The organism is Brevundimonas lutea (genome assembly GCF_003704105.1).
Lineage (GTDB): Bacteria > Pseudomonadota > Alphaproteobacteria > Caulobacterales > Caulobacteraceae > Brevundimonas > Brevundimonas lutea.
In genome coordinates this window covers 277953-390006 of record NZ_QUOQ01000004.1, presented here as the reverse complement: position 1 = coordinate 390006, position 112054 = coordinate 277953, and the positions used below count along the sequence as shown (strand labels likewise).

Below are 112054 nucleotides of genomic sequence, written 5' to 3'. Positions count from 1 at the left end.
GGTGAGCCCGGGACTCCGGTGGGCGTGCGAGGCTGGGCCTGCGGGACCTGCTGCCCCGTAGCCAGCGAGCCGAGGGTCTGAGCGTCGGTATTGTTCACCTGGTAGACGAAGGTCGTGGTCGAATCGCCGAAGCGCGCCGGCTGATCCAGCTCGTCGATCCAGAAATTGACCCGCTCGAGCAGATCGGAGTCCGAGGTGAAGACCAGCAGCTGGTTGGCCTCCGGCAGCGACAGCAGCACGATCGGGCGCGGCACGCCGGCCGTGACCGACACCTGATAGCCCTCGGCCGACAAGACGTCCCGCAGCGCGGTGCGAAGCCCTTCGGCGGAGAAATAGATCGGCTGGATGCGGAGCACCTGCTGGCCCGCGAAACGCGTCTGGTCGAGTTCGCGCAGGATCGCCGCCGTCTGGGCCACTTCACGCGCGCCGCCTCTGAGGATCAGGGCGTTGGAAGGCTGGTCAACAGCGATGCTCACGCCATTGTTCGGCGTCAGCCCCTCCGCCAAACTGAACAGCGCCTGGGCCTCGATGGTCTGGACCTCGAAGAACTGCACCACATTTCGGGCCGCTGTCGGCACGGAAGACCGTCCGCGGATCACCGACGCCGCGCCACCGCCCGCGGCGAAGTCGTCGCTGACGGCGAGCGAGCCGCCTTCCAGATGCAGCCTCACGCCCTGATCGCGTAAGGCGGTCTGCACCAGGCGGAAGAAGGCCAGCCGATCCATCTGCGGCGATCCCCTGAGCGCCACCAACTGATTGCGCGACGCCACGCCCGGACCCATCGAGAACGGCACCGCCAGGATGTCGCCGAAGGCCGCGTTGACGAGCTCCGGGACCGTCTGGGGCGGAAGGGTTGCGCTGACCGGCGGTCCCGAGCCCACGAGGGCGGCGGCTTCCTCGGGCGTGATCTCAGGACGGCGCGGCTGCTCGTCGCCGCCGCCCGGAATGGCCAGGCGGTCAGCCAGGCGCTGCTCTGCGCCCTCGACAGGGGATTCCAGGGTCTCGTCTCCCGGCGCGTACGCGCCACCGCTCGGTCGCGCTACCGTGGCTTCCAGCTCGGGGAAGGCGGCGCAGGCCGACATCAGGCAGCTGCCGGCCAGGAGCGCGAGGCTGAACGAACGAGGGGTCAGGCGGCGATCGATCATCAGGTCAGGCGGCTCCTCAACCGACGGTGGGAGAAAACAGGGCGATGCGTCGGCTCTCGCGGCCGCGTGTCAGCACGGCCTCCGACGGCGAAATCTCGGACAGGCGCCAGCCCTCGAAGGTCTGGCCGGCAGTGATGCGGCGCGAGCCGCCCAGCACGGCCTCGAATTCGGCCGTGGCCGGATTGCGCACCACGGCGCGTACCTGATCGCGGAACACCACCGCAACGTCGGGCGGCGGCGGCGGTGGAGGCGGCGGCGGCGGCGGGGGAGGCGGTGGAGGCGGTGGAGGCGGCGGAGGCGACAGGCTGGCTCTCAAGAAAGACGCGGCCACGGCCACCATCTCGTTTGGACGCGCAAGCGGCCCGCGATCTTCGGCGCCCGGCCTCGGGCCGCCGCCGCGCACAGCCGCGACCGTGTCGTCGGGACGACCCGGCGCCAGCATGCCGAGACCGAAGCCCGCCACGCTGACGAGGAGGGAGATGAGCACGATCCAGCGGATCATGCCGGCGCTCCCTCGGCCGCGGTGATCCGCACCGGGAACAGGAAAGTCGCCCGCGCCTGGCCGGTCGGCCGGATGCTGCCATCCAGCCGCGCCGGAGCCGGACCCTGATTGGCGGTCACGTCGATGGAGTCGAGAAACACCGCCTCCGGACTGCGCGACAGGGCGTCCAGCATCGTCCAGAAGGTCTGGGGCGCGTACGGGGCGGCCAGTTCGGCGCGCAGCAGCGGCGTCGGCCCGTCTTCAAGCTCCGCTCCCACGGTCACGCTGGTCAGTTCGACCTGCGCGGCCTCGGCGGCCCCGGCCAGGCGCTGCTCGATCAGAATGCGGGCGATGGAGACGCTGTCGGCCTCCAGCGACAGGCCCTCTAGATCGGTCAGCCGCGCGGTCTGGAGAGCGCCCATGGAAATGGGAGAGTTACGCCGGGCGAGTCCCTGGGCTTCGTCGCGAGCCGCCTCGGCGCGGGCGTACTGCTCTCGCTGATCGGCGGCCCAGCCGAAGGGCAGGAAGACGACGGCGAACAGCATCATCGCCCCGAACGCCATGACCAGAAACCGCTCGCGCTGGGTCATGCGGACGAAACGCGCCCGCAGATCGGCCTCCCAGGCCGACAGACGCAGGCTCAGCGAGCGTCCCAGCGTTCTCAACTCTGACTTCCCCCGAAGCGCGGTGAATCCCGGCGTCCGACCCCTTGCGTGACCGGACGAACACGGTAACGCAATCGAAAGGTGTCGATTTTCAGGCCCGTGGACCCTTGCCGAGGCGCCGTGTATAGCAGCCGTGGCGCCGGGGAGACACCCTGGAAACGCACCGCCGACCTTGAGCGGGGGCTTAGGGGAGTTCGCCTTGACGATCAGCTTGACCGACCTTTTCGCCCGCCGTCGTCGGGCCGCGCGCCGCGCTCGCCGTGCGGGCTACAGCCTGCTGGAAATCCTGATCGTCATCTCGATCATCGCCCTGATCGCGGCCCTGGTCGGCCCGCGCCTGTTCGCCCAGCTGGATCGCTCCAAGGTCACCACCGCCGAGGTCCAGGCCCGCGCCCTGGTCAGCGCGCTCAACACCATGCGTCTGGATATCGGCCGCCTGCCGACGGACGAGGAGGGCCTCGGTCTGCTGGTCCGTAACGAGGCTGGAGTGTCGGGCTGGTACGGTCCCTATCTGGAGGGCGCGCTTCCCAACGACCCCTGGGACCGTCCCTATGTCTACACCGCGCCTGAAACCCTGGAAGGTTCGGCTCAGGTGATCAGCCTGGGCGCCGATGGTCAGCCGGGCGGCTCGGGTCTGGCGGCCGACGTCTACCCCTCGGGCGCCGCCGCGCCCGTCGAGGGAGCGCCGGCCCCCGCCGCCTGATCGCCATGGCCTTGCGGCGTCCCGGCTTCAGCCTGATGGAGATGCTGGTCGTTCTGGCCATCATCGGCATGAGCGCGGCCATCGTGGCGCCGCGCGGCGCGGTGATGCTGGACCGGATCACGCTGCACGCCGTCTTCTTCGACTTCCAGCGCCAGATGTCCGACCTGCGCCGTCAGGCCTATCGGCGTGAGCAGGCCATCATGCCGGTTGCGCCTGCGGCGTCCGACACCCGTATCGTCACCGCCACCAGCGGCCGCCCGGATGGAGAGGGTGAGGTCGAAACCGTGCCGCTGGAGGTTAAGGACGGCTTCACCCTGGTGTTCGACCGCCCGCTGGTGATCGCCTCGACCGGCGTCTGCCCCGAGGCCAAGGTCGAGGTGATGCGCGGCGACCAGCGCGTCATGCGGCTGCAATCGGTTGACGACGCCTGTCGATTCGAACGCCTGGACTGAGCCCGGTCAGTTGCCGCGGTAGCCAGCCTTACGCGCCGCTTCCAGGACCGAGGCGGGTATGTCTCCCCCAGGCTGCCGGGTCACGGTCGCGGTGTCGTCGTCGCCATCCTCTACCGTCGGCTGGGCCGGCGCCGGGCGAGGGCGCGCCGGCTGAGCGGCCGGTCTCTGGGCCGTTGGGCGGGGCTGGGCCTGCGCCGGCGACGCTGCGGTTCCGGCCGTTGCGCGCGCTCTCTGGCCGTCGGTCTGGGCCATTTCCCGCATCATGCGCTGCTGCTCGAAGATCGACAGGCTGGAGGAGTCCGACGCCGACTGCCCGACGGAGCCAGAGGAGCCTGTCAGGGGGGTCGTTTCGGCGGCGGCGACCAGCGACGACGCCGGACCTGAGGGGATCGACACCGGCGCGTCGGGCGGGGGTGGAGTCATCTCGAAGATCACCGCCGAGCGATTGGCTCCGGTCGAGACCTGGACATCGGTGAACCCTCCGGAGGCCGCGAACTGGCCGGCCAGCTCCGGAGCGATCGACAGGGCCGAGTAGGGCAGCTCCAGCCGCACGCGCGTGGCGTCGGCGCTGAAACTCTGCGGCGGAACGCCATAGAGCTGGAGCACCCCGATGGCGATGGCGAGGCTGGCGCTGGGATCGGGCCGATCCAGCAGGCTGGAGAAACTGTCCAGTCGCGCCAGTTGGCTGCGCAGCCGCGCCACCTGCCCCGCGTCCTGGCTGGCGGACAGCACCGCGGTCTCGGCCTCGGCCCGATCGGTCAGGGTGTCCAGCCGCCAGGCCTGCCCGGCGAAGAAGGCGCCCATCCCCAGCGACAGCGCGATCGCAAACGCCACGGCCGGCCGGACCCAGCTGTCCGGACCGGCCGACCGCGCGCCGATGGCCAGCAGTTCGGGTGTCGCGACGGCGGGGAGGCTTTGCGCCGCCGGAGCGTGCTCCGGGGCGTCCTCGCCCGGGTCGACCGCCGTGCGGGTGAAGTTCGACCAGGCCGCGTCGTCGAACGCGGCTGGACGCCAGGCGGAGGCGACCAGTCGGCCGGCGTCCCAGCGCTGCGCCTCATAGCCACTCTCGAGCCGCACCTGACGCCATCCGGATCCGGCGGGCTGGCTCAGCGTTTCGGGCACGGTGGCGGGCAGGCCCCGGCTGAAGCGCGCGCCCAGCAGGCCGTCCACCTGATCGGCGTCCCACCACCACAGGCCAAAGCCTCCAGGGCAGGGGATCATGACGAAGCCGGACCGATCGAACGGCGCGTTCGATCGGCCATACACCCGAGCCGCCTGACGCGCCGCGCGGCCGGTGGCGGGCGAGGCGAAGCGTTCGAACACGCATAGACGGCGATCGATCAGCGCCACAGGCGGCAGCAGGGGCGTCGAGCCCTCGGCGACCGTGGTCAGGCCACCGTCGGCGCTCAGGCGCTCAAGGCGCGGCGACAGGAAACGGTTCAGCATCGGCAGGCTCGGTTCGCCGCTCGGCGGCGGTCATGGGCGTGAAGCTGCGGTCCTCGACCCACACCGGCTTTTCCCGGTCGGACGGCGAGACGGTGATCCGCGAGCGGTAGGCGATCCCCCGCCGCCGGTCCAGCGCCTTGAGCGCCACGCGGCCGGTCGGGAAGGTGGTCGAGACTTCATAGGACGAGGTGTCGGGCACGCCGGCGACGGCGGCGAACTCCGCGAAGGTGGTGAACGGGCCGGCGGCGCGTCGTTCGGCGGCGGCCACGGCCTGCTCGGGCGCGGCCCCGAACAGAATGACCATGGCCTCTGGGGTCATGGTGTTGATGTTGAAGGCGAAGGTGGTCGGATCGGCGGTCAGGTGGTCGCGCAGGGCGCGGAACCGGCCCCGCTCAACGGCCTCGTGAAAGCCGAGCAGGCCGGAAATTTCCTCCACGCGTGAAAGGCCCCCGTTTTGCGGCCGCCCGGCTCCCTCCCGCGCATAATCGTCGATTTCGGCGCCGGAGGGCTGACGGAAATCATCGACATCGAGGTAGTCGGTCAGACGATCGGCGAACCGCGCGGCCTCGCTCTGCGACAGGCCCAGGACTTCGAACAAGCGCCGCGCCTGGATCGGGTCGAGGGTGTTCAGGTTGGCCAGACCGCCGCCGTCCTGGACCTCAACCGTCAGGGCCGTGCCCGGGATCGGGCCATCGGGAAGAAGATAGGGCCGACCATCCAGACGCAGCTCGGCGGTCGCCAAGCCCAGCTCTCCCACCCCGGTCCCGTAGGTTTCGTCCAGGCTCGCGCGGCGGCGCCCGATGGCGATAGCCTGTTCCGACAGAGGCTCGGTCGACATCAGCCACGCGACCTCGGCTTCGGCGGTCAGGGCGGCCTCGCGGAACCGGATGTCCTCGCGGGCCGCGCGGGCCTCCTCGGTCAGGCTGTCCAGCGACAGGATGACGACCAGAAACACCAGGGTCACCACCGCCACGACGGTCAACACCGCCGGCATGACGAACCCGTGGCGTCGGCGGGCGGATCGGCGCGTCATGACAGGTTGAACTGTTCGCGGACGTAGTAGTTGGCGGGGCGGCCCGAACTGGCCATGCCCAAAACATCCACCTCGCCCGTCTCGTCCGTCAGGCGCACCCACAGCTTCTGCTCGGTCATGACCAGGACGTCCTCGCCGGTCGCGACCGGGAGTTCGATGTCGTTGGTCCAGCCCGTCAGCCAGGTCTGGGCATCGAATGAGACGGAGAAAGTCATGGCCTCGTCCGACGTCAGCAAAATCACCGCGTCGTCCGACCCCGCGCGCGAACACGCCAGTTGCGACCCGCCGCCTTCGACCGGTTGAATCTCCAGCCTCAGCCCCCGCACCGGCCCGGCCGGCGCGCAGGCCGTTCCTCGCGACAGGACCGCGTCGCCGGTCACGAAGGTCTCGGCCACATAGACCGGCTCCAGACGGTAGGTCGCGGGCACGGCGTTGCCGGGCGCGAGCACCAGACCCTCGATCAGGGCGCGGTAGCTTTCGGTGGACACGGCGTCGTCGGCCGCGGCCAGCGCCGTGCGGCCAAGCCGGAAGCCCGTCTCGGTGGCGCGCGCGCCGATGCCGAAGACGAGCATCATCGCCATGCCCCCGATGGCCAGGACCACCAGCGCCTCGATCAGCGAAAAGCCGGCGCGCGACCGGCGGCGGGCGAAAGGCATTGGCAAAGTCGGGGCCCCGGAAACTCGACCGGACCCTAATGCCTTGGCTTTCGGGCGACAAATGGTCTAGCCGCACGGGTCATGAGCACCGCGCCAGATCCCTTCTTCCAGGTCGCCCTGGGGCGTTCGGGCACCACGGTCGCCATGAAGCTGTTCGCGGCTCATCCCGATGTCGTGGCCCACATGGCTTATCCGCTGGAGCTGCGGGCCTACGCCCTGGCTCTGCATCCAGGTGACGAAGGTCTGATCAACGGCGCCCGTCATTATCGCGACCTCGCGCCCTTCACCGAGGCGGACAGGACTGCGATCGACACGGGGCGCGGACCGGGTGCGGAGGCGGTGCGCGACCTCTACCGCCGCATGGCCGCGAACCAGGGCAAGGGGTCGCCGCTCTACGCCACCGAGAAGTATCCGCCCCGCCTCGACCTCGCCGCCGCCCGCGCCCAGGCGCCGGGGCTGAAGGCGCTCTTTCTGGTGCGCGACCCACGCGACGTGCTCAGCTCCGCCCGCGCCTTCGACGAGAAGCGCGGCTATCGCGGCTTCGTGGAGCGGGAAGGCGACACCGATGAGGCGGTGGTGGAGCGCTACGCCGGCCTCTACGCCCGGCTGCTGGACCTTCACCGCGCCACGCCTGACGGAGCCGTCGTTCGCTACGAGGATTTGATCGCAGACCCGGGGCGGGAGGCGCGGCGGGTTTTCGCATGGCTGGGGCTGGATGCTTCGGACGAGGTCATCGAAGCGGCGGTCGCGGCGGCGACGGCGAAAAAGCCGGGGCGCCATCTGACGGCGGCGTCGGTGCCCGAAACCGTTGGCCGCTGGCGCGAGGCCCTCTCGCCACAGCTGGCCGAGCTTGTCTCTCAGCGGCTTGCGGCCCCGCTTGCCGCCTTCGGCTATCCGGCCTAAGGCGGTTTTGGGGAGCGTGAGGCCCAGCGGGTCTCAACGAGGGAAGCCGCGCGCCATGGGCCGCAGGATCGTCATCGGAACCACCATCGCCGTCGCCGGCCTCGTCGGCGCCGCCATTGGCGCGTCCGGCGTCATGGGGCGGGGCGAGGCCGTGGCCGCTCCGACGGCGGAGCCGGTGGCCGCCGCCCCGATGCCGGTCGCCCAGCCCGAGCCGATCAAACCCGTCGAGGCGCCCAAGGTTTCCCGCGCCGAGGCCCTGGAGGCCAAGCTTCAGGGCTACAGCGCCGAGCGGGCGCAGCGGCTGGCGGACGGCCGCCTGAAGCCGCCCCCGCCGCCGGAGCCGGCGCGCCGCCCCCAGCCGAAGGCCGCCAAGCCCGACGCATCGCGCGGCCCCGACACGGCTCTGCGAACGGTCGCCGGCGCTCCGGCCGGTTTCGTCGGCGGCGACGACCTGCGCTGCATGACCGAGGCCATCTATTATGAGGCGCGCTCCGAATCCGAGGCCGGCCAGCGCGCCGTCGCTCAGGTGATCCTCAACCGCCTGTCGGACCCGACCTATCCCCAGAGCGTCTGCGGCGTGGTCTATGAGCACAAGCCCGGGGCCCGCACCTGCCAGTTCAGCTTCACCTGCGACGGCTCGATAAACCGTGGCGTTGTGGACCAGGCATCATGGAACCGCGCCCAACGCCTGGCCGAAGAGGCGTTGTCCGGCAAGGCGCGAGCCGACACCGTGGCCACCCACTATCACACGGACTATGTCGCGCCGCGCTGGGCGCGGGCCTTCCAGGAAGTCGCCCGCATCGGCGCCCACATCTTCTACGACGGCCGCGGCGACCGCGATCCGAAGTCCTGATCTCCGCGTCCCCGGCGAAGGCCGGGGCCCAGGGCCGCGAGCGCCGACCCCTCATTAAAAGTTCGAGCAGGCCCTTCTAGGCCCCGGCTTTTGCCGGGAGACGGGTGAATCAGTCGACCGCCATGCCATCCGGCGCCGGGAACGGTCGCGGTCCGGGCTCGCCGGTCAGCTTCAGATCGCCACGATCGACCTGAGCGCGCCGCCACTGCAATCCGGCGTAACGATAGGCCGAACGCGGCGGCGAATAGTGCTCGTCGTTCTGAGCGCCGGAGCCGGACCGAGTCAGCGAGCCGGCGTGCAGCAGTCCCAGGGTCAGCGGTTGCCTCAGCTGCGCCAAACGCTCCGGCCCGAAGTGATCCAGCGCCCGACGCCAGTGATCCAGGTCGCCGTCGATCCGCACCCGGTCATAGACGCCAACCCCATCCAGCACCTCACGTCGGCGGTAGAAGGGTGAGCCCGGGTTGATGTGGGTCCAGCCGCCCGAGGTGCGGCGGATGAACGGCATGCCCTCGGCATCGATCCGCAGCCAGTTCGACCGCGTGGCCACCAGCGTCGGGTCGGCCTCCATCACCGCCACATGGCGTTCGATCCGACGCGGGTGGGCCCAGTCGTCGCCGTCGTGACAGACCCAGTAGTCTCCGGTCGCCCGCTCCAGCGCGCGAGTCTTAGAGACATAGGTGCCAAGGTTGCGGTCGTTGGCGATGACGGTGATGCGCGGGTCGCGCTCGGCGGCCGCCCTGAGCATCGCCAGGGTGCCGTCGGTCGACAGGTCGTCGACGGCCAGAACTTCAAGATTTGCGTGGGTCTGATCCAGCAGCGATGTCAGCGCATAGGACAGCGTCGGTTCGGCGTTGAACACCGTGATGATGACGCTGACCAGCGGCCCCTCGCGTCGTCGCTCCAGGCCATGCACGGCCAAGCGGTCGAAGCGTAGCGGCCGGCCGTCGTCGGCCACCGGATTTTCCAGCCCGAACCCGTCGAAATAGGCGGCGAAGGCGCGGGCATAGTCGCGCCATCGCCCCTGGGTCCAGGCGACCGAGGCCGCCGCCATGGTCAGCTCGATCGTCGGCCGGGTCTTCAGCGCGGCGTGACGCGTCAGGTGCGTTTCCAGATGGGCCTTGGCCTTGTCAGGGTCGTCTCGGAGCAGGGGGAGAAAGACGTGCAGCCCCTCGGCATTGCTGGACTCGGCGGGCGAATAGGCGATGCGCCGCGCCAGTCGCAGACCGCGCTCTGGGTCGCTGCGCCACACTGCGTTGAGCAGCCGCTGGGGATTGGCCGGGGGAGGGGGATCGGTCGCCGGCACCCAGCGCGCGATCGCGTGGGCGTCTTCCAGCATAAGGGCGGCGCGCGCCGCCAGCCCCTGAATTTCGCCGCGCCGGGTGGCGAGTTCGGGAGCCGCGATCAACGTCTCCGCAAGAGCAAGCGGCTCAGCATAGGCCTGCATCCGGAACCAGAGGCGAAAATCCAGATAGTCGCGGACCGGTCCCGTGGGCAGGGCCCGCCACAGCCTTTCCAGGTTCGGCACGTCGGCGATCCGGATCAGGGCGTCGATCCGCGCCAAAAGCGACTCCGGCTCCTCATCCGCGATCAGAGCGGCCGGGTTTTCCGGAGTCTCGTGTCGTCGTCGCGCCCGCGCGACGCCGGTGCGATAGGCCGTCTCGCCGGCTGTCGGCTTGAAAGCCCCGATCGCCGGCGCGCCGGACACAGCGGCCAGTCGAGACCACGCTTCGTGCGCGTCGTCCGGTCGATCGGCAGCCTCGGCCGCCTGACCCTTGAGGATCAGCGCCCACCGGTTGCCCGGCTCGGCCTCCAACGCCCGGTCGGCCAGGGATGCCGCCGCATCCGCTTCTCCTGCCGCCAGCTTCAGCCGCCCCAATCGGATTGCGGCCACCGCATGGGCAGGCTCGCGCGCCAGCACCGCCTCCAACGTCGCGATAGCCGCACCGGCATCGCTGTTGGCCCGGCGCTCGGCTTCGGCAAGCAGCGATGTGATCGACGCATCGGTCCCCATCTCCGCCCTATCGCCCGACGGCGAACGCCTGTCGACCGCAACGAGGGATGATGCGCGTTAAGCGTGTCCGTTGCCGCGCCGTTAATCGCCGGGGAGCACTCTCGCGACATGGACACGGATCCCCTCCAGTCCCCTGCGGGTCGCGCGACCACCGACGCCGCGCCCGACGCCGGTCTGAGCCGCGAGGTTCAGGCGCGGGAAGCCGAGATCTCGACCCCCAACACGGTCTCGGCTTCTCGCCCGGTGGGCTGGCTGTCGGACACAGGGTCCGGAGGCGATCGCCTTGGAGCCTGGATCTAGCCCTTGCGGAATGCCGCCACCGCCTCGACCGCCTGACGCACCGACGCCTCGATCCCTGCCCAGTCGCCGGCCTTGACCGCCTTGTCGGTAATCAGTTTCGAGCCCATGCCTGCCGCCACGATGCCGGCCCCAAACCATCTGGCGATCGAGGCCGCGTCCGGATCGACTCCGCCGGTCGGCATGATCTTGGCCCAGGGCATCGGCCCCATCACCGCCTTGACGAAGTCGGGCCCGCCGACCGACGCGCCCGGGAACAGCTTGACCAGGTCGCATCCCAGCTCGTGCGCCTGGCCGATCTCGCTGACCGAGCCGCAGCCGGGGAAATAGGGGACAAGGCGCCGGTTGCAGACCTTGGCCACCTCGGGAACGAGGCACGGGCTGACTACGAATCGGGCCGCCCGGTTCAGATAGAGCGACGCCGTGCCCGCCTCGACCACAGAGCCGATGCCCAGGATGATGTCCGGGTCCGTGCGCGACAGCTCGCGCGCCACCTCACCGAACAGGTCGCAGGCGAAGTCGCCACGGTTGGTGAATTCGATCGCCCTGGCCCCGCCCTTCGCCGCCGCCCGGATCACGTTCAGGCAGACCTCGGGGTCGGCGTGATAGAAGACCGGAACGACCCCCTGGCTCTCCAGGGCGGTCAGGATGCTGGCGCGGTCGTGATGGGGCATACGAGGTTCCTAGCGCAGCAAGGCGCGGTCGTCATCTAGCCCGCGGGTTCAGGCGCCCGCCATCTCCACTAAGCGGCGCAACAGGGGGCTGTCGGCGTCGCCCAGCGGATCGAGCACGCTGAAATGGTCCGCGCCCGCCATGGACTCGAATCGCGTCGTCGCTCCGAGTCCCGCCCATCGGTCGGCCATGTCGCGGCTCTGGCGCAGGAATTCGCGGCTTTCCTCGGCCCCGACCCAGCAGTCGAGGACCGCGCCGGCCGGCGGCGTTCGCGCCGAAGCCGACAGGTCGCGCGCGGTCTCCCGGTCCAGGCACAGCGCAGCATTCAGTGATGTCGAGACCAGCGGCTCCAGCTCGAACACGCCCGAGATCGCCAGCGCCGACCGCGCCTGCATGTCGGCCACCAGCCAGGCCGCCATATGTCCTCCGGCGGAATGCCCGACGACGACCGGCGTCTGGCCCGTCTCCGCCCGTAGCGCCGCAGCCATGGCGCCGATCCCGCGCAGGATGGCGTCCAGCGGACAGTCCGGCGCGAGATCGTAACTCGGGATCGCCACGTTCAGTCCGTGCGCCATCAGCGGCGGCGCCACCCAGCTGAAATCCTCGCGACCCAGCGCCTGCCAGTAGCCGCCATGCAGGAACACGACCCAGGGCCGGTCCGGCCCGACGTCGAACAGGTCGATCACCCCGCGCTCGGACGCGCCATAGGGACGGGGGCGTGGCGGATGGGCGCCGCGCGCCGCTTCGGCGTCACGCCTCCAGCGGGCGATCACCGCCGGATGGCCGGGCACGCGGGCGCGGTTGTTGTATTCGGCCTCGAGATCCATGCGCGCCCTTACCCGTCCCGTCGGCATCGGCTAAGCACGGCCGACGCCACGCCGGGAGCCGCCGCCATGATGACCGCCATCTTCGTCTTCATCAAATGCGAGCTGGGCCACGCCAACGACGTGGCCGCCGACATCGTGGACAATGTCGAGAACGTCTCGGAAGTCTATTCCACCTCGGGCCAGTACGACCTGCTGGCCAAGTTCAATCTGTCCAAGGACGCCGACATCGGAACCTTCGTCACCAAGGTGGTCCAGACGCGGCCCCACATCCGCGACACTTTCACCGTCATCACCTTCTCGCCCTTCCTGCCCAGCGGCGGCTGACGTTGCCCCGACGGGGCGAGCCGCCTAACTGAGGCCCTCGCTTCAGGAAGGACCGCCCGCGTGAGCCAGTACGACTACGACCTCTTCGTCATCGGCGCGGGCTCTGGCGGGGTGCGGGCGTCGCGGCTGACGGCGCTGGGCGGCAAGCGGGTCGCCATCGCCGAGGAGCACCGGGTGGGCGGCACCTGCGTGATCCGGGGCTGCGTGCCCAAGAAGTTCATGGTGATGGCCAGTGACTTCACGCACCAGTTCGAGATCGCGCGCGGCTATGGCTGGGACGTTCAGGCGACCTTTGACTGGAAGACCTTTCTGGAGGCCAAGGACGTGGAGATCGCCCGGCTGTCGGGGCTGTACGCCGCGAACCTGGGCAAGGCGGGGGTCGAGCTTTTCCACGGCCGCGCGGTGCTGAAGGACGCGCATACGGTGGAGATCGTCGGCAAGAAGACGGTGACGGCGGAGCGAATCCTGATCGCCACCGGCGGCCGGCCGTGGGTTCCCGAAGACCTGCCAGGGATTGAGCATGCGATTACGTCCGAAGAAGCCTTCCACCTGCCGGAGTTGCCCAAGCGGATCCTGATCGCGGGCGGCGGCTATATCGCGGTGGAGTTCGCGGGGATCTTCGCGGGGCTGGGGGTGGAGACGACCCTGATCTATCGCGGGCCGAACATTCTGCGCGGCTTTGACGACGACGTGCGGGCGCATCTGGCGGGCGAGATCGAAAAGCGCGGCATCAAGGTCATTCTGGGCTGCCAGCACGAGAGCCTGGAGAAGACGGCGACGGGGATTCTGAACAAGCTGGAGAACGGCCACCAGATCGAGACCGACGTGGTGATGTTCGCCACAGGCCGGGTTCCCCATGTGAAGGGTCTCGGGCTGGAGACGGCGGGCGTGCGGCTGGACGACAATGGCGCGGTCTGCGTCGACGAGTTCTCGCGCACCAGCGTCGACAACATCTGGGCCATCGGCGACGTCACCGACCGTATGAACCTGACGCCGGTGGCGATCCGCGAGGCGGTGGCGTTCCACGAGACGGTCTATCGCGATACCCCGCAGCACTTCGACTACGAGGCGGTGGCGACGGCGGTGTTCAGCCAGCCGCCGGTGGGGGTGGTCGGCCTGACCGAAGCCGAGGCGCGCCACAGCTGTGCAAAGGGGGTGGACGTCTATCTGACCCGGTTCCGGCCGATGAAATACGCCTTTACCGGCTCGGACGAGCGGATGCTGATGAAGCTGGTGGTGGATGCCGACACCCAGCGGGTGGTGGGCGTCCATATCGTCGGGCCCGAGGCTCCGGAGATGATCCAGCTGGCGGCGATCGCGGTGAAGGCCGGCCTGACCAAGGCCCAGTTCGACGCCACCTGCGCGGTGCATCCGACGGCGGCCGAGGAGCTGGTCACCCTGAAGGAGAAGCAGTCGCCGCAGAACATGGCGGCGGGCTAGGTCGCGGCGGCCATTCCGCCTATATCGACCGCTTCCCGAAGCTGAAGCGTTTCCATGTCCCGCATCCTGATCACCTCGGCCCTGCCCTATATCAACGGCGTCAAGCACCTGGGCAATCTGGCGGGGTCGATGCTGCCGGCCGATGTCTGGGCGCGGTTCAAGCGAGCGCAGGGCCACGACGTCCTCTACATCTGCGCCACCGACGAGCACGGCACCCCGGCCGAGCTGGCCGCCGCGGCGGCGGGCCAGGACGTCAAGACCTACTGCGACGAGCAGCACGAGGTGCAGCGCCGCGCCGGGGCCGACTTCAACCTCAGCTATGACTGGTTCGGGCGGTCGTCGTCGCCGCAAAACCGGCGGCTGACCCAGCATTTCGCGCGTGTGCTTGAGGACAACGGCTTCATCGAGGAGCGGGTCGACCGGATGATCTATTCGGTCGACGACGGCCGCTTCCTGCCCGACCGCTATGTCGAAGGGACCTGCCCGCACTGTGGTCACGTCGGCGCGCGGGGCGATCAGTGCGACAGCTGCGGGCGGCTGCTGGACCCCACCGATCTGATCGAGCCCTATTCTGCGGTGTCGGGGTCGCGGAACCTGGAGGTGCGGGACACGCGGCACCTGTATCTGCTCCAGACCAAGCTGGCCGACGACATCCGCGCGTGGGTGGACTCAAAGGCCGACTGGCAGCCGCTGGCCAAGGCCATCGCCAACAAACATCTGGACGAGGGGCTGATCGACCGGGGCATCACGCGCGACCTGAAGTGGGGCGTGCCGGTGGTGGGGCCCGACGGCGGGCCGCGCCCGGGGCTGGAGGGCAAGGTCTTCTACGTCTGGTTCGACGCGCCGATCGAATACATCGCCGCCACCGAGGAGTGGGCGGAAGCGACCGGCGCATCCTGGCGCGACTGGTGGCGGACGGACGAGGGCGCGGATCAGGTCCGCTATGTCCAGTTCATGGGCAAGGACAATGTCGCCTTTCACACCGTCAGCTTCCCCGCTACGATCATCGGCTCGGGCGAGCCGTGGAAGACGGTGGACCAGCTGAAGGCCTTCAACTGGCTGAACTGGTACGGCGGCAAGTTCTCGACCAGCCAGAAGCGCGGCGTGTTCATGGATCAGGCGCTGGAGGTCGCGCCGGCCGATGTGTGGCGCTGGCACCTGACGGCCTATGGGCCGGAGCATTCCGACGCCGCCTTCACCTGGGAGCAGTTCCAGTCGACGACCAACAAGGATCTGGCCGATGTGCTGGGCAATTTCGTCAACCGGATCGTCAAGTTCACCGAATCCAAGTTCGACGGCGTCGTGCCGGAGGGCGGAGAGCCGGGGCCGCTGGAGGCGGCGCTTCAGGCAGATATCCGGGCCGGGATCGCCGAGGCCAAGGCCCAGTTCGAGGCCATGGAGTTCCGAAAGGCCTGCCAGGCCCTGCGCGCCGTCTGGGTGCGGGGCAATGAGTATCTGCAGGAGGCGGCGCCCTGGACCGCGCTGAAGACCGACCGCGAGGCGGCGGCCGTGGGCGTGCGCACCGGCCTGAACCTGGTCGCCCTGTTCGCCCGGCTGGCCGCCCCCGTCATGCCCGAGACGGCGGCGCGGATCGCCGCGACCGTAGGGGCGGAGGACCTGAGCTGGCCCGAGGCCGGGGCCGTATCGCTGGACGCCCTGCCGAAGGGTCAGACAGTGTCGGCGCCGAGCGTGTTGTTCGCCAAGATCGAGGACGCCCAGGTGGCGGAGTGGGCGGAGCGGTTCGGCGGGGCCTAGCCTCGCAGACCGCGCAACATGAGTTCGTGGCGGTAGGCGGCAACGTCCGCCAGGGCGCGATCCAGTTCCAGCCGAACCCGCTCCAGCGCCGAGTGATGCGCCGGCGGTTCGGCCGCCTCGGCTGCCGCGCCCGCCTCGGCCAAGGCGGCGGCGCCGATGCCGGCCGCCGCGCCGCGCAGGGTGTGAGCGGCGTCGCGCCATCCCTCGCCGTCGGGATCGAGCAGGGCCGCCCACATCCGGGACTGCTCCACGAACAGGCCCAGCACTTCCTCACCAACCTCGCCGTCGCCGGCGGTCATCCGTTCCAGCACCCCGAAATCGACCGCACCCGACAAGTCTCGCCTCGCCATCCGCCCCTCCCGATCCGACCGCGACCATAGGCCGCCGTCCGGAAAAGTCAGCCATCTTCGCCAATCGCTTGCGCAACCGGGCGCAAGTCAGTATGTGGAGCGCCCTTCGGACGGCCCGCCGCCCGAAGCGCCGATGGATCGGGTGATTAGCTCAGTTGGTAGAGCAGCTGACTCTTAATCAGCGGGTCGTAGGTTCGAACCCTACATCACCCACCATCGTCCTCCCCTGAATTCGAGCCGAGATGTTCGCGCCCAAGTCGCGTCTCCGCGACAATTCCGCGCGCCTGGGCCTTCCTTTCGCAGATGCGAACCCCCTTATGCATCGGATGACAGCCGTGAGCACGACCCCGCCGCCCGCCGATCGCGTGCTCGGCTTCAAGGAACTGGTGGCCCTCGTGGCCATGCTGATGGCGCTGAATGCGCTGGCGATCGATTCCATGCTTCCCGCGCTCCCGGCCATCGGGGATGCGCTGGGCGTGGTTCAGGACAACAGCCGCCAGTGGGTGGTCACCGCCTATCTGCTCGGCTTCGGCGGCGCCCAGCTATTCTACGGCCCCTTGGCCGATCGCTTCGGACGGCGACCGCTGCTGTTCGTCGGCGTCGGTCTCTATGTGCTGTTCAGCTTTCTCGCCGCCATGGCGACCTCCTTCGAGACGCTCTTGATCGCGCGGGTGCTTCAAGGCGTGGGCGCGGCCTCGACCCGGGTGCTGGCGGTGGCCATCGTGCGCGACTGCTATGGCGGCCGGCGCATGGCCCAGGTCATGAGCCTGGCCTTCCTGGTGTTTCTGGGCGTGCCGGTCATCGCGCCGTCCCTGGGCGCCGCCATCGTCGCCTTCGGGCCGTGGCGGGCGATTTTCGCGGTGCTGGGCGTTTGGGGCGCGGCGGTGCTGATCTGGGCGATGGTCCGTCTGCCCGAGACGCTGAAGCCTGAGGATCGGCTGCCGATCCGGTTTGGACGGCTGATGGCCGCCTATCGCCAGACCCTGACCACGCGGGTGGCGGTCGGCTACATGCTGGGATCGACCATGCTGATGGGCTGTCTGTTCGGCTTCATCAATTCCAGCCAGCAGATCTTCGCCGACGTGTTCCGGCAGGAGGCGCTGTTTCCCATCATCTTCGCTGTCATCGCCTCGGGCATCGCGGCGGCCAGTCTGATCAACGCCAAGCTGGTCGAGCGGCTGGGCACCCGCCTGCTGTCGCACACCGCCCTGATCGGCTTCACTGTGTTGTCGGCGATCCACCTGATCCTGACGCTGACGGGGTTCGAGAACATCGTCACCTTCACCGTCATGCAGACCCTGGTGATGTTCTGCTTCGGCTTCGTCGCGGGGAATTTCGGAGCCATGGCGATGGAGCCGCTGGGCCATATCGCGGGCACCGCCTCGTCGGTCCAGGGCACGGTGTCCTCGGTGATCGGCGCCCTGACCGGCTTCTACATCGGCCAGCATTTCGATGGCTCGGTCACACCCATGGCGCTCGGCTTCACCGTGTGCGGCGCGATCGCCATCGGCATCGTGCTGTGGGCCGAGGGCGGGCGGCTGTTTCGCTCTCGGGATCTGCCGTCTTCGTCACCCGAACAGGGCTGAGAATCGGGCCGCCAGGCCGAAGATCACGAGCCCTGCCAGCGTCGCCAGCATAATCAGCACTAGAACCACTCCCGTCGTCCGCACCCAGTTCTTCGAGACGGGGCGGCGACTGACGCCATAGGCCCCCTCGGGCATGGTCACGGCCATGGCCACCGCCAGGGGGCGCGGCACGGCCGGGCCGTCGTTGTCGAAGGCGTCCTCGGGGGGCAAGGGCGTGGCGAACTCGCCGGCCTCTGCCCGGGCTAGCAGATCGCGCGCCTCGGCTTCGTCTCGCGAGGGAACGCTCAGCCGCACGCCGCCGAGCGCCCGCATCAACAGGGGATCGATAGAGGTCAGCACCCCATCCGCCAGGCTGGGCTCCAGTCCCGCATCGCGCAGAAAGCTCTCGGCCATCCGCGCGGCGGGCAGGTCGTCGTAGCGGGCGATGACGATCAGGGTCATGCCGCTCGTCGCATCATCGGCCTAGAGGTCCAGCAGGAAGCGCTGCGGGTCCTCCAGTGCGTCCTTGATCCGCACCAGGAAGGTCACCGCCTCCTTGCCGTCGACGATGCGGTGATCATAGCTGAGGGCCAGATACATCATCGGCCGGATCTCGACCTTGCCGTCGATGGCGACGGGGCGCTGGACAATGTTGTGCATGCCCAGGATGCCCGACTGCGGCATGTTCAGGATCGGCGTCGACATCAGCGAGCCATAGACGCCGCCGTTGGTGATGGTGAAGGTGCCGCCCTGCAGCTGATCCAGCGTCAGGTCGCCGTCTCGGGCCGCGCGGCCCAGGTCGCCGATGCCCTTTTCAATGGCCGCCAGCGACAGCTGGTCGGCGTCGCGCAGCACCGGCACCACAAGGCCCTTCTCGGTGCCGACGGCCACGCCGATGTCGTAGTGGTTCTTGTAGATGATGTCCGTGCCGTCGATCTCGGCGTTGACGGCCGGGATTTCGTGCAGCGCGTTGACCACCGCCTTCACGAAGAAGCTCATGAAGCCCAGCTTCACGCCGTGCCGCTTCTCGAAGGCGTCCTTGTACTGGCTGCGCAGGGCCATGACCGCCGACATGTCCACCTCGTTGAAGGTGGTCAGCTGGGCGGCCGAGTTCTGGCTCTCCTTGAGGCGACGGGCGATGGTCTGGCGCAGGCGGGTCATCTTGACCCGCTCTTCCCGCGGACCGGTCTCGCGCGGTGCGGCGGCCGCTTGAGGCGCGGGGGCCGGAGCCGCCTTGGGCGCCGAGGCGGCGGCCACGGCGTCTGCCTTGGTGATGTTGCCCTTGGGCCCGGTGGCTTCAATGGCCTTGGGATCGAGATTGTTCTCCGTCACCACGCGTTGCACCGCTGGCGACAGATGCGGGTCGTCGGACGACTTCACCTGGGCCGAGCCCGCATTGGCCGACTTGCCTTCGGGAGCGGAGGCGGCCGGGGCGGCGCCGGAGCCTGACACCTTGCCGATCACCTGGCCCGGTTTGACCGTGGCGCCGTCGGGCGCGCCGATCTCGGTCAGCACGCCGTCGGCGGGCGAGGCGACCTCGACCGCGACCTTGTCGGTCTCGATCTCGACCAGCAGCTCGTCCTTCTTCACCGCGTCGCCGGCCTTCTTGAGCCACGTGCCGATCGTGCCCTCGGCCACGCTCTCGCCCATGGTCGGCACGGCGATGGAGATGGCGTCACCGCCGCCGCTCGCGGCCTGGTTCTTCGGCGCATCGGCCTTCGGGGCGTTGGCCTTGGGTGATTCAGGCTTGGCCTCAGCCTTGGCCTCCGTCTTCGGCGCCTCGGTCTTGCCAGCGCCGGCCGCGCCTTCGGTGACGCTGCCCAGCACGGCGCCGGGGGTGACGGTGTCGCCCTCGGCGGCCTTGATCTCTCCCAGCACGCCGTCGGCGGGCGACGCGACCTCCAGCGAGACCTTGTCTGTCTCCAGCTCGACCAGAATTTCGTCCTTCTTCACCGCATCGCCCGGCTTTTTGGACCATTTGGCGATGGTGGCCTCGGTCACCGATTCTCCGAGGGTAGGGGTCAGGATGTCGGCCATGGTCGGGTCCGGGTCTTTCTGGTCGGGCGTGGGCGCGTCAGGCTTCGCTTATCAGGCGAAGGCGTCGGTTAGGAAGGCGTCGAGTTCTTTCAGGTGTCGGCTCATCTGGCCGGCGGCGGTCGAGGCCGAGGCCGGACGGCCGACATAGCGGGCGCGCTTGGCCTTGATGTCCAGCTTCTCCAGCGTCAGTTCCAGCCACGGATCGACGAAGGTCCAGCCGCCCATGTTCTTGGGCTCTTCCTGGCACCAGACCAGCTCTGCCTTGGGGAAGCGGGCCAGTTCGGTCAACAGCGACTTCATCGGCCACGGATAGAACTGCTCCAGCCGCATCAGATAGACGTCGTCGACCGGCTTGCCGGCCTGAGCGTCCTTCTCCCGGCGCTCCAGCAGGTCGTAATAGACCTTGCCCGAGCACAGGACGACGCGGCGGATGTCCTTGTCCGCCTTGATCGTCACGCCGGCCATCTCGGGCCGGGTCTGGGCGTCGTCGTGCAGCACGCGGTGGAAGGTCGAGCCCTCGGCCAGATCGGCCAGGGACGACACCGCCTTCTTGTGACGCAGCAGCGACTTGGGCGTCATCAGGATCAGCGGCTTCCTGAACGGCCGGTGCATCTGGCGGCGCAGGATGTGGAAATAGTTGGCCGGCGTCGTGCAGTTGGCGACCTGCATATTGTCCTCGGCGCAGGCCTGCAGGAACCGCTCCAGTCGGGCCGAGGAGTGCTCCGGCCCCTGGCCCTCGTAGCCGTGGGGCAGCAGCATGGTCAGGCCGCACATGCGCAGCCACTTGCGTTCGCCGGACGAGATGAACTGGTCGATCACCACCTGGGCGCCGTTCACGAAGTCGCCGAACTGCGCCTCCCACATGACCAGGGTGTTGGGGTCGCTGAGGGCGTAGCCGTACTCGAACCCCAGCACCGCCTCCTCGGACAGGCAGGAATCGATCACCTCAAAGTGGGCCTGGCCGTCGCGAAGATGGTTCAGCGGCACGTAGCGCGCCTCTGTGGTCTGATCGACGATGGCCGAATGGCGCTGGCTGAAGGTGCCGCGCTGGCTGTCCTGGCCGGACAGACGCACCGGGAAGCCCTCGTCCAGCAGACCGGCGAAAGCCAGGCTTTCGGCCGTGGCCCAGTCCAGGTTCTCGCCGCTCTCGATCGCGGCGCGGCGGCCGTCCAGCACCCGCTTCAGGGTCTTGTGCACGTCCACAGAATTGGGCGGCGTGGTCAGACGCGCGCCATAGCCCTTGAGCGTTTCCAGCGGAATGCCGGTCTCGCCCCGGCGCTCGTCGCCGTCGGCCAGGCCGATGCCGGTCCACTGACCGTCCAGCCAGTCGGCCTTCTTGGCCTCGAAGTCCTTCCCGGCGTCGAACTCGGCGTCCAGGAACTGTTCGAATTTCGACACCTCGGCGTCCACGCCGGCCTGGTCGATGACGCCGTCGTCGATCAGACGCTGGGCGTAAATCTCGCGGGTCGAGGGCAGGGCGCGGATCTTGGCGTACATCACCGGCTGGGTGAAGGTCGGGTCGTCGCCCTCGTTGTGGCCGAAGCGGCGGTAGCAGAACATGTCCACCACCACGTCCTTGTTGAACTTCTGGCGGTATTCGGCGGCCACCTTGGCGGCGAACACCACCGCTTCGGGATCGTCGCCGTTGACGTGGAAGATCGGCGCCTGAACCATCAGCGCCACGTCCGACGGATAGGGGCTGGACCGGCTGTTCCGGGGCGAGGTGGTGAAGCCGATCTGATTGTTGACCACGAAGTGGATGGTCCCGCCGGTGCGGTAGCCCTTCAGCCCCATCAGGGCGAAGCACTCGGCCACCACGCCCTGGCCGGCGAAGGCCGCGTCGCCGTGGATCAGCAGGGGCAGCACCTTGGTGCGGTCCAGCGCCCATTCCGCCTCGGCCTTGCCCTGGTTCGCGTCGCGAATGTCGAAGGCCTGTTTCGCCCGCGCCTTGCCCAGCACCACCGGGTTGACGATCTCGAGGTGCGACGGGTTGGCCGTCAGGCTGAGGTGGACGGTGTTGCCGTCGAACTCGCGGTCCGAACTGGCGCCCATGTGATATTTGACGTCGCCCGAGCCCTCGATGTCCGATGGCACGGTCGAGCCGCCCTGGAACTCGTGGAAGATGGCGCGATAGGGCTTGCCCATCACCGCCGCCAGCACGTTCAGGCGACCCCGGTGGGCCATGCCCAGAACGATCTCGTCGACGCCCAGGGCGCCGCCGCGCTTGATGACCTGCTCCAGGGCGGGGACCATGGCCTCACCGCCGTCCAGGCCGAACCGCTTGGTGCCCGGGAAGCGCTTGTGCAGGAACCGTTCGAAGGTCTCCGCCTCGATCAGCTTGGACAGGATGGCCAGCTTGCCTTCCTTGGTGAAGGCGTTTTCCTGAAACTTGTCCGGCCCCTCGATCCGCTGTTGCAGCCAGGCTTTCTCGTCGGGCTCGGCGATGTGCATGTACTGCACGCCGATATGCCCGCCGTAGGTCCGCTTAAGGATCGCCATCACTTCGCGGATGGTCCCGGTCTGCAGGCCCAACACGCCGTCGAGGTAGATGGGGCGATCGAGGTCGGCGCCCGTGAAGCCGTAGAACTCGGGGGTCAGCTCAGGGTTCTGAACCGGCTGTTCGATGCCCAGGGGGTCCAGGCTGGCCTGCAGGTGACCGCGCACCCGCCAGCCGCGGATCAGCATCAGGGCGCGGATGGAATCGTGCGCCGCCGCCTTGATGTCCTCGGCCGTGGCGCCGGTCGGGGCGCCGCTCTTGGGCGCCGCGCCCTTGGCCTTGGGGTCTGGCTTGGGGGCGGGCCAGCGGCCGTCGAAGGCGGCGGTCTCCTCGGTCGGTTCGGTGGCGACGCCGCGGCCCCAGCCGCCGGCCTGGGCGGCCTGACGGACCTGATCGGCGCCGTCGCGCAGCTGGTCGAAGAACGAGCGCCACTCGTCGGAGACCGAGCTGGGATCAGCGGCCCATTTGGCGTGCAGCTCCTCGATGAAGCCGGCGTTGGCGCCATAGAGGAAGGAGGTCTCGGCGAAGACCTGATTCAGCCGGCCGGCGTCGTCAGCCATGTGTGTCTCATTCATCCCTTCGCCCGCGCGCGCGGCCCGGCCCAGGCGACGGCCCGGATATAGGCATGTTCGGCCCGAACGTCATGGCGGAATGGGGGCGAAGAGGCGATTTTCCGCCGCCGGGGTTGGTTGCGATGAGGAATGAACGCGATCAAGCGCGAGGAGCTCACCAGGATCGGCTCAGTCCATGCGATCGGAGCGACCCGCGTTTCCCGGGAGTGCGTATCATGCTAGTTTCGGCTCCAGCGATGGAGGGCGTGCATGCGATCCTGGACCGCGTCCCTTGGCCTGGTGGCCAGCCTGTGGGCCTCAGCAGCCTTTGCTCAGTCCACCGACCCCCTTCAGAGGTCGGTCGAGGCGATCGCCGAAAGCTTCGAGCGATCCTATCGGGACTGTGGTCTGACGCCGGCCTTTTCCCCCGGCGTCGAGATCAGAACCCACCCCAGCCTCATCTCCTATTCCACCGCCGGGCGAAAGGTGGTGATCAGCCGCTATGACGATCTGCCGTCGGGACTGAAGACGCAGCTGGCGGCCTGGGCGGGGCCGCTGGACCTGCCGGATGGTCCGACGGTGTTCGAAGCCATCTTCCAGCGTTTGGGGACGGCTCATGAAATGGGCCACTGGCAACAGCACCTGTCGCGGCGGTTCTTCACCCTCGACCGCTGGGAATCCGAAGTGGAGGCGAACCGGATCGCCATCGCCTTCTGGTCCGAGCGCCCCCAGGACGCGCCGGATCTGGCGGCGACGGTGGAGGGCTGGCTCGGCGTGATGGGCGCCTTGCCCGACCCCGTTCCCGAGGGCGAGGACCCGCGCGTCTTCCTGCAGGCGAACTACCGCGAGATTGTCGTCGATCCCGCCAAATATGGCTGGTTCCAGGGCGAGTTTCTGCGCGAGGCTTGGGCCCGGCGCGACGAAGCAGACTTCTGCGCCCTGGCCCGTCTCAACGCCTCGGCCCCCATCGAAGCCTTCGCCGAAGACTGATCCGCCGTCAGCCCTTCAGCAGCTCGACCAGGGTCGATCCCAGGCGCGCGGGCGAGGGGGAGACGCGGATGCCCGCTTCTTCCATGGCCGCGATCTTGGATTCGGCGTCGCCCTTGCCGCCCGACACCACGGCGCCGGCGTGGCCCATGGTGCGGCCCTTGGGCGCGGTGCGACCGGCGATGAAGCCGACCACGGGCTTCTTGCGACCCTTCTTGGCCTCGTCGATCAGGAACTGGGCGGCGTCCTCCTCGGCGGCGCCGCCGATCTCGCCGATCATGACGATCGACTGGGTCGCGTCGTCGGCCAGGAACAGCTCCAGCACGTCGATGAATTCGGTGCCCTTGACCGGATCGCCGCCGATACCGACCGCCGTGGTCTGGCCCAGGCCCTCGTTGGTCGTCTGGAACACCGCCTCATAGGTCAGGGTGCCCGAGCGTGAAACGATGCCGACATTGCCCTTCTTGAAGATGGAGCCCGGCATGATGCCGATCTTGCACTCTTCCGGGGTCAGGACGCCGGGGCAGTTGGGGCCCAGCAGCCGCGAGTTCGACCGGTCCAGCCGCGCCTTGACCCGCACCATGTCCAGCACCGGAATGCCCTCGGTTATGCAGGTAATGAAGGGCACCTCGGCGTCGATCGCCTCGATGATGGCGTCGGCCGCGCCGGCCGGCGGCACATAGATCACGCTGGCGTCCGCGCCGGTGGCGTCCCGCGCCTCGGCGACCGAGGCGTAGATCGGCAGGGTCTCGCCCTCCGACCCGTGCCAGTTCTCGCCGCCCTTCTTGGGGTGCGTGCCCGCGACCATCTGGGTGCCGTAGTAACGCAGCGCCTGTTCCGTGTGGAAGGTGCCGGTCTTGCCGGTCAGGCCCTGGACGATGACCTTGGTGTTCTTGTCGACGAGGATGGACATGGGGCGTTCAGTCTCTGGAAAATGTCAGTCAGCGGTGCGGTAGGCAGGTCGAGCCGAGGCTCACCCCACCGCCGCGACGATCTTCTGGGCCGCGTCGTCGAGGTCGTCGGCGGCGGTGATGGCCAGGCCGGATTCGTTCAGGATGCGCTTGCCGGCGTCGACGTTGGTGCCCTCGAGCCGCACGACCAGCGGCACTTCCAGGCCAACTTCCTTGACCGCCGCGACCACGCCCTCGGCGATGACGTCACAGCGCATGATACCGCCGAAGATGTTGACCAGGATGCCCTGGACGTTGGGATCGGCGGTGATGATCTTGAAGGCCGCCGCGACCTTCTCCTTGGAGGCGCCGCCGCCGACATCGCAGAAGTTGGCCGGTTCCTTGCCGTATAGCTTGATGATGTCCATCGTCGCCATGGCCAGGCCGGCGCCGTTGACCATGCAGCCGATGTTGCCGTCCAGGGCGACATAGGCGAGGTCCCATTCCGAGGCCTCGATCTCCTTGGCGTCTTCCTCGGTCTCGTCGCGCAGCTCCTTGATGTCCGGGTGCCGGAACAGGGCGTTGCCGTCGAAGCTGACCTTGGCGTCCAGCACGCGCAGGCGGCCGTTCTCCATGACGATCAGAGGATTGATCTCCAGCATCGACATGTCGGTGTCGAGGAAGGCCTTGTAGAGGATGGGGAACAGCTTGGCGCCGTCCTCGGCGGCCGCGCCGTCCAGCTTCAGCGCCGCATTGATCTCGGCGATGTTGGCCTCGGTGACGCCGGCCTCGGGGTCGATGTCGATGGTCTGGATGCGGTCCGGCGTGTCGTGGGCCACCGCCTCGATGTCCATGCCGCCCTCGGTCGAGACGACATAGCTGACCCGGCCCGTGCCCCGGTCGACCAGCAGCGAGCAGTACAGCTCGCGGTCGATGTCGGCGCCGTCCTCGATGTAGAGGCGGTTGACCTGCTTGCCCGCGTCGCCGGTCTGGGCGGTGACCAGCGTATTGCCCAGCATCTCGCGGGCGTTGGTGACCACGTCCTCGACCGATTTGGCCAGGCGGACGCCGCCCTTGGCCTCGGCGCCCAGCTCCTTGAACTTGCCCTTGCCGCGTCCGCCGGCATGGATCTGGGACTTCACCACATAGAGCGGGCCGGGCAGGGACCTGGCGGCGGCCTCGGCCTCGTCGGCCGAGGTGATGGCCACGCCCTCGGCGACCGGCGCCCCGAAGCCCTTGAGAAGCTGCTTGGCCTGATACTCGTGGATGTTCATGGGGCGCGCCGTGATCTGCGAGGAGGGGAGGTTGGGGGGCTTATAGGAGGCCGTCGGCGCCCACCGCAACCGTGCGGGCCCGGTTCGGCGCGACGATCAGCTTAGGGGCCAGACAGCGAGGATCAGGGGTGGACCGACGATCAGCACCAGCAGGCTCAGCGGCGCCCCCAGACGCGCGTAGTCGCCGAATCGATAGCCGCCCGGCCCCATGACCAGGGTGTTGCACTGATGGCCGATGGGCGTGAGGAAATCGCAGGCCGCGCCGACCGCCACGGCCATCAGGAACGGGTCGGGGTTATAGCCCAACTGGCGCGCCAGGGTGGCCCCGATGGGGGCGAGGATCAGCACCGTCGCGGCATTGTTCAGGAACGGCGTCACCACCATGGCGGCGAACAGCACGCCGGCGATGGCGGCCAGCCCCGGCAGGCCGGTGAACACCCCGCTCAGCCATCCGGCGATCAGGTCCGCCCCGCCGGTTCGCTGGATCGCTTCCGACACGGGGATCAGAGCCGCGATCAGCACCAGCAGGGGACCGTCCAGCGCTCCGTAGGCCTCGCGCATGGTCAGGCCGCCCAGGGCCACGATGATCACCGCCGCGGCGAAAAACGCCACGGCGACCGGGACCAGGCCGAAGCCGACCAGGGTCATGGCCACCGCCAGGATCACCGCCGGCAGGAACCGCCGGCGTCCGGACCCCAGCCGCACCTCGCGCTCGGCCAGAGGCAACAGGTCCAGTGCCTTCAGCGCGTCCGGCAGCCGCTTGGACGCGCCCTGCAGCAGGATGATGTCGCCCGTGGCCAGCCGGGTGGAGCGCAGCGGCCGGGTCAGGGTGTAGCCGCTGCGGCTGACCCCCAGCAGATTGATCTGGTGCTGCGAATAGAGCTCCGACTGACGCGCGGTCTGGCCGGCCAGGCCCGATCGGCGGCCGATCACCGCCTCGACCACCGACACCTCGTCGCGGGCGTCCTCGCCGTTCACGGGGTTTTCGGAGCGGACCAGTTTAAGCTGGGCGCGGCTGACGAAGGCCTCCAGCGCCTGTTGCTCGCCCTCGACCAGCAACACGTCGCCGGCCTTGACCCGGGTATTGCCGTGCGGGTCGGTGGTCTTCTTGCCGCCGCGCAGCCGGGCCAGGATCGTCACCTCGCCGCCGCCGCTCTCATCCAGGGCCGCGACGGTCATGGACCCGGGGGGCCAGTCCTTGGGCGCGCTGACCTCGGTGGCGTAGGCGCTGCTGGCCAGGGCCGAATCCAGGCTGGTCGCGCCCTGGCGATCACGCGGCAACAGGCGGTAGCCGAAAGCGAGGAACACCAGCGCCAGGGCGGTCAGCCCCAGGCCCACGGCGGAATAGTCGAACATGCCGAACGGCTCGCCGACGATCTCGCGGCGCACGTCGGCGACGATGATGTTGGGGGCGGTGCCGACCAGGGTGACCATACCGCCCGCCATGGCCCCGAACGCCATCGGCATCAGCAGCCGCGACGGCGCCGAACCGGTGCGCCGCGCCAGCTGCAGGGCCACCGGCAGCATGATGGCCAGGGCCCCGACGTTCTTGGTCACCATCGAAAGCAGGGTGACGAACACGGTCAGGGCCGGCGTCTGACTTCGTTCCGTCTTGAGCAATGGCAGGACCCGCCTCAGCGCCAGCTCGATCACGCCGGAGCGCGCGAAGGCGGCCGAGACGATCAGGGCGGCGGCGATGATGACGGTGACGTCGCTCTTGAAGCCGTCGAACGCGGCCTCCGCCGGAATGACGCCCACGGCCAGGCCGGCCACCAGGGCCGCCAACGCCACCAGGTCATAGCGGAACCGCCCCCAGATGAAGGCTGCGATCGTCAGGGCGATCAGCCCGAAGGCCAGCCCCTGTTGCAATGTCATGTCGTCAGTCCTGCACCGTGGCGCTCAACGCCGGCCAAGGCCTTTGGGATGCAGGGAAAAATTCGGCGCGCGGGTCGAGCCGGCTGTCAGATCTTGTCGGGGTCCACGCGCGCCGCGTGCCGATGATAGACCAGCCCTTCGCGACGGCCCGGCTCGGGATTTTCCAGCGGCGTGCCGTAGAGCTCCAGCTTGTGGCCGATCAGCTTGAAGCCCAGCCGCTCGGCGATCTCGGTCTTCAGCTTCTCGATCTCGGCGTCGAAGAATTCAATGACCTCGCCCGACTTGGTGTCGATCAGGTGGTCGTGGTGATCGTCGCCGGCCTCTTCATAGCGGCTGCGCCCGTCGCCGAAGTCGTGTTTCTCGACGACGCCCGCCTCTTCGAACAGCCGCACGGTGCGATAGACGGTGGCGATCGAGATGTGCGGGTCGATCGATGAGGCGCGCCGGTACAGCTCCTCGACGTCGGGGTGGTCCTCGGCCTCGGACAGCACGCGCGCGATGACGCGTCGCTGCTCGGTCATGCGCATACCGCGCTCGGCGCAGAGTTTCTCGATCCGGTCCATGGTCGCCAAGGATAGGGCCCTCGTGCTGGGGAGAAAAGCGATAGCGTTTCTCAACTGTCGGCCGGCATGCGGCCCTCGTTGACGGCGATGCGGCCTATCAGACCCTTGACGATCAGGTCCAGCGGCGAGCCTTCGCGATAGTCGGCGGCGGCGACGAAATTGACCCGGTCCTCGGAGATCAGGCCATAGATCTTCTGCTGGTCGCGCTCGGAGTTGCGCGGATCGTAGACGGCGATGGAGAAGCCGCCCTTGGTGTGCATCATCTTCATGGTCGGCACGTCGGTGTCGCCGTCGCCCAGGAAGATCATCCGCTCGAACGGCACCGGTCGGTCTTCGTCGGGGATGAACCGATTGATCTTGTCGTGCTCCCAGTGGTTCAGCACCCCCTTGTTGATGCGGAAAAGATACTGGGTCTTGGTGGTGTAGTTGACCCCCACCGCCGGCCAGATGGCGGTCCCGGCCTCGTCGTAGACGAACTTGGACGCAAAGACGTGGCGGAAGGCGTCGCGGATCGGACAGCCGTCGATCATCTCCTCCAGACCGGCCGAGACGATATAGTGCTCGATCTCCAGGCCGTAGCGGGCGCCGAAGGCGTCCATCCGTTCGAACCAGCCCCTGCCGGTCAGGTCCGACTTCAGCCCGTCGAACAGCTTCACGTCCTGGCCGTGTTCGCGCAGGTCCTTTTTGGTGATCGGCGTGCCGTTTTCGCGCGCCCGATGCAGCATCAGCTGCATGTACATCAGGATGTTGTCGCCGTCGGCCTGTCGCGTCAGCCGGTCGGCCTCGCCCCAGAAGTCGCCGATCCCCATGCCCACCGAGGGGATGAAGGTCACCTCCTGCATGTTGCCGCGCGCGAGGGTGCCGTCGAAATCGTAGATCAGCGCGGTCTTGAGAAGCGAAGCCTTGGCCATGCCGCGCTATGTAGAGCGGCCGGGCCGCGCTGGCGAGAGGCCGATCAGCCGGCCGGAGTGAAGGCGACGTAGCCGCGCTCGATCAGGCGGCGCAGGGCGTCATAGCCCTCGCTCAGTTCTTCATAGGTGCGGCGCAGGGTCGACAGCCTTTGGGCCTGCTCGGCGCCGACTGTCCCGGCGTCCGACATCTTCAGGGTTTCGGCCACCCAGCGGGCCCGAGCCTGGGCGGTGGCGACGGCCAGGCGCTGCACGCGGGCGGCGTCCACCTTGCCGACATGGGCGGCCATGACCTCGCGATTGCAGGCGTAGGCGGTGTAGTCCATCGCCTCCAGCGCGCCGCGGATACGGCGCTGCTCTTCGGGCGTGATGTCGTGGGGCTCGAAGTGGTCGCTGGTCCGGCGCCAGCTGGATGTGGCCGTTGTCGCCATCTGTCGGTCCTCCCGAACCGGCGCGCAATCCGCGAGAGACGAGGCTGCGCGCCGGAGGGTTAACGGGCCGTTCGTGTCAGGCGGCGGCCAGAGCCTTTTCGATCTGGCCGGTCGAGTGGCCGGTCAGATCCTTGGCGAGCTCACCCTTGATCCGCGCTTGGGTTTCCTTGTGGAAATGCCGGCGCAGCTCACCCAGCGTCTTGGGCGCGGCGATGACGATCAGCTCGTCGATCTTGTTGCGCAGCACCTGCTTGTTCAGCAGCTCGGCCGCGCCCGCGGCGAAGGCGTCCTCGTTCTGGGTCTGGTCGTCGGGATTGGCGGCCTTGGAGATGCGTCGCACGCCGGAGCTCATGTTCTCCATATCGACTTCGGGCGTCGCCATTGCGGTCAGGCGCGGCTCATTGGCCTCGCCGCTGTTCTTGAACAGAACCAGCTTTTCGCCGTCGGCCACGGCGATCACGGCGCCCTTCTTGACGATCATGGGGTGTCTCCTTGGAGGGTATTGGGAGACTCTATAACCACGCCGCGGACGGAGGGTTGCTCAGGAACCCTCGGCGCGCCACACGACCTCGCCATCGACCACCGTCATGACAGGCACGGCCGTCGGGATGTCCGCCTCCGGCACGGTCATCAGGTCGCGGTCGAACACCGAGAAGTCGGCCCGCTTGCCCACTTCGATGGTGCCCAGCTCGTCCTCGCGGAAGCTGGCGTAGGCCGGCCAAAGGGTGAACATCTTCAGCGCCGTGTCGCGCGACACCGCCTCCTGCGGCCGCCAGTCCGGACCCTGAAAGCCGTTCAGGTCACGACGCGCCACGGCGGCGTAGAACTCGATCAGGGGATCGCCTCGTTCCACCGGCGCGTCCGAGCCGCCGACCACGATCACGTCGCGGTCAACCAGGCTTTTCCAGGCATAGGCGCCGTCCAACCGCGCGTCGCCCAGGCGGTCGGCGGCGAAATGCAGGTCGCCGATGGCATGGCTGGGCTGCATGGAGGCGATGATCGGCAAATCCGAGAACCGGCCATAGTGCTCGGGCTTCAGGATCTGGGCGTGTTCGATGCGCCAGCGAACGTCGCGGCCGTCCGCCCAGTCGCCCTGCGGCACCGCCTGCATGGCCTCGGCGTACCAGTCCGAGACCTCGGCGTTGCCCCGGTCGCCGATGGCGTGGGTGGCGATCTGGATGCCGCCGCGCAGCGCCGCCTCATAGACCGGCAGGGCCTGCTCGCGTGTCATCTGCATCAGGCCGGTGGTCTCGGGCGCGTCCGAATAGGGTTCGAACAGGGCCGCGCCGCGTGAGCCCAGCGCCCCGTCGGCGTACATCTTGATGGCGCGGGTGATGACGCGGCCGTCGGCAGCCTGGCGCGGTCCCGAGGCGATCAAAGCCTCGGCCCCGTCCGGCGTCACAGAGTTGTAGACCCGGATCGGCGCTTCGCCGGCCTCGGCCATCTGTTCCAGCAGCGGAATGTCGGCCCAGGGCGCGCTCATGAAATGCAGGCCGGTCCAGCCGTGCCGCGCCTCGAACGCAAAACCTTCGCGATAGGCGGCCCGGCGCGCAGCCTCGTCGCGTTCGGGCATCAAAGCGGCGACCAGCTGTTCCGCCGCGTCGATCAGCATGCCGTTGGGTTCGCCCTGGTCGTCCTTCAGGATGTCGCCACCGGTCGGGGCCTGAGTGTCGCGCGTGATCCCGGCCGCTTCCAGCGCGGGCGTCGAGGCGACCACGGCGTGGCCGTCGGCCCGGCCCAGCAGCACGACGCGCCCGGGCGCCGCCGCATCCAGATCCTGCCGGGTCAGAAAGCGATCTTCGGGCCAGTGGGTCTCGATCCAGCCGCGCCCGACGATGGGCCCATCGGGATGGCTCTCGGCCCAGGCGCTCAGCCGGCTCATGGCCTCCACGATCGAGGCCGAGCCCTCCAGATTCAGGGTCAGTTCGCGCTGGCCAATGCCGTCCAGATGGGCGTGGCCGTCGGTGAAGCCGGGGAACATCACCGCCGTGCCCAGATCGATGGTCTCCACCCCGGGCGCGTCCGGCAGATCGGCGACGGCGCCGACGAAGACGATCCGTCCGTCCCGCACCAACACCGCCTCGGCGATTGGAGCGTTTTCCACGCCGGTGTGGATCGTCCCACCCCGTACCAGCAGGTCCTGAGCGGCGGCCGGCAGGGCCAGGGCCATGCCGGCGACGGCGGCGAGAAGGGCGAGACGCATCAGAAAACCCCGACAGACTGTGACGACCGCCGCCTTGTGGCAGGGCTGGGAGCGGCCGTCACCTCCCCAACTATTCCTCACCCGCGAAGCGGGGGAGGGGGACCATGCGCAGCATGGTGGAGGGGGCGAGATTGCGCGCCGGCGCTCGCGTCTCGCCCCCTCCACCGCTACGCGGTCCCCCTCCCCCGAGGCTTCGCATCGGGGGAGGAAAAACATTGATCAGTCCATCAGCTGCTGCATCAGATAGACATAGTGCCGGGCCCAGCGGCGGGCGTTGGCGATGGGATCGGCGTCGTTGGAGTGGCCGCCGGCCGTGTCCTCGAAATACAGGTGGTCGTAGCCCATCTCGCCCAGACGGGCCGCGAACTTCCTCGCATGGCCCGGATGCACCCGGTCATCGCGGGTGTTGGTGGTGATGTAGACGCGCGGATAGTCGGCGTTCGGGCGCAGCTGCTGATAGGCGGAATACTCCGCGATCCAGGCGGCTTCCTCGGGGATGCGCGGGTCGCCGTACTCGCCGATCCACGACGCGCCTGCCGGCAGCTCGTGATAGCGCAGCATGTCGACCAGCGGGCTCTCGATCACGGCCGCGTCGAACAGGTCCGGGTTCTGGGTGATCGACACCGAGGTCAGCACCCCGCCGTTCGATCGGCCGTAGATGCCGAGGTGATCGGGCGAGGTGATCTTGCGCGCGATCAGGTCCTTGCCGACCGCCGCGAAGTCATCGAAGGCGCGCTGGCGGTTCTCGTTCAGCGCCGCCTGATGCCATTCGGGGCCGAACTCGCCGCCGCCCCGGATATTGGCCTGGACGAAGACGCCGCCATTCTCCAGCCACAGCTTGCCCATCTCGGGCTTGTAGGCGGGCGGGAAGCTGACTTGGAAGCCGCCGTAACCGAACAGGATGGTCGGCGCGGTTCCGTCCATCGCCAGGTCGCGCGGCATGACCACGAAATAGGGAATCTTGGTCCCGTCGGTGGAGGTCGCCTCGAACTGCTCCACCACATGGGTCGAGGCGTCGAACTTGGCCGGCGCCGCACGCAGCGTCTCGGGCGCGGTCGCCGTCTGCTCCAGCAGACCCAGCGTCGGCGGGGTCAGGAAGCCTTGGGCCGAAACAAACGCGCGGCCGGACTTCTTGGAGCTGTCGCCCAGGCTGACGGCGGAGTTTTCGGGAACCTGCAGGTCCGTGGCGCGCCATTCGCCATGGCGGGTATCGCCGGTAACGAACTGAAAGCGCTTCAGCGTGCCCACGACATTGTCCGACACCACCGCCAGCACGTGATCGCGCATCACCGAAACGCCCTGAAGCGACTGGCGCTCGCCGGGCCGGAAAATGGTGGTCAGGCTGGTGTTGGTCATGACAGGCTCGGCCTGACGCAGCATTTCGAAATCGGCGGCCACCAAGGTCCCGCCCGAGATCGTCTGGCCGCCGATGGTCCAGTCTTCATCCGGCGACAGCACCAGCTGGCGACCCAGCGTTCCGTGGATGCCGACCCGCTCGGGCAGGTTCAGCTCGACAGCCTCGCCGTCCACCCACTGCCAGGTCTCGGCGCTGAAGGTGTCGAGCGGACGGCGGAACAGCACCGCCTCCACCGCGCCCTCGGCGTCGCGATAGACCGAGGCGCTGACGCCATAGCCGCCGTCGCCCTGTTCGCCGCGATAAACCTCGGTCGCCTGGTCCAGCGTCTGGCCGCGCGCCAGCGACTTGATGATGTAGGGGTAGCCGCTCTCGGTCAGGGTGCTTTGACCGTTTTCCGGGCCAAAGTCGGTGGCCACCAGCAGGGTGTCCTGATCTAGCCAGCTGAGCCGGTGCTTGCCCTCGGGCAGGTTGAAGCCGCCCTCGACCCAGGTCTTGGTCGCGGTGTCAAACTCGCGCACCACCACCGCGTCCTTGCCGCCGTCCGACAGATTGACCAGGCAGCGGGTCTCGTCAGGCGCCAGGCACTGCGCACCCTTCCACACCCAGTCGCGGCCTTCCTCGCGCGCCAGGGCGTCCACGTCGATCAAGGTCTCCCACTCGGCGTCGCCGCCACGATAGGACTCCAGCGTCGTGCGTCGCCACAGGCCCTTGGGATTGGTCGCGTCCTGCCAGAAGTTGCCCAGGCCCTCGCCCAGGAAGACCGGATAGGGAAGGCGGTCCGACGCCGTCAGGATCGCCTCGGCCTCCGCCCTCAGTTCCTCATAGCGGGGATCGCCTTCAAGCACGCCGAGCGACCTTTCGTTCGACGCCCGCACAAAGGCCATGGCCTCCGCCCCGTCCACCTCCTCCAGGGCCAAATGGTCGTCCGCCGCCGCGACGGCCTCGGGTGTCAGGTCGGCCGGGAAATGCGGCGGGCGATCCTGGGCCATGGCGGGCAGGGCCAGGGCGGCGAGGGCGGTGGCGGTCATCAACAGGCGCATGGGTCACTCCGTGTCTTTCGATCCTCCCATGACGCGAAGCGTCGGGGGAGGGGGACCATGCGAAGCATGGTGGAGGGGGCGAACCACGAGGGCTGATGTGTGGGGCTGGCCCCCTCCACCGCTACGCGGTCCCCCTCCCCCGCTGGCGCGGGGGAGGGAAGGGTCTAGTCCTGGGCCGGCTCGTCCATCAGCCGGCGGGTCAGATAGGTGTACTCCAGCGCCAGGCGCCGCGCCGTCTCGCGCAGGTTGGCGCCGGCCGCGTGGCCGCCGTCGGTGTTCTCATAGAACAGCACCTCGTGGCCCTGTTCGATCATGCGGGCGGCCGCCTTTCGGGCGTGGCCGGGGTGGACCCGGTCGTCCTTGGTCGAGGTGTGGATGAAGACTTCGGGATAGTCCGCCTCGGCGCTCAGCCGCTGATAGGGGGAGTACTCCTCGATCCAGGCGCGCTCCTCGGGGATGTCCGGGTTGCCATATTCGGCGATCCAGCTGGCCCCGGCCAGCAGCTTGTGGAAGCGCAGCATGTCGAACAGCGGCACCTGGATAACGGCCGCGTTGATCAGGTCCGGCCGCTGGGTCAGCATCGCGCCCATGAACAGCCCGCCCTGCGAGCCGCCCATGATCCCCAGGTGCGGCTGGCTGGTGACGCCGCGGCGGATGACATCCTCGGCCACGGCCTGGAAGTCCTCGTGCGCCCGCTGGCGGTTCTCCTGCAGCGCCGCCTGGTGCCAGCGCGGGCCGAACTCGCCGCCGCCGCGCGTATTGGCCACCACATAGACGCCGCCCCGCTCCAGCCACAGCTTGCCGACCGTGGCCGAATAGCCGGGCAGCAGCGACGACTGGAAGCCGCCATAGCCGTACAGCAGCGTGGGGCTGGATCCGTCCATCGGCATGGCCTCGCGGTGGACCACGAAATAGGGGATGCGCGTGCCGTCCTTCGACGCCGCCTCGAACTGCTGGATGGTCAGACCCTCGGCGTCGAACTTCTCGGGCAGGCTCTTGGCCTCGGCGAGGTCCAGCGACGCCGCGTCGGCCAGATAGAGGGTCGAGGGGGTCAGATAGTTGGCGGCGGTGACAAACACCCGATCGTCCAGGTCGCTGGCCGAGCCGATGCCGACGGTGACGTTCTCGGGCAGGGCCAGTCGCTGGCGCGTCCAGGCCCCGTCGTCGCCGCGGCTGTAGCTGTAGACGCCGCCGCGCACGTTTTCGGTCATGGCCACGACGAGGCGATTACGGGTGGCCGAGACGCTCTCGATCGCCTCGCGCTCGCCCGGCCGCAGGATCAGCTCCAGCGGGGTGGTGTCGGGCGCAGTCTTCAGCCCCTCCAGGTTCCAGGCGATCAGATCGCCGGTGGCGAACGCCTGGCCGTTCGGCGCGGTCCAGTCCTCATTGGTGGTGAACACCAGTTGGTCGTCCAGCAGCGCCTCGATCTGCACCTTGGAGGGCAGCGGCAACTGTCGGGTCACGTCGCCCTCCAGCAGATGGGTCTCGGCGTCGTAGAAGCCGACCGACCGGTCGATCAGCACCGCCTGCAGCACGCCGTCGGCGTCGCGCAGGGTGTAGGCGCTGGAGGCCACGTCGGCCTTCTCGCCGCGGAACAGCTCGACGGCCTCGCTCGGGGCCTGGCCACGCATCAGGCGGCGCACCGTCAGCGGATAGCCGCTGTCGGTCAGGGTGTCGGGCCCGAAGTCCTGGGAGATCAGCAGGGTGTTCTCGTCGACCCAGGTCGCCCCGCCCTTGGATTCCGGCAGATTGAAACCGTTCTCGACAAACTGGCGCGTGTCGCGATCGAACTCGCGCGTGACTACGGCGTCCTTGCCGCCATCCGACAGAAACACCAGGCAGCGCCGATTGTCCGGCGCCAGGCAGGACGCGCCCTTGTAGACCCAGTTCTTGCCCTCGGCCTCGGCCAGGGCGTCGATGTCCAGGATGGTCTCCCACTGGGGATCGTCGGTCAGATAGCTGTCGACCGAGGTCGTGCGCCAGATGCCGCGCACATGCTCGGCGTCCTGCCAGAAGTTGTCGATCACCTCGCCGGCCGAGGTGCGCACCAGGCCCGGCATTGGAATGCGGTCCTGAGCCTCGACCAGGGCCAGCGCCTGATCATAGAGCCCCTGATAGCGCGGATCGCCCTGCAGCACGCCGAGCGAGCGATCGTTCTGGCCCTCGACCCACTCCATGGCCCGCTCGCCTTCGATCTCCTCCAGCCACAGATACGGGTCGGACGCCGGCGCCGCCGTGGTCGGGGCGGCGGTGGAAGAGGCGGCGGCGTCCTGGGCCATGGCGGCTCCCGAAAGGCTGAGGGCGGCGACCAGGGCGGAGGCCGAAACGAGCGTGCGGATCATCAAGAGCGCCTGACATAGGTCTGAGAAGGGCGCGACCCTATCCATCGTCCCCGCCCGCGGAAAGTTACCGGGCTGTAATGCGACCGTGGGTCGCTGGGCGCTCAACCCTCCTTCGGCATGAGCGCGTCGTCTTTCTCGGCGGCCCGCGTCCAGGCCGGACGCGCCTCCAGCCGCTGGGCGTAATCGACGAAGGCCGGACGGTCGGGCAGTGACTTGAACATCAAGCCCCAGCTGATCTGGGCGCCGACATAGACGTCTGCCGCGCTGAACCGGTCGCCCAGGATCCAGGGGCCGGGCTTCAGGGCGTGCTCCAATCCGTCGACCACGGCGTCATAGCTGCCGTAACCGACCATGGCGGCCTTTTCGGGCGGCGGCAGGGTACCCAGCGACCTTGCCGTCACCGCAGCCTCCAGCGGCCCGGCCGCGAAGAACAGCCAGCGATAATAGGGTCCACGCAGGGGGCTCGACGTCGCGGGTGCGAGACCCGCCTCGGGGAAGGCGTCGGCTAGATAGGCGCAGACGGCCGCCGCCTCGGTGATCGTCTGGCCGCGATGGGTGATGGCCGGCACCTTGCCCATCGGATTGACGGCCAGATACTCGGGCGCCTTCATGGTTGTGCCGTAGTCGAGGATCTCGGCGCGATACGGCCGGCCGACCTCCTCCAGCATGATGCGGGCGATGCGGCCGCGCGACATGGGGTTGGTGTAGAGGACGATCTCATCGCTGTCGGACATGGCGGCGCTCCCGGCGCGGGTCTAAGACGGCGGCCATGTCCGCCCGCCGACCGCCCGCCGTCAACCGGTCCGTTTCCTGGCCCGTGACCCGTTTCGCCGGCAATCCGCTGGATCGCGCGGGTGATCTTCGCAACGATCCCGACTGGCTGGCGGAATGCCGGGCCGAGGCTTCGGGGCGTGCCCTGCTGCTGTGGGAAGGCCGGCCGCTGGTCCGAGAGGACGACGACCAGCTGGTCTGGCTGTCGCTTGACCACGCTTTCGACCTCGCGCCTGACCGGTCGGCGTTCCTGGGTCAGGAGGGCGAGGCGCCGGTGTTCGCGGTGGAGATCGAGGGCGCCGACGATCCGTCCGAAGGTCCCGTGCGCGGCCTGGGCCGGTTTGTCGAGATGCGCGCCGCCGCCGGTCTGTTGCCCGAACCAGAAGCGGCCATGGCGGGCGCGGCCAAGAGCCTGTTCGACTGGCGCCGGCGTCACGGCTTCTGCGCCGCCTGCGGCCAGCGCACCCACGACGCCTGCGGGGGGTGGAAGCGCGTCTGCGCCGCCTGCGAGACCGAGCATTTTCCGCGGGTCGACCCGGTGGTGATCATGCTGGTGCTGCACACGGGCGAGGATGGGGCCGAGCGCTGCCTGCTGGGGCGTCAGGCGTCCTGGCCGACGGGTCGCATGTCGGCCCTGGCCGGGTTCGTCGAGCCCGGCGAGAGTCTGGAGGAGGCCTGCGCCCGCGAGGTCGCGGAGGAGGCCGGCCTGACCGTAACCGCCGTCCGCTATCACGCCAGCCAGCCCTGGCCGTTTCCGTCGCAACTGATGATCGGCTTGATGGCCGAGGTGTCGGATGACGACGCCCGTCCGGACCAGACCGAGCTGGAGGCCGTGGCCTGGCTGACGCGAGAGGAAGCGCGCGAGGTTCTGGCGGATCGCCATGCCTCGATCCGTCCGCCGACCCCGGTGGCCATCGCTCACCTGTTGCTGCAGGCGTGGGTCGAAGCAGACCGCTAACCGCCCGCGCGGGGCGGCAGATCGTCATCGTCCAGCAGGTGGAACAGCGCCTCCACCGGCTGGCCCAGAACCCGGCTCAGCACCAGGGCCAGGGTGGTCGAGGGGGTGAAGACGCCGTTCTCGACGGTGTTGATGGTCTTGCGCGACACCCGCGCCTTCTCCGCCAGCTCGGCCTGGGTCAGGCCCATCGCCACCCTCGCCTCGCGCAGCCGGGGCTCCAGCCGTCGCTCACTCATCCAGATCGGCCCGGCGGTCCAGAATGGCGAACCACAGGCCCGGCGCCACCGATCCGATGGCCAGGGTCATGGGCGCCAGCACCATGGCCAGACGCGGATCGAACAGGGCGATCGCGTAGAGCAGGCAGGCGCCGCCCATCAGCACGCCGTAGCCCACACCCCAGGCCTTGCCGCGCATGGCGACGCTCAGCTCGTCGTTGAGGTAGCGGCGAAGCTTGGGCGTCCGCCGTTCATGCCAGGATCCGGCCAGGGTCAGGGGGGCGGTGATCGCCACGACCAGGATCATGCCCGCCCGAATCCACCAGTTGAAGTCGGTCGCTTCACCGAAATAGACCGCGTCCATCACGGCGATCGTGCCGAGTATTCCCAGGATGAAGGCCGACAGCGGCAGGGCGAACAGACGCCCCCGACGCTCGCGCTGCAAGCGGTCACCGTAGGGCGTCTTCGGATCGGGTGAGGCCATCTCGCGCGCCGCGCCCATGCTGAGCGCGAAGACGAAGATGGCGGCCCCGGCCAGCAGGGCGGCCAGGGCCACCAGGGGCGCGACGGCGGTGAGTCCGCTCGTCCGGTCCTCGCTGGTCAGGAACAGGGCGATCATCGCAGACGCCACGCCCGCCATCGCCGCGACGATGATCAGCGCCAGCTTGCGGTTGAAGATGACGGACTTGCCCGTCTTTCTGGAGGCCTTGTCATCCATCGGAATGCTCCCTGTAACCCTGAGGTGACATATCACCTATGGGTTACATCTGGTCAAGTGGAAATCGTCCAGGCCTCGAAATCGCGCGCTTCGGCGACTAGATAGCGGCCATGACCCTCGCCGAGCCTCTCTGCCCGGTTCCCGACATCGCCCCCATGACCTCTCCGGCGGACATGGACGCGGCGATCGCTTCCGCGCGCGCGGCGGTCGGCCTGCCTGTCGGATCGCGGGTGGTGGCGGCCATGTCCGGCGGGGTCGACTCCACCGTGGTCGCGGCCCTGCTGCACAAGGCCGGCTATGAGGTCGTGGGGGTGACACTACAGCTCTACGACCACGGCGCGGCGCTGAAGAAGAAGGGCGCCTGCTGCGCCGGCCAGGACATTCACGACGCCCGGCTGGCCGCCGAAACCCTGGGCATCCCCCACTATGTGCTGGATTACGAGAGCCAGTTCCGCGACGCGGTGATCGACCAGTTCGCCGACAGTTACCTGATGGGCCGCACTCCGGTGCCGTGCATCCGCTGCAATCAGACGGTCAAGTTCCGCGACCTGCTGGACGTGGCCCGCGACCTGGGCGCCGAGGCCATGGCCACCGGCCATTATGTGCGTCGTGCGGTCGGCGCCGACGGTCGCAGCCAGATGCGCAAGGCCATCGATCCCTCGCGCGACCAGTCCTACTTCCTGTTCGCTACCACGCGGGCCCAGCTGGACTATCTGCGCTTTCCCCTGGCCGATCTGGAAAAGCCCCAGGTGAGGGGCGTGGCGGCCGAATTGGGCCTCCGGATCGCCGCCAAGCCGGATAGCCAGGACATCTGTTTCGTGCCCTCTGGCGACTACCGCACCCTGATCGACCGGCTGCGGCCGCAGGGGCGCGAGGCCGGCGAGATCGTGCATATGGACGGCCGGGTGCTGGGCGCACACGGCGGCATCACCGACTACACCATCGGCCAGCGCCGGGGGCTGAATGTCGCCGTGGGAGAGCCGCTGTTCGTGGTCCGGCTGGAGCCCGAGGCGCGGCGCGTCGTGGTCGGGCCGCGCGAGGCCCTGTTGACCGCGTCCCTGACCCTGGAGGAGACCAACTGGTTGGGCGACGAGTCCGACATGGCGACGGCGGCCGAGACCGGGCGATCGGTGCTGGCGCGCGTGCGTTCGACGCGCGATCCGTCGCCGGCCCGGATGGCCGTGGAGAACGGCGCGGTCGGCGTGATCTTCGACGAAGGCGAGGAAGGCGTCGCCCCCGGCCAGGCCTGCGCCCTTTACGACCCCGCCGACCCGGACCGCCTGCTGGGGGGCGGCTTCATCGCCGCGACCGCGGCTGTCGCCTGAGGCCTCTTCAGACGCGCTGGATCAGCGGGACGGGTTGCCGGCCCAGCACCGCTGGCTGTTGGCCGAACTGCCCCGCGACCGGTGGTCCGACCAGACCCTCCCGCCCGTCGCCAGCCATTGGCTGGCCATGCACCAGGGCTTTCGTCAGGCCCAAGCCGCCATGGATCAGGTGATCGCCGCCCACCGGGCGGGCGAGATCGATGCGGCCGGCCTGCACCCGCGCCTGATCCCAACGCTGGGCGGTTTCCTCCAACATCTGGACGGCCACCACCGGATCGAGAGCGGCCACTATTTCCCGCAGTTCCGCCGTCTCGAGCCGCGCATCCAGGCCGGCATCGACCTGCTGGACCGCGACCACGACGCCGTCCATGCCCACCTAGAAGCCCTGGCCGAGCACGGCCGCGCCTTTCATCAGGTGGTCACGTCCCGCGCCCCGGCCGGAGACGCCGCGCGCCGCCTGGCCGAGACGGTCGACCGCGCTGCCGGTCCGCTGATCCGTCACCTCGACGACGAGGAGGACATCGTCATCCCCCTGATGGCCTTGAGGTTCAGCTAGACTCAGCGCCCTTCTAGGCTGTTCCACGTCCGCGCCTGGCCGGTGGTCGCGCCTCCGGTCTGGCTGCGCAGCCAGGCCAGGTTCCGCTCGGCCTGTTCGGGGGGCAACTCGCGGCGGATGATCTGCTCGGCCTCGGCCGCCTTGCCCTGCAGCCCGAGGATCAGGGCGAGGTTCAGTTTGATCTTGAGATCAGCGCCCGGCTGGGCGACGGCGCGGCGCAGCAGGGTCTCGGCCCCCGCCGGATCGCCCGCCGTGGCCTGGGCCATGGCGGCGTTGGTCAGGATGTTGGGATTGTCGGGCGCCAGTTGCAGGCCGGCGTTCCAGGCCTGGCGGGCTTCCTCATGACGGCTGACCTGCTGATAGGCGACGCCCAGCAGCGACAGGGGCCGCCAGTCGCGCGGCGCCAGGTCGCGCGCCTCCTCAAGCCGACGGATGCCGTAGAAGGCCTGGCCCCGGGCGATGTGGGCCCGACCGACCTCCAGCATGGCGTCGACGTTTTGCGGCTGGGTGACCAGCACGCCCTCGGCCGTTTCGGCGGCCTTGTCGAATTGGCCCAGCTCGCGCAGCGCCTCAGCCAGCTTCACGCCGGCGACCGGGTCATTGGGCGCGATGTCGCGCTGCCCGGCCCAGAAAGCCGAGCGGACCAGGGGGTCGAGGCGATCGTAGGCGGCGCGCTCCTCGGCGGTCGCGGCGCGCGGCGCCTGGGCCGCGGCCTGCGCCTGCGACGGCTGGTTCTGGGCCAGAGCCTGACCGGTCGTGGCCATCAGGGCGGCGGTTGCGAGGGCGGCGAGGGTGCGCGACATGGAGGCTCCAGACGTGCCGGGCGAAGATCAGCCTCCAGCATCGCCCGGCGGCGTCAACGATCGGTTAACCAACCCGGAGCCCGCCCATGGCCGACACTCTGATCGCCACCGAGCACGCGGATGGCGCGCGGCCGATCCACTTGGTGACCAAGGGCGGGGAGATTTCCGGCGGCGATACGATCCGCGTCTGGGCCCGCGCCCACGACTTCACTGGCGCGGCGGGACAGCTGCTGATTGCGCCCGGTCCTGATGGTGATCCCTCCGCCGCCCTGTTCGGCATTGGCGACCGGTTCGATCCTTTCGCCATTCGGGCCCTGGCGGCGCGCCTGCCGGCCGGAGACTGGCGGCTGGAGGGCGTCGGCGCAGACGACGGACGTCTCGCCGCTTTGGCCTTCGCCCTGGGAGGATACCGGTTCGATCGCTACAAGCGCCGCGACGGCGCCCGGCCCCGGCTGGTGGCGCCGGAGGGGGCCGACCTGGCCGAGATCCACCGCATCGCCGCCGCCGCCGCCCTGGCGCGCGAGATGGTCGACACCCCCGCCGCCGACATGGGGCCGCTGCAGATCGAGACCATCGCCCGCGAGATCGCTGAGGCGCACGGAGCGGCCATCACCGTCACGACAGGCGACGACCTGCTGGAGGCGAACTACCCGGCCGTCCACGCCGTCGGCCGCGCCGCCGCGCCGCACCGCGCTCCGCGCCTGATCGAGATCGGATGGAATCTCGACGCCGCCGACCGCCCGCTGATCGCCCTGGTCGGCAAGGGCGTGGTGTTCGACACCGGCGGCCTGGACCTCAAGCCCGCCGCCGGCATGCGCAACATGAAAAAGGACATGGGGGGCGCGGCCCACGCCTTGGCGCTGGCGCGGCTGGTCATGCAGGCCGACCTGCCCGTGCGGCTAGTGGTGCTGGTCGCGGCGGTTGAGAACGCGGTCTCGGCGGACGCCTTCCGCCCCGGGGACATTCTGCGGACCCGCGCCGGCCTGACCGTCGAGGTCGGCAACACCGACGCCGAGGGGCGGCTGATCCTGGCCGACGCCCTGACGCGAGCGGGCGAGCATTCGCCGGATCTAACCATCGACTTCGCCACCCTGACCGGCGCGGCGCGCGTCGCCCTGGGGCCCGAACTGCCCCCGCTCTACACCGACGATGACGCGCTGGCCGAGGCGGTGAAGGCGGCGGGCCGCGCGGTGCGCGATCCCGTCTGGCGGATGCCGCTGTGGCCCGGCTACCGCGACGCTTTGAACAGCGAGATCGCCGACCTCCGCAACGACTCCGCCGCCTGGGCGCAGGGCGGCTCGATCACCGCCGGCCTGTTCCTGCAAAGGTTCGCGCCCATGACGGGTTCGTGGGCGCACCTGGACATCTTCGCCTGGAATCCGCGCGCCCAGCCGGGACGCCCGGAGGGTGGCGAGCTCCAGGCCGCGCGGGCCGTTTATCAAATGCTGCGCGAGCGCTATCCCCGCGATTAACCGGACCCGTTAACGGGCTTTTGGCGGTCCGGGGTATAGGGCTGGACAGTGATCCGCCCGGCCGACATCGACGATCCGCGCCTGCGCCCCGCGCATGGTGACCTGGCCGACCAGCGGCTGGAGGGCCTGTGGCGTGCGCCGGCCTATCGCACGGGCCGCCCGATGCGGGTCACGGCGCCGACGCTCGATCTGGTGGACGCCGACGGCCGGCGCCAGACCCAGCTGCTGTTCGGCGAGACCTTCGAGGCCCTGGTGATCGAAGGCGGCCGCGCCTTCGGCCGCTGCGCCCGTGACGGCTATGTCGGCTGGGTCGAGGCCGCGGCCCTGTCGGTCGAGCGTCTTGAGCCCACGCATCGCGTGGCGACGGCTGATGGCGACCTGCCGCTGAACGCCCTCGTCCGGATCGAGCCGGGCGAGCCCGCCGAGGGTCTGGCCGACCTGTTCGCCTTCGACGACGATCCCGCCGCCGTGGCCGAGCGCTTCCTGGGCGCGCCCTATGCCTGGGGCGGTCGCACGCGTCAGGGCATCGACTGCTCTGGCCTGGTCCAGGCGGCGTTGTTCGCCTGCGGCCTCGGTTGTCCGCGCGACGCCGACATGCAGGCGCGCGAGCTCGGTCACGAAACCAGCGACGCGCCCCGCCGAAACGACCTCGCCTGCTTGGACGGCCACATCGGCCTGATGCTGGACGCAGAGCGCCTGATTCACGCCGACGGTAAGGCCGGCGCGGTGGTCGTCATGCTCCTGGCGGATGTCGAGGCGATCAGAGGCCCGGCGCGCCTGCGCAGGCTTTAGCGCCTGACCTCCAGGTCCAGCGCCCGGGCGATATCGGTCCAGCTGACATATTTGAAGTTCTGACGCGCATTGGGCAGCAGGTTGCGGCCGTCCTGAGCGATCATGGCGCCGTGCTCGAAACCGGGGCCCAAATTGCGGCTGGTGACCTCCAGGCCGTCGGTTTCGGAAATGCCGTCGATGCCCCCCGGACCGTCCGCCACCACCACGAACGAGCCCAGATAGGCCTGGTCGCCCTCGCGGCGATAGACGGCGTAGCTGTCGTTGCCCTGGCTGGACACGACGATATAGCCGCGCCCGCCCCCCAGGTCGTAGATCGCCACCCCCTCCAGATCGTCCTTCAGCGCCGGGTTGTCGGCGATGGCCTGGACGCTTTCCATGCCCATCCCGCCGTCCGGCGCGGCGCTCAGCCGCCACAGGCCGACGTCCTCCTCGGCGACATAGAGCACGCCGGTTTCGTCGTCGGCGACGCAGCCCTCGACTTGCGACGAAAAGGCGAAGTCGCGAACCCGTTCGGTCCGCACCCGGCTATTCCCGGCATCGACCACGCGCCACTGACGCTTTTCGCCGTTGGAGTCGTTGATGAAGACGAAGGTCCCGCCCTCGGCGTCCTGGTACAGGCACATCCCATAGGGATCGCCCTGATCGGTCGGCTGCGGGCCGTCGGCGATGTTCACCAGGCGGCGCGCCTCGGTGTCCAGGCGATACATGGCGATGCTTTTGTCGGTGCGGTTGCTGGCCGCGACCAGCACGATCTCCTCGCCGCCGAGCGAAACGCCGTCGCGGACGTCGACATTGTTCATCTTGCCGTCGGTCAGGTGCTGAACCACCTGACCCTGCATGTCGTAGAGATACAGGCCGCCGGTCTTGTCCGTGCCAATCACCAGGCTGGCGGCGGGATTGGCTGCATTGACCCAGATGGCCGGATCGTCGGCGGCGTCGCCGTAGCCGGCCACGGGCGCGGTCTCGATCCGCGCGGTGACCGCCGGCATCCGCTCGGGCGCGGCGGCGGTCAGGGGCTGGGGCTGGCCGACGGGACGATCAACCGCCCCCAGCAGCGTCGAGACGGGGATCAGCTTGTAGTTCGCTCCGCCCTCGGCGTCCTCGTCGGTGACGACCAGGGCGCCGTTCGACAGCGCGCCGCCCAGCGCCTGACCAACCGCTGACAGCCCGCCCGGCTCGGCGATGGCTTCGCCTTGCGGCCCCGTCGGTGTTACCGCGCCGACGAAAGCGTGGTCGGCCTCGCGGTCATAGACGAACAGCTGGCCCGAAGACGCATCCGAGGCGATCAGGTGGCGCGCGCCCTCGCCGCCGTCCATCAGGGCCAGCCCGCCCAGTTCTTCGGTGACCCGTCCCAGCCCGACCGCGTCGATCAGCTCGGGAATGGCTTCAGCCTCGGGATCGGAGGGGAAGCGCCACAGACCGACCGCCTCCTCGGCGACATAGAGATCGCCGGTGCGGTCGTCGGCTACGCAGAACTTCAGCGAAGAGGGCAGGGCCAGACGTCGCGCCGGCCGGGTGGCGATGCCGCCCTCGCCGTCGGCATAGACCAGGCGCTGATCGATCTCGCCGCCGTCGCCGACGCCGACCACATACAGCGCGCCGTCGCGCGGATCCCGCGCGAAACAGACGCCTTCGACCGCATAGCCAAGGCTCTCTCCCGCCGCGCCGACCTCGGTCAGGGCGCCGTCGGCGATCGTCCAGAACCGCAGGGTCTGGGTCGCGACGTCGCTGGTCACCAGCAGGGTCCCGTTGCCGCCGGCCAGATCGACGTCGTGGCGCACATCGACCGACACCGCCTCACCAGCCGGTACGGTCAGCAGGCGCTCCCCGGCCAGGCTGAAGACATCCAGCCCGTCCATGCCCGCCGTCCCGACCACGACCCCGCCCTCGGCGAGCGCGGGGTCCGCCACGATCACCGCCTGATTGGCTTCATTGCGCGCGCTGGGCTGGGTGGCCGCGGCCGCCGTCACGGATGGCGCCTCCTGCGCCGCAGACGGGGTTCCCGCCATCACGGCCAGCGTCGCCGCTGTCAGCATCAGTCCGCGTCGAGCCATTCCTGCATCCCCCAAAGGCCGCAATCGAGGTCTCGGCCTTTATGATCCGTCTGTGTCGCCCGGGACGACGCTTTGATGAAGCCTTTGCGACGATCCGCCCGCCGCCGCTTGAAACGGAACCCTTGGCCGTCGAAACAGCTTGCGATGACCATGCTCCGAACCGTCGCCGTCACGCCCTTCTCCGACCAGAAGCCGGGGACATCCGGTCTTCGAAAGAAGGTCGCCGTCTTCCAGCAGCCGCATTATGCGGAGACCTTCATTCAGGCGGTGTTCGACGAGGTCGGCGAGGCGCGAAAAGGCGCCACCCTTGTTATCGGCGGCGACGGCCGGTTCCTGAACCGCGAGGTGATCGGACGCGCCGTCCGCATGGCCGCCGCCAATGGCTACGGCCGGGTGCTCGTGGGGCAGGGCGGCATCCTGTCGACTCCGGCCGCCAGTCATCTGATCCGGCTGAACAAGGCTGCGGGCGGCCTGATCCTGTCGGCCAGCCACAATCCCGGCGGCCCGAACGGCGACTTCGGCATCAAGTACAACATCGCCAACGGCGGCCCGGCCCCGGAGGCCTTCACGGCCGCCGTCCATGCCCGCAGCCAGGCCTTGGCGGAATATCGCATCCTCGACGCCGCCGAGATCGACCTCGACCGGTTGGGCGACACCCGTCTGAGCGACACGGTCGTTCAGGTCGTCGATCCAGTCGCCGACTACGCCGCCCTGATGGAGACGCTGTTCGACTTCGACGCCATCCGCGCCTGGCGAGAGGCGGGCGGTCGGTTCGTTTTCGACGCCATGCACGCGGTCACGGGGCCATACGCGACCGAAATCTTCGAGCGGCGACTGGGCTTCGCCGACTGCGTCTCGAACGGCGTCCCTCTGGAGGATTTCGGCGGCGGCCATCCCGATCCCAATCTGATCCACGCCAAGGCGCTGCACGACCGGCTGATGGGGCCGGGCGCGCCTGATCTGGGCGCCGCCTCGGACGGCGACGGCGACCGCAATCTGATCATCGGGCGAGGGCGGTTCGTGAACCCGTCCGACAGTCTCGCCATCCTGGCCGCCAACGCCCACCTTGCGCCGGGCTACTGCGACGGAATCAAGGGCATCGCCCGCTCCATGCCCACCAGCCGCGCCGCCGACCGGGTGGCCGAAGCTCTGGGAGTCGAGTTGCACGAGACGCCAACCGGATGGAAGTTCTTCGGCAATCTGCTCGACGCCGGGCGGGTCACCCTGTGCGGCGAGGAGAGCGCCGGCACCGGCTCGGACCATGTGCGCGAGAAGGACGGCCTGTGGGCCATCCTTCTTTGGTTGAACATTCTCGCCGCCCGCCGCCAGTCGGTCGATGAGATCGTCCGCGAACACTGGGCGACCTACGGCCGCAACTACCACGGTCGCCATGACTACGAGGGGCTGGACACAGAGGTAGCGGAGGGCCTGGTCGCCGATCTTCGCGCGGGCCTGGCGTCGCTGCCCGGCCGTTCGATCGACGGCGTGACAGTGACCGCCGCCGACGATTTCGCCTACCACGATCCGATCGACGGATCGGTCAGCCGCCATCAGGGGATCCGGATCGACCTGGCCGGCGGCTCGCGCGTGGTGTTTCGCCTGTCGGGCACCGGGACCTCGGGCGCCACGCTCCGGATGTACCTCGAGCGCTACGAGCCCCCGGAGGGCGACCTCGATCTCGACCAGGTCAAGGCGCTGGCGCCGGTGGTGCGCCTGGCGAACGAGCTCGCCGGCATCGCCGCGCGCACCGGTCGGGCCGAACCGGATGTGGTGACCTGATGTCTCGGCTGCCTGGGCCCGCCGCCATGCTGGCGTTGATTGGACTCACCGCCTGCGCCTCCAGCCCGGAGGCGGTCACCGAAGCGCCGGTGCGCCACGCCTTTGTCAGCGGCCAGCCGCCGCGCGTCGCCGCGGCGTGTGTCGCCCAGGCGCTCGACGGCCTGCGCTCCGGTCTCGATCCACGCCCATTGCGTCCGCAGGTCAGCGAGATTTATGGGCGGTTTCGGGTCGGTCTGGGCTCCGAGGACGATTTCGTCGCGATCGGCCCCACCTATCCGGTCGGGAGCCGCGTGGAAGTCCGTGGCGGCCCGCCCGATCCGGATGTGATCCGCCGCCTGGACAGCTGCCGGGCGCGCTAGGGGTCATATAAGGATATCCTTATGGCTTCCTTGCCCGCGCCGTCCGCGCGGTCTATGAGGCGCGCCAATCCGACATCGACGCCCTTCCGCAAGGAGCCGCATCCCATGGCCGACGCCCACGACTACATCGTCCGCGACATTTCGCTCGCCCCCTACGGCGACAAGGAAATCGCCATCGCCGAGACCGAGATGCCCGGCCTGATGGCCCTGCGCGACGAGTTCGGCGCGGCCCAGCCGCTGAAGGGCGCCCGCATCGCCGGCAGCCTGCACATGACCATCCAGACCGCCGTGCTGATCCAGACGCTGGAAGCCCTGGGCGCCGAGGTGCGCTGGGCGTCGTGCAACATCTATTCGACCCAGGACCACGCGGCGGCCGCCATCGCGGCTTCGGGCACGCCGGTGTTCGCCACCAAGGGCGAAACCCTTGAGGAGTACTGGGAGTACGCTCACAAGATCTTCGAATGGGCCGACGGCGGCTATCCGAACCTGATCCTGGACGACGGCGGCGACGCCACCCTGCTGTGCGTGCTCGGCCCCAAGGCCGAGAAGGACGCCTCGGTGCTCGACAAGCCCGAGAACGAGGAGGAAGAGGCCCTCTATGCCGTGATGAAGCGGTATCTGAAGGAAAAGCCCGGCTTCTATTCGGCCATCCGCGACGCCATCGGCGGCGTGTCGGAAGAGACCACCACCGGCGTTCACCGCCTGTATCAGATGGCCGAGCGGGGCGACCTGCCGTTCCCGGCGATCAACGTCAACGACAGCGTCACCAAGTCCAAGTTCGATAACCTCTACGGCTGCCGCGAGAGCCTGGTCGACGCCATCCGTCGCGGCACCGACGTCATGCTCTCGGGCAAGGTCGCGGTGGTCTGCGGCTATGGCGACGTGGGCAAGGGCTCGGCCGCCTCGCTGCGTCAGGGCGGCGCCCGCGTGATCGTCACCGAGATCGACCCGATCTGCGCGCTGCAGGCGGCGATGGAAGGCTATGATGTCCAGACGCTGGACGATGTCGCCGACAAGGCGGACATCTTCGTCACCGCCACGGGCAACAAGGACGTCATCACCGTCGACCACATGCGGGCGATGCGGCACAACGCCATTGTCTGCAACATCGGCCACTTCGACAGCGAAATTCAGGTCGCGGGCCTCAAGAACATGGTCTGGGACGAGATCAAGCCCCAGGTCGATCACGTCGAATTCCCGGACGGGAAGCGCATCATCCTGTTGTCCAAGGGCCGCCTGGTGAACCTGGGCAACGCCACCGGGCACCCCAGCTTCGTGATGTCGGCGTCCTTCACCAACCAGACGCTGGCCCAAATCGAGCTGTGGACCAACAAGGACCAGTATCAGAACCAGGTCTATGTCCTGCCCAAGCACCTCGACGAGAAGGTCGCCATGCTGCACCTGGGTAAGCTGGGGGCCAAGCTGACCACCCTGAAGGCGGATCAGGCCAAGTACATCAACGTGCCGGTCGAGGGCCCCTTCAAGCCCGAGCACTACCGCTACTGATCGACTGTTGGCCCGGGCGGCTCAGGCCGCCTGGGGCTGGGCCGGCATATCGGTGTCGCGTTCGGCCAGGCTGGACTCGAAGTCCATAAAGACGTCGATCAGTTCCTCGACCGAGGGCGGCGGCTTGCCCTCGCCGAAGCGGAAGTTCCAGAAGCTGACGATGTGCTGGATGGCCCCGACCTGATCGCCCAGGCGGGTGAACAGCATCGGCGCATCCAGCAGAAACTCGCGGAACGCCGTTGGTCGCCCGTTAGTGGTCAGGTGCGCATAGGCGTCGTCATAGACCTTCAGCGTGCCCATGACCGTCTCGCGCGTGCGCAGAATCTTGCGGCGCAGGACCTCGCGGCTGCGGCCGATGTATTCCCGGCTTTCCTGATCCAGCGGGCCCATCGGCCGCACAGTGGCGATCGCTTCCGCGACCCGACGAATATCGGTCATGACGCTGGCCAGAGACCATTTATAGTAGAGGAAGCCCTTCCAGCAGAAGACGCCCTCGGCGTACTCGTTGTGGGCCAGCCTCAGCGTCTGGCGCAGCGGCTCCATCTCCTCGCCCTGGGCATTCGACAGGATTTTGGCCACGAGGCGCGAGGCGTGACCCTCGACCCCCACCGCCGAACCCATGCTCATCGTCACCAGCGGGGTGATCTCGTCCCGGGCAAACTGGAACATCCGCTTCAGATCGGCCTCGGTCAGGTCGAAATAGCAGCGGTCAGGCTCGATCTCGTGTCTCTTCAGTTGCTCGCGCAGCAGGAAGGGGTCGAGCGACGGCAGCTCGTCCAGAAGGCGCAGCGTCTTGAGGTCACTCTCCGTGAAGCCGGACCCGAACGTGCTCTTCATCGAGTCGGCAAACCGCAGTTGATCGACGAAGACCGAGCGCCCGCCCAGCCGCAGGTCGGTCGGATCGATGGGCAGCAGCACCTTGGTGGCCACCTGCCGCCGGCTGGCGAACAGGTCCATTTCGTCGCGCCGCAGACGGTGTTTGATGATCAGCGAACGGTTCAGCAGCGGGTTGCGAAACAGCGGATTGGCGGCCCAGGCCTCGTCACTCCCATGCCGACGCCATACAGCCAGCAGGTTCAGCACCCGCGACGTCGAGGCCGAGGATTGCAACAGAGCCAGATTGCGGACGGAGCGATCGGTCATGGTCTCGCGATCATCATCAGACGATGGCCCCCCCGGACCGGTAGAGATCACGGTTATTCATAAACCCTGACGGTTTGGTTACCGCGTCCCGAACCGCTGACGCCGGCGCGGCGCTGCGCTAGGGAGGGCTATGACCGACATCAACGGCCTTTGCCCCGACCGTTTCGCGCCCGTACGCGACGCCTTCGCCGCCAACTTCACCGACGCGCCCGAAGGGCTGAACGAGCTGGCCGCCCGCTTTTCGGTCTGTGTCGACGGCGAACTGATTTTGGACCTGTGGGCCGGTCACGCCGACACGGCTCGCAGCCGCCCGTTCGAGGCTGACACACTCGTCCCCGTTTTCTCGACCGGCAAGTCGGTGATGAGCCTGATGATCGCCTCTGCGGTCGAGCGGGGGCTGATCGCCTATGACCAACCGGTCGCTGAGGTGTGGCCAGAGTTCGGTCAGGCCGGGAAGGACAGGCTGACCCTGGCCCAGCTTATGAGCCATCAGGCGGGCCTGCCGGGTTTCTCTGAGACGATAGACCCGTCGCTGTGGTTCGACCGGGAGGCGGTGCTGGACCGGCTGGCGGCCCAGGCGCCGATGTGGCCGCCGGGCACGGCGTCCGGCTATCACCCCATCACCATCGGCTTTCTGGCGGGCGAGGTGTTCCGCCGTGTCGATGGCCGCTCGATGGGTCAGGCCCTGCGCCAGGATTTCGCAGACCCGTACGGCCTCGACCTGTGGATCGGCCTGCCGGAGGACCGGCACGACCGGGTGGCCCAGCTTCGCAAGCCCACGGCCGCTCCGGACCTGGGGACGATCGACGCCATCAAGCGCTCGGCCTTCCTGGATCGCGGCTCCTCGCCCGGCGGGCGCGGCTCGGCCGAATGGCGCATGGCCGAGATTCCCTCGGCCAATCTGCATGGTCGCGCCGACGCCCTGGCCCGCATCCTGGGGATCATCGCCACCGGTGGACTGATGGACGGCAAGCGGGTGCTGTCCGGCCTGACCCTGGCGCAACTGCTTGAAGAGCGTATCCGTGGCGCCGACTTGGTCGTGCCGTTTGAGATGAGCTGGGCCGCTGGCCTGATGCGCAATGAGACGCTGAAGGTGTTCGGAGCGAACCCGGAGGCCGTCGGCCACAGCGGGTGGGGCGGCTCCATGGCCATGGCCGACCCGGCGCGCGGCGTCTCGGCCGCCTATGTCATGACCCGCCAATCACCACACCTGATTGGGGATCCCCGGTCGGTGAGGCTGGTCGAGGCGCTATACGCGGCGCTTTGAGGCCTGCGCTCGCGCCCGCGGCGGTTTGAGGCTAAGTCACCGCGCCATGTTCACCGCCTCCGTTCTGACCATGTTTCCGGAAGCCTTTCCGGGGCCGCTGGGCGTCAGCCTGATCGGCTCGGCGTGGCGCGAGCGCGGCCTGTGGAGCCTCGAAACGGTTGACATAAGGGGGTTTTCCACCGATAGGCGCGGCTTCCTGGACGACACCCCTGCGGGGGGTGGTCCCGGAGCGGTTCTCAAGGCGGACGTGGTGGCCCGGGCGGTGGATAGCCTTTCCGGACCGCGGCGGCCGCTTTTGTACATGAGCGCCCGGGGTCGGCCCCTGACCCAGGCGCGCGTGCGTGAGTGGGCCAAAGCGGACGGCGTCGTCGTCCTCTGCGGGCGGTTCGAGGGGGTGGATCAGCGCGTGCTGGACGCGCGCGGGTTCGAGGAGGTCAGCGTCGGAGACGCGGTTCTCGCCGGTGGCGAGGCGGCGGCGATGGTGGTGATCGAGGCGTGCGTAAGACTGATCCCCGGAGTGCTCGGCCAGGCGGACAGCCTGTCCACCGAAAGCTTCGAGGACGGGCTTCTGGAGCATCCGCAATATACGCGACCGCGGACGTTCGAGGGGCTTGAGATACCCGAGGTGCTGGTGTCAGGCGACCATTCAAAGATCGCAAAATGGCGTCAGGAGCAGCGGGAGACGACCACGCGGGAGCGGCGCCCGGACCTCTGGGCGCAACATTCCGCCAATTCACAGCCAAGGGGCGCAAAAGCCCGAGGAGAAGACGAATGAACATCATCCAGCAGCTCGAGGCCGAAGAGAAGGCCCGTCTGGTCGAAACCCGCGCCATCCCGAACTTTCAGCCGGGCGACACCCTGCGCGTCAATGTGCGGATCAAGGAAGGCGAGCGCGAACGCGTTCAGGCCTTCGAAGGCGTCTGCATCGCCCGTGACGGCGGCGGCGTGAACGAGACCTTCACCGTGCGCAAGATCTCCTTCGGCGAAGGCGTGGAGCGCAAGTTCCCGATCCTGTCGCCCAACATCGAATCCATTGAGGTCAAGCGTCGCGGTGTCGTCCGTCGCGCCAAGCTCTATTATCTGCGCGATCGTCGCGGCAAGTCGGCCCGGATCGCCGAGCGTCAGACCGCCCGCACCCCCAAGAACGCCGTCGAGGTTCCGGAAACCGGCAAGGCCGAAGGCGCCGCCGAGAGCTGATTCCAGCCGCACCCGCGGATACGAAAAAAGGGCCCCGGTTCGCGCCGGGGCCCTTTCTCATGTCTGGATCAGCAGCAATCAGTTCGGGATGACGCCGCCGTCGGTCTTGCCTTCCATGGCGTGCTTGATGTCACGCATCTGGTCGTGACCCTGGCGCACCGAGGTGTAGGCGCGGCGCACCGTCTCCTTGGTGGTGGCCGACAGCTTGTCGTCCTCCAGCGCGCGCTCGTACTTGGCCTTGATGGCGTCTTCGCCGTTCTCGACCGAGTTCACCACCGCCTGCTCGTCGCGCAGGATGGCATGTTTCACGTCGAGGAAGGCGCGGTGGGCCTTGGCCAGGATCGAGCCGTCGTCCTCGGGCTCGCCGCCCAGGGATCGGACGGTGTCCTGCAGGTCGCCGGCCACCTTCTGGCGCTCGAAGCTGCGCTGCTCGAACAGGGTCTTGAACTGGCCGCTCTCGGTTTCCTTGGCGGCCTCGCGATAGCCGTCGGCGCTGTCGAGCGTGATCTCGATCAGTCCGTTAAGGGTGTGGATGTCGTGGTCGTTGGTGGCGGTCATGGGAGGCCTCCTGTGAGATGAGGCCCGTCTAACGGCGCCGCCTGTCAAAGGGTTGCGGCTCAGCTTGGCGCCAATCGCGCGCCGAGGCGCGGTCTGGCCGCACCGGGCGGAAACGCGGCCTCGATTTCCGTGAGCGCACGCTCGGCGAGCACCGTCCAGTCCCGCTCCGTCGTCGCCCACTGTCTGCGGGCCTCGGCTTCGGCGCGGAGATCGGCCTCGCCCTTCTCCTGCCTGGCCTCGGCCACGTCGATGATGGCGTGAGCCAGGGCGTGAACCGCCTTGTTCGGCACCACGACCCCCCCGTTCGATGCGTCGACGATTTCGCGCAACGCGGCGACGTCGGTAGCGATCAGGGGCTTGCCCATCGCCAGGGCCTCCAGCGGCTTCAGTGGCGAGATCATTCGGGTCACCGGCTGATCCTTGCGGGGCAGGGCGACGACATCGATGACGGAGTAATACCGCACCACATCGGCATGCGGGACGCGTCCGGTCATCATGGCCCAACCGCCGGCGTTTGCGTCGGCCACCGCCAGGCGCAGGTCGGCGAGGGCAAGGCCATCGCCGACGACCAGCAGACGGATATCGCGGCCCGACAGTTCCCGAGCCAGTTTCACGCCCTCGACCAGGTCTGGCAAACCTTCATAACCGACCACGGACCCGACATAGCCGACCACCGTGGTGTCCGGCGCCAGCTCCAGCTCTTCGACGATCTCCGTATCCCGTTCGGGGATGGCGAACTGGTCCGGAGAGCAGCCGTTGGGCAGGACGCTGATCCGGTCCGCGTCCACGCCTTCGCTGACCAGCCAGTCCTTGAGCGCCTGGGTGATCGCCATGACGTGATCCGCGCTTTTGGCGGCCTTGATCTCGAGCTCGCGCGCCACCTGTTCCTGCGGCGATCCCATCCAGCGCCGGTCGGCCGACCCGCGTGTCAGCCAATCCATGCCGCGCATCTCATACACCAGAGGCACGCCCAGCTTGTCGGCGATCAATCGCCCGGCGAAGGCGTTCTGGAAGAACGAGGCGGCCTGCACATAACCGACCGGCGTGTCGCCCAGGCGGCTGAGCACGGCGCGAGCATAGCGATCGACATAGGCGACCTGGTCGCGGTCATCGATCCCGGCATCGTCGGGCAGGAAATTGTAGGTGACGCCATCGACAGTCTCTTGCGTCACGTCGTAGCCGCCGCGCCCCTTGTCGCCGGGATAGCCGGGCCGGCCGAAGGGATGCACCGACCAGCCCGCCTTCTGGAAACCACGCAGCAAGCCGTGTGCGCGCATGGCGTACCCCCCCGAATCGAAGGGCTGGGCGTTGTGCAGCAGGTAGACGACGCTTTTGGCTCCCACGCTGGGTCGGGCCGTCTGCCGATCGGCGAAGCGGTCGGCCCAGCCGTGCAACTGACGTCGTCCCTGCGCACGGTCCAGGGGCGTCAGCTTGGCCAGGTTTGACAGGGCCAAGGCGTCCTCGTCCCGGCCGGCCCGAAGCCGCCGCATCGCCAGTCGCTCCGCGACCGCCGACGACTGTTCGACATGGGCCAGATACTCGACCAAAGGCTCACCGAAGGGCGCTTCATCGCGATAGAGCGGCGCTGTGGTGTTGAGCAGTCGGTTTGCATACTTCCTCAGCGCGAACCGAAGCTCTTTCTCCGCCAGCCGTCGCTGCTCCTCAGCGCTCAGCCCGTCATAGGCGGAATGGGCGGACGTATTCGGCGTGGCCGCGCCCGTGGCCTGCACCGTGAGCTCGCCATGGCCATAGGGCGCAGTGTCCGATCGTCGCCACAACTGGATGGCGACGGCGATTTTGCTGGTTCCGCGCGGCAGCCGCAGGGTGAAGCGGAAGGCGCCGCTTCGCACGAACTCCAGGGGGTAGAAGTAACGCCCGGCCGCGCTCGAACTGCGCAAGCCGTTCAGGCGGTCATCTAGCCGCTCGCCGGCGGCGTCGAACGCCCGCACCCGCGCCACCACCGAACGCTCCGAGCCCGGATCCGGAGCCGTCATCTCGGCGGAAATCTCGACCGCGTCACCGAGCGTCGTGACGTCGAAGTCGCGCCATTCCTCGCGGGCCGTGATCGCTTTCCACCCGGCGGGAAAAGCCACCGCGCTCGGAGCGTCGCCGCCGTGCGAGGGCGCCGATCCGGGGGCTTCGCCCAGAAGACGCGACAGTCGGCGGGCCAGGCCCTTCGGCGCGGAGCTGCTCAAGGCGAAATCCTTCATTGGGCGCGACAAAATGGCGCTCAGCAGCCGTTCCTTGGCTTAGGACGCGGCGCAGTGCAACCTGACGCCGCCAGCCGCGAGACCCCATGAACTCAGATCAGGCGCACCTCCCCGGTCGACCGCGCATCATCGCCCATCGGGGCGGAGCGGCGGAGCAGGCCCAGAACACACTGGGCGCCTTCCGCGCGTGCGTGGGCTCGGGAATCGATGGCGTCGAATTCGATGTTCACCAGGCCCGCGATGGCGTTCTCATCATCCACCATGACGCTTGGCTCGACCGGTCGACGGATGGGCACGGCGCCGTGGCGGTCCACACAGCGCAGGCCTTGGCCGCGCTGAAGGTGCGCGGCGCCGCCGAAGGCCCGCCGCGTTTGGACGACGCCCTCGAAGCCTTGGGAACCGATCCGCGGCTCGAACTCCATCTCGAGGTCAAGACCGACCACCGCGGGCGTGTCCCGGACGGACTGGTTCAACGCTGCCTGGAGGCGGCGGCGGCGCGCGGCCTGACCGATCGTCTCGTTATCACCAGTTTCCGCGCAGACGATCTTGAGTGCGCGGTCACCACGTGTCCCGGCTTGCGAACAGCCCTTGCCATACAGCTGTCGACCAGCTGGATGGTGGGGGGACTTGAGGTGTTGGTCGAGCGTGGTTTGCGCATCCCCGGGTGCGTGATCAGCCTGGAAAGTCTGCTGGCGCGCACCAATCTTGAGTGGCTGCTTGAAATCGCGCCCGGTCGGCTGGGCGTCTGGAACGCCGATGACGAAGACGACCTGCGCTTCTGGCTGGGCCAGCCTGTGCGCCAGATCATCACTGATCGGCCGACCCTGGCGCTGCGACTGAGAGACGACTGATGGATATCGACGCGGTGGTGACCTGGGTCGACGGCGCCGATCCGGCCCACATGACTGCCCGCGCCCGCTTTCAGCCGCAGGCCGAGCCTGGCTCGGAGCTGGACCTGGCCACCAAGATGCGGCGCTTCCGGGACAATGGTGAGCTACGCCATTGTCTGCGATCGCTGCGCAATCATGCGCCCTGGCTGCGCACCATCTGGCTGCTGACCGACGACCAGACCCCTGATTTCCTGGATATTGAGATCGCCGCTGAACAGGGCGTCCGGCTGGTCAGCCACCGTCACGTGTTCCGGGGGCACGAGGACCTGCTTCCGACCTTCAACTCGCTTTCCATCGAGACCATGCTGTGGCGGATCGAGGGACTGGCCGAGCGCTTCCTCTATCTGAATGACGACATGATGCTGACCGGTCCGGTCGAGCCCGGCGACTTCTTCGCCGAGGATGGCCGCACCGTCCTGCGGGGCCGCTGGACCGACGCCTCGGCGAAGACCGAGCTGGCTTTTCACGAAGAGAACAAGCTGAGGGGCGTGGACCGCGCCGCCGGCGATCGGGCGCGCTATTTCTCGCCGGGCCACGCGGTCTATCCGATGCGCGTCTCTCCTTTGGCCGAGAGCTATGCCGCCGACCCCGCCGGGTTTGTCGACAACGCCCGCCCGAGATTCCGCGACCGTGGCCAGTGGTGGCCGGTCAGCTTCTGCCATCATCGCCTGCTGGCCAATGACGCCGTCGAGACGCGCGACGCCAAGGACGTGGTTCACTTTCCGGTCGGGTGGACCGCGAAGGCCGAACCCAAGGACGTGGCCTGGCGGCTGTGGACCCTCAGGAAACCGCACGTGAAGATGACCTGTATCAACTTCATGGAGGAGGTGCTGCGCAAGGCGCCCGACGCCTATGAGCGGCTGGCGGTCGCCACCGGTCCGGCCGCGCCGTGGGAGAAGGACGCCGCCTAGCGCGCGTCCGCCTGCCGCTCCGCGATCCAGGCCGCCATGCGCTGGTCCAGCAGGTCCATCGGCAGGGGCCCGTCGACCAACAGGGCGTCGTGGAAGTCCCGCACGTCGAAGGCGTCGCCCAGCGCGGCCTCGGCCCGCTCGCGATTTTCCCTCAGGCGAATCTCGCCGATCTTGTAGGCCGTCGCCTGGCCGGGCCAGCTGATGTAGCGCTGCAGTTCGGTCTCGATGTTGTGCGGGGCCAAGGCCGAGTTGTCGCGGAAACAAGCGCGGGCCTGTTCGATGTCCCAGCCCAGCCAATGGATGCCCGTGTCGGCCACCAGCCGGCAGGCGCGCCACATCTCGTAGCTCAACCGCCCGAAACGCTCCTCGGGCGTGCGATAGAACTCCATCTCCTCGCCCAGATACTCGGCGTAGAGACCCCAGCCTTCGGTGAAGGCCGTCACGTCGACGGTGCGGCGGTAGTAGGGCTGCTCGCCCGCCTCCTGCTGAAGCGCGATCTGCAGGTGATGGCCGGGCACGGCTTCGTGCAGGGTCAAGGCGGGCAGTTCGTACAGCGGGCGCTGATCCAGCCGCGCGGTGTTGACCATATAGCCGCCGGCCACGCCGTTCTCGATCGATCCGGGGAAGTAGCGGCCGGTGGTGTAGTTGGCCTCGATGTCGGCGGGGACGGGCCGCACGCCATAGGGCAGGCGCGGCAGGGTTCCGAACAGGGCGGGCAGGCCGTCGTCGGCCCGCTTGGCCATTTCCGACGCCTTTTCGAGCAGATCCTCGCGCGTCTGGGCGTAGAATTGAGGATCGGTGCGCAGGTGCTGCAGGAAGCTGGCGAAGTCCCCTTGCCAGCCTGCGGCGGCCATCTCCTGGTCCATGCGGGCGCGGATGCGGGCCACCTCGGCCTGGCCCAGGGCGTGGACGTCATCGGGCGTCATGTCCGTGGTGGTGAAGCTGCGCACCAAATAGGCGTACAGGTCGCGGCCGCCCGGCCGATGAACCAGCCCTAACTCCTCTGGGGCGCGGGGCAGATAGTCCTCGCGCAGGAACCGCGCCCATTCCCGGCGCTGGGGCATGATACCCTCCGCCACGGCGCGCGCCGCGCGTTCACGCAAGGCCGCCTGTTCGGTCTCGGGGATTGACGCGGGCAGCCGTTCGAACGGCGCCAGCAGCGGATCTATCTCGGGCGTCAGGGCCGCCTCGGGCTCAATCAGGCTCAGGGCGTTCTCGACCGAGGGCCGGGGCTGGACCAGACCGCTCTCCAGGCCGCGCCGGGCGTGATCCAGCACGGCGGCGTAATAGGCCGGGGCCGCCTCCAGCCGGGCGATCCAGGCCTCGGCGTCGGCGCGGGTGGCGATGCGGGTCACGCTGGCCAGATAGCCGAAGGTCTGGCCCGGCCCGCCCTCGGAGCTGAAGGCGTCCAGCCGCCCGGTGTCCAGAGGAATGCGATCCAGGGAGCGGCGGATCACATAGGTCAGGAAGGCGTGATTCAGGCGGTCGGCATCGCTCAGACCGGCCGCGTCGATCGCGCTCAGACGCTGGGTGAACCCCTCCAGTTCGGCGCCGTTGCGCAGCTCCGCCTCGCGTGACGGATCGGGCAGGCGGCTGAGCGCCTCGCGATCGCCCTCCATGCCCGCCGAGATCGGATCGACCCGGCGCAGATACGCCTCATAATCGGTCAGGATCGACGCCAGGACGGGATCGGCGGCGGCAGCCGGACGCATCTGGACCGCTCCCTGCGGCCCGGTGGTCTGCGCGACGACCGGCGTGGCGGCGAGGATCAGGGCGAGGGCGGAGGCGGCGGCGCGGATCATCGATTGTAGCTCCCCGGAACGATGAGGGCGGCAGGAGGCCGGGTTCCGCGATCGGGGTCAACCGGCCGCGGACCCCGCGTTTGCCTTGGCGCTCTTGTTCGGCCAACCATGCCGGAGCGGAACCCGCGCCCGCGCGCGGCGCTAGGACGGCGTGTGTATCGGGAGTGGCGTGATGGCGAAGAAGCGGGTTGTCTTTGGCCTGGTCGGGCTGGCTGTGGTCGCCTTCGTCGGGGTCTACACCGTGTCGCCCGTGTTCGCGGCGCGCGCCCTGGTCGCCGACGCCAGGTCGGGGGATGTCGAGGGCCTGGAGCGCCGCGTCGATTTCCCTGCCGTGCGCGAGGATCTCAAGGCGCAACTGCAGGACCGTCTTCGTCGCGAGCTCGGCGACGACCGGCTGAGCGGCTCGCTGGCGGGTCTGGGCCTGCTGCTGGCCCCAGCCCTGATCGACGGCGCGGTCGACGCCGTGGTCACCCCGGACGCCATCGCCGCCATCGTCCGCACGGCGGAGGCGCCCGACCCGGGCGCAGCCGTTCCGGCGCCTGAGGCCGCCAATCCGTCAGAGCTCGAGGACGAGACCGAGGTCCGCTACAGCTACCGCGACCTCAACACCTTCGGCGCCCGGGTGTTCGATCCTGCCGAGCCGGATCAGTCGGTCGATCTGATCATGACCCGCCAGGGCCTGTTCGCCTGGCGCCTCACCCGCGTCGTTCTGCCGGAAGCCTGATCAGTCGCGGTTCGGCCTGCGGTCGCGACGCCCACCTGGCGGGCGGCTTTCGCGGCGCCAGCGGATCGACAGGGTGGCCTCGCCGTCGCCGCCGAACTGGCTCTCGACGGCGATGTTTCGACGGACCTGCCACTCGACCCGCGCCGCGCCGCCGCCTTCGCCGCCGCCGATGATCTCGAAATAGATATCGTCAGTCAGATAGCGGCCGCCGGCGACGGTCAGGCTCGACGCCTCGCCGCCGAACGACAGCCGGTCCAGCCCGGCCAGTTCGCGGATGTTGCCGATCACGTCGAAGCCGCCGCCGCCCGCCAGTGACGCTACGCCCGAGGCCAGCTGCGCCGCCTCGAAGGCCGACAGCTGCGACGCGGATCGCCCGAACAGCACTTGGGACAGGATTTCGTCCTGGGGCAGTTCGGGGGTCGAGGTCAGCTCGATCTCGGGCGAGGCGGCCGTGCCGGTGACCACGATGACGGCGGTCAGGGCCGGGTCCTCGCGCTCGGCGCGAAGATTCAGGCGGATGCGCTCCGGATCGGTGGACAGGGCGATGGTGCCTGCGTCATCGAACACGAACCGCTTGCCGGCGAACTCGTAGTCGCCCCGAACCACGCGCGCCGTGCCCGTCAGCTGGGGCTCGGCGATGGTGCCGCGCACCCGGGCGCGCAGCGACAGCTCGACGTCGAGACCGCGCCCGCGCACGAAGATTTCGCGGCCGGTCAGGTCGATGTTGAGCGCGATCGGCGAGGGACGGCCCGGCGGGTCGGGCTCGGCGTTCGGATCGACGCCGGGCTTGTTCACCTCGATCACATCCATGCGCACGATGCCGTTCGAGCCGGGCAGGTCGTTGGTCGAGATTTCGGCCTCGTCGACGCGCAGCTCGCCGTCCAGACGGATGGCGCCGTCCTCGGCCCGCAGCGCTGTGATCTCGCCCGAGCCGCGCGCCTCGGCCAGCTCGTTGTCGATGACGCGGAAATTGGCCAGATCCAGCTGCAGGCTGGAGGCGGAGCCCTGGCGCAGGCCCAGCCGGCCCGAGCCGGTGACGGTGCCCGGCCCGCCGTCGGTGGCGGTCAGGCTTTCCAGCACAGCGATGGTGTCGTCGAACCGGCTGGTCAGCTGCAGCCGCTCCAGCCTCAGGCCGGTGGCCGAATCGCGGAAGGCGCCGTCGGCGACGTTAAGCCGGCCGTTCAGGCGCGGCGCGTTCAGAGTACCGCCCAGGCTCGCTTCGGCGTCGATCCGACCCGCCAGGGTCCGTTCGCCGCCGAAGAAGACGTCCCAAAGGGGCTGCACCTGCCCCTGGATCGAGACGTCGCCGGACATGGCGCGGGTGCGGGCGATGGCGAGGCGCAGCGGCGCGGCCGAGGCCTCGACCGGCAGCACCACATCAGCGACCGCGCGGACGGCGCCGGCGTCCTCGGCCTGGGCCTGGATCGCCAGGCTGTCGCCCTGCAGACGCGCGTTGATCGTGCCGTCGATGGCCACCTCTTCCGGCCCGTCGACGCTGCGCAGGCCGGCCAGGGTGACATTGGCCGTGCCGCCCAGATCAGAGCCGGCGCCGCGCAGCGAGACCTGGCCCGTGACCCGTCCACGCAGGTCGGGGGCGATGGCGCCCACCTGAACCCCATCCAGATTGGCCTGGATGTTCGCGGCCTCGGAGTCCTGGCGGAACTCGCCGGTCAGGAAGCCGCCGCCGACGCCAAGATCGACCCGCACCACGCGGCCGTCGCCGGCGAGGGCGGCGACCAGGGGGCTGCGGGTCTCGAAAGCGATGTCACGGACCTCGCCGGCGCCTTGAAGAGTCACGCTCTGATTGTCGCCCTGCCGCGAATAGACGCCGGAGCCGTCGAACTGGACCGGCGTGTCCCCGCCGACGTCCGCCACCAGGGTGAAGGGCAGGCGGCTGAGCGTGCCGCGCCCGCTGAGCGCCAGATTGCGGATGGTGATGTCCTGCCCGGCGGGCCTCAGGTTGGTGGCGGTGACGTCCAGGATCGCCGTTTCGGACCCCGCGCCTTCGGTCAGACGCACGCGGCCGCGGGCCTCTCCGGTCTGGATGAAGGCGCCGGGTCCGGCGGTGAAGCTGAGATCGGCCGAGGCCGGCACGCCGTTTGTCAGAGCCACGTCGCCCTGGGCGGTCACGCCGCCGGCGTCCAGATCGACGCCTGACAGCCGCACCCCGCCCTCGGTCAGGAAGAAGTCGCCCGAGGCTCGCGCTGGGCCATAGTTCGAGCCGGAGGTCACGGCGATGCGCCCGTCCGAGCTGTTGGCGCCCTTGCGGAAGCTCAGGGTCAGGTCGGCGTTGGTCAGGATCAGGCCGGCCGCGGCGATGCGATCGAACTCGGCGGTCAGGTCGGCGCGCGGCTGGGCCAGGGTGCCGGTCAGGGCGCCTTCGCCGGACATGTCGCCATCGATCTCAACCGGCCCGACGCCGAACGGACCAGTGGCGTTCCAGTCCAGCGCCAGCCTCAGCCGGCCCTCCGGTTCGATCAGGCCTCGGGCCCCGGCCCGGGCGTTGGCGGCGGTCAGTTCGGCGCGATCGACGGTGATCCGCCCCTCGTTGAAATTGCCGACCAGCTGCAGGCGAGGGGTGCGGCCCAGCAGACGGTCCAGTTCGTCCATGCCGGTGACGACGCGGGCGCCGCGTCCGTCGAAATTCAGGGTCCAGGGCGCACCCGGTTCGGCCTGCGCCGCACGGATCGGCCCGCCGAAGGCGCCCGAGGCGCCGGGCTGAATCCGGCTGAGATCGGTGACGCGCGCGTCGCCCCGGAAGCTGAGGCCGCCCCCCAGATTGCGCGAGCCCTGGCCGTCGACCAGCAGGGCCTGGCCGCGCGCGGTGACGCGATTCAGCAACACCGCCCCGTCCGCCATGCGGGTGGCGTCCAGCTGGACGCGTGGCTGCGAGCCCAGGAGGCCGCCGATGATGCCCTCGCCCGAGCCGCCGCGCCCGACGATGTCGCCGACCACGTCGAAACGGCCGTCGGCAGCCGAGATGGTCAGGGGGCCCATGATCCGCTGGGCGCGATAGCTGGCCAGATTGGCGTTCTGCAGGCTGACCGCGCCGTCCAGCGTCCAGCGCTGGGCGTCGCCGACGAAAGTTCCCACCCAGGCCGCCGGTCCGGCCACCGGGCTGCCGATCATCCGGCTGAGGTTCGGCGTCGTCACCTCGACCTCGATCCCGTCCGGCGCGGACTGATCGGCCAGGCGGATCAAGCCCTGGGCGCGCGAGTTGAAGTTCTCGCTCATCAGCCGCCAGGCCACGCCCTGAAAATCGGTATCGGCGGCGGGAATGGTGGCGAAGCCGAACCGTGCGGTGCGGCCGATGCGCTCGACGAACGGCTGCAGCAGGTCCGAGCCGGAAAAGTCGAAATAGCCCGAGATGCGAGAGCCCTGGGCGCCGTAACGCCCGCTGACCGTCAGGGGCGTGAACTCGCCGGTCCGCACCACCGCGTCCACCACCTCGCCATCGACCAGGGCGCGGAGCAGGAAGGGCTGATCCGGCGAATATCCCAACGAGCCCGCCAGGGGGCCGCCCGCGGCTTCCTGGGCCTGGGCGTCCACACGCAGTTCATCGACACCCTCGCCGAAGGTGACATTGGCGCGCAGGAAGTCGCCGGGCCGGCTCAGCGAATTGGCCTCCACCCGCGCGGTCTTCAGGCCGATGCGGGGGATGTTGGCCTCGCCGGCCAGGTTCCAGCGGCCATACTCCTGGCTGAAGTCCTCCATCAGCTCGATGTTCGCCGAGAAGCGGTCAATATCGAAACTGAGCGGAGAAGGCTGCGAAGGCTCTTCCGGCCGCTGCTCGGCGATCGGCCGGCGGATGACGCGGATCAGCTCGGCGTCGATCTCTGACGCATGAAACCGGCGCAGCACCAGCGGCCAGTAGGACCAGTCGACCCGAATGTTGCGGGCTTCCAGCCACACGCCCTCCGCGTCCGTCACCGTGGCGCGGCGGATGGTGAAGTCGTCGAACAGGTCGCCTTCCAGGCCCTCGATGTCGAGCGTGCCGTAGGGCCCGATTTCGGTCCCGGTCACGAAGCCCATGACCAGGTCGCGACCGCCCGGAGACAGCACCGCGAACCGCCCGCCCACCAGCAGCAGAACCACCACGCCGATCAGCAGCGCCACACCGATGCCGCCGAAGAAGGCCAGCGACTGGATCAGGGTGCGCTTGCGCTTTTCCTTCTTCTCACGCTCGCGCCGCAGCCAGCCGATCCGCGCCCAGCGCCGGCGCTTGTGGGCGGGCGAGCTGTCGGGCGCTGGCGGAGGCGCTTCGTCGGGTCCGGTTTCGGGCGGCGGCTGATCGGTCAAAACGCCTGTCCGATCGAAATGTAGAGCTGGAAGTCGGGGTCGCCTTCGGCCTTGTTCAGTGGGAAGGCGACATCGGCCCGCACTGGCCCGAACGGCAGATAATAGCGCACCCCAAAGCCGGCGCCGTAGCGCATGTTCGACAGGTTGGGCGTCTCCTGAAAGCCGATCGACCCGGCGTCGAGGAAGCCGACGGCGGCGAAGCTTTCGCCGATGTCGTGACGGTACTCGACCGAGGTCTCGAACACCGACAGGCCGCCGCGCGGCGTGTTGTCCGGCAGGCGTGGCCCGACGCCCTGGAACTCATAGCCGCGCACCGAACCGCCGCCGCCTGAATAGAACAGCCGATCCGAAGGGATGGTCAGTTCCTCGCCGCCGACGATCGAGCCGATCTTGACCCGGCCGGCCAGCACCGACCGGCCCCCGTCGCGGATCGGCAGATAGGCGGTCGCCTGGGCCTCGGTGCGCAGAAAGACCAGGGAGTCGTCACCGGCCACGGCGGTCGGCTGGACGTCGGCCGAGACGCGCCAGCCCCGGGTCGGATTCAGCGGATCATTGGACCGGTCCATGTAGAAGCCGCCGCGCCCGGTCAGCAGCGCCAGGTTCCGATCCAGGGTGATCGGCGTCTGGGTGACGGGATCGAAGCGGTTCTCGGTGTACTGGCCGGCGTCCAGGCCGACGCCGTAGCGGAACCACGAGGTCCGCCCCAGCCGCTGGCGCAGATCGGCGTGGGCGGTGACGGCGATCCGGTCATAGGCGTCGGTGGTCTCGTTCACCGCGAACGCGCCCAGGGTCAGGGTCCGCCCCGGCCGACGCCAGTGCGGGATAGAGAGATCCGCGCCGATGCGGCTGTCGATAGTGGCGGCCCGCGCCCGGAAGCGCAGGGTGTCGGCCCGCCCGAACCGGTTGACCCAGGTCCATAGCCCGTCGACGCCGACGCCCTCGCTGGTCGAGGCGTAGAGACCCGCCTCCAGCACCCGGCGCGGCCGGTCGGTCAGGGTGACGACGATGGGCCTTAAGCCATCTTCGCGGGTGGCGTCGATCGGCGACAGGGCGACGGCCACGCCGTCATAGACGTTGGTTTCAAGCAGGCGCCGCTCCAGCTCGGCCACGTCTTCAGGGTCGTAGACGTCGCCCTCTTCCCACGGCGCCAGACCGCTGACCCAGGCGGGGTTGGTCGGGCCGCGTGTCTGCAGATCGATGCCGTCCAGTCGAACGAGAAGCCCTGAGTTTATCCGATAGGTGGGCGAGACCAGCTGCGTGGCGTGATCCACCACCACCCGACGTTCGTCGGCCTCGGCGTCGGCATAGCCCCGCCGGGTCAGGCCGGCGACGATGCGGCCCTCGGCGGCGATGACCTCGACGGCGCGGCCCGGTTCGCCAGGCTCCAGGCCGTTCTCGGCGATAGCCTGAGCGCCGACCTCCGGATCAGGCGGCGTTTCGATCCACAAGACCTGCGGTTCGTCCAGGGTGAAGCGGGGGCCGGGCGTGATGTCGACGATGGCCTGGGGCGGGTTTTCGCCCTCGATCACATCCTCGATCAGGGACTGATAATAGCCCTCCGAACGCAGCAGGGCCTCGGCCGACTCCGCCGCCTGCTGGGCTCGGCGGCGAGCCTGGAAGCGATTCTCGATCGCGGCGTCGACCTCGCCGACGGCGGTCTCGATCTGCTCGCGCAAGGCGTCGTCCATCTCGCCTCGCACCTGGGCGCGAGGCTCGGCCACAGCCGTCGCCGGCATCGCCAGAGCCAGGGCGCCGAGCGCGGGCAGCCAGGACGAAACTCTCAAATCACGCTTCCCACACGCCCCCCGGCGTCCACCGAGACATCAGTAGAACAGGGTTTCGCTCTCGGGCTGAACGGTTTCTTCCGAGGAACGCTCGTCCGGCGGCAGGGCGTCGACGGGCGGGGAGGGGGCGGGCGCCTCGGCGGCGGCCTCAGCCGCGACGTCCTCGGCGGACGGCGCCATGGGCTCCTCGACCACGGGCGGCGGGGGCGGCGCGTCGTCGTAATCCGCGCCGTCATCGCAGGCGGCGACCGAGGCCGCGAACGCCAGCACGGCCAAGGCGGTCAGATGGTGCTTCATGATCAGGTCTCCCCCGTAACCTCGGGCTAACGCCCGCCCCGGCGTCGCCGTTCCCTTAGCCGGGACCGCGACCGCTCGGAAAGGGTTCGTTTGCGTTTCACTGATACCCGAAGGTTGGGGAGAAACGCATGGCTCAACCAGCCGCCAGCGCCTACGGCGTCATCGCCGCCGGGCGTACCCGGGAAATGCCGACCCGTCTCTTGCTGGCGGTGTTCATCGGCGTGACCGCCTGGTTCCTGGCGCCGGGACCGATCCCGATGCTCTGGTTCGGCCTGGTCTTTCTGGGCCAAGGCCTGGACTGGTGGGTGTTCCGGCCTTTCCGGCGCGATCCGACGCTGGAGGGCCGGGGCTGGCGCGCGTTGGTCCCCATCCTGGGCATGACGACCAACGCCATCGTCTACTCCGGCCTGGCCATCTATCTGTGGTTCGAGGGCGGGCCGGCGGGCCAGATCTTCGGCCTGATCCAGGTGTCCGGTAGCTTGCTGCACGTCAGCTATCACATGAATTCCGACAAGGGCCTGCTGCTGGCCGGCTGCCTGCCGCCCGGCGCCTATTTCCTCGGTCTGCCGCTGATCAGCGCCGTCGCCGAGCGCGAGCCGCGCGGCCTCCTGATCATGATCGGCGGCGTGCTCTATCTGGCTCATCTGGTCGCCTCGGTGCGCCGCATGGTCAGCCAGACCAAACACCTTGAGGCGGCCCGCGCGGAAGCTGAGGCCCAGAGCGCCCGCGCCGAAACCGCCAGCGCCGCCAAGTCCGACTTCCTGGCCGTCATCAGTCACGAAATCCGCACCCCCATGAACGCGGTGATCTCGGCCGCCAACCTGCTGCGCCGCACCCGCCTCAGCGCCGATCAGAAGGAGCATGTCGGCATGCTTCTCGACGCCGGCGACGTGCTGGTCGGGCTGCTCAACGACGTGCTGGATTTCTCCAAGATCGAGGCCGGCAAGATGGAGCTTGAGGCGGCCGACATGCCGCTGCGACCCAAGGTCGCCGCCCTGGCCCGTCTGTGGGAGCCCAAGGCCAACGCCAAGGGCGTGAGGCTGCATATCGAGGTCGACTCGGAGGCGCCCGAAATCATCCGCACCGACCCGCTACGCCTGCAGCAGATCCTGTTCAACCTGCTGTCCAACGCCGTGAAGTTCACCCGCGAGGGCGACATCACCGTGCGGGTCATGACGACCGGCGATGCCGGACGACTGGCCTTCGAGGTCCAGGACAGCGGCGTCGGCATTCCCGCGGATCGGCTTGAGCAGGTCTTCGCCAGTTTCGAACAGGCGTCGGTCGGCACCACCCGGCGCTACGGCGGCACCGGGCTTGGCCTGGCCATCAGCCGTCGCCTGGCCGAGGTGATGGGCGGCGCCCTGACCGTGACCAGCGTGATGGGCGAGGGCTCTCTGTTCCGACTGGAGCTGCCCGTTGCGGTCGCCGCTGGCGACGCCGACCGCGCCAAGGTCGTGCCGGAGGGCGCCAGCCTTCAGGGGCGTCACATCCTCGCCGCCGAGGATCACGAGGTGAACCGCCGCATCCTCAAACTGCTGCTGGAGCCCCACGGCTGCGTCCTGACTTTGGTCGAGAATGGCCAGGAGGCCGTCGAGGCCGCCCGCGTCCAGCGCTTCGACGCCATCCTGATGGACATGCAGATGCCGGTGATGGACGGACTGGACGCCACGCGCGGCATCCGCGCCGGCGGCGCCAACGCCCGCACCCCCGTTGTCGCCCTGACCGCTAACGCCATGGACACCCACCGCGCCGCCTGGGCCGCCGTCGGCGTCGAGGCCTTCCTGACCAAGCCGATCGATCCGGAACTGCTGGCCCTCACCCTGTCGCGCGCATGCGCCGAAGGGCGCAAGCTGCTCGCGGCCTAGACGGCCTGCAGCACCGCCTTTTCTCTAGGCCGCATCCTTCGGGCGCGCGTCGTAGGCCCGGCGCGCGGCCTCCACGGCCTCCCGGTTGGCCAGTGCCCATTCGCCCATGGCCCGGGTCGGCTCCAGAACCGATCTCCCCAGGTCGGTGAGGGCGTAGTCGACCCGGGGCGGGATGCTGGGCGTCACGGTGCGCGTGATGAAGCCGTCCCGCTCCAGCCCCCGGACGGTCAGGGTCAGCATCCGCTGGGACACGCCGTCGATGGCGCGCTTCAGTTCGTTGAAGCGATGCGGCCGCTGACCCAGGGCGGCGATCACCAGCACGCTCCACTTGTCGCCGACCCGCGCCAGCACGTCGCTGACCCGCAGGCATTGCTCGGCCGTATGGGCGAGGAGGTCGCTGCTGTCGGTCACTCTGATGTGCCTTCGGTTACCGCGATGTGCCGTCTTGTGGGCGACATCTCCCTAGCTCATCTCCGGCCCAGGCACAAAACGGAAGTGAGTTACACAATGAAACTGCTGCACCTGGATTCGGCGATCACCGGCGAGGGGTCGGTCAGTCGCAAGATGACGGCGGATATCGTGGCCAGGCTACGCGGTCTGAGCCCGTCGCTGGAGGTGACCTATCACGACCTGGCGAGCGACCCCCTGGGGCATCTGACCCTGGCCGACCTGCCGCCGCCCGATGCGAGCACAGCGATCCTCGACGAGTTCCTGTCGGCCGACGTCGTGGTGATCGGCGCGCCGATGTATAATTTCACCGTCTCCAGCCAGCTGAAGGCGTGGATCGATCGCATCCTGATCGCCGGCAAGACCTTTCGCTACACCGAGCAGGGGCCGGAAGGCCTGGCGGGAAGCAAGCGGGTGATCATCGCCGTGTCGCGCGGCGGCGCCTATGGGCCGGGCTCGCCGATGGCGGACGCCGAGCACCTGGAAAGCTATTTGAGGTTCGTCTTCGGCTTCATCGGGGTGACCCCGGAGTTCGTCGTCACGGAAGGCATTCTCATCAGCCCGGAACACAGGGAGGCTGCCATCGCCGAGACCGACCGGTCCATCGCCGAACTGGCGGCGTGACCGTCAAGCGGCTCGCGCCTTGACCTGATTTCGGCCCGACGCCTTGGCCTCATAAACGGCCTCGTCGGCGCGTTTCAGCACCGATTCCGGCGTATCGAACGGACCGGTCGTGGCGGCCACGCCGATGGAGGCGGTGATCGACAGCAGCTCCTTGCCGCCCATGGCGCGGAACGGCGTCTGGGCCACATCGCGTCGGATGCGGTCAGCGATGCGGTGGGCGTCCTCCAGCCTGGTGCCGGGCATGACCACCACGAACTCCTCGCCGCCCAGCCGGCACGGCAGGTCGACGGCGCGGACATTGGTGGCCAGCCGAACCGCGAACTCGCGCAGCACCTCGTCGCCGGCGTCGTGGCCGAAGCTGTCGTTGACCGCCTTGAAGTGATCGATGTCCAGCACAAGCACGGACACCGGATCGCCGCCGTGAGCCGCGCGGGCGACCAGTGCCTGCAGCTGGCCGGTCATGTAGCGGCGATTATGCAGTCCCGTCAGCGCGTCGGTGACAGCCATCTCCAGGCTGAAGTCCAGTTTTTCCCTGAGGAAGTCAGTGTAGCGCTTGCGCCGGATCTGCGTGCGGGCGCGGGCCGACAGCTCCTCGGGGTCGATCGGCTTGGCCAGGATGTCGTTGACGCCCAGTTCCAGCGCCTTGATCAGGCGGGGGCGGTCGTCGGGGTCGATCACGGCCAGCAGCGGCAGGTGGCGCGTGACCTCCGCCGAACGGATCTGCGCCGCCAGGCGAAGTCCGTCGAAGTTGTCGGATACCGCCGACAGGATCAGCAGATCGACCGGCCCTCGGCTGGACAGCAGGGCGTTGCCGGGATCGGTCTCGATCACCGGCCGATGTTCGCCGGCCAGCTCGTCGAAGATGCGCTGGGCCTGTCGCGCGTCATCGTCGACGATCAGGACGCGACCGCCGGAGCCCTTCAGCCGCGCCACGCCCTCGGTCAGACCCAGCTTCCGGCCCGATTCCTCGCGCTCTCGCAGTTCGTCCATGACCAGCTTCAGCCGGCTCAGGCTGCGGACGCGGGCGAACAGCACCACGTCGTCCAGCGGCTTGGTCAGGAAATCGTCGGCGCCGGCCTCCAGCCCCCGGATGCGGTCCTCGCGGCCGTCCAGGGCGGTGACGAGCACCACGGGAATGTGCTTCGTCGTGGCCTCGGCCTTCAACCGGCGGCAGACCTCGAACCCATCCATTCCGGGCATCATCACGTCCAGCAGGACGATGTCCGGCTGTTCGCGCGCCGCGGCCGACAGGGCTCCGGGGCCGTCGGTGGCGGTGATGACGTCGTAGTATTCCAGCGTCAGCTTGGCCTCGAGGAGACGGACATTGGCCTCCACATCGTCGACGACCAGGATGCGCGCCGTCATGCGGCCTGGTCCGTCGGCAGCCCCAGGTGCTTTTTGACCACCGCCAGGAAATGCATGACCGAGATGGGCTTGGAGATATAGGCCTCGCAGCCGCCCTCGCGGATCCGCTCCTCGTCGCCCTTCATGGCGAAGGCGGTGACGGCGATAACGGGGATTGAGGCCAGGTCCTCGTCGTCCTTGAGCCATTTGGTGACCTCCAGCCCCGAGATTTCGGGCAGCTGAATGTCCATCAGGATCAGGTCAGGTCGATGCGCGCGCGCGATTCCCATGGCCGCCAGCCCGTCACGCGTCTGCAGCGTGGCGATCCCCTGGGATTCGAGCAGATCATGAAAGAGCTTCATGTTCAGCTCGTTATCCTCGACGATGAGGACGGTCTTGGCCATGTCGAACCCGGCTGCGGACGGCTCTGAATCCCGTCCTTCCCGAGGACGGATCGCACGGAACCCTTTAAGGTGGGGTTATGCCGATGGCGCATCCCGAACATGGTCGCATCCAGACGATCTGCCGCGACTGCGAGGCCGTGGCGAACCGTGTCCTGACGCGCTGCGACGCCTGCGGCTCGCGGCGGGTGATCGCGGATGCCGAGCTCCACGCCCTCAGCATCGCCCACATGGACTGCGACGCCTTCTACGCCTCGGTGGAGAAGCGCGACCGGCCGGAGCTGCGCGACAAGCCGGTCATCATTGGCGGCGGGGTCCGCGGGGTGGTGTCGACCGCCTGCTATGTCGCGCGGCTGTACGGCGTCGGCTCGGCCATGCCGATGTTCAAGGCGCTGAAGGCCTGCCCCGAGGCGGTGGTCATCAAGCCGGACTTTCAGAAGTACGTGGCCGAGAGCCGCCGTATCCTGGGGGCCCTGAAAGACCTGACGCCCTTGGTCCAGACCCTGTCGCTGGACGAAGCCTGGGCGGACCTGAGTGGAACTGAGCGGCTGAACGGCGGGCCGCCGGCGCTGCAGCTGGTGCGACTGCAGAACCGCATCGAGGCCGACACCGGCCTGACCGTCTCCATCGGCCTGGCGCCCAACCGCTTCCTGGCCAAGGTCGCCTCCGAACTGGACAAGCCGCGCGGCTTTTCCGTCATCGGGGCGGCGGGCGCCAAGGCGCTGCTGGCGCCCAAGCCGGTGTCGATCCTGCCGGGAGTGGGGCCGGTGTTCGCCAAGGCCCTGCGCAGCGACGGCTATGCGTCCGTAGGCGATCTGGCGGCGGAGGACGCGCGCGCCCTGATCAAGCGCTATGGCGAATGGGGCCTGCGCCTTCACGACCTCAGCCACGCCCGCGACGCCCGGGCGGTGAACCCCGAGCATGACAGGAAGGGGATGAGCGCCGAGACCACCTTCAACACCGATCTGGCTGAGGTCGAGGCGCTGGAGGCCGAGCTGTGGCCGCTGTGCGAGAAGCTGGCGTCCAAGGCGCGACGCGACGGCGTAGCCAGCCGGGTGGTGGTGCTGAAGCTGCGGCGCACGGACTTCAAGATCGTCACCCGGCGCGTCACCCTGGCCGAGCCGGTGCAGACCGCTCGGGGACTGTTCGCCGCCGGCCGGGCCCTGCTCAAGCCCGAGCTGGGCCGCCCCTACCGCCTGATCGGCATCGGTCTGGCCGAGGTGGTCGACGCCGACGACGCGCCGGCCGGCCTGTTCGACGGGGGTGAGGCGAGGGCGCTGAAGACCGAACGCACCATCGATCAGCTCCGGGCGAAATTCGGCGACGGCGCGGTGGTTGCCGGCCGGTCCGTGGGCAAGGACCGCCGTCGCGCCCGCACGCCCACCGACGCCGATCACCCCTTGCGAAAGAACCCGTAGATTCGCTCGGCCAAGGCGCGGTTGATGCCCTCGACCTTCTCCAGGTCGACCACAGACGCCCGCGACACCCCCCGCGCCGAGCCGAAAGCGTGCAGCAGCGCCTTCTTGCGACCGGGGCCGACGCCCTCGATTTCGTCCAGCGGGTTCTTTTTCACATCCATGGCGCGGCGGGTGCGGTGGGCGCCGATGGCAAAGCGGTGGGCCTCGTCGCGCAGCCGTTGCAGATAATAGAGAGCGGGCGACTTAAGCGGCAGCATAAAGGGTGGGCGGCCGGGAATGAAGAACCGCTCCATGCCGGCGTCCCGGTCTGGCCCCTTGGCCACGCCCACGACCGCGATGTCGTCGACGCCCAGTTCGGCCATCACCTTCAGCACCTCGGCCAGCTGGCCCGCCCCGCCGTCGATCAGCAGCAGGTCCGGACGCTCGACCGGCTCTCCGGCTTCCTCTTCTTTGACAAGGCGGGCGAAGCGGCGGGTCAGCACCTCGCGCATCATGCCGAAGTCGTCGCCGGGCGTCAGATCGATGCCTCGGATGTTGAACTTGCGGTACTGGCTCTTCCTGAACCCCTCCGGCCCGGCGACCACCATCGCGCCGACGGCGTTGGTCCCCTGGATGTGGGAATTGTCGTAGATTTCGATCCGCTCGGGCCGCCCGTCTAGACCGAAGGCCTCGCACACCTCGTCGAGAATCTTGCCTTGGGCCGAGCTCTCGGCCAGCCGCCGCCCCAGAGCCTCGCGGGCGTTGGTCAGGGCGTGGCTGACCAGCGACAGCTTGCCGCCGCGCCGGGGCGTCTCGATTGAAACCACGCGGCGCCCGTCCACCGTCTTGGCCTTCAGGCTGAAGGCCTCCTCCAGCAGTTCGCGCTCATGCGGCGCGACATTGCTCAGGATCAGGCGCGGGACCGGCTTGTCCTCATAGAACTGCGCCAGGAACGAGCCCAGGATCTCGGCGTCGCCATCGCTCTTGTCCACGCGCGGGAAATAGGCCCGGCCGCCCCAGTTCTGACCGGCCCTATAGAAGAAGACCTGCACACAGGCCTGCCCCCCCTCGGCGAAGACGGCGAAGACATCGGCCTCGGCGATGCCCTCGGCGTCGACGGAATTCTCCATCGAGATGGCGGACAGCGCCCGGATGCGGTCGCGCACCCGCGCGGCCTGTTCGAAGTCCATGGCGTCCGACGCCGCCTGCATCTCGCCGGACAGCCGCTTTATGACTGCGCGCGACTTTCCGCGCAGGAAGTCCTCGGCCTCCCCGACCAGCTCGCCATAGTCCTCCAGCGAGATCAGACCCGTGCAGGGGGCCGAGCAGCGCTTGATCTGATGCAGCATGCAGGGGCGGGTGCGGCTCTCATAGACGCTGTCCGAACATGACCGCAGCAGGAACGCCTTCTGCAGGGTGGTCAGGGTGCGGTTGACGGCCCAGGTCGAGGCGAAGGGACCGAAGTAGTCGCCCGGGATGGTGTGGGCGCCGCGATGCTTGCGAACCTGGGGCGCGCGGTGATCGCGCCGGATCATAAGCTCGGCGAACGATTTGTCGTCGCGCAGCACCACATTGAAGCGCGGCTTCAGCTTCTTGATATAGCCGCCTTCCAGCAGCAGGGCCTCGGTCTCCGACGCCGTGGTGACCAGCTCCATCGAGCGGGTCAGCGAAACCATCAGGCCGATGCGGTTGGTGTGGAACCTCCCTTGCGCATACTGCATCACCCGCTTCTTCAGGCTGCGGGCCTTCCCGACGTACAGACAGCCGCCGTCCTCGCCGTACATGCGATAAACCCCCGGCTTGTCCGGCGCGCGCCGCGCCACGTCGCGGATCAGGTCCGCGCCGGCGAGGGCGGTTGCTGGGAGGGGTGAGTCGTCGGCCATCGGCAGCAGATATAGGGCTTGGAGCGCCCGGCTCGAAGGCCGGCGTCAGAGCGCCCCTCCGCGGCCCGAACACAGTAAAAATCCGCTAACCACGAATATTCGCTGCGTTTTACGCGCCATTAAGGCCACCCGGCGCATGGTCACGATGTGAATGGGGGTCAAGCGGGCAAAACCGATGACCCTTTGGTGGAAGTCCAATTGCTCGCTCTGAAGAAGGAAGAGATCCAATGACCAAGTTTATCGCCAAGTTTGCTAAAGACGAATCCGGCGCCACGGCCATCGAGTATGGTCTGATCGCCGCCCTGATCGCCGTTGTCATCATCGGCGCCGTGACCACCCTGGGCACGAACATCAAGGGCAACTTCAACAAGATCGCGACTGACATGGGCACCGGCGCCTAAGCCGACCCATCAGGTCAAGATATCGGGGAGGGCCGGGGCGAACGCTCCGGCCCTTTCTGCATGCGCCAGGCGCCGGCTTAACCGGCGCGCAAGAAAAAACGGCCCACACTGCGAGGCCGTCTCGGAGAACCGGTCTTGGACACCCTGATCCTCTTGTGCCTCAGCATCCTCCCGGCCGTGGCCATCGCCGCGGCGCTCAAGGATCTGACCACCATGACCATCCCGAACTGGATGTCGCTGGTCCTGATCGCGGCCTTCTTCCCAACGGCCTGGGTCGTGGGGATCGCGCCGATGTCGGTTCTTGTCCACGTCGGCGTGGCGGTCGTGGCCCTTTTCGTCGGCGCGGGGATGTTCGCTCTGCGCTGGATCGGCGGCGGCGACGCCAAGCTCTTGGCGGCGGCCTGTCTCTGGATGGGTCTGGGAGGAACGCTCCCGTTCCTGCTGTTCACCGGCATGGCCGGTGGAGTGTTCTGTCTGGCCCTGATCAGCGCCCGCGCCCAGCTGCCCTATGCGGCCGGCGGACCGGGCTGGCTCAGTCGCCTGCTGACGCCCAAGGCCGACATTCCCTACGGCGTCGCGATCGCCATCGGCGCCCTGATGGCTTTTCCCATGAGCCCCCTGGTCGAGACCTTCGCCTCCGGCGTCTGAGTCCGCTTGCGATTCCAGCGGCTTGGACGACCGCGGGTTTAGGGGCGCGTTAACCTCCCGGCTTCATTGTCGTTAACGACAGGGGGAAAGGCTTGGCGGAGTCCGCCCGCTTCCCTCGCCGGAGACGACGCATGAAGCCCGCCCGAATCCTTGTCATCTGCATCGCCGCGGTCGCCGCGATCGGCCTGGCGCTGGTCGTGCGCGCCATGGGGTCCGGCGGTTCCGCCACCCAGGTCGCCGCCGCCGCCCCGGTGCAGCAGACGCCCATGACCAAGGTGCTGGTCGCCGCCAAGGATCTGGAGCCTGGCGTCAGGCTGTCCTCCGCCGATATCCAGTGGAAGGACTGGCCCGCCGACGGGGTCATCCCCGCCTTCATCACGGACGGAAACGCTCCGGCGGTGGTGGAAGAGGCCGGCGCTGTCGAGAAGGCCGGTGACGCGGTCTCCGAGGCCGTCACAGGTGGCGGCAAGGACAGCTATGTCGGCGGCGTGGTGCGCGAACCGATCGCCGCCGGCGAACCGATCACGACCCGCAAGGTGGTCATGGCCGGAGAGTCCGGCTTCATGGCTGCCTATCTGGAGCCCGGCACCCGCGCCATGGCGATCCGCGTGACGGTCGAAACCGCCGCCGGCGGCTTCATCCTCCCGGGCGACCGTGTTGATGTCGTCCTGACCCGCGAACTCCGGAATGTTGACGCCACGCCGGACGCCAACGCCGCGCGCTTCGCCGCCTCCACGGTCATGCAGAACGTCCGCGTCCTGGCCATCGACCAGACCACCCAGCCCGGCGACGAAAAGGCCGTGGTCGGCGCCACCGCCACCCTGGCCGTCGGCGCGACCGACGCCGAGGTGCTGGCTCGCGCCAAGTCCGAGGGCGAGCTTTCCCTGGTGCTGAGATCCTACGCCGACGTCGGCGGCCCATCGGGCCGGACGATGGCGCAAGCCAATGAACCCCGCTCCGTCCGCGTCTACCGCGGCGGCGCCGCCGAAACGGTGGTCGTGAAATGAGCCGAACCGTCTGCCTGATCGCCGCCCTGGCCGTCGCCGCGGGCGCCGTCGCCCCGCCGACCGGGGCCTTGGCCCAGCCCCGGGTCCAGGCCGCCTATGGCGTTGACACCCAGTCGCTGAATCTGCCCCGGGGGCGCTCCGCCGCCATCGACCTGCCGGTCGATGCGCGCGACGTGATCATCTCCAATCCCGCCGTCGCCGAGGCGATGCTGCACTCGCCGCGCCGCATCACGGTGATCGGCATCGCGCCGGGTGAGACCGATGCGGTGTTCCTCGACGCCGCCGGACGGCCGATCCTCAATCTCTCCATTCGCGTGGACGCTGGGGTGCATGCTCTCAGCGACACCCTGGCCCGCCTGGCGCCCGGGGCCAATGTGCGCGTCGAGGCGGTGAACGAGAGCCTCATCCTGACCGGCACCGTCTCCAGCCCCGGCGAGTCCGACCGCGTCACCCAGATCGCGCGCCAGTTCGTCGAAGAGCCCGAGCGCGTCATCAACATGCTGAACGTGTCCGGTTCCGACCAGGTCATGCTCCGCGTGAAGGTGGTCGAGGTCCAGCGCAACGTCATCAAGCAGCTGGGCGTCGATATCAGCGCCCTGATCGGCGACGGCGGCGACGGCAGCTTCCGGCTGCTCAACACCGCAACGTTCGGCATCGCCGGCAGCCAGCTGGGCGGCGGCGGCTTCACCTACAATAATCCCGCGCCGGACAGCCTGACCGCCGGGCTTCGCGCCTTCGAGCGCGCCGGTCTTGTCCGCACCCTGGCTGAGCCAAACCTCACCGCGACAAACGGCGAGAACGCCGACTTCCTCGCCGGGGGCGAGTTCCCGGTGCCGACCGGTCGCGACCGCGAAGGCAATATCCAGATCGAGTTCAAGCCCTACGGGGTACGTCTGGCGTTCCGTCCGATCGTTCTGTCCGAGGGCCGTATCTCGCTGCAGCTTTCGACGGAAGTGTCCGAGCTGACGACCGACGGCGCCTTTACTCTGGGCGGCACGGCCGAGAACGCTCTGGTCATCCCGGCCCTGAACGTGCGGCGCACCCAGACCACGGTCGAGATGCCGTCGGGGAGCGCTCTGATGATCTCCGGCCTCCTGCGCGAGCAGACGCGCCAGACCATTGATGGTCTGCCCGGCCTCGGATCGGTGCCGGTCATCGGCGGGCTTTTCCGCTCACGCGACTATCTGTCGGGCGAGACCGAGCTGGTCTTCATCGTCGAGCCCTATGTGGTGTCGCCGACCGCGCCGGGCCGCCTGCAGACCCCGGCCGATGGCCTGGAAGTCGCCCACGACGCTCAGACCCTGCTGCTCGGCCAGCTCAACCGCGCCTATGGCCCGCCCGCTGGCGGCCAGCCCGTCGCCGGCTCGTGGCAGGGCCCGGTCGGCTATGTGATCGAATGAGGACGCCCCCGATGTCGCGATCCGCCTCCGCCCGCCTCCTGATCCTGGGATCGGCCGCCCTCGCGCTCGGCGCCTGCGCCACAGCGCCGTCGGGACCGATCCCGATCAATCCGACGTCTCGCTACACCCTGCAGGTCGAGCCGGGCGTCGATCGCATCGCCCTGGCGGTGCACGAGCAGGGCCTCTCGGCGAACCAGCATGCCGCCCTGCGCGATCTGGCCCACCGCTTCGCCTACGAGGGGGCTCCGGCCATCATCGTCGAGGCTCCCTCAGGGGGCGACCCGATCGCGGGGGAGCACGCCTGGCGCATCAAGGCCGCCCTGGAGGCCGAGGGGCTCCACCCTGACGCAGTGATCGTGCAGGCTTATCCGGCGCCCAATCCGCGCGCGCCGGTGCTGGCCGGGTTCGAGACACTGCAGGCCTATGTGCCCCAATGCGGGCGCGAGTGGTCACCCTTTACCGCGACGGGTTCGAACCAGCCGAACACAAACTTCGGCTGCGCCACCACGGCCAATATGGCGGCCCAGATCGCCAATCCGCGCGACATTCTACGTCCGCGCGACATGACCCCGCCTGACGGCAATCGTCGGGCCACCGTCTTCGACAGCTACCGCGCGGGCGAACAGACCTCGGCGGACCAGGAGCCCCTGGTCGGTCAGGCTGTCGCCCAGGCGGTGGAATAGGGCGCGACATGAGCAGCTTCGCCAATCAACGCTTCGACACCTTCGAGGATGAATTCGACCTCGACATGGAGCTCGGCGCCGCGCCGCCACATCCGGCAGATGCCACGGCCTCGCGAGAGCCCCTGCAGTTCCTGAGCCCTGCCGGGGCCGCCGTTGCGCCCACGTCGGAGGCGTCGGCCGAGCCGTTACCTGCTCCGGCTCCGGAGCGACCGCCTCTGGCGTCTGTCGAAACCAGCCTGACCCCGGTCGCCGACCCTGCCGCCGGCTACAATCCCGTCGGCGAACTTGTCGCCAGCGCCCAGGGCGCACTGGGCGAGGTCATGGTTCCGCGCATCGCCATCCACGTCTTCGCCGAGCGCCAGGACACTCTGGCCGCCGCCGAGCGTGCAGGCCAGGACCGCCGCCTGGCCCGCGCCTCCACCCAGATCCGCGTCGGCGGCGTGCCTGCCGCCGTCGAATCCTACGGCCATGAGCCGACCCCGCCGCTGATCGTGGTGGAGTGCTTATCCGATCCCCAGACCCTGCTCGGCGAAATCGACCGCCTGGCCGAGGTCTGCGACATGGGCACCAAGGTCGTCGTCATCGGCGCGACCAACGACATCCTGCTCTATCGCGAGCTGATGCGGCGCGGGGTCAGCGAATATCTGGTCGCCCCTATCCAGCCCCTGCAACTGATCTCGGCCATCGGTGGCCTGTTCTCCGACCCGGCCCAGCCCTTCGTTGGCCGCACCATCGCCTTTGTCGGCGCACGCGGCGGCGCGGGCTCCTCGGCCGTGGCTCACAACACAGCCTACGCCATCTCCGAGCGGATCGGCGCCAACACCGTCATCGTCGACTACGACCTGCCGTTCGGCACGGCCGGCCTCGACTTCAACCAGGACCCGATCGCGGGTGTGGCGGACGCGCTCAGCCAGCCTGACCGCGTCGACGCGACCCTGCTGGATCGGATGATGGTTCGCTGCACCGACAAGTTGAGCCTGTTCGCGGCTCCCGCGACCCTGGACGGCGACTGGGATATTCCCTCCGAGGCCTTCGAGGAGGTCACGAACCAGATTCGCGGCACGGCGCCGTTCGTGGTGCTCGACCTGCCGCACATCTGGAGCGGCTGGATGCGGCGCACCCTGATCTCCGCCGATGAGGTCGTGGTCGTGGCCACGCCGGACTTGGCGTCCCTCCGTAACGCCAAGAACATGATCGATCTGATCAAGCAGGCGCGGCCCAACGACGCGCCGCCCCGTCTGGTGCTCAACCAGGTCGGCGCCCCGGGTCGCCCGGAGATCCCCGCCAAGGAATTCGGCGCGGCGATCGGCGTGCATCCATCCCTGGTCATTCCCTTCGACGCCAAGCTGTTCGGAGCGGCGGCCAACAACGGCCAGATGATCCTGGACGCCGGCGCCAAGTCCAAGCCCGCCGAGGGCTTCGAGACCCTGGCCCAGATCGTCACCAATCGCGAGCTGCCCGCCGCCCAAACCAAGGGCGCCAAGTCCGGCAAGGCGGCCAAGCCCGCCAAGGCCGACAAGCCCACGGCGGGCAAGGGTCAGTCCATTTTCGCCCGCTTCCTGAAGCGGTGACGGCGAACCGAGGAGAGTAGCGCGTGGCATTCGGAAAACGCTCCGGCGGCGATGCGGGCCTGGCCCCGCGCCCGGCTTCCGCGCCTGCCGCCGAGCCGACGGAGGCTCCGCGTGCTCAATCGGAGGCCGAGGCTTCGCGCGCGGCCGCGTCCAAGCCTAAGAACAAGCCGCAGGCCGAACGCCTCGACGCCCTTGCCGCCAAGCCCGCCGCCCGCCCCGGCCCCAAGGCCACGACTGGCTTGGAGCAGCTGAAGAAGGCCCAACAGGTCACCGAGATCGTCCGCGAACAGTCGGACTATTACCACGCCACCAAGACGACCATTTTCAACGCCTTGATGAACACGATCGACCTGGCCCAGCTGGCCCAGCTCGATCCCAAGGCGGCCGCCGAGGAAATCCGCGACATCGTCGCCGAGCTGGTGGCGATCAAGAACGTCTCGATGTCGGTGGCCGAGCAGGAGCATCTGGTCCAGGACATCGTCAACGACGTCCTCGGCTATGGTCCGCTGGAGCCGCTACTGGCCCGTGACGACATCGCCGACATCATGGTCAACGGCGCGGGCCGGGTATTCATTGAGGTCGGCGGCAAGGTCCAGCTGACCAACATCCGCTTCCGCGACAACGTCCAGCTGATGAACATCTGCCAGCGGATCGTGTCGCAGGTCGGCCGCCGCGTCGACGAGAGCTCTCCGATCTGCGACGCCCGTCTGGCGGACGGCAGCCGGGTCAACGTCATCGCCCCGCCGCTGGCGATCGACGGTCCGACCCTGACGATCCGGAAGTTCAAGAAAGACAAGCTGACGATGAAGAACCTGGTGGAGTACGCCTCCATCAGCCCCGAGGGCGCGCGCGTTCTCGGCGTCATCGGCGCTTCGCGATGCAATCTGGTCATCTCAGGCGGCACCGGCTCCGGCAAGACCACGCTTCTCAACACCCTGACGGCCTTCATCGACCCTACCGAGCGGGTCATCACCTGCGAGGACGCCGCCGAACTGCAGCTGCAGCAGCCGCACGTGGTTCGCCTGGAAACGCGCCCGCCCAACCTTGAGGGCCAGGGCACGATCACCATGCGCGATCTGGTCAAGAACTGCCTGCGCATGCGTCCCGAACGGATCATCGTCGGCGAGGTCCGCGGACCCGAGGCCTTCGATCTGCTCCAGGCCATGAACACCGGCCACGACGGCTCGATGGGCACGCTCCACGCCAACTCGCCGCGCGAAGCCATCAGCCGGATGGAGTCGATGATCACCATGGGCGGCTATGGCCTGCCCTCCAAGACCATCCGCGAGATGATCGTCGGCTCGGTCGACGTCATCGTCCAGGCCGCGCGCCTGCGCGACGGCTCGCGCCGCATCACCCACATCACCGAGGTGGTCGGCCTGGAAGGCGACGTGATCGTGACCCAGGACCTGTTCGTCTACGAAATCACCGGAGAAGACGAGAACGGCCGCGTGATCGGCCGCCATCGTTCCACCGGCATCGCCCGACCCCGCTTCTGGGATCGCGCCCGCTACTATGGGCTTGAGCGCGAGCTGGCGGACGCACTGGACTCGGCGGAGTAGGGGGCATGCTGGTTCTTCTGGCCGCGGTTCTGGGTTTCATCACCATCACGGCGGTGGGCTTCGCCTTCGTCGGCGGCGGCGATTCGTCCGCCCAGGCCCTCAAGCGCGCCCAGACCTTCGGCGGCGCCCCACGCCCTGGCAGCGCGGCGGCCAAACGCGCCGCCCAGGCGGCCCAGGCCAACACGCCCGAGGCGCGGCGCAAGCAGATCATGCTTCAGCTCAAGGAAGCCGATCGCAAGGAGCGCAAGGCTCGGGTCACCCTTGCCGCCCGCATCCGCCAGGCGGGCCTGTCGATATCGGTCGCGACTTTCTGGATCTCCAGCCTCGTCGCCGGCGTGGTCGCCTTGGGCCTTTCGCTGCTGCTGGGCGCGCCGATCATCGTGGCGATCGGGATCACCCTTGTCGTCGGCTTCGGCCTGCCGCGCTGGGTGCTCGGCTTTCTCGGCAAACGCCGCAAGAAGAAGTTCTCGCTTGAATTCGCCAATGCCGTCGATGTGCTGGTGCGGGGCATCAAGTCCGGACTGCCGGTCCATGAGTGTTTCAAGATCATCGCCAAGGAGAGTCCGGCGCCGCTCGGGCCTGAATTCCAGAAACTGGTCGACGGCCTGGGCGTGGGCCTGACCCTCGCCGATGCGTTGGACAAGATGTACGAGCGCATGCCCACGCCCGAGCTCAAGTTCTTCGCCATCGTCATCGCCATCCAGCAAAAGACCGGCGGCAACCTGGCGGAGGCGCTGTCGAACCTGTCCACCGTGCTCAGGGCTCGGCGCATGATGGCCGAGAAGATCAAGGCCCTGTCGTCCGAAGCCACGGCCTCGGCTGGCATCATCGGCTCGCTGCCGCCGGCGGTGATGATCCTCGTCACCCTGACCACGCCCGCCTACATGATGCTGATGTTCACCGACATTCGCGGCCAGTTCATGCTGCTGGTCTCGGGCCTCCTCATGGCGCTCGGCATCTTCGTGATGAAGCGCATGATTTCGTTCAAGTTCTGAGGCCGCCATGCTCGAACTGATGACCTTCATCATGGACCCGCTGAACCTGCTCTCGATGGGGGTGGGCGTGCTGGTCTTCGCCACCATCGTGACCCTGGTCAGCTCGATGGGGTCGGGCGCCAAACTGGAAACCCGGATGAAGGCGGTCGGAGCCCGGCGCGAGGAATTGCGACGCCGCTCGCGCGCCGAGCTCCAGCAGGGTGGCGGGCTTCGTCACGCCGACCAGGGCTTCAAGAAGAACGTCGTCGATCGCCTGAACCTCGCCAAGCTATTGGAGGACCCCAAGGTCGCCGACCGCATGGCGCAGGCCGGCTATCGCGGGCCGGGCCCCATCACCACCTTCTACTTCTTCCGCCTGATCAGCCCCTTCGTGCTGGCCGCCGCGGTCGCTTTGTACCTGTTCTTCATCAATGACTTCGGCATGCCGGGCATGACCCGGATCACCGCCATCGTGGCCGCCTTCGTGCTGGGCTATTATGCCCCGAACGTCTTCATCGAGAACCGTATCGGCAAGCGTCGCACCTCGATCATGCAGGCGTTCCCGGATGCGTTGGATCTGCTCCTGATCTGCGTCGAGGCGGGCATGTCGATCGAACAGGCCATCCAGAAGGTCAGCCAGGAGATCGGCGGGGCCTCGATCGAATTGGCCGAGGAACTCACCCTGCTGGCCGCCGAGCTCAGCTATCTGCCGGATCGCCGCATGGCCTATGAGGGCCTGGCCAAGCGCACCAATCATCCCGGCGTGAAGTCGGTGGCCACGGCCATGACGCAAGCCGAGACCTACGGCACGCCGCTCGGTTCGGCGCTTCGCACCATGGCCAAGGAAAACCGCAATCTGCGCCTGTCGGCGGCCGAGAAAAAGGCTGCCGCCCTGCCGGCCAAGCTGACGGTTCCGATGATCGTCTTTTTCCTGCCGGTCCTGTTCATCGTCATCCTGACCCCGGCGATCATCAATATCCAGGACACCATGGGTAAGGGCGGCTGATCCGCCGCGCTCCCGTCATCAGACCGAAACAATGGGAAACCCAGTTTCAGTTTTCCTGGCGCGCAACCTCGATTAACCCAGATTGTGGGGCGTAACCCCGTCGTCGCGACGGGAACCGGAAACGAGCGGAACCTCCTCCTTGCCGCCAGTGAACGACCAGTTCGAACGGACCATCGTCGCACCCGCGATCTGCGCGGGCGTGGGCGTGCACACCGGCCGCCGCGTGCGGCTGGCGATCCGTCCGGCCGCGCCGGGTGCCGGGATCACCTTCGTGCGCACCGATGTCCGCGACCGCGACAACCGCATCCCGGTCTCGGGCGAAGCGGTGGTGGATGCGCGCCTGAACACCATGATCGAGAACGCCGCCGGCGTGCGCCTGTCGACCATCGAGCATCTGATGGCCGCCTTCGCCGCCTTGGGCGTGTCGAACGCCGTGGTCGAGGTCGACGGCCCGGAACTGCCAATCCTGGACGGCTCGGCCCTGCCGTTCGTCCAGCTTTTGGACCGCGCCGGTTTCCGCGGCCAGGACGCCTTCCAGCGCGTCATCGAGATTCTGGAGCCGATCCGGGTGGAGGAGGGCGACAAGTCCGCCGCGCTTCTCCCCTGCGACCGCTACGAAATGCGCTTCGAGATCGACTTCCCGACGCCGGTGATCGGCAATCAGGTGGTCGATTTCGTCGTCGACGAGCGCACCTTCCGCCACGAAATCATGGCCGCCCGCACCTTCGGCTTCGCCCATGAGGTCGAGGCCCTGCGCCAGGCCGGCCTGGCCCGGGGCGGCAGCCTTGAGAACGCCGTGGTCATCGACGGCGACGTCATCCTCAATCCCGGCGGCCTGCGCATGGAGCGCGAGTTCGTGCGCCATAAGGCGCTGGACGCCATCGGCGACCTCTATGTCCTGGGCGCGCCGCTCTTGGGTCGCTACGAGGGCGTCAAGGCAGGCCACGCCCTGAACAACCAGCTCGTCCGCGCCCTGCTCGCCAACCCCCAGGCCTGGCGCATCGTCACCCGCGCCCCGGAGCTGGCCCTGGCGTGCTGATCCGCGCTGCTCGAGCGGCGCTGGTTTTCGCAATCTGGAGCTTTTGCTCGGCCGCCGCTGCCGCTCAAGATCCATCTCGGCGTGTTGAAATCCCGCGTGGCGATGGCTCGACGATCGACCTCGCCGTTTGGGACAAAGGCCGGGGCGCGCCACGAGCCTTGATGGTGATCGGCGGCTCGGACTGTCTGCTCAACGAGCGTCGCGCCTGGTTCGCCCGCGTCGTTTCGGACGCTCCGACGCGCTGGGTCGTGTCCGTCGACAAGGAAGGGGCGGGCGATGATCCCAACGTCTGCGCCGACACCTATGAGCGCACGTCCCTGGAGGCTCAACGGGCTCTCGATCATGTTAGGGCGGTGCGTTGGCTGAGGCGCAATCTGACTCTGGTTGAGGCGCCGGCGGTCGACGTTATGGCGACGTCCGCGGGCGGAAACGCCGCCTGCGCCCTGGCCGGCGCGACGGAGGAGGTGGCCAGCGTCATGCTGCTCAGCACGGGGGGCGGCCGGCCGTTCGACGCAGACATGCGAGCCTTGACCGAGAATGCGGGCACCATCGCCTCGCACCTGGACCGCGTCGAGCAGTCTCCGAGGATTGGCGAGACCTGGCTGGGAAACAGCAATCCCGAGATCTGGTGGTGGTCTGCGCTGCCGCTTACCTGCGCGCCCCAGATGGCCGGGTGGCGCGGACCGGTCCTTATCCTTCAGGGATCCGACGACACCTCGATCCCAGCTGAATCTTCCCGCCTGCTCGCGCGGCAACTCGAAGACCATCCGGGGGTGACCGTGGACTATCGGGAGTTACCCGGGGCGGGCCATGACCGTTCATCGGAGCCGCCCGCAAACCCGACGAGGGCGATGGCCTGACCCAGGCACTCGATTGGCTGAGCCAGACCGTGGCGACCGACTGACGATCAGCTGATCGGATCGGACGCTGCGGCAACCGGGTCGATCTGGACATTGGCGCCGTGCAACAGGCGCAGTGCGTCGGCGTCCCGCTCGAACACCAGGGTCATACGGTCTTCCGACGGCGGAATGACGTGGCCCGTGGGGGTGGTGAACTGACCCACCGCCCAGCGCACCACCGCAACCACCCCATCGCGCCCGATCGGCCTCAGCGTCTCGATCTCGCGCAGGCTCATCGGCACGCCCCGGAACATGGTGGTGAGGTAGCGTTCGTGGGCGGTGACCACCTCGGCCTTTCCGCGCCAGTGCATGCCGACGATATTGATCCATTCCAGGGCCTCGGCGTCACCGGCATACATGGCGGGGCCGTCCCCGGCGGCCCAGGCGGCGACGCAGCGGTCGCACCAGGCCTGAACGGCGGCGCGGTCATCGGCGGGCGAGTGGGCGGCAGCGGGAACGGCGTTCATCAGCGGAGCTCCGGCGATCAGGGCGAGGGTGGCGCGGCGGTTCATGGTCGGTCTCCAGGTCGCCGCCACGATGCGTCCGGCCGGGAGGCGCTCGCTAGGAAGAATCGGACATCGCCGTGGACGGATCGATGAGGCGGCTCGGCGATGCGCCGGTGAAGGTATGGGCGTCGCGCAGCAGATGGGCCTGATCGAAGTAGCCAAAGCGATGCGCCAGGTCGGTCCAGGTGAGGTTCGGGGATCGCTCGCGGGCGTTCAGCACCGCATCGAAACGAACCGTACGGGCGTAGAGCTTGGGCGTCAGGCCGACCTGCTCGGTGAATCGGCGCTGGAACTGGCGCGCGGACAGGCCGGCGTGCGCGGCCATGCGGGCGATGGGTGGCGCGCCTCCCGCCCGGCGCACCAGCCGAGCGATCCGGTCGACGCCATCGCTGGGCCGCGACTGGGTCAGCCGTTGAGCGATCCAGTGGTCCGCGATCCGCGCGCGGGCTTCGAAATCCGAGGCCGCGCGGACCCAGTCGGTCAGTTCGCGCAGCGGCGACGCGCCGAAGTCCTCGATGGCGACGGCGCGATCGGCCAGGGCGTCCATGCCGACGCCGAACAGGCGGTGAAAGCCGCTGGGCTGGAAGGCGACATGAAAGGTCGCGACCGGGCCCTTGACCCATAGCCGCGCGCTGTGCCGCGACGACGGGCCGACCACCACGGCCTCGGGCGCCGGGCTGAAGTCGCCGCCGTCCAGGCTGACCCGGTAGGGATCGTCCAGATAGATCTCCAGGAACTGGGCGGGGCGACCGGGCAGGGGGACGATGACGCCGGGCCCCTCGCTGACGCCGGTCCGTTCCCGATAGCCGCGAACCACCTGGGCCACGGCCGGCGCGGATCTCCGGGCCCGATGCAGGATCACCGTCGCACCCTTCTCAATGACGGAACAGGACCCATCCGCGCCTCCGGCCCCGCCACCCTAACACAGGTCGGTCAGTCCAGGCTGATGGCGCTCATCATCCGGCCGAAGTCGGGCTCGCCGTTCAAATGGGCGCGGCGGTTGGAGAAGAAGCGCGCCGCGTCAGCCCGCGTGTCGTCCCCGGTCCAGGCGGCCTGACCGACCCCGGCCTGCTCCAGCCGCCACAGCACGAAGCCCGGCAGGTCGAACAGCCGTTTTCCGGGCGCCTCGGCCGCCGCGAAGAACCGGCTCGCACCCGGATCATGGTGCTCGAACCGCTCCTGGAAATCGGCTCCGACCTCATAGCTGGCCTGGGCGATGCAGGGCCCCACCACGGCCAGCACCCGGTCGGTGCGCGCGCCCGCCGCCTCCATCGCCGCGACGGCTGAGTGGACGATGCCGGTCAGGGCGCCTTTCCAGCCGGCGTGGACGGCCGCGACCACCCCGGTCTCGGCGTCGGCCATCAGGATGGGCGCGCAGTCGGCCGTCAGCACGCCGCAGACCACACCCGGCGAGGCCGTGACCACGGCGTCGCCCTCAGGCCGGTCGCCGCGCCAGCCGCTCTCGGCCACCCGGGCCACGGCGGAATGGATCTGATAGCAGGCGGCCAGATCGTCCGGCTCGCGACCGAACCAGCGAGCGATGCGGGCGCGGTTCTCGGTGACGGCGTCGGCATCGTCCTTCGACCCCACGCCGGTGTTCAGGCTGTCGTAGAGACCGGTCGAGACCCCGCCCCGGCGCGTGAAGAAGCCATGTCGAATGCCGGCGTTGTCCAGCAGCGGATGGATGATGGGTTCGAGCGACATGGCGTCACTCTAAACGCGCCAGAGTCCTATTCGAACCCCGGCACGGCCAGGGACCGCGGAGCGAAGATGGCGGCGGACTTGAACAGCCGGCCCATCTGGTCGTCGGCGGTCAGACGATCCACCTGCCGATCGATGACGGCCGCGCCTTCTGGCCGCGCCGCCATCAGCCTTTGGGCCCGCGCCCCGATGCCCAGCGTTCGCAAAAAGTCGCCCTGACCCTGGCTGCCGGTGGTATCGGCGCCGGCGCGGACGGCGGCCTCCAGCACGGTCGGAAAGTCCGCCCACTGGGTCAGGTCGGCCTCGCCGGGGTGATCCAGCGGCCCCTCCTTCTTGTGGCCGCGCACCGCCTGCAGGGTGTCGCCCGGGCCCGGCCGGTCGCGGCCATAGTCGATCAGCAGGGCCGCGCCCGTGGTTCGCGCCAGCAGCCGACCCAGCGCCGCGCCGAAGGCCGCCTGGGCGTCGGAAATCTCGACCACCTGCCCCGGCTCGATCGCGTAGTCGGGCTTGGCGAAGGGACCGGTGATGGGGGCTAGGCCCAGGGTCAGGCCACCGTCGTCGTCCAGCCCCACGCGGCGCTCCATCCAGCCGTCTTCGGTGCGCACGAACTGGCGCGCCGGCAGACAGTCCAGCACCTCATTGGCGACCAGGATCACAGGGGTGCCAGCGGGCAGATCGTCGAGGCCGGAGACCCAGCGCGGGGTGACGGCGGCCTCGGCCAGGGTCCGCTCCTGAGCGGCGCGCAACGGCGGGCTGGGCTCGATCAGCACCAGGTCCAGAGCTTGCAGGAAGTCCGGAGCGAGGCGCGCGGCGCGCAGCATATCCGCCATAAGCGTGCCGTCGCCGGGCCCGACCTCCACCAGGGTCAGGCGATCGGGCGCGCCCAGCCGGGTCCAGACCTCCACAGCCCACAAACCGATCAGCTCGCCGAACATCTGGCTGACCAGGGGCGCGGTGATGAAGTCGCCGCCCCCCCCGATGCGGGGCCGGGTCGCGTAATAGCCGTCCATCGGATCGTGCAGGCAGCGGGTCACATAGTCGGCCACGCTCATCGGCCCAGTCAGGGCGATCTCGCGTTTCAGCCGGTCGGCGAGACTCATCAGGCGGCGGGGGGCGGCGCGACGTACGGCGGACGGCTCCAGGCCCGCCAGATCAGGAAGGCGCCCGCCAGGATCATCGGGATCGACAGCATCATGCCCATGGTCAGGCCCAGGGCGAAGTCCGGCATGCCGACATCGGGCTCGCGCACCGTCTCCAGCGCCGCCCGGCTGAGGCCATAGCCGACCAGGAACAGGCCGGTGACGTATCCCGGCTTGGCCAGCAGGCGCAGCTTCCACACCGCGAAGGCCAGGATGGCGAACAGGAGCAGGCCCTCAAGCCCCGCCTCATAGAGCTGGCTGGGATGGCGCGCGACGTCGCCGGGACCGAAGCCCATGTAGTTGCAGGCTGGCCCGTAGATCTCCTGATTGCGCGCGTTGCAGAAGTTGATGGCCCACGGCGCGTCGGATGGCCGGCCCCACAGCTCGCCGTTGATGAAATTGGCCAGGCGGCCGGTGAACAGGCCGATCGGCACCACCGGCGCGATCAGGTCGCCGACGCTGAGCAGATTGGCGCCCTTTGAGCGCGCAAACAGGATGATGGCGATGCTCACCCCGATAAACCCGCCGTGGAACGACATGCCGCCGGTCCAGATCTGCAGCAGCTCGAACCGCTCGCCCAAGGTGTCGCCGGTGAACAGCTGGGCGTAGAGCGAGGGGTTGTAGAACAGGGCGAAGCCCAGACGTCCGCCCAGGATGATGCCCAGAATGATCCAGGCCGCCAGGTCGGCGACGCCGTCCTTGTCCAGAGGCGACCGGTTCGGCGCCCACAGCGACTGACGTTGTGCCAGTCGCGTGGCGTACCACCAGCCGGCCATGATGCCGGCCACATAGGCCAGGGCGTACCAGCGCAGCGGAAGCGGACCGAGGCTGATCGCCACTGGATCGAAGTCGGGAAGAACCACGCGAGACGCCTCGGCTGAACGAACGGAACCGTCGCTATAGCAAGGCCGGCGCCGCTGCGTCAGCCCGTCTTCACGGCCGCCGGATCAGCAGCACGCCGCACACGATCAGCCCGACCCCCGCCAGGCGTCCCCAGTCGATCGGCTGCTTGGGCACGCCCATGAAGCCGAAGTGGTCGAGGATCAGGCTTAGGGCCATCTGTCCCGCCACCATCAGCACGATGGTCGATGCGACGCCGAGGCGCGGGGTGGCGAAGGCGGCAGCGGCCACGAACACCGCGCCATAGAGGCCGCCGATCCAGCTGTGCCATGGCAGGGCCCGCGCCGCGCCCACGTCGGGCCGGACCTGCAAGGTCGCGGCGACCAGCACCAAGGCCACGGTCCCCACCAGGAACGACACCAGGGCCGCGTTGATCGGCGAGTTCAGCGCCCCCGCCAGCCGCGCATTGGTCGGCCCCTGCAGGGCGGTCAGGGCTCCGCCCACCATGACGGCGCCGACGGCGATCCAGTTGGCGTTCATGGGCGACCCCTTGCGACGCGGCCCGACTATAGCCGCTTGGGCGCTCTGTCGCGCTGGACGGCGCGCGCGCGGGCCATTAGGAGCAGGCCACGTCTTTCAGGAGTTCGCCAATGATCGCGCTCGCCGTCATCTTCGGTTTCATCATCGTGCTCGGCGCCATCAACTATTTCGAGTTCGGCCGGCTTGACTGAGCCCGCGCCCGGCGCGGCGCTGGTCACCGGCGGCGGCCGGCGCATCGGTCGCGCTATCTGCCTGGCCCTCGCCCGCGCCGGACATGACGTCGCGGTGCATCACCGCGGCGGCGCCGAAGAGGCCCGGGCGCTGGCGGGCGAGCTCCGCGGTCTGGGCGTGCGCGCCGAGGCCGTGTTCGCCGATCTGGCCGATGAGGATCAGGCGCGCAGCCTGATCGCCACAGCGGCTCAGGCGGTCGGTCCCCTGACCCTGCTGGTCAACAACGCCTCCCTGTTCGAGGACGATCGCGTGGGCGACCTGTCGCGCGACCTGTGGGACCGGCATATCGCCACCAATCTGCGCGCGCCGATCGTGCTGGCCGAGGCCTTCGCCGCCCAGGTTCCGGACGCCGCCGCCGGCCGCGCCTCGGTGATCAATCTGCTGGACCAGAGGGTGCTCAAGCCGGACCCCCGCTTCTTCTCCTACGGACTGTCCAAGGCAGGGCTGTGGTGGGCGACGCGCACCCTGGCCCAGGCCCTGGCCCCCCGTGTGCGGGTCAATGGCGTCGGCCCCGGCCCGACCCTGCCCTCGATCCATCAAAGCCAGGCCGAGTTTGATGCAGAGGCGCGCAATATCCCGCTGGAGCGCGCCTCTAGCCCCGAAGCCATCGCCGAGGCGGTGCTGTACCTGGCGCGCGCCGACCGCGTCACCGGCCAGATGATCGCGGTGGACGGCGGCCAGCACCTGGCCTGGAAGACCCCCGACATCGTCGACGAGGACTGACCACCCATGAGCGCCACCATGACCGGCCTCGGCGTCTTTGTGCGCGGCCTCGAGCTTCAGGCTGGCATCGGCGTGCACGCTCACGAACACGGCCGTCTGCAGACCCTGGTGGTCGACATCGAGCTGACGCTCGCCCCCGGGGCCATCGGCGGCCTGGACGAAACGGTCAATTACGAGGGCGTGGTCGCAGCCGCGCGCGACATCGTCGCCGCCGGTCACATCGAACTGGTCGAGACCTTCGCCGAGCGTCTGTGCCGCGTCCTGCTGGAGCATCCGCGAGCACGCGCCGTCCGCGTTCGCGTCGAAAAGCCCGGCGCCCTCGGCGATCACGCCGTCCCCGGCTGCGAGGTTCGGCTGGAGTCCGCCGGATAATCATTGCGCGGCGGGCTCCGGACCGTCATCTTTCCGGCCGCATGTCCGACCCCCGCTTTCCACACGACCGACCCGATCCCGCCGCGCCCGCTTCGCGGCCCGAGGTGTCGTTGCCCGAGGGCTATGCCGATCGCTATTCGGGACGACCGCTGCCCGCCGGGGCCGGACGCGATTTCGCCGAGGCGGGGCGCGCCCGGCAGCCAACTCAGGCCGACGCCCGAGATGTCACCTGGGTTTGGACCCTCTACGCCCTGATCCTGTTCGCCATCCCGACCCTGGGCGTATCGGCCGCCGTCGGCCTGTATGGGGTGCTGACGCGCAAGGCTCCCACCGATCCGGTCCTGGCGAGCCACGCGCGGTTCCAGAAGCGCACCCTTGTGCACGCCGCCATCGCCGCCGCCATCGGCCTGGTGCTGATCGTGGTCAGCGTCGGCGTCATCGTGCTGTTCGCCGCCGCCCTGTGGACCCTGGTGCGCGGCGTCAGCGGCCTGTGGCGCCTGCGCCAGAACCGCCCCATCGCCAATCCCGACAGCTGGACGATCTGACATGACCGACGCCAACGCCGCCGCTCCCGCCGATCCCGACGAAGGCCGCGCCGCGGCCGCCGTCGTCTGGCTGCTGTATCTGCTGGCCATCCCCAGCGCCAACATCCTGGCCGTGGTCGGGGTGATCGTCGCCTATGTGGCCCGCGAGGGCTCCAGCCCGTGGGTGCGCCGCCACTTCGACACCCAGATCAGCCTGTTCTGGTCGACCATCGTCTGGTTCATCCTGCTGACGGTGCTGATCATCGTCTCGGGCATCCTCAGCCTGATCATCATCGGCATCCCGTTCCTGATCGCCGCCGGCCTGGCCATGCTGGTGCTGTTCATCTGGTTCACGGTGAAGAGCGTCATCGGCCTGATCAACGTGGTTCAACGCCGCCAGCCCTGACGGCTCAGGGCGCGCCCGCGCCTGCCCGCGCCGCAGCCTGATCGGCCATCTCGGCCATGTTCACCCGCATGCCGGCGATGTCGGCGTCTCCCGGGCGCATGTCCGCGGGGCAGGGGCCGACCAGCCGTCCTTCGGCCACTGAGCTGGTCTCGCCGTTCATCTGGGCCAGGGCGGCGCCGCTGGTCACCGTGGTCCATTCCGACCGGTAGATGCTGCGGAAATCGCCGGTCACCACGCCGTCGGACACCATCCGCCCGCCGGGCCCCATGTCGCAGATCGAGCGGGTGCGCCAGCCGCCGCCAGCTTCCCGGGTCATGCGTGTCTCCTCGCAGGCTCCGGCAGAGGCCGTGGCGCCAAAGGCGCTCATGCGCGCCTGAACCGCCTCGTCGAGACACATCGACATCTCCTGTGACTGGCCGTCCGACGTAGTCGCCACCCTCCAAAGGCCGGGCGCCAGACGCGGCGCGTCGTCGTCCGGCACCATGGCCGAGGAAGTTGTGCCGCCAGGCGCGGCTGACGGCGTCTTGACCGTCTCCCGCTCGCTGCATCCGCTCAGGGCGAGCGCGCCGAAAAGGGCGGCCGTCGAGAATGTTTTGTGGCGATCACGCATCGGTGTCATCCTTGTGTACGCCATCCGACGTTCACGCGGGAACGACCTGAGTTCAACTCGGTTTTCGACGGCAGTGACCGCTTTCGCCTGGACTGGAGTGCCGCATGACCGATTTCCGCGACGTCGTTTCCGATAACCGATTTGAGCAGGGGTTCGCGACGCCGGAAGGGGAGGAGGGCATTGTCTGGGCCGACTACGCGACCCAGGGCGATCGGCGCGTCATCCTGCACGTCGAGGCCGAGCCGCATCTGCGTGGAACCGGGGCGTCGGGTCGGTTCATGCAGGCCCTCGCAGATCACGCTCGCACCGAGGGGATCAAGCTGACCCCCCGTTGCGGCTATGCGGTGGCGTGGTTCAAACGCCACCGCGAATACGAGGACCTGCTGGCCTAGCCGCCGGAATAGCCGCCGATGATCGGCAGGATCTCGCCGGTGATGTAGCTCGACATCTGGGGCGAGGCGAGAAACACATAGGCTGGCGCGATCTCCTCGGGCTGGGCGGGGCGCTTCATCACCGTGTCGGCCCCGAACTGCGAGGTGCGTTCGGCGTCCTTGTCGGCGGGATTCAGCGGCGTCCACACCGGGCCCGGCGCCACCACATTCACCCGGATCCCGCGCGGCGCCAGATGCGTGCCCAGTGATCGCGCGAAGGCGTGAATGCCGCCCTTGGTCAGCGAATAGTCCAGCAGCGATTTGTTGCCCATCAGTCCGGTGACCGAGCCGGTCATGACGATCGCTCCGCCCGATTTCATATGCGGCACGGCGGCCTGGGTCAGGTGGAAATAGCCGTAGAGGTTGGTCTTCAGCGTCCGGTCGAAATGCTCTTCGGTCAGATCCTCGAACTCGGGCACATGCAGTTGGAAGGCGGCGTTGGGCACCACCACGTCGATCTTGCCGAAGGCGTCCAGGGTCGCCTTGACGGCCTCGTCGCAGAAGGCGCGCTCCGACACATCGCCCTTCAGCACGATGGCGCGGCGCCCCTCAGCCTCCACGGCCTTCTTCGTCTCCTCGGCGTCGATGTCCTCGTCCAGATGGCAGATGGCGATATCGGCGCCCTCGCGCGCGAACAGCACCGCGACCGCCCGACCGATGCCGGAATCCGCGCCCGTGATCAGGGCGGCGAAGCCCTCCAGCTTGCCCGATCCCTTCCAGAAGGGGGCGTCATACATCGGCGCGGGATCGAGATCGGCCTCGATCCCGGGCTTCTTCTGATGCTGGGGCGGCAGGGGCGGTTCGGGATAGCGCCGGGCGCCGGCTTGGACCGCGCCATCTTCCTTGTCGTCGTCAGCGCCGGCCTTGGCGTCCTTGCGGTCGATCGGGCGCTGGATGTCGCGCTGGTCCTCGGCCGCATCTTCGGCGCGGTCGGCGAATCGGTTGTCGGTCTTGTCAGTCATCGGCGCGTCTCTGGCGGTGTCAGGGGAGGCCCTGACAAGCGACGGGAGCGCGACCGGGTTCCGTCAGCGAAGGGTGCGCTGGGTGATCGCTTCCAGGGTTTCGGCCTTGGCGGCCAGATCCTCGGCCAGGCGGCCGGCCAGTTCGCGGGCGCCGATATGATAGGCGTCGCCCCCGTCGGCGATTTCCTGCGCCAGCTTGGCCGCGGTCAGCAGGGCCGTCTCCAGCTGGTCGATCTGCTCGGCGGCCAGGGCGCGCGCCTCGGCCTGCAGGCGCCGCACCCGCTCGGCCGTGTTCATCGGCGGCCGCATCAGGTCATAGACCTCGGCCTCCGGCGTGATCGGCGTGACATTCGAGCTCTTGGAGCCGGACATGGCTTCGCTCCTTTTCGATCTGGAGGATGCGCCTTCGCGAAACGATTTCAATGTTCCGGAACGGTGCAATCCCCCGATTTGCTGCGCCGATTGCAACATCCGCGCCGTGTGTGGCCGGGCCGCATCAGCAATGTGGCGAGAGTGTCGTTCATCCCACATGACAATGGGCTGAACAGCGGTCGTCAGGCGGCGTTCAGCGATTCGGGATTGCGCAGCAGATAAAGGCCGAACCCGAGGCAGCGCGCGGCCTCGCCCTCGAACACGGCCTTCTGCATGTCGGCCCGGGCGATCAATCCGGGCGTTTCGGGTCGATCCGGATTCATCGCCGCCCAGTCCCGGACCGCTCGGTCCATGGTCTCGACATAGTGGCTGTGCTCCGCCTCGGTGCTCACCCGCGCCGACGCCACCTCGAACCCCGCTCGCCTGGCGGCGTCCTGCCAGCCGTCGTGGCTTTCGTACAGGTTGGTCAGTTCGACGATCTGGCGAAACGGCGGGCTGGGTTCGGCCTTCCAGAACGGCTCGCCCCACAACAGCCACCCGCCGGGCGCGATGCGGGCGCGCAACTGTCGGAACACGGCCTCGGCCTCGCGTACACCCGGCGCCGCCGCCTCGGTCGCGCCAATGACAACGATCAGCGACCAGGGGTCGGCGCGGTCCAGCACGTCGCCCGAATGGCCGATAGTCAAAGTCACGTTGTCGCCGGCGGGGCTGGCGGCGATGCGCCGGGCGGCCAGGTCGGCCATCTGCGGATCGCGTTCCACCGCCTCGACCTCGAGCCCGAACCGCTCCGCCAGGCGAATGGCTACGGCCGCGTTCCCTGTGCCGATGTCCAAGGCTCGTGCGCCCGCCGCCAACCCCGTCGTCGCCACTGCCTCTTCCACCGCCGTCATCGACAGGGCGTTGCAGACGTCCAGGGCCTCATAGGCGATGTGGTTGAAGGCGATCGGCATCGAGCGACCATGCGCGAAGCCCGGAGGAGACGCTCGCAAAAAGCACTTTGACAAACAAAGTAACTGTGAGTATCAAGCTCTCACACAGCCACTGGAGGGCCCGATGACCAACACCGATCTGAACACCGTGCGAGACGACATTTCCTATGTGCGCGGCCTGGCCGAGGCCGGCGGCAAGGGGCCGCTGCTGGGCGGGCCGGTGCTGATCGCCGCCGCCCTCATCTTCGGCGCCGCCAATTTCGGACAGTATCTGCTGGGGACGGGCGCGATCAGCGCCGACCCCTATGCGCCACTGTGGCTTTGGATTGGAGCGGGGGTGCTCTTCGCGATCGCCCTGACCCTGATCATTCGCCGGATGGACGCTAACGGCGCGGCCCGGACCACGGCCAACCAAGCGGTGGGCGCGGCCTGGTCGGGTGTCGGCTTCGGCATCTTCGCGGTCTGGCTGGGCCTGATGGCCGTCGGCTTCAGCACCGGTCAGTGGCAGATCATGGTGGCCATGCCGATCGTCGTGGCGGCCGCCTATGGAACGGCCTGGATGGTGGCGGGCGCCATGTCGAAGCAGCGCTGGCTGACGGGCGTGGGGCTGCTGTCCTATGCCGGCGCGGTGCTGGTGGGACTGACGGCGGGAACGGCCATGCTCTATCTGGTGTTCACCGCCTTCCTGATCGCCTGCGCCCTGATCCCCGGCATTATCCTCACCCGCATGGCGGCCAAGGGAGCGCGCTGAACATGGCCGATGATTTCGACATCGGCCGCATCGACGACGTCATCCACGGGCGGGTCAGGCTGGGAATCATGGCCTTCCTGTCCGGCGCCGATGTGGCCGATTTCACCGAGCTCAAGACCCGGCTGGAGCTGACCGACGGCAATCTGTCGGTCCATCTGAGAAAGCTGGAGGACGCCGGTTTCGTGGCCATAGACAAGTCCTTCGTGGGTCGCCGCCCCCTGACCCGGGTCCGCATGACCGAGGCGGGGCGCAAGGCCTTCATCGCCTATCTTGACGCCATGTCGGCGCTGGTGACTGACCATGGAGCGGTCGGGTAAGAGGAGGTCGTGACGTCCCCCCGGCCAGCTCATCCCTATGCCCGTCTCGCCTGGCGCGAGGCGGGCTTCTGGCGTGATCCGGCCGAATTGGCGGGGGCGATGGACGCGGCCGGCCTGGACGGCGCGGCGGTGCTGCTCTCGGATGGAGGACCGCAAGCACGCTGGTCCTACGCCCTGGCCCGGCCCGACGCCGTCGAGACGATCGACCGCGGCGGCCTTGCCGACTTCGTTCGGCTGCGCCCCCTTTTGGGTGACACCCCGCCGGCTGCGTCGACGCCGGACGATTTCCCGCCCTTCACCGGCGGTGTCCTGGGACTGGCCGCCTACGACCTCGGAGACGGCCGGGCAGGGGACTGGCCCGCCCTCACCCTGGCGCGCTACTCATCCTTGCTGGCCTTCGATCACCGCCGTCGCCGCATCCTCGCCGTGGCGCGAGGGGCTGCCGACGCCGCGGCCGCCGCCCGCGTCGAGGCCACGCTGTCCTGGCTGGATCTGCCGCCGGCGCCGGCCAGACCCTTCGCCGGCGCCGAACTCGAGCCGGAGGCTTCGCCCGCCGCCTATGTCGCCGCGGTCACCGATGTCATCGCCCGCATCGATCGCGGCGACCTCTACCAGGCCAATATCGCTCGCGTCTGGACGGCCATCCTCGCTGATCGACCGGTGGCTTTGTTCCGGCGCCTGGCCGCCGCCAGCCCCGCGCCCTTCGCCGCCTGGCTCGATCTTGGCGAACGCCAGTTGGTGTCGAACTCTCCCGAGCTGTTCCTGAGCCTGACGGTCGACGGAGACATCACCGCCCGCCCCATCAAGGGCACCCGTCCACGACGATCCGACCCCGAGGCCGACGCCGCCGAGGCCTCCGAGCTGCGGGCCAGCGTCAAGGACCGGGCCGAAAACCTAATGATCGTCGATCTGATGCGCAACGATCTGGCGCGCGTCGCCCGGCCCGGCTCCGTCACCGTGCCGGCCCTGTTCGAGGTCGAGCCCTACGCCAATGTCCACCATCTGGTGTCGGAGGTCCGCGCTCAGCTGGCGCCGGAACGCGACGCAGCCGATGTGCTGGCCGCCACCTTCCCGCCCGGCTCGATCACCGGCGCGCCCAAGCGTATGGCGATGTCGGTGATCAGGGAGCACGAGCCGCCGCGCGGTCCTTGGTGTGGCTCACTGTTTCTGGCCGGGTTCGACGGCTCCCTGTCCGCGTCGGTGCTGATCCGAACCGTGGCCGCCACAAGGGAAGGCGATGTCTGGCGCCTGCGCACACAGGCCGGGGCGGGCATCGTCGCCGACAGCATTCCGAAAGCCGAACTGGCCGAAACCGAGGCCAAGATCGCCGCCATCCGTCGCGCGCTGAGCGCGGATCAGTCGTCCAGCGTCACCACGTCCGATACCCGCGGACGCAAGTAATAGGTGTGGGAGAAGGTGGTCACCCCCGGCAGCATGTAATCCACCGGTGAGTCGTAGTCGTAGGTGACCTCGGTCATCACCAGGCTTTCGCCGTTCGCGATCAGCCCGTCAGGCACCTCCACGTCCGAACCCTCGGCGCGGGCCGTCATGCCGTCGCCCATCGACCAGTCGACCTTGACCACGCCGTTCTCGTCGCGCGTCACGCTGGTGACCATCTGTGACAGCGGCTCGGCCGAGAACGGTCGCATCACCAGGGCGCCGATAGTGAAGATATCCTCGACGGCGTCGTCCGTGATGGTGGCGTTCTGCGCCACCAGATCGGCAACGGTCGCCGACACATGACCCATCCGCTTCTGAGCCATGAAGCCCTGGCAGAACTCGGCCAGACCGAAATAGAGGCCGATCATGATCGGGGCCAGCAGGGCGAACTCGACCGCGGACACGCCGCGCCGATCGCCAGCGAGCTTGGAGAAAGGGCGCCGCATCATGACCCGCCTCCGGACGGCGGACCAAAGGGCTCGTTCTTGAAGGCGGTGGTCGCCGTCAGCACCGCTGTATTGCCGTCCATCCGCGCCAGGGCCTGGGACAGGAAGGGCGTCAGCAACGGGTGGCGATACCAGGCGCTGACCAGGATGATATCACCGGCCTCGCCGCTCTCGAAACGCAGGCCGGTGCTGTCGAATTCCCCATCAATGATGGGCTCCGGCGGATTGGCGCCGCCGAACTGGGGAATGATGCGCACATCCAGGTCCAGCTGATCGCCGCAGCCGCTTGCGAAGACGGTCATGCGCTCGCAGACCTTCTCCTCGAACTGAGTGCGCGTCATGCCCGAGGCCTGGGCCTGGCCGGTGCGAACCAGACGTCCCGTGTCGATGACCGCGTTCTCCAGTGTGGTGTCCAGCACGAACACCAGGCCCAGCTCCAGCACGGCGAACATCATGAAGAAGAAGGGCAGGGCGACCATGGCGAACTCGACCGCCGTCGCGCCCTCGCGCCGCTTCATGCGGGCGACGCGGCGACGGGCGCGGTCAAGCGGGCCTGGGCGCACGGCGTGAATCCTCAGGGTGTGACTTCAGTCGCGCCGGTGTCGACCGAGCGGATGCTGGGCGAGCAGGAGGCGCCGCAGGCCATTTCCGTGACGCGGGCGCCGCGCCAGACCCGGACTTGGCCGGACTGGGGCGCTGACACCACGACGGGACTCTGGAACAGCACCCGTCCGATCTCGTCCACCACCACGATCTCGGTGGCGCCATAGCCCTTGCCCACGATGAACAGGGTGTTGGCGTCCGTGACGGTGACGTCGGCGATGGCCGGATTGCCGACGACCACCGAGCTGGCGGCGCCGCGCAGCTGGACGCGGGTCGTGCCGTCGATCTCGACGTTCACGGCCCGGCCGCTCTGGGCCAGAGCCGGGGCGGCCAGGACGATGGAGCCGAAGGCGAGGGCGGCGACGAGGCGGCGCATGACGGTCATTCCCCAGCGGGCGCAATCAGCCCGGATTCTGCGCGACAGTGGATGTGAACCCTCAAGAAAGGATGAAATCCCGCGCTGCTGCCACGCGCGGCTGCAACGCGCTATGGGTCGGGCGGACATGGGCTGGCCGCGCGGTATGACGGCCGCCGAAGAGGAGGAGCGCTTGCCGGGATCGGTATACATAGAGGGAGCCCCCGCCACCGCTGACGGGCTCGTTCATCCGGCTCTGGTCGGCTATGGCGCCTACAGTTCGTTTCGGGTCGAGGACGGCGCCGTGCGCGGCCTGGAGCTTCACTTGAAGCGACTGGCGGGCGCGGCGACGGAGCTGTTCGGAGCGACCCCGTCCGACGCGCGGTTTCGGGAGTCGATGCGCCGGGCGCTGGATGGGCGGATGGAGGCGTGGCTTCGGGTCAGCCTGTTCTCGCCCGACATCGGCCACCGAAGTCCGAGCTGGATCGGCGAACCGCGCGTCATGATCGGCGTGTTCGATCCGCCGGCGCCGCTGGCCGGCGGCATTCGGGTCCAGCCGCAGCTTCACCAGCGCTTCCTGCCTCACATCAAGCATGTGGCGACGCTCGATCTGATCCGCGCGCGACGCGCGGCGCGCGCGGCGGGGTTCGATGACGCCCTCTTCGTGGATGGTCAGGGCAAGGTCTCGGAGGGGACGCTGTGGAACCTCGGCCTGGTGACCGGCGACACCGTGGTCTGGCCCCAGGCGCCGATGCTGGATGGCGTGACCCGGCGGCTGATCGACGCCAATCTCGCTGGACAAGGTCTGCGATCGGAGAGAGCCGAGGTGCGGCTGGAGGACCTGTCCCAGTTCGACGCCGCCTTCCTGTGCAACAGCGCGACGCCCGCCGCCTCGATCGCCGCCATCGGCGACCACGTCTTCGCCGAGCGGCCGGAGTTGATCGCCCGCCTGAACGCCGCATGGACCGCCGCCATGCCCGAGCCGATCTGACACGGCCTTCGGCGGGTGGAGCGACGCGCCCGCGCCTGCTAGACAAGCCCCTATCGGCCTCTGTCAGGGGGCGCGCGTTGCGGGGAACGCATGCGGATCGGGCTTTATCCGGGCACCTTTGACCCGGTCACCAACGGGCATCTCGACATCGTCGGCCGCGCCATCAAGCTGGTGGACCGGTTGATCATCGGCGTGGCCCAGAACGACGACAAGGGTCCGCTGTTCACCACCGACGAGCGCTGCGCCATGCTGACCGAAGCGGTTGCAGGTCTCGACGCCGACATCGTGGTTCGGCCCTTCTCCAGCCTGCTGATGCACTATGCCGAAGAGGTTGAGGCCCAGGTGATCATCCGCGGCCTGCGCGCCGTCGCCGATTTCGAATACGAGTTTCAGATGACGGCGATGAACCAGCGTCTGAATGACGAGATCGAGACCGTGTTTCTGATGGCCGATCCGCGTCACCAGGCCATCGCCTCGCGCCTGGTCAAGGAGATCGCCCGTCTGGACGGCGCGATCGACAGTTTTGTCAGCCCCGCGGTCGCCGAGCGCGTGCGGGCCAAGGTCAAGGGATAGACGGAAGTATGCGTAAGGTTGTGGCGGGTCTCGCGGCCCTGACGATGCTCTGGAGTGCCGGCCCGGTCCTGGCGCAGGTCGACGATCCGGCCGCCTGGCGCGCGGTGGCGCCGGAGAACCTGCTGGTCATCGACACCTCGCGCGGTCGCGTTCTGGCCGAGCTGTCGCCCGTCGCGGCGCCCCAGACGGTGGAGCGGGTGCGGACCCTGGCCAATCAGGGCTTCTATGACGGCCTGGTGTTCCACCGGGTGATCCGCGACTTCATGGCCCAGACCGGTGACCCTGATGGAGACGGCTCGGGTGGCAGCGACTTGCCGAATGTGCCCGGCGAATTCAGCTTTCGCCGGGGCCTGTCCGATCCCATGACGCCCGTGCCCGAGGGTCAGGTTCAGGTGGGGCTGATGGGCCTGATGCCCCTGACCAGCCAGCCCGACGCCCAGATGTTCGTCACGGCCGACAATCGCGTTCAGTCGACCGCGCAGTTCTGCCCCGGCGTGCTCGGCTTCGCCCGGACCCAGGACGCCAACAGCGGCAACAGCCAGTTTTTCATAATGACCGGTGAGAACGAGCGTCTGAACGGCATGTACACCGCCTTCGGACGGGTGATTTCCGGCATGGAGAACGCGCGGTTGCTGAAGCCCGGCCCTGACGATCAGGATGGTCGCGTGACGGACAACCCCGACACCTTGGTGCGTGTCCGCACCGCCGACCAGATGCCCCAAGGCGAACGGCCCAGCGCACGCGTACTGCGCCCCGACAGCGCTCGCGCCGCCGATTTGGTCACCCTGCTGAAGGATCGCCAGGGCCTGAACTTCGATGTCTGCGATGTGGAACTGCCGGTCGAGGTCACCGGCGGCTGATTATCCGAAGGGGGAGGGCGTGATGAGAGGTCTCGCGGCGATCACGGCGACGGTGGTTATGCTGGGCGGTGCGCCCGCCCAGGCCCAGGATGCGCCGCCGGCCAATCCGGCTCCTGCCGCGACCGAGGCGGTGACGCCGCCGCCGTCGGTAGTCCCGCCGCCCCCGCCGCCGCCCGGCGACTGGCGCACCGTTGCGGCCGAGAACCTGCTGGTCATCGACACCACCAAGGGCCGGGTGCTGGTCGAGCTGGCGCCTCTGGCCGCGCCGCTGCATGTCGAGCGCATCCGCCTGCTGTCGCGGGCCGGCTTCTATGACGGCGTCGCCTGGCACCGGGTGATCGACTGGTTCATGGCCCAGACCGGCGATCCGCTGGGCACCGGCGAGGGACAGAGCTGGCATCCGGATCTGGTCGCCGAATTCACCTTTCGCCGCGCCGCCGATACCCCATTCGTACCCGTGGCCCAGCCCCAGGGCGCCCTGGTTGGCTTCATGGGCTCGCTGCCCGTCCAGACCCAGCCCGACGCGGCCATGGCCCTGACCGACGACCGCATGGTGCACGGCTGGGGCCTCTACTGCCCGGGCGTGGCCGGCATGGCCCGCGACGAGGCGGTGAATAGCGCCAACAGCCAGTTCTTCCTGATGCGTCAGGCCTATCCCGCGCTCGAGAAGCGCTACACGGTCTGGGGCGCGGTCGTCTCGGGCCTTGATGTCGTGCGCGCCATCAAGGTTGGCGACGGCGCCAACGGCATGGTCACCGCCGAGCCCGACCGCATGACCCGGGTGCGGATCGCCTCCGACCTGCCCGAGGCCGAGCGACCGACGGTCCAGGTGATGGATCCGGCCTCCCAGGCCTTCCGCGACCTGGTCACCCGCACGCGCGCCGAGAAGGGCGCGGACTTCTCTGTCTGTGATATCGTCCTGCCGAGCAACGTGGGGTGACCACATCTCTCTTCCCTTTACGGGGGAGGGAGGTCACCCCCGCTCCTGCCGCATCCGGTTGAGCAGCAGCCCCTCGCGCAGTCCCCGATCCGCCACCCGCACGCGGGGACAGGGCCACTCGCGCTGTATGCCTTCCAGGATGGCGGCCCCGGCAAGCACCAGGTCGGCGCGGTCCGGGCCGATACAGGCCTCCCGCGCTCGACCGTCGGGCCCCAGATCGTGCAGCTTCCTGGCCGCCGCCTGGCACTGGGCCTTGTCCATCCACAGGCCGTCGACCTTGCTGCGCTCATAGCGCGCCAGACCCAGATGCACCCCGGCCAGGCTGGTGATCGCGCCCGATGTGCCGACCAGATGCGCCGCGCCGGTCTCGAAATGCGGCCTCAGGGTCTCGGCGACCTCGCGGCCCTTCAACGCCCCGCGCACGTCGTCGACCATGGATTCATACCAGGGATCGCCGCCGCCGTCCGGCTCGGGCCAGCGCTCGGCCAGGGAGACGACGCCCAGCGGCATCGACATCCAGTCGATCACGATCCAGTCGGCCTGGTCGCCCTGACCCCGGCGGCTGAGCCAGGACAGTTCGGTCGAGCCGCCGCCGACATCGACGATCAGAGCCGCCGGCGCGCGCGAATCCAGCAGGTTGCGACAGCCGGCGACGGCCAGGGCCGCCTCCTCCTCAGGCTCGATGATGCGCAACTGGAGGCCGGTTTCGGCACGGACGCGGGCGATGAAGGCTTCCCCGTTGCCGGCCATGCGGCAGGCTTGGGTGGCTACGGCGCTGACCCGGTCGGCGCTCACGCCCCGGCGCGCGATTTTCTCGGCGCAGTGCTGCAAAGCGTCGACCGCGCGGTCCATGGCGGCGTCGGCCAGGGCGCCGGAGGCGCTCAGCCCCTGGCCCAGGCGCACGATGCGGCTGAAGGAGTCGACCACGCGAAACCCGTCGCGCGCCGGTCGCGCGATCAGCAGGCGGCAGTTGTTGGTCCCCAGGTCGAGCGCCGCGTACAGCGGCGCCTCGCGACCTCGCCGGGACCCGTCGTCGCGCCGTCGGGGCGCGCCGTTGCGGTGCGGCATGAGCCAGGCCTTGGGTGAGCATCGCGCGGGTGCGACGCTTCGTCCCTCCCACCGTAGGCGGACGATCGCCCTGCGCCAAGCCGGGACGATCTCGGGTCTGAGACGTTCAAACGGAACGCCGACACGCCTATGTTGGCCGAAACGACTGGAGGGAGCCAGCCATGGCCGATTTCGAGCATGTCTTTGAGAAACCGCCCGAGGGCGCGGCCGCCGACTGGACCATCCCCCAGAACTGGTCGGCCTATACGGAGGTCGAGCATCAGACCTGGGACACCCTCTACGACCGGCAGATGAAGATCCTGCCCGGCCGAGCGTGCGATGCTTTCCTGAACGGGCTGAAGGCGCTGGACCTCAACACGGGCGGCATTCCCGACTTCGAGACGATGAACCCCAAGCTGCAGGCCCTGACCGGCTGGACGGTGGTCTGTGTGCCCGGCCTGGTGCCCGACGAGGTGTTCTTCGACCACCTGGCCAACCGTCGCTTCGTCTCCGGCCAGTTCATCCGAAAGCCGGACCAGCTGGATTACCTGCAGGAGCCGGACATTTTTCACGACGTCTTCGGCCATGTGCCGATGCTGACCGACCCCGCGTTCGCCGCCTATATGGAGGCCTATGGCAAGGGCGGGCAGAGGGCGGCGAGCCTGGGGTTGCTGCCCAATCTGGCGCGGCTGTACTGGTACACGGTGGAGTTCGGCCTGATGCGCGAGCGGGGCGATTTGCGCATCTATGGCGCGGGCATCGTGTCGTCCTCGACCGAGAGCGTCTTTGCCGTCGAGGACCCGTCGCCTAACCGGATTGGCTTCGATCTGGAGCGGGTGATGAAGACCCTCTACCGGATCGACGACTTCCAGCAGGTCTATTTCGTCATCGACTCGCTGGAGCAGCTGAAGCGCGACACGCTGCAGGATTTCGGCCCGATCTATGACCGGCTGAAGGGCGCCGAGGACATCGCCATCGACGCCATCCGTCCCGGCGACGACGTCATTACCCGCGGCACTCAGGCCTATGCCGAAAAGGGCGGGCGGTTCGCGGCCTGATGCACAGGCCGTCTCCCCGGCGAAGGCCGGGGCCCTGGAGGGCGCGCGTGAGACGTCGCCACGACGCGAGCTCTTGGCCTTAGACCCCGGTCTTCGCCGGGGTTCGGATGCTAGGCCCTGAAACTCTCCCACGGCCCGGTGATCGCCAGAGTCAGGCCCGGCGAATAGAGATTCACGAACATGGTCCGGCCGTCGGGCGCGAAACAGACTCCGGCGAACTCGGTGTTGGACTCGTCCTCGGCCTCCAGCCCCATGGCGTTTCGGGCGATGGCGTAGACGCGGCCATCGGGGGTGACGCCCTTCACGTGCTGGACCCCGACCTGCTTGTCCTCGCAGCCGATGACATGGCCATTGGGGGCGACGGTGATGTTGTCGACATAGTCCAGCACCGCCCGGTCACCGGCCTCGACGAACAACTCGACCACGCCGGGATCGGAGGCTTCGTCGGACTGGCCCTCGCGCGGGCTGGGGACGTAGCGGACGATCTGACCGTGACGCCCCACGCCGCCGGACGTGCAGGTGAAATAGAGGTGGTCTCCGGCCCAGACGACACCCTCGCCTCGGGCGAAGATGGCCGCGCCGGCCGCATGGCCGCGAACATTCAGATCGGCCTCGGGGCTCTCGACGTCTTCCAGATCGATCCAGCGGGCGCGTCGCCGCTCGCCCTGACGCCAGTAGAGGCTGTCCCAGTTTCGACTGTCGGCCGCCGCGTCCTCGACGAAGGCCAGAGCCTGAGGCCGGCCGCCGCGATGCAGGTCGCGCGGATCGACCGGCAGATAGCGGTAGAACAGGCTGTCGGCCACGTCCTCGGTCAGATAGACCACGCCCGTGCGCGGATCGATGCAGGCGGCCTCGTGCTTGAACCGGCCCATGGCCTTGATCGGCCGGGGCGCGACCAGTCCGGTCTCGCGTGACGGCACCTCGAACACCCATCCGTGGTCCTGAGGCAGGCCGTCCTTTATGCCCGCCGTGGACTCCTCGCAGCTGAGCCATGAGCCCCAGGGCGTGACGCCGCCGGCGCAGTTGGTGGCCGTGCCGCCCAGGCTGAGATGCTGGCGCTCGGTGCGGCCTGTGCGGAGATTATAGACAACCGTCGTCGTGCCGCCCCCCAGCGGATAGACGCCGCCCGCAGGGTCTGGATAGACACCGAACACCGACGCGCGCTCGACGCCGCCCAGCAGCCGATGCTGGGCGCCCCAGGCGCTGAGGTTGAATTCGTCGGCGTCGATCTCGTGATTGCGGACCAGGATGACGCGATCCTCGTCCAAGCCGAAACAGCCCATGCCGTCGAACTTGTCCGGCGCGGTCAGGCCGTCGGCCATGGTCTCGCCCGCTTGCGACACAACGCGATAGGAAAAGCCCTCGGGTAGGTCGAGCAGGCGGTAGGGGTCGGCCTTCATCGGGCCGTAGCCGAACACCTCGTTGCGCGAGGGGCCGTCGATGAAGCCGCTCTCCATCAGGGCCTCGTCCTGGGCCAAGGCGTCGGCGCGTCGGGCGTAGCCGGAGAGGGCGAGGGCGGCGGCGGAGCCGAGGAACAGGCGTCGGGACTGGATCATGCTGCGGGTTTGAGCAGGGATTTGTGACGGTTTGAGCGGGCGCGGGGTGCGACAGTTACTCACTCTCGGTCAGGGTGGGATCAGTGCTGAAACGGATAGAAACCCGCGCCCAGGCCCAGAATTCCCGTCAATTCATCCAGCGCCCGTCGGCTTTCGTCCAGCAAGGCGGGATCGGCCAGATCGGCCGGCGTCAGGCGGTCGCGGTAGTGCGCCTCCGCCCAGGCCGTCAGTCGGGCGTGAAGGTCGGGGGTCAGTCGCATGGCGGGATTGGTGGCCGCCTGCTCCGCCTCGGTCAGCACAACGCGCAGACGCAGGCAGGCGGGGCCGCCGCCGTTGCGCATCGACTGGCGGACATCGACGTAGCGAACCGCGCCGATCGGACCGTTGGAGCCGGCGAAGCTCTCGGCGACGGCGTGGCTGCGGGCGTTGTCGCGGGTCTCGGTCGGGCAAATCAGGGTCAGCCGATCCTCGCCCGGGATCTGGATCAGCATGGAGTTGAACAGATAGCTGGAGATGGCGTCGGCCAGCGGCAGGTCGGCGGACGACACCTCGACGAAGACCGGCTCGAACAAGCCCTCGGCGGCGCGGCGGATCTCGGTTTCGACGGCGGCGCGATCCTCGAAGGCCATGTCGTGGAAGAACAGGGTGTCCAGCGCGCCGACGCAGACCACGTCATTGTGGAAGGTTCCACCGGCGATGGCGTCGCGGCCCTGTCGGGCCAGCACCGCGCGCTGGGCGCCGTGGCGGCGGGCCAGGGTCTCGGAGGCCTCGCGCGTCTGGCGGGCCGGATAGCGGCCGGTCCAGCCCTCATGCGCCTCGCGCCCCCAGACCAGCAGATTGACGCCCGGCGCCCCGTGCTCGGCGCACAGGTGGACGTGGTTGGCGGCGCCCTCGTCGGCCAGGTGGCCGACGCTCGGCAGGGCGTCGTGGACGGCGAAGCGGTCGGGGTCGGGGAAGAGGGCGTCCAGCGCGCGCTTGGTCTGGGCGTGCTCCAGCGAGCGGTGCAGGTTGGTGACCAGATTGGCGGGGGTGAAATGGACCCGGCCGTCGGCGGCGTCGGCGCTGGGTGTCACGGTCGCGGCGTTGGCGGCCCACATCGGCGAGGCCGAACAGGCGGCGGCGGCGAACGACGGGGCGTCCGTCCAGGCCCGCTCGACGACCTGGGCGTCGGAGCCGGTGAAGCCGAGGCTGCGAAGGAAGGGGATGAAGGGGCGTTCGTGCGGCGGCAGCACGTACTGCGGCAGGCCCAGATCGGCGAGCAGCCGCATCTTCTCAAGGCCCTGGAGGACGGCAGCGCGGGGATTGGACGCCTCGCCCTTGTTCAGGCTGGAAGCCAGATTGCCGGGCGACAGCCCCGCATAGGAATGCGTCGGCCCGATCAGCCCGTCGGCGTTCGCTTCGACGGCCGGGGTCATCGCAGTCCCCTGATCTCGCCCTCGATGCTCTTCACCGCATCCGCCTCGAAGCTGGCGACCGGATAGGCGCAGTAGTCGGCGGCGTAGTAGGCGCTGGGGCGGTGGTTGCCGCTGGCGCCCAGGCCGCCGAAGGGCATGTCCCCGGCGGCGCCGGTGGTCGGGCGGTTGAAGTTCACCACGCCCGCGCGGATGCGGCGGATGAAGCGGTCCCAGTTGGCCGGGTCGTCGCTGACCAGACCGGCGCTGAGGCCATAGCGGGTGGCGTTACCGGCCTGGATCGCGGCGTCGAAATCGGCCACGCGGGTGACGGTCAGGAAGGGAGCGAAGATCTCCTCGTCCTCGATCTCGATCCCCGTGGCGTCGATGATCCCCGGCGAGACGAAGGCGTCGGACAGGCCGTCGATGCGGCTGGCGGGGAGCAGCACGCGGGCGCCGGCGTCGACGCGGCGTTGCAGCGCATCCAGGGCCTGACCGGCGGCGCGAGCCGAGATCAGGGGGCCGGCGTAGGGCTCGGGGTCGCTGTCGTGCGGGGCGAAGGTCAGGCGGGCGACGAGGGCCATGACGGCTTCGAGAATGGCGTCGCCCTGGGCGCCTTGGGGCAGGATCAGCCGGCGCGCGCAGGAGCAGCGCTGGCCGGTGGTGATGAAGGCGGACTGGACGATGATGCCGGCGACCGCCTCGGCGTCGGCGGCGTCCCACACCACCAGCGGATTGTTGCCGCCCAGCTCGAGCGCCAGGATGACGTGCGGATCGTCGGCGAACTTGCGCCTGAAATGCGCGCCGGCCGCGCCCGAGCCGGTGAACATCAGGGCGTCGATCGGCTGGTCCAGCAGGGCCGCGCCTGTGTCGCGTCCGCCCTGGACGAGGTTGAACACCCCCTCCGGCAGATCGGCCTCGGCCAGGCAGTCGGCCATCAGCTGGCCCGTCAAAGGCGCTTCTTCCGACGGCTTGAACACCACCGTGTCACCGGCGAGCAGAGCCGGGACGATGTGGCCGTTGGGCAGGTGGCCGGGGAAGTTGAACGGGCCCAGCACCGCCGCGACGCCGTGCGGACGGTGGCGCAGGGTCGCGCGGCCGAAGGCGGTGTCGGCCGTGCGTTCGCCGGTGCGCTCGTCATACGCGCGGATCGAGATATCGACCTTGCCCTGCATAGCGCCAAGCTCGGCGGTGGTCTCCCATGGCGCCTTGCCGGTCTCGCGGCTGATGGCCAGAGCGATCTCCGGCGCGCGGGCCTTCAGCGCGGCCTGATAGCGTTTGACCGCGTCGATCCGGTCCTGGCGCGGCCGGTCGCCCCAGTCGGGGAAGGCGGCGCGGGCGCGCCCGACGGCGGCGGCGACCTCGGCGGCGGTGGCCTCGGGGCCGTCCCAGACGGTGTCGCCGGTGGCGGGGTTGGTGGAGATCAATTGGGTCATGCTCAGTCCTTCAGCTCTTCACCCGCACCACATCCCCCGCCTTGACCTTCAACGCCTCGGCCGCGTCGCGGCCGATCAGCGCCGTGTCGCCGTCGATGACCGCCTTCTGGCGGACGGCGCGGAAGTCGGCGACGCCGGCGGTGGAGATCAGGGCGGGCAGTTCGGCTTCGACCTCGGCTTCGATGCGAACCGTCAGCGGCCGGGCGTCGCGGACGGTGCGGATATTGTCGCGCTGGCAGGTGACGGTCGGACCGGCGTCGAAGATGTCCACCAGGCCGTTGGGGCGGAACCCCTCGGATTCCAGCAGCGCCATGGCGGGCACGCCCTGCGGATGCACCTTGGCGATCACCGCGCGGGCGGGTTCGGGCAGCAGTTCGACATAGATGGGATGGCGCGGCGCCAGGTCGAGGATGAACTGCTTGTCGGTCGAGCCGGTCATGCGGTCGGCGTCGTCGAACTCCATCGGAAAGAACTTGTGCGCCACATGGTCCCAGAACGGGCAGGCGCCGTCGGGCGTGAACACGCCGCGCAGCTCGGCCAGGACGGTCTCGGCGAACAGCTCGGGTTCGGCGCCGATAAGCATATAGCGCGACTGGCTGAGCAGGCGGCCGGCGCCGCCCTTGCGCCGGTCGGCCTTGAGGAACAGCGAGCCGACCTCGGTCCAGCCCGTGCACTCATTGACCAAAGCGAGGGTCTGATGCTCCAGCCGCACGCCGACGCTGGGCGAGGACTGGGTGTGGTTCGACAGGCGCAGCGAGAAGAACGGCCGTTTCAGACCCACGGCCGCCTTGACCGAGCCGACGCCGTCGACGTCGCCGGTGTCGGATTCCTCGAGCATCAGCGTGTACCAGCGTTCCTGCGGCGCCAGCGCGCCCTGGAAGCTGTCACGGCTGACGTCCAGGCGTTCGGACAGCTGGTCCGGATCCTCGGGCAGGCTGGTGAAGCCTGGGCCCGACAGGATGGCGAGCTCCAGCAGATGGTCGAGGTCGGCGGGGCCGGCGGGTCTTACGACGAGCATTCAGGGCTTTCTTCGTTGCGGGCGGTCACCCCATGGTCTCCATACGAAGCGCCTTGAGCGCGCGGGCGTCGATCTGGCCCGAGGCGATGCGGCACAGGATCAGGGCGCTGAGTTTGGCGCGGTCGGCGAAACTGGCGGGCCAGGCGAACTCCTGGTCTGAATGGATCGCCCCGCCGACGACGCCCAATGTGTCGATGTTGGGCAGGCCGGCGGCGTGTAGATTGTTGCCCTCGCACACCCCGCCGGAGGGGGCGAAGCGGATGGGCTGGCCCAGGGCCTCGCCGGCGTCGGCCACGGCCTGGGCCAGACGGGTCTGGGCGGCGTCCATCGGCTTGGGCGGGCGGGTGAAGCCGCCATGCAGGTGGGTGGTCAGACCCTCGAACGGCGGCGCGGCGGCGATCTCGCGCACCGAGGCGTCGATCCAGGCGGCGGCCTGAGTGTCGGGGACCCGGCAGTTGAACCGAACCACCGCATGGTCGGCGACCACGTTCAGGGCGGCCCCGCCGGAAATTTTCGCGACATTGACGGTGACGCCCTGACGCTGACCGTTCAGGGCGTGGAGGCGGGAGGCGAGGATGGCGGCGCCGGCGACCGCGTTCCGTCCCTCTTCGAAGGCGCGCCCGGCATGGGCGGCCAGGCCGTGGACGGCGAGGTGGAAATTGGCCGAGCCTTTGCGTTCGCCGGCCAGGGAGCCGTCCGGCAGGGCCGGCTCATAGGTCAGGCCCAGATGGCCGCAGGCGCCCAGCTCGGCCAGTAGGGGGGCGGAGGCGGGCGAGCCGATCTCCTCGTCGGGCGACAGCAGCACGGTCCAGCCGACGCGGTCCTTGTCGGCGTGCGCCTCGAACGCCTCGAGCGCCCCCAGCATGACGCTGATCCCGCCCTTCATGTCGGCCAGGCCGGGGCCGTTCAGGG

Annotated in this window: 109 protein-coding genes and 1 tRNA gene (2 of these 110 only partly in view); 52 read left to right on the top strand and 58 right to left on the bottom strand. The window is 68.8% G+C overall.

The window, feature by feature from the left end:
* The 3 genes in view from EES48_RS09190 to EES48_RS09180 are tightly spaced (at most 16 nt apart) and all read right to left on the bottom strand, a layout consistent with a single transcriptional unit that may run on beyond the window.
* Nucleotides 1-1145: the 5' portion of a type II secretion system protein D gene (locus EES48_RS09190; protein ID WP_122466076.1), read on the bottom strand. The gene continues 1126 nt to the left of window position 1, outside the view; the window shows 1145 of its 2271 coding nt (coding positions 1-1145); its start codon is at nucleotides 1143-1145; its stop codon lies beyond the left edge, outside the window.
* A gap of 16 nt (nucleotides 1146-1161) precedes the next feature.
* Nucleotides 1162-1647, bottom strand: a complete 486-nt coding sequence (locus EES48_RS09185) for a hypothetical protein (RefSeq protein ID WP_122466075.1) — start codon at nucleotides 1645-1647, stop codon at nucleotides 1162-1164.
* Nucleotides 1644-2291 carry a hypothetical protein gene (locus EES48_RS09180; protein ID WP_122466074.1) on the bottom strand — a complete coding sequence of 216 codons (648 nt, stop codon included), beginning with the start codon at nucleotides 2289-2291 and terminating at the stop codon, nucleotides 1644-1646. The genes EES48_RS09185 and EES48_RS09180 overlap by 4 nt, the downstream gene beginning before the upstream one ends.
* A 199-nt stretch (nucleotides 2292-2490) precedes the next feature.
* On the opposite strand from EES48_RS09180, the gene gspG reads away from it, so the two are divergent.
* Nucleotides 2491-2994 (top strand): type II secretion system major pseudopilin GspG, encoded by a 504-nt coding sequence (gspG, locus tag EES48_RS09175; RefSeq protein ID WP_205679414.1) that lies wholly within the window; start codon nucleotides 2491-2493, stop codon nucleotides 2992-2994.
* Nucleotides 2995-3005: 11 nt separating this feature from the next.
* Nucleotides 3006-3446, top strand: a complete 441-nt coding sequence (locus EES48_RS09170) for a pilus assembly FimT family protein (RefSeq protein WP_205679412.1) — start codon at nucleotides 3006-3008, stop codon at nucleotides 3444-3446.
* A gap of 6 nt (nucleotides 3447-3452) precedes the next feature.
* Here the strand turns inward: EES48_RS09170 and EES48_RS09165 are convergent, their stop codons facing one another.
* Genes EES48_RS09165 through EES48_RS09155 form a run of 3 tightly spaced genes read right to left on the bottom strand, consistent with a single transcriptional unit; the run spans nucleotide 3453 to nucleotide 6581 of the window.
* Complete coding sequence (locus EES48_RS09165; RefSeq protein ID WP_122466072.1) at nucleotides 3453-4892, bottom strand: hypothetical protein; 1440 nt, start codon at nucleotides 4890-4892, stop codon at nucleotides 3453-3455.
* Nucleotides 4861-5925 carry a type II secretion system minor pseudopilin gene (locus tag EES48_RS09160; protein WP_122466071.1) on the bottom strand — a complete coding sequence of 355 codons (1065 nt, stop codon included), beginning with the start codon at nucleotides 5923-5925 and terminating at the stop codon, nucleotides 4861-4863. The genes EES48_RS09165 and EES48_RS09160 overlap by 32 nt, the downstream gene beginning before the upstream one ends.
* Nucleotides 5922-6581 carry a type II secretion system protein gene (locus EES48_RS09155; RefSeq protein ID WP_122466070.1) on the bottom strand — a complete coding sequence of 220 codons (660 nt, stop codon included), beginning with the start codon at nucleotides 6579-6581 and terminating at the stop codon, nucleotides 5922-5924. Before EES48_RS09155 ends, EES48_RS09160 begins: the two co-directional genes overlap by 4 nt.
* Before the next feature lie 81 nt (nucleotides 6582-6662).
* Here EES48_RS09155 and EES48_RS09150 point away from each other — a divergent pair, with 81 nt between their 5' ends.
* Both EES48_RS09150 and EES48_RS09145 read left to right on the top strand, forming a co-directional pair.
* Nucleotides 6663-7484, top strand: a complete 822-nt coding sequence (locus EES48_RS09150; protein WP_122466069.1) for a sulfotransferase family protein — start codon at nucleotides 6663-6665, stop codon at nucleotides 7482-7484.
* Between the two features lie 55 nt (nucleotides 7485-7539).
* Entirely contained in the window at nucleotides 7540-8337 is a 798-nt protein-coding gene (locus tag EES48_RS09145; RefSeq protein ID WP_122466068.1) for a cell wall hydrolase, read from the top strand.
* Nucleotides 8338-8446: 109 nt separating this feature from the next.
* Here the strand turns inward: EES48_RS09145 and EES48_RS09140 are convergent, their stop codons facing one another.
* Nucleotides 8447-10348, bottom strand: a complete 1902-nt coding sequence (locus EES48_RS09140) for a glycosyltransferase family 2 protein (protein WP_122466067.1) — start codon at nucleotides 10346-10348, stop codon at nucleotides 8447-8449.
* A 108-nt stretch (nucleotides 10349-10456) separates the two neighbouring features.
* On the opposite strand from EES48_RS09140, the gene EES48_RS09135 reads away from it, so the two are divergent.
* Nucleotides 10457-10648, top strand: a complete 192-nt coding sequence (locus EES48_RS09135) for a hypothetical protein (RefSeq protein WP_122466066.1) — start codon at nucleotides 10457-10459, stop codon at nucleotides 10646-10648.
* On the opposite strand, the gene EES48_RS09130 is transcribed toward EES48_RS09135, so the two are convergent.
* Nucleotides 10645-11319 (bottom strand): bifunctional 4-hydroxy-2-oxoglutarate aldolase/2-dehydro-3-deoxy-phosphogluconate aldolase, encoded by a 675-nt coding sequence (locus tag EES48_RS09130; protein ID WP_122466065.1) that lies wholly within the window; start codon nucleotides 11317-11319, stop codon nucleotides 10645-10647. The genes EES48_RS09135 and EES48_RS09130 overlap by 4 nt on opposite strands.
* A 48-nt stretch (nucleotides 11320-11367) precedes the next feature.
* Entirely contained in the window at nucleotides 11368-12144 is a 777-nt protein-coding gene (locus tag EES48_RS09125; RefSeq protein WP_240623293.1) for an alpha/beta hydrolase, read from the bottom strand.
* A gap of 66 nt (nucleotides 12145-12210) precedes the next feature.
* On the opposite strand from EES48_RS09125, the gene EES48_RS09120 reads away from it, so the two are divergent.
* The 3 genes from EES48_RS09120 to metG are packed head-to-tail and all read left to right on the top strand — an operon-like array spanning nucleotide 12211 to nucleotide 15663.
* Entirely contained in the window at nucleotides 12211-12468 is a 258-nt protein-coding gene (locus EES48_RS09120; RefSeq protein WP_122466063.1) for an Lrp/AsnC ligand binding domain-containing protein, read from the top strand.
* Between the two features lie 60 nt (nucleotides 12469-12528).
* Nucleotides 12529-13908, top strand: a complete 1380-nt coding sequence (gene gor, locus EES48_RS09115) for a glutathione-disulfide reductase (RefSeq protein ID WP_122466062.1) — start codon at nucleotides 12529-12531, stop codon at nucleotides 13906-13908.
* A 54-nt stretch (nucleotides 13909-13962) separates the two neighbouring features.
* Entirely contained in the window at nucleotides 13963-15663 is a 1701-nt protein-coding gene (gene metG / locus EES48_RS09110; RefSeq protein ID WP_122466061.1) for a methionine--tRNA ligase, read from the top strand.
* Here metG and EES48_RS09105 read toward each other — a convergent pair.
* Nucleotides 15660-16013, bottom strand: coding sequence for an Hpt domain-containing protein (locus tag EES48_RS09105; RefSeq protein WP_122466060.1), 354 nt, complete (start codon nucleotides 16011-16013; stop codon nucleotides 15660-15662). The two genes, metG and EES48_RS09105, sit on opposite strands and share 4 nt — an antisense overlap.
* A 140-nt stretch (nucleotides 16014-16153) precedes the next feature.
* On the opposite strand from EES48_RS09105, the gene EES48_RS09100 reads away from it, so the two are divergent.
* A tRNA-Lys gene (locus tag EES48_RS09100) sits at nucleotides 16154-16229 on the top strand.
* Nucleotides 16230-16339: 110 nt separating this feature from the next.
* Nucleotides 16340-17599 (top strand): multidrug effflux MFS transporter, encoded by a 1260-nt coding sequence (locus EES48_RS09095; protein ID WP_122466228.1) that lies wholly within the window; start codon nucleotides 16340-16342, stop codon nucleotides 17597-17599.
* On the opposite strand, the gene EES48_RS09090 is transcribed toward EES48_RS09095, so the two are convergent.
* From EES48_RS09090 to EES48_RS09080, 3 genes are read right to left on the bottom strand one after another with little or no spacing between them, the layout of a single operon-like run.
* Entirely contained in the window at nucleotides 17582-18040 is a 459-nt protein-coding gene (locus tag EES48_RS09090; protein ID WP_122466059.1) for a putative signal transducing protein, read from the bottom strand. The two genes, EES48_RS09095 and EES48_RS09090, sit on opposite strands and share 18 nt — an antisense overlap.
* Before the next feature lie 21 nt (nucleotides 18041-18061).
* Entirely contained in the window at nucleotides 18062-19615 is a 1554-nt protein-coding gene (gene odhB, locus EES48_RS09085) for a 2-oxoglutarate dehydrogenase complex dihydrolipoyllysine-residue succinyltransferase (RefSeq protein WP_122466058.1), read from the bottom strand.
* A 51-nt stretch (nucleotides 19616-19666) separates the two neighbouring features.
* Nucleotides 19667-22672 carry a 2-oxoglutarate dehydrogenase E1 component gene (locus EES48_RS09080; protein WP_122466057.1) on the bottom strand — a complete coding sequence of 1002 codons (3006 nt, stop codon included), beginning with the start codon at nucleotides 22670-22672 and terminating at the stop codon, nucleotides 19667-19669.
* Nucleotides 22673-22933: 261 nt separating this feature from the next.
* Here EES48_RS09080 and EES48_RS09075 point away from each other — a divergent pair, with 261 nt between their 5' ends.
* Complete coding sequence (locus EES48_RS09075; RefSeq protein WP_122466056.1) at nucleotides 22934-23653, top strand: hypothetical protein; 720 nt, start codon at nucleotides 22934-22936, stop codon at nucleotides 23651-23653.
* A 7-nt stretch (nucleotides 23654-23660) separates the two neighbouring features.
* On the opposite strand, the gene sucD is transcribed toward EES48_RS09075, so the two are convergent.
* The 11 genes from sucD to EES48_RS09020 form a co-directional block, all read right to left on the bottom strand.
* Nucleotides 23661-24563 carry a succinate--CoA ligase subunit alpha gene (sucD, locus tag EES48_RS09070; protein WP_122466055.1) on the bottom strand — a complete coding sequence of 301 codons (903 nt, stop codon included), beginning with the start codon at nucleotides 24561-24563 and terminating at the stop codon, nucleotides 23661-23663.
* A gap of 60 nt (nucleotides 24564-24623) precedes the next feature.
* The gene (gene sucC / locus EES48_RS09065; protein ID WP_122466054.1) at nucleotides 24624-25814 is read right to left on the bottom strand and encodes an ADP-forming succinate--CoA ligase subunit beta; all 1191 of its coding nucleotides are present in this window, start codon (nucleotides 25812-25814) and stop codon (nucleotides 24624-24626) included.
* 96 nt (nucleotides 25815-25910) lie between these two features.
* Nucleotides 25911-27689 (bottom strand): SLC13 family permease, encoded by a 1779-nt coding sequence (locus EES48_RS09060; RefSeq protein ID WP_122466053.1) that lies wholly within the window; start codon nucleotides 27687-27689, stop codon nucleotides 25911-25913.
* 86 nt (nucleotides 27690-27775) lie between these two features.
* Nucleotides 27776-28252, bottom strand: coding sequence for a Fur family transcriptional regulator (locus EES48_RS09055; RefSeq protein ID WP_122466052.1), 477 nt, complete (start codon nucleotides 28250-28252; stop codon nucleotides 27776-27778).
* Nucleotides 28253-28302: 50 nt separating this feature from the next.
* A complete protein-coding gene (locus EES48_RS09050; protein ID WP_122466051.1) occupies nucleotides 28303-29163 on the bottom strand; it encodes an HAD family hydrolase in 861 nt (286 codons plus the stop codon).
* Nucleotides 29164-29207: 44 nt separating this feature from the next.
* Nucleotides 29208-29591 carry a hypothetical protein gene (locus tag EES48_RS09045; protein ID WP_122466050.1) on the bottom strand — a complete coding sequence of 128 codons (384 nt, stop codon included), beginning with the start codon at nucleotides 29589-29591 and terminating at the stop codon, nucleotides 29208-29210.
* Between the two features lie 76 nt (nucleotides 29592-29667).
* Nucleotides 29668-30072: a host attachment family protein gene (locus EES48_RS09040; protein WP_122466049.1), complete on the bottom strand. Its 405-nt coding sequence runs from the start codon at nucleotides 30070-30072 to the stop codon at nucleotides 29668-29670.
* A gap of 60 nt (nucleotides 30073-30132) precedes the next feature.
* Nucleotides 30133-31794 (bottom strand): amidohydrolase, encoded by a 1662-nt coding sequence (locus EES48_RS09035; protein WP_122466048.1) that lies wholly within the window; start codon nucleotides 31792-31794, stop codon nucleotides 30133-30135.
* A 219-nt stretch (nucleotides 31795-32013) separates the two neighbouring features.
* Nucleotides 32014-34191 carry a prolyl oligopeptidase family serine peptidase gene (locus tag EES48_RS09030; protein WP_122466047.1) on the bottom strand — a complete coding sequence of 726 codons (2178 nt, stop codon included), beginning with the start codon at nucleotides 34189-34191 and terminating at the stop codon, nucleotides 32014-32016.
* A 164-nt stretch (nucleotides 34192-34355) separates the two neighbouring features.
* On the bottom strand, nucleotides 34356-36533 hold the full coding sequence (locus tag EES48_RS09025; RefSeq protein WP_122466227.1) for a prolyl oligopeptidase family serine peptidase: 2178 nt from the start codon (nucleotides 36531-36533) through the stop codon (nucleotides 34356-34358).
* Between the two features lie 101 nt (nucleotides 36534-36634).
* Nucleotides 36635-37267 (bottom strand): glutathione S-transferase family protein, encoded by a 633-nt coding sequence (locus EES48_RS09020; protein WP_122466046.1) that lies wholly within the window; start codon nucleotides 37265-37267, stop codon nucleotides 36635-36637.
* A gap of 35 nt (nucleotides 37268-37302) precedes the next feature.
* On the opposite strand from EES48_RS09020, the gene nudC reads away from it, so the two are divergent.
* Complete coding sequence (nudC, locus tag EES48_RS09015; protein ID WP_122466045.1) at nucleotides 37303-38262, top strand: NAD(+) diphosphatase; 960 nt, start codon at nucleotides 37303-37305, stop codon at nucleotides 38260-38262.
* Here nudC and EES48_RS09010 read toward each other — a convergent pair.
* Nucleotides 38259-38498 (bottom strand): helix-turn-helix transcriptional regulator, encoded by a 240-nt coding sequence (locus tag EES48_RS09010; RefSeq protein WP_122466044.1) that lies wholly within the window; start codon nucleotides 38496-38498, stop codon nucleotides 38259-38261. The genes nudC and EES48_RS09010 overlap by 4 nt on opposite strands.
* Complete coding sequence (locus EES48_RS09005; protein ID WP_122466043.1) at nucleotides 38491-39195, bottom strand: hypothetical protein; 705 nt, start codon at nucleotides 39193-39195, stop codon at nucleotides 38491-38493. Before EES48_RS09005 ends, EES48_RS09010 begins: the two co-directional genes overlap by 8 nt.
* Nucleotides 39196-39305: 110 nt before the next feature.
* Here EES48_RS09005 and mnmA point away from each other — a divergent pair, with 110 nt between their 5' ends.
* On the top strand, nucleotides 39306-40520 hold the full coding sequence (gene mnmA / locus EES48_RS09000; protein ID WP_205679411.1) for a tRNA 2-thiouridine(34) synthase MnmA: 1215 nt from the start codon (nucleotides 39306-39308) through the stop codon (nucleotides 40518-40520).
* A 34-nt stretch (nucleotides 40521-40554) separates the two neighbouring features.
* Nucleotides 40555-41076: a hemerythrin domain-containing protein gene (locus EES48_RS08995; protein WP_122466041.1), complete on the top strand. Its 522-nt coding sequence runs from the start codon at nucleotides 40555-40557 to the stop codon at nucleotides 41074-41076.
* 2 nt (nucleotides 41077-41078) lie between these two features.
* Here the strand turns inward: EES48_RS08995 and EES48_RS08990 are convergent, their stop codons facing one another.
* Nucleotides 41079-41879 (bottom strand): tetratricopeptide repeat protein, encoded by an 801-nt coding sequence (locus EES48_RS08990; protein WP_122466040.1) that lies wholly within the window; start codon nucleotides 41877-41879, stop codon nucleotides 41079-41081.
* 86 nt (nucleotides 41880-41965) lie between these two features.
* Here EES48_RS08990 and EES48_RS08985 point away from each other — a divergent pair, with 86 nt between their 5' ends.
* Both EES48_RS08985 and EES48_RS08980 read left to right on the top strand, forming a co-directional pair.
* A complete protein-coding gene (locus tag EES48_RS08985) occupies nucleotides 41966-43351 on the top strand; it encodes a leucyl aminopeptidase family protein (RefSeq protein ID WP_122466039.1) in 1386 nt (461 codons plus the stop codon).
* Nucleotides 43352-43399: 48 nt separating this feature from the next.
* Complete coding sequence (locus EES48_RS08980) at nucleotides 43400-44143, top strand: C40 family peptidase (protein ID WP_240623292.1); 744 nt, start codon at nucleotides 43400-43402, stop codon at nucleotides 44141-44143.
* On the opposite strand, the gene EES48_RS08975 is transcribed toward EES48_RS08980, so the two are convergent.
* The gene (locus EES48_RS08975) at nucleotides 44140-46197 is read right to left on the bottom strand and encodes a phytase (protein ID WP_122466038.1); all 2058 of its coding nucleotides are present in this window, start codon (nucleotides 46195-46197) and stop codon (nucleotides 44140-44142) included. The two genes, EES48_RS08980 and EES48_RS08975, sit on opposite strands and share 4 nt — an antisense overlap.
* A 150-nt stretch (nucleotides 46198-46347) precedes the next feature.
* On the opposite strand from EES48_RS08975, the gene EES48_RS08970 reads away from it, so the two are divergent.
* The 3 genes from EES48_RS08970 (at nucleotide 46348) to ahcY (ending at nucleotide 49841) form a co-directional block, all read left to right on the top strand.
* Nucleotides 46348-47976 (top strand): alpha-D-glucose phosphate-specific phosphoglucomutase, encoded by a 1629-nt coding sequence (locus EES48_RS08970; RefSeq protein WP_122466225.1) that lies wholly within the window; start codon nucleotides 46348-46350, stop codon nucleotides 47974-47976.
* Nucleotides 47976-48335, top strand: a complete 360-nt coding sequence (locus tag EES48_RS08965) for a hypothetical protein (protein ID WP_122466037.1) — start codon at nucleotides 47976-47978, stop codon at nucleotides 48333-48335. The genes EES48_RS08970 and EES48_RS08965 overlap by 1 nt, the downstream gene beginning before the upstream one ends.
* A 105-nt stretch (nucleotides 48336-48440) precedes the next feature.
* On the top strand, nucleotides 48441-49841 hold the full coding sequence (ahcY, locus tag EES48_RS08960) for an adenosylhomocysteinase (RefSeq protein WP_122466036.1): 1401 nt from the start codon (nucleotides 48441-48443) through the stop codon (nucleotides 49839-49841).
* 21 nt (nucleotides 49842-49862) lie between these two features.
* On the opposite strand, the gene EES48_RS08955 is transcribed toward ahcY, so the two are convergent.
* A complete protein-coding gene (locus EES48_RS08955; RefSeq protein ID WP_122466035.1) occupies nucleotides 49863-50984 on the bottom strand; it encodes a hypothetical protein in 1122 nt (373 codons plus the stop codon).
* Between the two features lie 130 nt (nucleotides 50985-51114).
* Between EES48_RS08955 and EES48_RS08950 the strand changes: the two genes are divergently transcribed.
* From EES48_RS08950 to rplS, 3 genes are read left to right on the top strand one after another with little or no spacing between them, the layout of a single operon-like run.
* Nucleotides 51115-52251: a serine hydrolase domain-containing protein gene (locus tag EES48_RS08950; protein WP_122466034.1), complete on the top strand. Its 1137-nt coding sequence runs from the start codon at nucleotides 51115-51117 to the stop codon at nucleotides 52249-52251.
* A 46-nt stretch (nucleotides 52252-52297) separates the two neighbouring features.
* A complete protein-coding gene (gene trmD / locus EES48_RS08945; RefSeq protein ID WP_122466033.1) occupies nucleotides 52298-53026 on the top strand; it encodes a tRNA (guanosine(37)-N1)-methyltransferase TrmD in 729 nt (242 codons plus the stop codon).
* Entirely contained in the window at nucleotides 53023-53448 is a 426-nt protein-coding gene (gene rplS / locus EES48_RS08940; RefSeq protein ID WP_122466032.1) for a 50S ribosomal protein L19, read from the top strand. Before trmD ends, rplS begins: the two co-directional genes overlap by 4 nt.
* Before the next feature lie 78 nt (nucleotides 53449-53526).
* Here the strand turns inward: rplS and EES48_RS08935 are convergent, their stop codons facing one another.
* The gene (locus EES48_RS08935) at nucleotides 53527-54006 is read right to left on the bottom strand and encodes a PA2169 family four-helix-bundle protein (RefSeq protein ID WP_122466031.1); all 480 of its coding nucleotides are present in this window, start codon (nucleotides 54004-54006) and stop codon (nucleotides 53527-53529) included.
* 59 nt (nucleotides 54007-54065) lie between these two features.
* Nucleotides 54066-56201 carry a glycosyltransferase gene (locus EES48_RS08930; protein WP_162998096.1) on the bottom strand — a complete coding sequence of 712 codons (2136 nt, stop codon included), beginning with the start codon at nucleotides 56199-56201 and terminating at the stop codon, nucleotides 54066-54068.
* Nucleotides 56202-56302: 101 nt separating this feature from the next.
* On the opposite strand from EES48_RS08930, the gene EES48_RS08925 reads away from it, so the two are divergent.
* Together EES48_RS08925 and EES48_RS08920 are read left to right on the top strand one after the other, a co-directional pair.
* Nucleotides 56303-57067 (top strand): glycerophosphodiester phosphodiesterase family protein, encoded by a 765-nt coding sequence (locus tag EES48_RS08925; RefSeq protein ID WP_122466029.1) that lies wholly within the window; start codon nucleotides 56303-56305, stop codon nucleotides 57065-57067.
* Nucleotides 57067-58017 carry a stealth family protein gene (locus EES48_RS08920; RefSeq protein ID WP_122466028.1) on the top strand — a complete coding sequence of 317 codons (951 nt, stop codon included), beginning with the start codon at nucleotides 57067-57069 and terminating at the stop codon, nucleotides 58015-58017. Before EES48_RS08925 ends, EES48_RS08920 begins: the two co-directional genes overlap by 1 nt.
* On the opposite strand, the gene EES48_RS08915 is transcribed toward EES48_RS08920, so the two are convergent.
* Complete coding sequence (locus tag EES48_RS08915; RefSeq protein ID WP_122466027.1) at nucleotides 58014-59819, bottom strand: DUF885 domain-containing protein; 1806 nt, start codon at nucleotides 59817-59819, stop codon at nucleotides 58014-58016. The two genes, EES48_RS08920 and EES48_RS08915, sit on opposite strands and share 4 nt — an antisense overlap.
* 172 nt (nucleotides 59820-59991) lie before the next feature.
* On the opposite strand from EES48_RS08915, the gene EES48_RS08910 reads away from it, so the two are divergent.
* Nucleotides 59992-60543, top strand: a complete 552-nt coding sequence (locus EES48_RS08910; RefSeq protein ID WP_122466026.1) for a DUF2939 domain-containing protein — start codon at nucleotides 59992-59994, stop codon at nucleotides 60541-60543.
* Here EES48_RS08910 and EES48_RS08905 read toward each other — a convergent pair whose 3' ends face one another.
* Genes EES48_RS08905 through EES48_RS08895 form a run of 3 tightly spaced genes read right to left on the bottom strand, consistent with a single transcriptional unit; the run spans nucleotide 60544 to nucleotide 66923 of the window.
* Nucleotides 60544-64842 carry a translocation/assembly module TamB domain-containing protein gene (locus tag EES48_RS08905; protein WP_240623291.1) on the bottom strand — a complete coding sequence of 1433 codons (4299 nt, stop codon included), beginning with the start codon at nucleotides 64840-64842 and terminating at the stop codon, nucleotides 60544-60546.
* Entirely contained in the window at nucleotides 64839-66626 is a 1788-nt protein-coding gene (locus tag EES48_RS08900; protein ID WP_240623290.1) for an autotransporter assembly complex protein TamA, read from the bottom strand. The genes EES48_RS08905 and EES48_RS08900 overlap by 4 nt, the downstream gene beginning before the upstream one ends.
* A 39-nt stretch (nucleotides 66627-66665) precedes the next feature.
* Entirely contained in the window at nucleotides 66666-66923 is a 258-nt protein-coding gene (locus EES48_RS08895; RefSeq protein WP_122466025.1) for a hypothetical protein, read from the bottom strand.
* 128 nt (nucleotides 66924-67051) lie between these two features.
* On the opposite strand from EES48_RS08895, the gene EES48_RS08890 reads away from it, so the two are divergent.
* Nucleotides 67052-68788, top strand: coding sequence for an ATP-binding protein (locus tag EES48_RS08890; RefSeq protein ID WP_122466024.1), 1737 nt, complete (start codon nucleotides 67052-67054; stop codon nucleotides 68786-68788).
* A gap of 24 nt (nucleotides 68789-68812) precedes the next feature.
* Here the strand turns inward: EES48_RS08890 and EES48_RS08885 are convergent, their stop codons facing one another.
* Nucleotides 68813-69199 carry a winged helix-turn-helix transcriptional regulator gene (locus EES48_RS08885; protein ID WP_240623289.1) on the bottom strand — a complete coding sequence of 129 codons (387 nt, stop codon included), beginning with the start codon at nucleotides 69197-69199 and terminating at the stop codon, nucleotides 68813-68815.
* A gap of 96 nt (nucleotides 69200-69295) precedes the next feature.
* On the opposite strand from EES48_RS08885, the gene EES48_RS08880 reads away from it, so the two are divergent.
* Entirely contained in the window at nucleotides 69296-69859 is a 564-nt protein-coding gene (locus EES48_RS08880) for an FMN-dependent NADH-azoreductase (RefSeq protein ID WP_122466022.1), read from the top strand.
* A gap of 3 nt (nucleotides 69860-69862) precedes the next feature.
* Here the strand turns inward: EES48_RS08880 and EES48_RS08875 are convergent, their stop codons facing one another.
* Together EES48_RS08875 and EES48_RS08870 are read right to left on the bottom strand one after the other, a co-directional pair.
* Nucleotides 69863-71224, bottom strand: a complete 1362-nt coding sequence (locus EES48_RS08875; RefSeq protein ID WP_122466021.1) for a PleD family two-component system response regulator — start codon at nucleotides 71222-71224, stop codon at nucleotides 69863-69865.
* Nucleotides 71221-71607 carry a response regulator gene (locus EES48_RS08870; protein WP_122466020.1) on the bottom strand — a complete coding sequence of 129 codons (387 nt, stop codon included), beginning with the start codon at nucleotides 71605-71607 and terminating at the stop codon, nucleotides 71221-71223. The genes EES48_RS08875 and EES48_RS08870 overlap by 4 nt, the downstream gene beginning before the upstream one ends.
* An 83-nt stretch (nucleotides 71608-71690) precedes the next feature.
* On the opposite strand from EES48_RS08870, the gene EES48_RS08865 reads away from it, so the two are divergent.
* Nucleotides 71691-73022, top strand: a complete 1332-nt coding sequence (locus EES48_RS08865; protein WP_122466222.1) for a DNA polymerase IV — start codon at nucleotides 71691-71693, stop codon at nucleotides 73020-73022.
* Here the strand turns inward: EES48_RS08865 and uvrC are convergent.
* Nucleotides 72998-74884, bottom strand: coding sequence for an excinuclease ABC subunit UvrC (gene uvrC, locus EES48_RS08860; RefSeq protein WP_122466019.1), 1887 nt, complete (start codon nucleotides 74882-74884; stop codon nucleotides 72998-73000). The two genes, EES48_RS08865 and uvrC, sit on opposite strands and share 25 nt — an antisense overlap.
* A 227-nt stretch (nucleotides 74885-75111) precedes the next feature.
* On the opposite strand from uvrC, the gene EES48_RS08850 reads away from it, so the two are divergent.
* The 11 genes from EES48_RS08850 (at nucleotide 75112) to EES48_RS08800 (ending at nucleotide 86035) form a co-directional block, all read left to right on the top strand.
* Entirely contained in the window at nucleotides 75112-75285 is a 174-nt protein-coding gene (locus EES48_RS08850; protein ID WP_122466017.1) for a Flp family type IVb pilin, read from the top strand.
* A gap of 135 nt (nucleotides 75286-75420) precedes the next feature.
* On the top strand, nucleotides 75421-75933 hold the full coding sequence (locus tag EES48_RS08845; RefSeq protein WP_122466016.1) for an A24 family peptidase: 513 nt from the start codon (nucleotides 75421-75423) through the stop codon (nucleotides 75931-75933).
* A 131-nt stretch (nucleotides 75934-76064) separates the two neighbouring features.
* The gene (cpaB, locus tag EES48_RS08840) at nucleotides 76065-76940 is read left to right on the top strand and encodes a Flp pilus assembly protein CpaB (RefSeq protein WP_122466015.1); all 876 of its coding nucleotides are present in this window, start codon (nucleotides 76065-76067) and stop codon (nucleotides 76938-76940) included.
* On the top strand, nucleotides 76937-78340 hold the full coding sequence (locus EES48_RS08835) for a type II and III secretion system protein family protein (protein ID WP_122466014.1): 1404 nt from the start codon (nucleotides 76937-76939) through the stop codon (nucleotides 78338-78340). The genes cpaB and EES48_RS08835 overlap by 4 nt, the downstream gene beginning before the upstream one ends.
* A gap of 11 nt (nucleotides 78341-78351) precedes the next feature.
* Nucleotides 78352-79023, top strand: a complete 672-nt coding sequence (locus EES48_RS08830) for a CpaD family pilus assembly protein (RefSeq protein WP_122466013.1) — start codon at nucleotides 78352-78354, stop codon at nucleotides 79021-79023.
* Nucleotides 79024-79031: 8 nt separating this feature from the next.
* A complete protein-coding gene (locus tag EES48_RS08825) occupies nucleotides 79032-80594 on the top strand; it encodes a cellulose synthase operon protein YhjQ/BcsQ (RefSeq protein WP_122466012.1) in 1563 nt (520 codons plus the stop codon).
* 23 nt (nucleotides 80595-80617) lie between these two features.
* Nucleotides 80618-82156: a TadA family conjugal transfer-associated ATPase gene (locus tag EES48_RS08820; RefSeq protein ID WP_122466011.1), complete on the top strand. Its 1539-nt coding sequence runs from the start codon at nucleotides 80618-80620 to the stop codon at nucleotides 82154-82156.
* Nucleotides 82157-82161: 5 nt separating this feature from the next.
* Nucleotides 82162-83151, top strand: coding sequence for a type II secretion system F family protein (locus EES48_RS08815; protein WP_122466010.1), 990 nt, complete (start codon nucleotides 82162-82164; stop codon nucleotides 83149-83151).
* Between the two features lie 7 nt (nucleotides 83152-83158).
* Nucleotides 83159-84136: a type II secretion system F family protein gene (locus tag EES48_RS08810; protein WP_122466009.1), complete on the top strand. Its 978-nt coding sequence runs from the start codon at nucleotides 83159-83161 to the stop codon at nucleotides 84134-84136.
* Between the two features lie 139 nt (nucleotides 84137-84275).
* A complete protein-coding gene (gene lpxC / locus EES48_RS08805; RefSeq protein ID WP_122466008.1) occupies nucleotides 84276-85175 on the top strand; it encodes a UDP-3-O-acyl-N-acetylglucosamine deacetylase in 900 nt (299 codons plus the stop codon).
* 158 nt (nucleotides 85176-85333) lie between these two features.
* Nucleotides 85334-86035 carry an alpha/beta hydrolase family protein gene (locus EES48_RS08800; RefSeq protein WP_205679410.1) on the top strand — a complete coding sequence of 234 codons (702 nt, stop codon included), beginning with the start codon at nucleotides 85334-85336 and terminating at the stop codon, nucleotides 86033-86035.
* 47 nt (nucleotides 86036-86082) lie between these two features.
* Here the strand turns inward: EES48_RS08800 and EES48_RS08795 are convergent, their stop codons facing one another.
* From EES48_RS08795 to EES48_RS08770, 6 genes are all read right to left on the bottom strand, one after another.
* A complete protein-coding gene (locus EES48_RS08795; RefSeq protein ID WP_122466006.1) occupies nucleotides 86083-86586 on the bottom strand; it encodes an SgcJ/EcaC family oxidoreductase in 504 nt (167 codons plus the stop codon).
* A 49-nt stretch (nucleotides 86587-86635) separates the two neighbouring features.
* The gene (locus EES48_RS08790; RefSeq protein WP_122466005.1) at nucleotides 86636-87442 is read right to left on the bottom strand and encodes a helix-turn-helix domain-containing protein; all 807 of its coding nucleotides are present in this window, start codon (nucleotides 87440-87442) and stop codon (nucleotides 86636-86638) included.
* A gap of 71 nt (nucleotides 87443-87513) precedes the next feature.
* Nucleotides 87514-88284 carry a peptidoglycan editing factor PgeF gene (gene pgeF / locus EES48_RS08785; RefSeq protein WP_122466004.1) on the bottom strand — a complete coding sequence of 257 codons (771 nt, stop codon included), beginning with the start codon at nucleotides 88282-88284 and terminating at the stop codon, nucleotides 87514-87516.
* Between the two features lie 26 nt (nucleotides 88285-88310).
* Nucleotides 88311-89381, bottom strand: coding sequence for a class I SAM-dependent methyltransferase (locus EES48_RS08780; protein ID WP_122466003.1), 1071 nt, complete (start codon nucleotides 89379-89381; stop codon nucleotides 88311-88313).
* Nucleotides 89381-90283, bottom strand: coding sequence for a prolipoprotein diacylglyceryl transferase (gene lgt / locus EES48_RS08775; protein WP_122466002.1), 903 nt, complete (start codon nucleotides 90281-90283; stop codon nucleotides 89381-89383). The genes EES48_RS08780 and lgt overlap by 1 nt, the downstream gene beginning before the upstream one ends.
* A 70-nt stretch (nucleotides 90284-90353) precedes the next feature.
* On the bottom strand, nucleotides 90354-90800 hold the full coding sequence (locus EES48_RS08770; RefSeq protein ID WP_122466001.1) for a DMT family transporter: 447 nt from the start codon (nucleotides 90798-90800) through the stop codon (nucleotides 90354-90356).
* A gap of 183 nt (nucleotides 90801-90983) precedes the next feature.
* Between EES48_RS08770 and EES48_RS08765 the strand changes: the two genes are divergently transcribed.
* Genes EES48_RS08765 through EES48_RS08750 form a run of 4 tightly spaced genes read left to right on the top strand, consistent with a single transcriptional unit; the run spans nucleotide 90984 to nucleotide 93056 of the window.
* Nucleotides 90984-91754 (top strand): SDR family oxidoreductase, encoded by a 771-nt coding sequence (locus EES48_RS08765; protein WP_122466000.1) that lies wholly within the window; start codon nucleotides 90984-90986, stop codon nucleotides 91752-91754.
* Nucleotides 91755-91760: 6 nt separating this feature from the next.
* Nucleotides 91761-92126, top strand: coding sequence for a dihydroneopterin aldolase (locus tag EES48_RS08760; protein WP_240623288.1), 366 nt, complete (start codon nucleotides 91761-91763; stop codon nucleotides 92124-92126).
* 41 nt (nucleotides 92127-92167) lie between these two features.
* On the top strand, nucleotides 92168-92671 hold the full coding sequence (locus EES48_RS08755) for a hypothetical protein (RefSeq protein WP_205679409.1): 504 nt from the start codon (nucleotides 92168-92170) through the stop codon (nucleotides 92669-92671).
* Nucleotide 92672: 1 nt separating this feature from the next.
* Entirely contained in the window at nucleotides 92673-93056 is a 384-nt protein-coding gene (locus tag EES48_RS08750) for a hypothetical protein (RefSeq protein ID WP_122465999.1), read from the top strand.
* Between the two features lie 4 nt (nucleotides 93057-93060).
* Here the strand turns inward: EES48_RS08750 and EES48_RS08745 are convergent, their stop codons facing one another.
* Nucleotides 93061-93666 carry a DUF3617 domain-containing protein gene (locus tag EES48_RS08745; RefSeq protein WP_122465998.1) on the bottom strand — a complete coding sequence of 202 codons (606 nt, stop codon included), beginning with the start codon at nucleotides 93664-93666 and terminating at the stop codon, nucleotides 93061-93063.
* A 104-nt stretch (nucleotides 93667-93770) separates the two neighbouring features.
* Between EES48_RS08745 and EES48_RS08740 the strand changes: the two genes are divergently transcribed.
* A complete protein-coding gene (locus EES48_RS08740; protein WP_122465997.1) occupies nucleotides 93771-94058 on the top strand; it encodes a GNAT family N-acetyltransferase in 288 nt (95 codons plus the stop codon).
* Here the strand turns inward: EES48_RS08740 and EES48_RS08735 are convergent.
* The 3 genes from EES48_RS08735 to EES48_RS08725 form a co-directional block, all read right to left on the bottom strand.
* On the bottom strand, nucleotides 94055-95059 hold the full coding sequence (locus EES48_RS08735) for an SDR family oxidoreductase (protein ID WP_122465996.1): 1005 nt from the start codon (nucleotides 95057-95059) through the stop codon (nucleotides 94055-94057). The genes EES48_RS08740 and EES48_RS08735 overlap by 4 nt on opposite strands.
* A 63-nt stretch (nucleotides 95060-95122) precedes the next feature.
* Nucleotides 95123-95431, bottom strand: a complete 309-nt coding sequence (locus EES48_RS08730) for a hypothetical protein (RefSeq protein ID WP_122465995.1) — start codon at nucleotides 95429-95431, stop codon at nucleotides 95123-95125.
* Between the two features lie 182 nt (nucleotides 95432-95613).
* A complete protein-coding gene (locus EES48_RS08725; RefSeq protein ID WP_122465994.1) occupies nucleotides 95614-96381 on the bottom strand; it encodes an SAM-dependent methyltransferase in 768 nt (255 codons plus the stop codon).
* A 103-nt stretch (nucleotides 96382-96484) separates the two neighbouring features.
* Between EES48_RS08725 and EES48_RS08720 the strand changes: the two genes are divergently transcribed.
* The 3 genes from EES48_RS08720 to EES48_RS08710 are packed head-to-tail and all read left to right on the top strand — an operon-like array spanning nucleotide 96485 to nucleotide 98829.
* Nucleotides 96485-97111, top strand: a complete 627-nt coding sequence (locus EES48_RS08720; RefSeq protein ID WP_122465993.1) for a hypothetical protein — start codon at nucleotides 96485-96487, stop codon at nucleotides 97109-97111.
* A 2-nt stretch (nucleotides 97112-97113) separates the two neighbouring features.
* Entirely contained in the window at nucleotides 97114-97428 is a 315-nt protein-coding gene (locus EES48_RS08715; protein WP_122465992.1) for a winged helix-turn-helix domain-containing protein, read from the top strand.
* Nucleotides 97429-97437: 9 nt separating this feature from the next.
* Nucleotides 97438-98829 carry an anthranilate synthase component I family protein gene (locus tag EES48_RS08710; RefSeq protein WP_240623287.1) on the top strand — a complete coding sequence of 464 codons (1392 nt, stop codon included), beginning with the start codon at nucleotides 97438-97440 and terminating at the stop codon, nucleotides 98827-98829.
* Here EES48_RS08710 and EES48_RS08705 read toward each other — a convergent pair.
* Genes EES48_RS08705 through EES48_RS08695 form a run of 3 tightly spaced genes read right to left on the bottom strand, consistent with a single transcriptional unit; the run spans nucleotide 98784 to nucleotide 100293 of the window.
* Nucleotides 98784-99317: a TadE/TadG family type IV pilus assembly protein gene (locus EES48_RS08705; RefSeq protein ID WP_122465990.1), complete on the bottom strand. Its 534-nt coding sequence runs from the start codon at nucleotides 99315-99317 to the stop codon at nucleotides 98784-98786. The genes EES48_RS08710 and EES48_RS08705 overlap by 46 nt on opposite strands.
* Nucleotides 99314-99877, bottom strand: a complete 564-nt coding sequence (locus EES48_RS08700) for a TadE/TadG family type IV pilus assembly protein (RefSeq protein ID WP_162998095.1) — start codon at nucleotides 99875-99877, stop codon at nucleotides 99314-99316. The genes EES48_RS08705 and EES48_RS08700 overlap by 4 nt, the downstream gene beginning before the upstream one ends.
* A gap of 11 nt (nucleotides 99878-99888) precedes the next feature.
* Entirely contained in the window at nucleotides 99889-100293 is a 405-nt protein-coding gene (locus EES48_RS08695; protein ID WP_122466220.1) for a pilus assembly protein N-terminal domain-containing protein, read from the bottom strand.
* A 172-nt stretch (nucleotides 100294-100465) separates the two neighbouring features.
* Here EES48_RS08695 and EES48_RS08690 point away from each other — a divergent pair, with 172 nt between their 5' ends.
* From EES48_RS08690 to EES48_RS08675, 4 genes are all read left to right on the top strand, one after another.
* A complete protein-coding gene (locus EES48_RS08690; RefSeq protein WP_240623286.1) occupies nucleotides 100466-101263 on the top strand; it encodes an aminotransferase class IV in 798 nt (265 codons plus the stop codon).
* A 90-nt stretch (nucleotides 101264-101353) separates the two neighbouring features.
* On the top strand, nucleotides 101354-101836 hold the full coding sequence (coaD, locus tag EES48_RS08685; protein ID WP_122465988.1) for a pantetheine-phosphate adenylyltransferase: 483 nt from the start codon (nucleotides 101354-101356) through the stop codon (nucleotides 101834-101836).
* 8 nt (nucleotides 101837-101844) lie between these two features.
* Nucleotides 101845-102696, top strand: coding sequence for a peptidylprolyl isomerase (locus EES48_RS08680; protein WP_122465987.1), 852 nt, complete (start codon nucleotides 101845-101847; stop codon nucleotides 102694-102696).
* A gap of 22 nt (nucleotides 102697-102718) precedes the next feature.
* Nucleotides 102719-103636 carry a peptidylprolyl isomerase gene (locus EES48_RS08675; protein WP_122465986.1) on the top strand — a complete coding sequence of 306 codons (918 nt, stop codon included), beginning with the start codon at nucleotides 102719-102721 and terminating at the stop codon, nucleotides 103634-103636.
* 33 nt (nucleotides 103637-103669) lie between these two features.
* Here EES48_RS08675 and EES48_RS08670 read toward each other — a convergent pair whose 3' ends face one another.
* A complete protein-coding gene (locus tag EES48_RS08670; protein WP_122465985.1) occupies nucleotides 103670-104704 on the bottom strand; it encodes a Ppx/GppA phosphatase family protein in 1035 nt (344 codons plus the stop codon).
* A gap of 161 nt (nucleotides 104705-104865) precedes the next feature.
* Between EES48_RS08670 and phhA the strand changes: the two genes are divergently transcribed.
* Nucleotides 104866-105741, top strand: coding sequence for a phenylalanine 4-monooxygenase (phhA, locus tag EES48_RS08665; protein WP_122465984.1), 876 nt, complete (start codon nucleotides 104866-104868; stop codon nucleotides 105739-105741).
* A 110-nt stretch (nucleotides 105742-105851) separates the two neighbouring features.
* On the opposite strand, the gene EES48_RS08660 is transcribed toward phhA, so the two are convergent.
* The 5 genes from EES48_RS08660 to EES48_RS08640 form a co-directional block, all read right to left on the bottom strand.
* A complete protein-coding gene (locus EES48_RS08660; protein ID WP_122465983.1) occupies nucleotides 105852-107297 on the bottom strand; it encodes an alkaline phosphatase PhoX in 1446 nt (481 codons plus the stop codon).
* 80 nt (nucleotides 107298-107377) lie between these two features.
* Nucleotides 107378-108712 carry an N-succinylarginine dihydrolase gene (astB, locus tag EES48_RS08655; RefSeq protein ID WP_122465982.1) on the bottom strand — a complete coding sequence of 445 codons (1335 nt, stop codon included), beginning with the start codon at nucleotides 108710-108712 and terminating at the stop codon, nucleotides 107378-107380.
* Complete coding sequence (astD, locus tag EES48_RS08650) at nucleotides 108709-110124, bottom strand: succinylglutamate-semialdehyde dehydrogenase (protein WP_122465981.1); 1416 nt, start codon at nucleotides 110122-110124, stop codon at nucleotides 108709-108711. Before astD ends, astB begins: the two co-directional genes overlap by 4 nt.
* Nucleotides 110125-110134: 10 nt before the next feature.
* Entirely contained in the window at nucleotides 110135-111142 is a 1008-nt protein-coding gene (locus EES48_RS08645) for an arginine N-succinyltransferase (protein ID WP_122465980.1), read from the bottom strand.
* A gap of 25 nt (nucleotides 111143-111167) precedes the next feature.
* On the bottom strand, nucleotides 111168-112054 hold the 3' portion of the coding sequence (locus EES48_RS08640; RefSeq protein WP_122465979.1) for a hydrolase. The gene runs 367 nt beyond the window's last position; the window shows 887 of its 1254 coding nt (coding positions 368-1254); its start codon lies beyond the right edge, outside the window; its stop codon occupies nucleotides 111168-111170.

Coding starts and splice junctions, on each gene's coding strand:
- EES48_RS09160 (WP_122466071.1), bottom strand. CDS start 5,925: ATGACGCGCCGATCCGCCCGCCGACGCCACGGGTTCGTCATGCCGGCG.
- EES48_RS09080 (WP_122466057.1), bottom strand. CDS start 22,672: ATGGCTGACGACGCCGGCCGGCTGAATCAGGTCTTCGCCGAGACCTCC.
- EES48_RS08910 (WP_122466026.1), top strand. CDS start 59,992: ATGGCGAAGAAGCGGGTTGTCTTTGGCCTGGTCGGGCTGGCTGTGGTC.
- EES48_RS08825 (WP_122466012.1), top strand. CDS start 79,032: ATGAGCAGCTTCGCCAATCAACGCTTCGACACCTTCGAGGATGAATTC.
- EES48_RS09165 (WP_122466072.1), bottom strand. CDS start 4,892: ATGCTGAACCGTTTCCTGTCGCCGCGCCTTGAGCGCCTGAGCGCCGAC.
- EES48_RS09145 (WP_122466068.1), top strand. CDS start 7,540: ATGGGCCGCAGGATCGTCATCGGAACCACCATCGCCGTCGCCGGCCTC.
- EES48_RS09105 (WP_122466060.1), bottom strand. CDS start 16,013: ATGGCGAGGCGAGACTTGTCGGGTGCGGTCGATTTCGGGGTGCTGGAA.
- EES48_RS08740 (WP_122465997.1), top strand. CDS start 93,771: ATGACCGATTTCCGCGACGTCGTTTCCGATAACCGATTTGAGCAGGGG.
- trmD (WP_122466033.1), top strand. CDS start 52,298: ATGTTCACCGCCTCCGTTCTGACCATGTTTCCGGAAGCCTTTCCGGGG.
- EES48_RS09155 (WP_122466070.1), bottom strand. CDS start 6,581: ATGCCTTTCGCCCGCCGCCGGTCGCGCGCCGGCTTTTCGCTGATCGAG.
- EES48_RS09050 (WP_122466051.1), bottom strand. CDS start 29,163: ATGGCCAAGGCTTCGCTTCTCAAGACCGCGCTGATCTACGATTTCGAC.
- EES48_RS08965 (WP_122466037.1), top strand. CDS start 47,976: ATGTCTCGGCTGCCTGGGCCCGCCGCCATGCTGGCGTTGATTGGACTC.
- EES48_RS08935 (WP_122466031.1), bottom strand. CDS start 54,006: ATGACCGCCACCAACGACCACGACATCCACACCCTTAACGGACTGATC.
- EES48_RS09120 (WP_122466063.1), top strand. CDS start 12,211: ATGATGACCGCCATCTTCGTCTTCATCAAATGCGAGCTGGGCCACGCC.
- EES48_RS08695 (WP_122466220.1), bottom strand. CDS start 100,293: ATGCGCCGCCTCGTCGCCGCCCTCGCCTTCGGCTCCATCGTCCTGGCC.
- EES48_RS08810 (WP_122466009.1), top strand. CDS start 83,159: ATGCTCGAACTGATGACCTTCATCATGGACCCGCTGAACCTGCTCTCG.
- rplS (WP_122466032.1), top strand. CDS start 53,023: ATGAACATCATCCAGCAGCTCGAGGCCGAAGAGAAGGCCCGTCTGGTC.
- EES48_RS08880 (WP_122466022.1), top strand. CDS start 69,296: ATGAAACTGCTGCACCTGGATTCGGCGATCACCGGCGAGGGGTCGGTC.
- EES48_RS08705 (WP_122465990.1), bottom strand. CDS start 99,317: ATGATGCGGCGCCCTTTCTCCAAGCTCGCTGGCGATCGGCGCGGCGTG.
- odhB (WP_122466058.1), bottom strand. CDS start 19,615: ATGGCCGACATCCTGACCCCTACCCTCGGAGAATCGGTGACCGAGGCC.
- EES48_RS08675 (WP_122465986.1), top strand. CDS start 102,719: ATGAGAGGTCTCGCGGCGATCACGGCGACGGTGGTTATGCTGGGCGGT.
- astB (WP_122465982.1), bottom strand. CDS start 108,712: ATGACCCCGGCCGTCGAAGCGAACGCCGACGGGCTGATCGGGCCGACG.
- EES48_RS09055 (WP_122466052.1), bottom strand. CDS start 28,252: ATGGACCGGATCGAGAAACTCTGCGCCGAGCGCGGTATGCGCATGACC.
- EES48_RS08950 (WP_122466034.1), top strand. CDS start 51,115: ATGACCGACATCAACGGCCTTTGCCCCGACCGTTTCGCGCCCGTACGC.
- EES48_RS08990 (WP_122466040.1), bottom strand. CDS start 41,879: ATGTCGCGCACCCTCGCCGCCCTCGCAACCGCCGCCCTGATGGCCACG.
- ahcY (WP_122466036.1), top strand. CDS start 48,441: ATGGCCGACGCCCACGACTACATCGTCCGCGACATTTCGCTCGCCCCC.
- EES48_RS08755 (WP_205679409.1), top strand. CDS start 92,168: ATGTCCGACCCCCGCTTTCCACACGACCGACCCGATCCCGCCGCGCCC.
- EES48_RS08750 (WP_122465999.1), top strand. CDS start 92,673: ATGACCGACGCCAACGCCGCCGCTCCCGCCGATCCCGACGAAGGCCGC.
- EES48_RS08760 (WP_240623288.1), top strand. CDS start 91,761: ATGAGCGCCACCATGACCGGCCTCGGCGTCTTTGTGCGCGGCCTCGAG.
- EES48_RS08925 (WP_122466029.1), top strand. CDS start 56,303: ATGAACTCAGATCAGGCGCACCTCCCCGGTCGACCGCGCATCATCGCC.
- EES48_RS09040 (WP_122466049.1), bottom strand. CDS start 30,072: ATGATCGTCAAGAAGGGCGCCGTGATCGCCGTGGCCGACGGCGAAAAG.
- EES48_RS08795 (WP_122466006.1), bottom strand. CDS start 86,586: ATGAACCGCCGCGCCACCCTCGCCCTGATCGCCGGAGCTCCGCTGATG.
- EES48_RS09045 (WP_122466050.1), bottom strand. CDS start 29,591: ATGGCGACAACGGCCACATCCAGCTGGCGCCGGACCAGCGACCACTTC.
- EES48_RS08850 (WP_122466017.1), top strand. CDS start 75,112: ATGACCAAGTTTATCGCCAAGTTTGCTAAAGACGAATCCGGCGCCACG.
- coaD (WP_122465988.1), top strand. CDS start 101,354: ATGCGGATCGGGCTTTATCCGGGCACCTTTGACCCGGTCACCAACGGG.
- cpaB (WP_122466015.1), top strand. CDS start 76,065: ATGAAGCCCGCCCGAATCCTTGTCATCTGCATCGCCGCGGTCGCCGCG.
- pgeF (WP_122466004.1), bottom strand. CDS start 88,284: ATGTCGCTCGAACCCATCATCCATCCGCTGCTGGACAACGCCGGCATT.
- phhA (WP_122465984.1), top strand. CDS start 104,866: ATGGCCGATTTCGAGCATGTCTTTGAGAAACCGCCCGAGGGCGCGGCC.
- EES48_RS08645 (WP_122465980.1), bottom strand. CDS start 111,142: ATGCTCGTCGTAAGACCCGCCGGCCCCGCCGACCTCGACCATCTGCTG.
- EES48_RS08830 (WP_122466013.1), top strand. CDS start 78,352: ATGTCGCGATCCGCCTCCGCCCGCCTCCTGATCCTGGGATCGGCCGCC.
- EES48_RS08735 (WP_122465996.1), bottom strand. CDS start 95,059: ATGACTGACAAGACCGACAACCGATTCGCCGACCGCGCCGAAGATGCG.
- EES48_RS09150 (WP_122466069.1), top strand. CDS start 6,663: ATGAGCACCGCGCCAGATCCCTTCTTCCAGGTCGCCCTGGGGCGTTCG.
- metG (WP_122466061.1), top strand. CDS start 13,963: ATGTCCCGCATCCTGATCACCTCGGCCCTGCCCTATATCAACGGCGTC.
- EES48_RS09010 (WP_122466044.1), bottom strand. CDS start 38,498: ATGAGTGAGCGACGGCTGGAGCCCCGGCTGCGCGAGGCGAGGGTGGCG.
- EES48_RS09060 (WP_122466053.1), bottom strand. CDS start 27,689: ATGACATTGCAACAGGGGCTGGCCTTCGGGCTGATCGCCCTGACGATC.
- EES48_RS08890 (WP_122466024.1), top strand. CDS start 67,052: ATGGCTCAACCAGCCGCCAGCGCCTACGGCGTCATCGCCGCCGGGCGT.
- EES48_RS08770 (WP_122466001.1), bottom strand. CDS start 90,800: ATGAACGCCAACTGGATCGCCGTCGGCGCCGTCATGGTGGGCGGAGCC.
- EES48_RS09125 (WP_240623293.1), bottom strand. CDS start 12,144: ATGGATCTCGAGGCCGAATACAACAACCGCGCCCGCGTGCCCGGCCAT.
- EES48_RS08745 (WP_122465998.1), bottom strand. CDS start 93,666: ATGCGTGATCGCCACAAAACATTCTCGACGGCCGCCCTTTTCGGCGCG.
- EES48_RS08970 (WP_122466225.1), top strand. CDS start 46,348: ATGCTCCGAACCGTCGCCGTCACGCCCTTCTCCGACCAGAAGCCGGGG.
- sucC (WP_122466054.1), bottom strand. CDS start 25,814: ATGAACATCCACGAGTATCAGGCCAAGCAGCTTCTCAAGGGCTTCGGG.
- EES48_RS09005 (WP_122466043.1), bottom strand. CDS start 39,195: ATGGATGACAAGGCCTCCAGAAAGACGGGCAAGTCCGTCATCTTCAAC.
- EES48_RS08865 (WP_122466222.1), top strand. CDS start 71,691: ATGGCGCATCCCGAACATGGTCGCATCCAGACGATCTGCCGCGACTGC.
- EES48_RS08875 (WP_122466021.1), bottom strand. CDS start 71,224: ATGACGGCGCGCATCCTGGTCGTCGACGATGTGGAGGCCAATGTCCGT.
- EES48_RS09025 (WP_122466227.1), bottom strand. CDS start 36,533: ATGATCCGCACGCTCGTTTCGGCCTCCGCCCTGGTCGCCGCCCTCAGC.
- EES48_RS09035 (WP_122466048.1), bottom strand. CDS start 31,794: ATGCGTCTCGCCCTTCTCGCCGCCGTCGCCGGCATGGCCCTGGCCCTG.
- EES48_RS08955 (WP_122466035.1), bottom strand. CDS start 50,984: ATGACCGATCGCTCCGTCCGCAATCTGGCTCTGTTGCAATCCTCGGCC.
- EES48_RS08985 (WP_122466039.1), top strand. CDS start 41,966: ATGGCCGACACTCTGATCGCCACCGAGCACGCGGATGGCGCGCGGCCG.
- EES48_RS08870 (WP_122466020.1), bottom strand. CDS start 71,607: ATGGCCAAGACCGTCCTCATCGTCGAGGATAACGAGCTGAACATGAAG.
- EES48_RS08725 (WP_122465994.1), bottom strand. CDS start 96,381: ATGCCGATCGCCTTCAACCACATCGCCTATGAGGCCCTGGACGTCTGC.
- EES48_RS08720 (WP_122465993.1), top strand. CDS start 96,485: ATGACCAACACCGATCTGAACACCGTGCGAGACGACATTTCCTATGTG.
- sucD (WP_122466055.1), bottom strand. CDS start 24,563: ATGTCCATCCTCGTCGACAAGAACACCAAGGTCATCGTCCAGGGCCTG.
- uvrC (WP_122466019.1), bottom strand. CDS start 74,884: ATGGCCGACGACTCACCCCTCCCAGCAACCGCCCTCGCCGGCGCGGAC.
- EES48_RS09030 (WP_122466047.1), bottom strand. CDS start 34,191: ATGCGCCTGTTGATGACCGCCACCGCCCTCGCCGCCCTGGCCCTGCCC.
- EES48_RS09135 (WP_122466066.1), top strand. CDS start 10,457: ATGGACACGGATCCCCTCCAGTCCCCTGCGGGTCGCGCGACCACCGAC.
- EES48_RS09090 (WP_122466059.1), bottom strand. CDS start 18,040: ATGACCCTGATCGTCATCGCCCGCTACGACGACCTGCCCGCCGCGCGG.
- EES48_RS09130 (WP_122466065.1), bottom strand. CDS start 11,319: ATGCCCCATCACGACCGCGCCAGCATCCTGACCGCCCTGGAGAGCCAG.
- EES48_RS09185 (WP_122466075.1), bottom strand. CDS start 1,647: ATGATCCGCTGGATCGTGCTCATCTCCCTCCTCGTCAGCGTGGCGGGC.
- EES48_RS09095 (WP_122466228.1), top strand. CDS start 16,340: ATGACAGCCGTGAGCACGACCCCGCCGCCCGCCGATCGCGTGCTCGGC.
- EES48_RS09075 (WP_122466056.1), top strand. CDS start 22,934: ATGCGATCCTGGACCGCGTCCCTTGGCCTGGTGGCCAGCCTGTGGGCC.
- EES48_RS08835 (WP_122466014.1), top strand. CDS start 76,937: ATGAGCCGAACCGTCTGCCTGATCGCCGCCCTGGCCGTCGCCGCGGGC.
- EES48_RS08895 (WP_122466025.1), bottom strand. CDS start 66,923: ATGAAGCACCATCTGACCGCCTTGGCCGTGCTGGCGTTCGCGGCCTCG.
- EES48_RS08660 (WP_122465983.1), bottom strand. CDS start 107,297: ATGATCCAGTCCCGACGCCTGTTCCTCGGCTCCGCCGCCGCCCTCGCC.
- EES48_RS08815 (WP_122466010.1), top strand. CDS start 82,162: ATGCTGGTTCTTCTGGCCGCGGTTCTGGGTTTCATCACCATCACGGCG.
- EES48_RS08680 (WP_122465987.1), top strand. CDS start 101,845: ATGCGTAAGGTTGTGGCGGGTCTCGCGGCCCTGACGATGCTCTGGAGT.
- EES48_RS08730 (WP_122465995.1), bottom strand. CDS start 95,431: ATGTCCGGCTCCAAGAGCTCGAATGTCACGCCGATCACGCCGGAGGCC.
- EES48_RS08975 (WP_122466038.1), bottom strand. CDS start 46,197: ATGGCTCGACGCGGACTGATGCTGACAGCGGCGACGCTGGCCGTGATG.
- EES48_RS08670 (WP_122465985.1), bottom strand. CDS start 104,704: ATGCCGCACCGCAACGGCGCGCCCCGACGGCGCGACGACGGGTCCCGG.
- EES48_RS08920 (WP_122466028.1), top strand. CDS start 57,067: ATGGATATCGACGCGGTGGTGACCTGGGTCGACGGCGCCGATCCGGCC.
- EES48_RS09020 (WP_122466046.1), bottom strand. CDS start 37,267: ATGTCCGACAGCGATGAGATCGTCCTCTACACCAACCCCATGTCGCGC.
- mnmA (WP_205679411.1), top strand. CDS start 39,306: ATGACCCTCGCCGAGCCTCTCTGCCCGGTTCCCGACATCGCCCCCATG.
- nudC (WP_122466045.1), top strand. CDS start 37,303: ATGTCCGCCCGCCGACCGCCCGCCGTCAACCGGTCCGTTTCCTGGCCC.
- EES48_RS09140 (WP_122466067.1), bottom strand. CDS start 10,348: ATGGGGACCGATGCGTCGATCACATCGCTGCTTGCCGAAGCCGAGCGC.
- EES48_RS08780 (WP_122466003.1), bottom strand. CDS start 89,381: ATGAGTCTCGCCGACCGGCTGAAACGCGAGATCGCCCTGACTGGGCCG.
- EES48_RS08915 (WP_122466027.1), bottom strand. CDS start 59,819: ATGATCCGCGCCGCCGCCTCCGCCCTCGCCCTGATCCTCGCCGCCACG.
- astD (WP_122465981.1), bottom strand. CDS start 110,124: ATGACCCAATTGATCTCCACCAACCCCGCCACCGGCGACACCGTCTGG.
- EES48_RS08715 (WP_122465992.1), top strand. CDS start 97,114: ATGGCCGATGATTTCGACATCGGCCGCATCGACGACGTCATCCACGGG.